The organism is Enterobacter sp. V89_11 (genome assembly GCF_029967775.1).
Lineage (GTDB): Bacteria > Pseudomonadota > Gammaproteobacteria > Enterobacterales > Enterobacteriaceae > Enterobacter > Enterobacter ludwigii.
In genome coordinates, this window is sequence record NZ_JASCAN010000004.1 from 105971 (window position 1) to 201295 (window position 95325).

The window sequence follows — 95325 nt, forward strand, 5'->3', positions numbered from 1 at the left end:
TTAGCAACGGCCCGAAGGGCGAGGCGCAGCCGAGTAATCCTCCCGGATGCACCATCTTCTTTTCTGTACCACTCTCTTTCTCCCTGGTTATTCCTTCGACGTTCCGTCAGCAATCATTTCTCTTTGAGCGACAAAAACCACCGTTTACGATAAAGTAATGCTTTGTTAATCGTTTAGCGAGAGCACGATGTACGCACAGTATGACGGTTTGATCTTCGATATGGATGGCACTCTCCTGGATACCGAACCCACGCATCGTCAAGCCTGGACTGATGTCCTTGCTCGTTACGGTATGCGTTTCGATCTTCAGGCGATGATCGCCCTCAACGGAGCCCCAACCTGGCGTATAGCGCAGGCCGTGATTGAACGTAATCATGCCGATCTCGACCCGCACCTTCTGGCCCGTGAAAAAACCGATGCGGTAAAAGCGATGCTTTTAGATACCGTGCACCCGTTACCGTTAATTGACGTCGTAAAAGCATGGCACGGGCGTCGTCCTATGTCCGTTGGCACGGGCAGTGAAAGCGCTATTGCGGAAGCGCTGCTCACCCATCTTGGCCTGCGTCATTATTTCTCTGCGGTGGTTGCCGCCGATCATGTTCAAAATCACAAGCCCGCACCGGACACTTTCCTGCGTTGTGCAGAACTGATGGGTGTGCCTGCGGTGAAATGTGTTGTGTTCGAAGATGCTGATTTTGGTATTCAGGCCGCGCGCGATGCCGGGATGGATGTTGTGGACGTCCGCTTACTGTGAGTGACGCGCTGTCACTTTTATCATTATTCGCCAGCAGTTTTTTAAGCGCCACGCTCTTGCCGGGAAATTCGGAAGTAGTGCTGGTGGCGATGCTGTTGTCTGGCGTGAGTCAGCCCTGGTTGCTCGTGTTAATAGCAACAATGGGTAATAGCTTTGGAGGGCTGACTAACGTTATTCTTGGGCGTTTCTTTCCGCTGCGTGAAAAATCGCGCTGGCAGGAAAAGGCAGTCGGCTGGCTAAAACGCTATGGCGCTGCCACGCTGTTATTAAGCTGGATGCCTGTAATAGGTGATTTACTGTGCCTGCTGGCGGGATGGATGCGCATCTCCTGGGGGCCAGTGCTCTTTTTTTTGTGCCTTGGCAAGGCGTTGCGCTATGTTCTCGTGGCATGGGCAACACTACAGGGTATGACGTGGTGGCACTAATTGGTGGAATGAATACGCGACCTTCAATCGTCAACCATTACAATTATGCTGAGTAACAATACTTTGACAGGCGGGAGGTCAATTTGATCCCGGACGTATCTCAGGCGCTGGCCTGGCTGGAAAATCACCCTCAGGCACTGAAGGGTATTCAGCGTGGTCTTGAGCGTGAAACGCTGCGCGTTAACGCGGACGGTAGCTTAGCGACAACGGGTCACCCGAAGGCGTTAGGCTCGGCGCTGACACATAAATGGATCACAACCGATTTCGCTGAAGCGCTGCTGGAATTCATCACGCCAGTGGATGGTGATATTGATCATATGCTAACGATTCTGCGCGACATCCATCGCTACACTGCCCGCAATCTGGGTGATGAGCGTATGTGGCCGCTCAGCATGCCGTGCTATATCGAACAAGGCCAGGAGATTGAACTGGCGCAATACGGCACGTCAAATATCGGTCAGCTGAAAACGCTCTATCGTGAGGGGCTGAAAAACCGCTACGGTGCGTTGATGCAGACCATTTCTGGCGTGCATTACAATTTCTCTTTACCCATGGCGTTCTGGCAGGCGAAGTGCGGCGAAACGGATAAAGACGCGATCTCCGCGGGTTATTTCCGCCTGATCCGCAACTACTATCGTTTTGGCTGGGTCATTCCGTATCTGTTTGGGGCATCGCCTGCGATATGCTCGTCATTCCTGCAGGGGAAACCGACCACGCTGCCGTTCGAGAAGACAGAGTGTGGAATGTACTATCTCCCGTACGCCACCTCCCTGCGTCTTAGCGATCTGGGTTATACCAATAAGTCGCAAAGCAATCTCGGTATTACGTTTAACGAATTGCACGAATATGTGGCAGGATTGAAGCGGGCGATCAAAACGCCGTCGGAAGAGTACGAGAAAATCGGCCTCGAAAAAGACGGTAAGCGCCTGCAGATTAACAGCAACGTGCTGCAGATTGAAAATGAACTGTACGCGCCTATTCGTCCGAAGCGCGTCACGCGCAGCGGTGAAACCCCGTCGGATGCACTGCAGCGCGGCGGGATTGAATACATAGAAGTGCGCTCGCTGGATATCAACCCGTTCTCACCCATCGGCGTTGATGAGCAGCAGGTTCGCTTCCTGGATCTGTTTATGGTCTGGTGCGTACTGGCGGATGCGCCGGAAATGAGTTCAGAGGAACTGCTCTGTACCCGTACCAACTGGAACCGCGTGATTCTGGAAGGGCGCAAGCCGGGTCTGACGCTGGGTATTGGCTGCGAGACAGCGCAGTTCCCGCTGACGAAAGTGGGTAAGGATCTGTTCCGCGACCTGAAGCGTGTTGCCCGGACCATGGACAGCATTGACGGTGGGGAAGCCTATCAAAACGTCTGCGACCAGCTGGTTGAATCGTTTGATAACCCGGAACTGACGTTCTCAGCGCGTATTCTGCGTTCTATGATTGATCAGGGTATTGGCGGCACCGGGCGTTCGCTCTCTGCGGAATACCGCGAGATGCTGAAGCAGGAGCCGTTAGAGATTCTGAGTGAAGCCGATTTTGTGGCGGAACGAGACGCGTCTGTCGTGCGTCAAAAAGAGGTTGAAGCGGCGGATACGGAGTCGTTTGAGGCGTTTCTGGCGAAACAGGCTTAACAGAAAAGAAAAAGGCCACATCGCTGTGGCCAAAATATACATCTCTGAATTCAGGGATGATGATAACAAATGCGCGTCTTTCATATACTCAGACGTGCATTTTGTAGAAGAGTTCAGTTTATTTTAAAAAAAATCACTATCGGAGGTGACGTATGCCGTTATTAGATAGCTTTACTGTCGACCATACCCGTATGGAAGCACCTGCAGTACGTGTGGCGAAGACCATGCACACCCCGCACGGCGACACGATCACCGTATTCGATCTGCGCTTCTGCGTGCCCAACAAAGAAGTGATGCCAGAGAAAGGCATTCACACCCTGGAGCACCTGTTTGCCGGGTTTATGCGTGACCACCTGAACGGTAATGGCGTTGAGATCATCGATATCTCTCCGATGGGTTGCCGTACCGGTTTCTACATGAGCCTGATTGGTCAGCCTGAAGAGAAACGCGTCGCGGATGCCTGGAAAGCGGCAATGGAAGATGTGCTGAAGGTGAAAGAGCAGAACCAGATCCCTGAGCTGAACGTATATCAGTGCGGAACTTACCAGATGCACTCTCTGGAAGAAGCCCAGGAGATCGCGCGTCATATCATCGAGCGTGACGTTCGCGTAAACAGCAACGAAGCGCTGGCGCTGCCAAAAGAAAAACTGCAGGAACTGCACATCTAGTGCACCTTTTCCCTCTCCCTCAGGGAGAGGGTAGGGTGAGGGGTGTTTAACCTCATGACCACAACCTCAACCTTCTCCTTTACCCATCGCCCACTTGTTCCTTATGCCCATGATTACCTTCATGGCGACAGCGAGCCGTGGCATCAGCACGACTGCGCGCAATTGCTGCACACCCTGAGTGGGGTGGTGAGAGTCGATACCGCATCAGGTTGTTGGGTGGTGCCGCCCGGACGCGGCGTCTGGCTACCCGCGGGCACTCCGCACTCTTTGCGTATTACCGGCAACGTTGCGGCGCGCACGTTGTTTATCGATCCCCTGGCGCGAGCCGATCTTCCGGCAACCTGTCAGATAGTCCAGATCTCCGGTCTGTTACGCGAACTTATCCTCACCTCGCTGACGCTTGAGGCGTCCTACTCGCCTGGCAGTCGTGATGAGCGCGTATATGAGCTCATTCTGGATGAAATCCGCACGTTGCGGGTGCTGCCGTTTCACCTGCCTGAGCCGGAAAGCGAGCCGTTGCGTACCCTTTGCCAGCAGATCCGGCTGTTGCCGGGGGAAAGCTGGGGCAGCATGCAGGCCGCAAACACGCTTGGTATGAGTGAACGTACGATGAACCGCCATTTTAAGCAGCAGACGGGGTTAAGCTACGGTGAGTGGCTAAGAAGGGCGCGCCTGCTGGAAGCGCTGCTGCGCCTGGGACAAGGTCAGCCAGTGCTACGCGTGGCGCTGGATCTGGGCTACGGCAGCCACAGTGCCTTTACGGCGATGTTTCGCCGGGTGATGGGGATATCACCCAGCGATTATTTCAAAGACAGCTAGCTGACAGCATTGAACAGGGCCTGAAGAGACGCGCGGGCCACGTCGCTGTCAATGCCGACGCCCCAGCGGCTGCTACCATCCTGAAACAGACAGCGGATATACGCCACCGAGCGGCTGTCGCTGCGCTCCCCAAGCGTATGTTCGTGATAGTCCTTAATCACAAACGGGGTCGTGACCCAGCGGCTTATACCATTGGCCGCCGCGGATAACAGCCCGTTGCCTTGCCCCTCCAGCTGGCGCATCCCGCCCTGCGTCGTGACGCTTGCCGTCAGATGTAACTGCCCGTCCTGCTGGCTGTCGCTACGGTAAGCGTGCAGGGCAAAGCCTGGCGTCTCTACCAGCCCATAACGTGTGCGGAACAGTTGCCACAGCGCATGCTGCGTCATCTCTTTACCGTGCTGGTCGGTTTCCTGCTGTACGTGCTGGCTAAAGTCCTGCTGCAGGGCGCGGGGTAATTTCAGACCATGGTTTTGTTCAATAAGCCACGCGCTGCCGCTTTTTCCTGACTGGCTGTTAACCCGGATCACCGCTTCGTAGGTGCAACCAATATCCTGTGGGTCAACCGGCAGATAGGGCATCTCCCAGCGTTCGTCAGGCTTGCGGGCATCAAAGCCTTTCTTGATGGCATCCTGATGCGAACCTGAAAATGCGGTATACGCCAGCCGTCCTGCCCACGGATGGCGCGGATGCACCGGCAGCTGGTTGCAGGTTTCTACCACCTCCACCACGTGATTCATGTCGCTAAAGTCCAGATTCGGGCTAATCCCCTGGCTGTAGAGGTTCATCGCCAGCGTGACCAGGCAGACGTTACCGGTTCGTTCGCCGTTACCAAACAGACACCCTTCGACACGGTCTGCACCGGCCATCAGGGCCAGCTCCGCGCTGGCGACACCGGTGCCGCGGTCGTTATGCGGATGGACGCTGATGCAGACATCGCTGCGGCGGCTGAAATGACGGCAGAAATACTCAATCTGATCGGCATACACATTCGGTGTACTGACCTCAACGGTGGCCGGTAAGTTGATCACCATCGGGCGTTCGGCGCACGGCTGCCAGATGTCTGCCACGGCTTCGCAAATCTCCAGCGCAAAGTCCGGCTCGGTAAAGCAGAAAGTTTCCGGAGAGTATTCGTATTGCCAGCGGGTGGCGGGATTCTCTTCGCACAGCGTGCGGATAAGACGCGTGGAACGGGTCGCCAGCTCAACGATTTGCGCTTTCTCCATGCCGAACACCAGGCGGCGGAACAGCGGGGCGGTGGCGTTATACAGGTGTACGGTGGCCTGCTTCGCCCCGCGCAGCGACGCAAAGGTACGCAGGATAAGGTCTTCACGCGCCTGGGTTAATACCTGAATGGTGACGTCATCCGGAATGCGGTTTTCGTCGATCAACTGACGCACAAAATTGAAGTCCGTCTGCGAGGCAGAGGGGAAAGCGACTTCGATTTCTTTGAATCCGCAACGCAGTAACAGCGCCCAGAACTGCAGTTTGCGGTTGCTGTCCATTGGCTCGGCAAGGGCCTGATTACCGTCGCGTAAATCGGTGGAAAGCCAGCGCGGCGCCTGCGTGAGGCGTTGCTCAGGCCAGCGGCGATCGGGCAGGGAAATAGCAGGTTGAGGTTGGTATTTGTCGGAAGGTGTTTTCAGCATGGTGCGCTCCTGTTGTCTTTTCACTATCGTGAATCGATTTCAGGAGCGCTGCTTTATCGTTACTGACAATCGCTGTCGCGATCTGGACACCGCACGTTAGTGCGCACCGCCGCCACCGCCTCCGGCGCCAAACGGTGGTCGGGCAAACCATACCAGTCCCAGCAGGATGATAAAGATCCCCGCCGATATCCAGAATATCTCGTTTGCCGAGATAATCAGACCCTGGTTGGTGATCTGCTGGGCGATCCAGCCGGATGCCTGCTGCTCCGTCATTCCCATTTCCTGAAGCTGACTGTACATCTGCTGCGAGTTAGGGTTAAACGGGTTCACCGCTTCGGTCAATTGCGCATGGTGCATCGACTCGCGGTTGGTCCAAAGGGTCGTGGTGATCGACGTCCCGATGGAGCCTGCCAGCGTACGCGTAAAGTTCGACAGGCTTGATGCCGCCGCCATGCGCTCTGGCGGCAAGCCGGAAAGCGTAATGGTTGTCAGCGGCATAAAGAAGCACGCCACGGCGAAGCCCTGAATGAACTGCGGCCATGCGGATGCGCCAAAGTCCATGCCCGGCTCGAACGTATACGCGCGCCAGTAGAAGCACACCGCGTACATGATAAAGCTGAAGGTCACCAGCCTGCGCATGTCGAGCTTGTGAGCGAAGCGGCCGATAATCGGCGACAGCAGGACCGGAATTAACCCCACTGGCGCAGAAGCCAAACCTGCCCAGGTTGCGGTGTAGCCATATACCTCCTGCAACAGCTGCGGCAGCAGAACGATTGCGCCGAAGTAGAGCATGTAGGCCAGGCTGATACACAGGCAGCCGATGGTGAAGTTTCGCGACTTAAACAGCGAGAGATCGACGATTGGGTTATCGTCCGTCAGCTCCCAGACGATCAGGAAGCTCAGCGATATCACCGCGACAACGGTCAGGATGATAATCTCTGTCGAGTTAAACCAGTCCAGCTCTTTACCCTGATCGAGCATCACCTGCAGGCTACCGATCCCGACCACCAGCAGCGCCAGGCCAATGGCGTCAATTCGCCGCTGCTCTGTTCGGGTTTCGCGACCGCGCAGCGTTTGCAGGGTCAGCATCACCACCAGCGCCCCAATCGGCACGTTGATGAAGAAGATCCAGCCCCAGTGGTAGTTGTCGCTGATATAGCCGCCGAGGATAGGCCCGCAAATCGGTGCGACAATCACCGTCATTGACCACAGCGCCAGCGCGATAGAGCGCTTAGCGGGCGGATAGTTGTTCAGCAGCAAACTCTGCGACAGCGGAATCAGCGGCCCGGCCACAATCCCCTGAATGACGCGGAAGATGATCAGCATCGTCAGGCTGTTGGACATACCGCACGCCCAGGAGGCGAGCACGAACAATACCGTTGACCACAGGAACAGCTTCACTTCACCGACGCGCTTCGCCAGCCAGCCGGTGATAGGGATGGAGATGGCGTTTGCCACCCCAAACGAGGTAATGACCCAGGTCCCCTGGCTCAGTGACGAGCCAAGGTTACCGGCGATGGTTGGGATCGCCACGTTTGCGATGGTAGAGTCCAGCACCTGCATGAATGTCGCCAGCGACAGCGCAATGGTCATGATAACCAGTTGCGCCCCCTCCAGCGGTTTTTGCGGCTTTTGCTGTTGCATAACGCTCACCTTCGGATTAACCGGCGTTTGCCTTCACGATGTCATCGATCAGTTTATTGACCGGATCGAGGCTAATTTCACGGGCGTTACTTTCATAAGCCGGGGTGCTGCGCACCTGACTTGCCAGGATCTGACCATCGCGGTTGGCGGTATCAACCGTTACCAGCGTAGAGAGGCCAATACGCAACGGATGGTCCGCCAGCTGTTTTGCATCCAGTTCGATACGTACAGGCAAGCGCTGAACCACTTTGATCCAGTTCCCGGTGGCGTTTTGCGCTGGCAACAGGGAGAAGGCACTGCCGGTCCCCATATCCAGGCCGACCACTTTCCCGGTGTACTTCACGTCATCACCGTAAATATCGCTGATCACCGTCGCGGTCTGGCCGATACGCATATGGGCAAGCTGCGTCTCTTTAAAGTTCGCATCAACCCACAGGTTGTCCGCCGGAACGACCGCCATCAGCGGCGTGGTTGGGCTAATTTGGGCGCCAGGCTGGACGGAACGACGAGAGACGTAGCCGGTCATCGGGCTGACAATTTTAGTACGCTGCAGGGCAAGCCACGCGTTGCGCACGTCGGTGGCAGCCTGTTGCACGGCAGGCTGGTTTTCCAGGCTGGTGCCCAGCACCATCGCCTGGTTGGCGTTGTACTGTTGAATCGCCACGTCCAGCTGCGCCTGTGCGCTGGCAACGGCATCACGCGCGTGCTGCAGCTCTTCACGGCCAATCAGGTTGGCAGTGCCGAGGGGAACGCGACGGTTCAGGTCGCTCTGCGCCTGCGCCAGTGCGGTTTTCTGCACGTCGATGTTGGCCTGCAGCTGCTTGCTGTTGATCATCAGCTGGCGGGTCTGACGGACGCTGGAGGCCAGCGCGGTCTGGGCTTTTTCAAAAGCCTGTTGGGCGTCGGTCGGATCGAGCGTGACCAATACATCCCCTTTTTGCACAAAATCGGTGTTATCAGCCCAGACTTTCGTCACGCTGCCCGATACCTGCGCCATAATTTGTACCTGGTTCCCTGCCACGTATGCATCGTCTGTCTCTTCAGCATGACGCAATACTAAAAACCAATAGATCCCATATGCCACGGCAATAATAATAAAGAGCAATGTCAGTACAATAAGGGCGCTTTTGCGTTTGCCCTTTTTATTGACCGGTTGCTGCGGGGTAGTGCTCTCCGCATTTGCGCTCATTGTTGTTCTCCACGATCTTCTTATTTTCACATCGGCTGAGCCGAGCTGTTGTCAGAAAGGCCAGCAGTGTGACGTGCTGGCCTGTCGGTTTTCTTATGAGTCTGGGATTGTTGAGCGTGTTGTCGCGTTAGCGCAGCGCCTCTAGAACAGCGCCGTCTTCATCCATCTGGTCCAGACGGGTCAGCAGCTTGCGAGTAATGTGCTCAAGCTGGTCGCGCTCGGTGGTGCTGAGGGCAGACCACAGTTGATGCAGGCAATTATGCTGAGGTGGCAGCACCTCACGCAGGAATTGGTGACCTTTGTCGGTCAGCTGCAGATGCAGGCAGCGGCGATCGTTATCGCTTTCACGGCGTTCAATCCAGCCGCGTTTTTCCAGTTCATCGGCAATACGGGTGGCATTAGTACGGGATGAACCCAGCGCGCAGCTCAGCTCTGACGGCTGAATGCTGTGATTTTCCTGAGACTCCAGCGTAATTAACGCCATAAACAACGTCTCGTTAATCCCTTGAGCTTTCAGCATTTTATTACGATTTTCCAGTAGCTTACCCTGCATGTGCATGCACAGGCGGGTCAGCAGGATCTCCTGATACGGGAAGTCCTCATGACGACTGGCGCGGAATTTAAGCATTTGTTCAATGGGCGTAAACGAACTATCCATTTGGGCATAACCTCATTAATTACAGCCGATATAGTAACGATAGTGACAAATAATGTAAATGAATTATTTGTGCGGTTATATCCGCCAAACTTATGTCACCATCAGAAAGCGCCGGGTAAGTCCGTGACCCGGTGAGCACAGAGAGCGTTGGGTGTGAACCCGCGGAAGAGAGGATGTGAGGACGGGGGTCTGAACTATTCATGCCGGTAGAAAATATGTCACCCACATTAAAATTTCTGGGATAAATGATTACGTTTACATTAACAGACTGCAGGGCCCCTTTACACCCTAAGAGACCCAAAGCAATGTAAAACTTAGTTAATTACGTCCTGGCGATGGTACCCACGCCACCATACTAGCAGATTCAGCGCGGCGACGATTGCCCCTATCCCACACACGCCTGACCAACCGGCATGCTGCCACGCCGAGGCTGAAATCAACGAACCCGCTGCGCCGCCAATAAAATAGCTGGTCATGTATCCGGCCGTGAGGCGGTTACGCGCCTCTGGCTTCACGCGGTAGATGACGGTCTGGTTAGTGATATGCACGCCCTGCACGGTGAGGTCGAGTACCAGAATACCGACGATCAGCGCCAGCACAGAGGTATGGCCATACCAGATGGCTGCCCAGGAGAGCAGGAGCAGAACCAGCCCGGCAGAGGTCGTCAGATGGGATTTGCCTTTATCCGCCAGTCCGCCCGCCGGACGCGCGCCCAGGGCTCCCGCAGCGCCCGCCAGACCAAACAGACCAATCACCGCTTCGGAATAATTGAACGGCGGCGCGGCCAGCAGAAACGCCATTGAGGTCCATAAGATGCTGAAGTTGGCGAAGGTCAAACAGCCCAGCAACGCACGTGTACGCAGCAGTTTATCGTGTGTGAAGAGGCTGAAAACGGAGGCGAGAAGCTGCGGATAATTAAGGTGATTTTCCTGCTTCACCTTTGGCAGCCCGCGCCACAGGGCAAGCGCCATCACGGCCATCAGTACGCTCGCCACCCAATACACGGTACGCCAGCCACCAAGACTCGCCAGCAGCCCGGCGACGGTCCGCGCCAGCAAAATCCCCAGCAGCAGGCCACTCATGATTGTTCCCACCACCTTGCCGCGCTTTTCCGGTGAGGCGAGAGTGGCGGCGAGCGGAACCAGAATCTGCGCCACGACAGAGAACAGACCCGTTAACGCGGTGCCGATAATCATCATCGTTAACGAGTGGCTGCTGGCGGTGATCAGCATCCCGCCTGCGGCCAGCAGGGTCATGGAGACAATCAGCATCCGACGCTCAAACATATCGCCCAGCGGCACGAGGAAAAGCAGCCCGGCGGCATAGCCAAGCTGCGCGGCGGTGACAATAAAGCCAGCGGAGCTGGCAGAAAGGTTAAACGCGCGGGCGATGGTATCGAGCAGTGGCTGCGCGTAGTAGTTACTGGCGACTGCCAGACCCGTTGCCACGGACATTAAAAGGATGAGTGCCGGGCTAAGCCCTTGAGTTGTTTTAGTCATCAGGTTCAGGAATCGTGAGTTAAGTGATTATTTTTCCGTGAACCATAATAGCGAATGATTGTGAATGTGGTGGGATTGTTACGTGCTGGATTGTGCGGTTTAGGGGAGTTAACCCTCTCCCGTGGGGAGAGGGCAGGTCTGAAGGGCTCTTATGACTTCTGCGCGTTCATCGCTTCTTTTACCCAGCCATCAAACTGCTGCTGGTGGGCTTTGATCCAGCCATCCACGTGGCCTTTGATGTCAGCTTCGGACGATTTCCCCGCGTGCATCATTGCGTTCTGGGCGTTGATGTCCGCCAGAGGCAGTTTCATCACCGAGAACAGCTTCGCTGCCGCCGGGTTTTTCTCAGCCCAGGCTTTGTTAGCAACGATATGCATCGTGTTGACCGGGAAGCCATAGTTCATGCCGTTTGGCAGTTTGGTGTCGATATCTTTCTGCTCGCCCGGCAGGGAAGAGAAGGGGACCTGCAGCCACACCACGTCTTTCCCCGGCTTTAGCACGTCGCTCACCCAGTACGGAGTCCAGGTGTAATAGATAACCGGTTTACCTTCTTTGAAGCGGGCAATGGTGTCGGCCATCATCGCCGAGTAGTTACCGTGGCTGACGTCGACCGTTTTCGCCAGGTCAAAGGCTTTGTTCTGGTGATTAATCACCGCCTCACAGCCCCAGCCCGGCGAGCAGCCCATCATGTCAGCTTTGCCGTCACCGTTGGTGTCGAACAGTTTGGCAATCTTCGGATCCTTCAGCTGCTCGATATTGGTGATGTGGTACTGGTCGGCTGTTTTCTTGTCGATCAGGTATCCCTGCGCCGCACCGGTCACGAAGGTGCCTTCGCGGTAGAATTTCTTATCCCCGCCGGCGGCGGCATACATATCGTCGTGCAGCGGCTGCCAGTTGACAGCGGTAAAGGTGGCATCACCGGAGGCAATCGAGGTGTAGCCCACGTTGTAATCCACTTCACTTGGGGTGTTGACCGTATAGCCCAGTTTTTCCAGCGCGCGGCTGACTAACAGCGTCTGGAAGGTCTCTTCTGAAATGGTGCTCTGCACCGGTTGCACGGTAATGCCTTTGCCCGGCAGGTCTGCAGCAAACGTGCTGGTGGAGACAAGGGTGGCAAACGCTGTGGCAAAAAGTACGCGATGTCGCATCGTTGTTCCTTATTTTCTGAATGGGCGGGTGATTAACCCGACAGGGCCGGTGCTATACCAGCGACGGTTGCCGCGACTGCGTGAATCACGACCGACAGCCTGCGTCAGGCGGTCAAGGATAATGGCGAGGATCACAATGCCGACGCCGCCCACGGTGGCCAGTCCCATATCAAGACGACCAATGCCGCGCAGCACCATCTGACCCAGCCCGCCGACGGCGATCATTGAGGCAATCACTACCATGGAGAGGGCCAGCATCAGCGTCTGGTTGACACCCGCCATGATGGTTGGCATCGCCAGCGGAAGCTGAACTTTAAACAGCATCTGGCGCGGGCTGGCACCAAATGAACGCGACGCCTCGATAAGATCGGCCGGTACCTGGTTAATCCCGAGTATCGTCAGACGAATGACCGGCGGCAGGGCGAAGATAATGGTCACCACGACGCCCGGCACGTTGCCGATACCAAACAGCATCACGATCGGCACCAGGTAGACAAACGCGGGGGTGGTCTGCATCGCATCCAGCAGCGGACGAATAATCTTCGCCGCCCGCGGACTGCGCGCCAGCCAGATCCCCATCGGCAGGCCGATAGCGACGCAGAAGAGCAGTGCGGTGAGCACCAGCGCTAAGGTGATCATTGCCTGTGACCAGGCGCCAATCGCGCCGATGGCAATCAGTGAGATCAGCGTGGCGACACCCATGCCAGCGCTGCCAAACTGCCAGGCAATCAGGGAGAAGAGCACAATAGCGACCGGCGCGGGCATGCCGAGCATCAGCTGCTGGAAACCGTTCAGGATGTAATCCACCGGTACGCGGATCCCCTGGAAGACCGGACGGAAGTGAGTCACTACCCAGTCGATCCCCTCCGTGACCCAGCTATCCAGCGGGATCAGCGTCTTATGAAACGGATCCATAATATTGAAGTGCTCTGGCGCAGGGGCCGGTGCACTGTTGAGCCAGTCCGCCGCGCCGCCATCGGTTGGCGCAGGCGTGGAAGACCCCCACGCATCGGCAGATTGAGCAGCGCTGTCCGCCGCCTCGGTGGTTCCCCACGGGTTAGATTGATCAGCCATTGTTTGTCCCCTCGCGATCTAAAGCCTGCAGCAACATGCGTTTTGAGATGATGCCGACGTACTGTTGTTCCTCACTGACTACCGGTACGGCACACGGGGCCTGACCAACGTGAGAGAGCAGCTCGCTGAGCGGCGTTTCGGCGTCCACGGCAAGCGGGGAGTCGATAACCGCCGCATCAATGCCCTGATTTTCGCTGAGTGCGGTTTTCAGGGAGTCGATGGAGACAATGCCTACAAATTTATTACCGCGTTCGATCAGATAACCGTATTCCCGATCTTCATCCTGCAACAGTTTCAGTGCAGAGCGCGGACCAAAGCCCGGTGTTTTGCGGATAAGACCGTTCGGTGAACGACGGGCGATATCTTTCGCACTAAAGACCTGACTAATATCCACGCCGCGGAAGAAGGTGCGCACATAATCATTGGCCGGATTATTCAGAATTTCATCCGGCGTGCCGACCTGCACCACTTCACCATTTTGCATAATGGCAATACGGTCACCAATACGCATGGCTTCATCAAGATCGTGGGAAATAAAAACAATGGTACGTTGATGTTTAGCCTGTAATTTTACCAGCTCATCCTGCATCTCGGTGCGAATTAATGGATCGAGTGCCGAGAAAGCTTCATCCATTAATAAAATGTCTGGGTTAATGGCTAATGCGCGGGCTAATCCGACACGCTGGCGCATCCCGCCGGAAAGCTCATCTGGGTAGGCATGCGCATAATTCTCGAGGCCCACCTGACGTAATGCATCCAGCGCTTTTTCCTGACGTTCATTAGCGGTAACGCCCGCTAATTCCATGCCAAAGGCGGCATTATCCAGCACCGTCATATGCGGCATCAGCGCAAATGACTGGAACACCATTGCAATCTTCTTTCTGCGCACCTCGCGAAGTTCAGCCTCTGATATTCTGGCGATATCAATGCCATCAATCAGTACCTGTCCACGGGTGGGTTCAATCAGGCGATTGAGAAGGCGAACCATAGTGGATTTACCCGAACCGGATAACCCCATGATGACAAAAATCTCGCCTTCTTCAATGGCCAGACTGGCGTCTTTAACGCCAAGCGACAGCCCGGTTTTTTCCAGAATTTGCTCTTTTGAAAGGCCTTTCTCAATATATTTGAATGCGCGCTGAGGATGCTCGCCAAATACTTTATAAAGATTTTTCACTTCTAATTTAATTGCCATGCAATAGAGAGTGTCCTGTTATTTGTTTATGTCGATATCATTACCATGGTAAATAGTTAACTGGCATTACCCTAACATACTGAGAATCTGAGACAACCCTGGGTTTGCTTATGGCAGGAATTTTACCGTAAGCGAAACGGCTGAATTTCCCATGAGTAAAGGGCTGAGCGTGGTTTGAATTTTTCTGAATTTTTTGCTTTTGCACAGCGAAATTTCGCCTGAATCGGAGTGATTCAGGCGAATATGAACGGGGAATTACAGTGTAGTTGCCCGTGAAATATTAGGGAGGAAATTGTTAGATTTATATTAAATTAATGAACGTTAACCCGCTCATTAAAAATCCCAGTCCTCATCTTCGGTCTCCACCGCTTTGCCCATCACATACGACGAACCAGACCCGGAGAAGAAATCGTGGTTTTCATCGGCGTTGGGTGACAGTGCCGCCAGGATCGCCGGGTTCACGTCGGCCATTTCCGGTGGGAAAAGCGCTTCGTAGCCGAGATTCATCAGCGCTTTATTGGCGTTGTAGCAAAGAAACGCTTTTACCTCCTCCTCCCAACCGGTACCGGCGTACAATTCTTCGGTATAACTCAGTTCGTTCTCGTACAAATCCATCAGCAAATCGAGGGCAAAACCTTTTAACGCTTCGCGCTTTTCTTCGCTGACGTTCTCCAGCCCTTTCTGATATTTATAGCCGATGTAGTACCCGTGTACGGCTTCATCACGAATGATGAGGCGAATTAAATCGGCGGTGTTGGTCAGCTTGCCGCGGCTGGACCAGTACATCGGTAACCAGAAGCCCGAATAGAACAGGAAGGATTCGAGAAACACGCTGGCAATTTTCTTCTTCAGCGGTTCGTCGGCTTGATAATACTCCAGCACCAGGCTGGCCTTTCGCTGCAATGACTCGCTTTCTTCGCTCCATGTGTATGCCGCGTCCACATCTTTGGTCTGGCACAGCGTCGAAAAAATCGAGCTGTAGGAGCGGGCATGGACCGCCTCCATAAAGCTGATGTTCGACATCACCGCCTCTTCGTGAGGCGTCAGCGCGTCGGCCATCAGCGCAGGGGCACCGACGGTATTTTGGATGGTGTCCAGCAGCGTCAGACCGGTGAACACACGGATCGTCAGCTGCTGTTCGGCGTGGCTGAGGGTTTGCCAGGCCGGAATATCGTTTGAAAGCGGGACTTTTTCCGGCAGCCAGAAGTTGCTGGTCAGGCGGTTCCATACCTCCAGGTCTTTATCATCCTGAATTTTATTCCAGTTAACGGCACTCACGCGTGACAGTTTCATCCTTTCTCCTTTCTCCTTACAGCGCGCAGGACACGCAGCCTTCAATTTCGGTACCTTCCAGCGCACGCTGGCGCAGGCGAATGTAGTAGAGGGTTTTGATCCCTCTCTTCCAGGCGTAAATCTGCGCCCGGTTGATGTCGCGCGTGGTGGCGGTGTCCGGGAAGAAGAGCGTCAGCGACAGCCCCTGATCCACGTGTTTTGTCGCCTCGGCGTAGGTATCAATAATTTTCTCAGGACCAATCTCATACGCGTCCTGATACAGGGCCAGATTGTCGTTGGTCATAAACGGGGCAGGGTAGTAAACGCGCCCGGTCTTACCTTCCTTGCGGATCTCAATCTTCGACACAATCGGGTGGATACTCGACGTGGCGTGGTTAATGTAAGAGATTGACCCGGTTGGCGGTACGGCCTGCAGATTCTGGTTATAGATGCCGTAACGCATCACATCGTCCCGCAGCTGCTGCCACATCTCGCGGGTGGGCAGGAGAACCCCGGCATCGGCAAACAGCTGGCGCACTTTGTCGGTTTTCGGCTGCCAGTCTCCTTCCAGATATGGCCTGAAGTACTCACCGCTGGCGTAACGCGACTGTTCAAAGCCCGCAAAGCGCTGGTTACGCTCGCGCGCCAGCATCATTGAGGTATGCAGCGCATGCCAGGTAATGGTGTAAAAATAGAGGTTGGTGAAATCCAGTCCTTCCGGGCTACCGTAGGCGATCCCTTCCCGCGCCAGATAGCCGTGGAGGTTCATCTGCCCAAGGCCGATGGCGTGCGAGGCGGCATTACCGGCTTCAATGGACGGCACGCTGCGGATGTGGCTCATGTCCGATACCGCGGTCAGCCCGCGAATGGCGGTTTCCACCGTGCGGCCAAAATCGGGGGAATCCATGGTGTGGGCAATATTCAGCGACCCGAGGTTACAGGAGATGTCTTTGCCGATGTCGGCGTAGTCCAGGTTTTCGTCATACGTGGATGCGCTGTTCACCTGCAATATCTCCGAGCACAGGTTGCTCATATTGATTCGCCCGGCAATCGGGTTCGCACGGTTGACCGTATCTTCATACATGATGTACGGATAGCCGGACTCAAACTGAATTTCGGCCAGCGTCTGGAAGAAATCGCGGGCGTTAATGTACTTCTTACGAATGCGATCGTCGGCCACCAGATCGTGATACAGGGCGCTTATCGCCACATCACCAAACGCTTTCCCGTAAATACGCTCAATGTCGTATGGCGAGAAGAGCGCCATCTCGGCATTTTCTTTGGCGAGCGCAAAGGTGATATCCGGAATCACCACCCCAAGCGACAAGGTTTTAATGCGGATTTTTTCATCGGCGTTTTCACGTTTGGTATCCAGGAAGCGCAGGATATCCGGATGGTGCGCGTGCAGATAGACCGCCCCCGCGCCCTGACGCGCCCCTAGCTGGTTGGCATACGAGAAAGCATCTTCCAGCATTTTCATGACCGGAATTACGCCGGAGGACTGGTTTTCGATGCGCTTAATTGGCGCACCGGCTTCACGCAGGTTCGACAGCAGAAACGCCACACCGCCGCCGCGTTTAGAGAGCTGCAGCGCCGAATTCACCGCGCGACCGATCGACTCCATATTGTCTTCGATGCGCAGCAGGAAGCAGGAGACCAGCTCGCCGCGCTGGGCTTTTCCGCAATTGAGAAAGGTCGGTGTGGCGGGCTGGAAACGGCCGGAGAGCATCTCATCCATCAGGCGTTCTGCCAGCGTTTCATCGCCCTGCGCGAGCGTCAGGGCAACCATCACCACGCGGTCCTCGAAGCTTTCAAGATAGCGTTTGCCGTCGAACGTTTTCAGGGTATAGCTGGTGTAAAACTTCCATGCGCCAAGAAACGTCTGGAAACGAAAACCGCGGATATGGGCCTGCCCGAACAGCGTCTCCACAAAGGCACGATCGTACCGGGCCAGCACGCGCTCTTCGTAATAGCCTTCCTTGACCAGATAATCGAGACGTTCATTCTGGCTTGCAAAGGTCATGCTGTTGGGGCGGACGTGGGTGGCGATAAACGCCTCCACCGCCTCATGATCTTTGCCAAACTGAATGTGCCCCTCACGGTCATAGAGGTTCAGCATCGCGTTTAATGCGTGGTAATCCGGTGTCGCCTGAATTACATGTTCTGCGGTTGTCGTTGCCAAAATTCGTTCACTCCTTTACGCACGTTCTCTACGTCCTGCTGTGTCCCCATCAGTTCAAAACGATAGAGATACGGCACGCCGCATTTTTGAGAAATGACATCCCCGGCACGGCCAAAGGCATCGCCGAAATTGCGATTGCCCGCCGCGATAACGCCGCGAATAAGCTGTCGGTTGTGGGGATCGTTGAGAAAGCGGATCACCTGGCGAGGCACGGCCCCCGCGGTGCCACCTCCACCATAGCTCGGGACCACCAGAATGTAGGGTTCGTCTACCCGGATCCGTTCCCGCTCATTAAGCGGGATACGTATCGCAGGCAGCCCAACGCGCTCAATAAAGCGGAGCGTGTTTTCCGAGCTGCTGGAGAAGTAGACCAGCCCACTCATGCCCTGGTGGCCTGGGCGGCGAGGCGGTTAATCATGTCGGGGCGAAAGCCGGACCAGCTGGTCTCCCCGGCGACGACGACCGGCAGCTGGCGAAAACCTTGCGCCCGCAGGGTATCGGCAGCTTCGGGCTGCAGGTCAATGTTCACCATCTCAAAGGCCACTCCACGGCTTTCCATTGCACGTTTTGTCGCGTGGCACTGAACACAATCGTTACGAGTGTAAATAATAATGCTCATGATTCGTATTTCCATTTAAAATGAGAGAGCGGCGCGAATCATCGCGTCAGGTTGTGTGTATCTCGCTAAAGGGAATACTAGATGTAGTTGTCGTAAGATTCAACCATACAAGATATGGGAATTTCAGATTGATATGGCCCCGATGATGAGCACAGCGGGGCAGGGCGGGCTGTACGGCTTTTTCAGGCGCGCAGGCAAAGAAAAGCCCCGGGGGCTGACGCGACCGGGGCAGATACGGACAGGTTGAGACGACTATTTGCGCAGGCTAAGCAGCGCCCCCACGAAGATACCCACCGCGGCTACCGTACCAAGCGTACAGAGGGGTTTTTCGCGAACGAAGGTATTGGCGCAACTGATGGCATCGCAGGCAGCCTGCGTGGTGCGCGAACGCCCATTCATGCGGGCGCGGGTTTCACGTAGCAAAGACTGAGCCTTACGTTTTGCGGCATCCGCTTCGTCCTTCGCACCGGAACCCCAGGATTTCAGCACTTCTTCCAGCGAGTCCGCTAATTGGCTGACATCGTTACGAATATCCTGCGTGTCGTCGTTAATATCGTTTCGGTTCGGTCTGTTAAACATACGATCCTCCGTAATTTTGCGTTCCCGTTTAGTTTAGTCCAGAAATTTAATATCTGAAGCGCGTCACGCGTTATCTGGCAGTTTATGGAATATTCTGAAAGCCCTGCTAATGCTGAATACTGTAAGGTTGCCGGGCAGGAAAAGATAACGAGGAAAAGATATGTATTTACGACCTGATGAGGTGGCGCGCGTTCTTGAAAAAGAGGGATTCACCATGGATGAGGTGACATCAAAAGCGTATGGATATCGCCGTGGCGAGAATTATGTTTACGTTAATCGTGAAGCAAGAATGGGACGTACCGCTCTCATTATTCACCCGACGCTGAAAGACAGAAGTTTGTCATTTGCTGAGCCTGCCTCGGATATTAAAACCTGCGATCATTATCAGCAATTCCCACTGTATTTAGGTGGTGAAACGCATGAACATTATGGTATTCCGCATGGCTTCAGTTCGCGTATGGCGCTGGAGCGGTTTTTGAAGGGACTGTTTGGCGACGTACAGTAAATCTGCGACTGGCATTCGCCAGTCGCCTCACATCATGCTTTGGCCTGGCTGTACTGGCTGACCTTAAACAGGCGGCGACAGTAGTCGAGAAAATAGCCATACACCGCACCCATCAACATTGAAATCACGATATTTGAACTGACCGCTGCGACGATTTGATGCCAGTCTGCGCCCACTGTCAGCAGAATAGCCACGTAAACCGGCGACTGGAACGTCACGTATGCCAGAACGTCGGCGAGGTTTTTCACCCACCCTGACGGGCTAATACGACGCGCAAAGCGCATGACCGCATCGCGGTATAATCCGTAAGGCCACGCAATAATAATGTTGACCGGAATTGCCACCAGGCGAGAAGAAAGTGACTGCTCAAAGGACATTCCGGAGAGGAAAATTTCGATCAGCATGTTCACGACGGAACAGTAAACAACCATCGCGAAGGTATCCGCTACCGCATGGCGCAGGCGAGATTGCGGTGAGAACATGTCTGAACTCCTTGAGAAGAACACAATAGAAACGATTTTCCCTCAGCGGTTAGTGCTTTAGGTTGGTTTGTCAGGCGTGTATAGCGTATATCTCTGCCTTTGAACTAACAACTAGTTATTAATTTTTATTTAGTCGCGTTTTTTCCACAAAATTCTCTAAAATTGCGTGTTTTTTGTTCGGTTCGTTATAATCTGTCCCTGCCGTCAGTTTTTGTATGTAAATCAATCTGTTGATCTTGAGCGTGCCGAAGCGAACGTTCTGCCCGAACGACGACAGTGCGGCATGCTTTGATTTGGATTAAATCTAACCGTTTATACTGAGATAAAGATTGAATCCGGCGGTATCGACAGTTATCCGCCGATATTATTAAACGCGATATTTTAAAACATTTACATTTTTAGCAAGACGTGCCCGCGGGTAGATATTCCAGGCGAAATGAATTATTCTCTTGTCGATTTTTCGATTTACCCTAAAGAAAAGGTTTTCAAATATATGTCTTTGACGTTACAGAATCTTAATAATATCCGAACTCTGCGTGCGATGGCGCGTGAATTATCCCTGGACGTTCTTGAAGAAATGCTGGAAAAAGTCAGGGTCGTTGCTGAAGAGAAACGGAGTGAGCTGGCGGAATTAGAGCAACAACGCGCTGAGCAGCAGGAAAAAATTAATGCCCTGCTGGAACTGATGAAAGCTGATGGTATTTCACCGTCCGATCTCCTCGGTTCAGATTTGGCGCAGGCCGGTAAGCCAGCGAAAAAACGTAAACCGCGTGAAGCGAAATATCGCTTTATTGATCTCAACGGTGAAGAGAAAACATGGACCGGTCAGGGGCGTACGCCAAAGCCTATTGCCAATGCATTGGCAAACGGTAAATCACTGGATGATTTTCTGATTTAATCCATGAGCCGGGCGGAAGACACCGCCCGGTTGCCTGTTTAGCAGACGCCGAAATCACCCTCTTCGGTATACAGGGCCAGGTCTGCGGCCTGAAGGGTAAATTTCTCGCCTTGCTCATTGCTGGCCTGAACCGCCACAACGCTATCGCCGTTCACTTCGAGTACTTTCAGTTTTGGGCCGCCTTTACGCGGTTGCACATAATCACCGACAGAAAACATACTACCTCCTCATCGTTTCAATGATCTTCACCTTAGCCCACGTCTGATACCGGGTACAGCGTATTTCACCGATTACTGCTTACGAGGTACGCCGGTTCCAGGGCATCACTTTCAGCAGTCTCGCCATTCCGCAAAACCCGGTCAGCCCGGCAAACAGCAGCCCGGCACCCACAAAGCCGCTCAGCAGGAAAAAGCCGCTGGAGAGCGTAAAGCCCAGCACGACCCCGCACAGGGTGAGCAGCCCGGCGGCAATTTGCACCTGACGCATCAACGGCAGCGGCTGTGACGTGTCTTCCTGCGTGATCAACCCGGCCTGCTTCCACCCCTGAATTCCGCCTTCAACGATAAACGCCTGAGCAGGCGCGGCAGCCTGAGCAAGGCGGGCTGCGTTCGAGGATGTCCGGGCGCCAGACTGGCAGTGAAAAATCACCGTTTCTCCCGCGTGCGTCTCAAGCCCGCCGGGTAAGGTGTCCAGCGGCACGGACCGGGCAGCGGGAATATGCTCGCGGGCATATTCGTCGGGATCGCGAATATCGATCAGTTTTGCACCTTCAGCAACGAGCGCATTGGCCTGCTGGGGTGAAATGAGCGGTAGTGACATGGTGGCTCCTTACGGGCAATAGAGGCTTTTCAGGGTGCTGATCAGCTGATGCACCGCATCGTTTTTAATGAAATACAGAATGCGCTGCGCTTCACGGGTGCTGTCGATAAGCCCCTCTTCACGCATACGCGCCAGATGTTGTGACGTGGCGGATGGGCTAAGCCCCGTCGCCCGCGCCAGATCGCCCGCGCTGGTACCCGGTGTACCGCACAACATGCAGAGGATCAGCAACCGACGCGGATTGCTCATCGCTTTTAACAGGGCTGCGGCCTGTCCGGCGCTGGCCTGAAGTTGTTCGAGTTCAGTCATATTAGTTTAGTCTTTACTTAATTAAGTAAACTCTAAACTAATGGGGAGGATTAAGCCAGTGTCAAAAGCGTAAAAGAGGGTAAAAGGGCGATAAAGAGATGGCGCAGGCCGTTAGACTGGCTACGCTTAGAGAATGTTCTCTTTTGTATTTTCAATTGGTTAGCTTGCACGGAGTCGTTATGGGTTTTTGGCGTATTGTCTTTACTATTATCCTGCCACCGCTGGGCGTGCTGCTCGGCAAAGGGTTTGGCTGGGCGTTTATCATTAACATCGTTCTGACCTTACTGGGCTACATCCCTGGTCTTATTCACGCGTTTTGGGTGCAAAGCAAAAACTAAGCGCGCCACAATAGATCGCTGTATATCCCGGTCAGCACGCCCTGTGGACCAAACTGCTGTTTGATCCAGCGCGTGACCTGGCCGGTCGCCGCATGCTGCGTGGCAAGCAGCATGCGTGAATCCTGACGCGGATTATTGATTCGCCGCGTGACCAGCAGCCCGTCCTCCACCGCCTCGCGGGCCATATACTCCGGTAAAAAACCAATCCCGTCCCCAAGGATCTGACACTGGCATTTGGTGTTGAAGTCGGGCACCAGAATCGCCTCCTGGCCGTGCAGCAGCCAGCCGACCTTCTTGTTTATGGTGTGCGCCGTGTCTTCCACCATGATGTTGGGGTACAGACGCAGCTGGCTTTCGGCTATCGGCTCCGGCACGAAGGCCAGCGGGTGTTCCGGCGCGATGGCGAATACCCAACGGATGGCACCGATCTCGGTGTAATCAATGCCGCCGCCGTCGAGCAGCGTGTCCGGTGCGCCAATCGCGATATTGGCCTGGTTGTTGATAATGGAGTCCCAGACGCCGTTGTAGACCTCGGTCGTGACGGTGATCTGGCAGGTAGGAAACTGTTTTTTCAGCACCTGCAGCAGCCGCGCCGTATGGCGTGGGGTGTACAAAAGCTGGTTGATGCAGATGCGGACCCGCGCCTCAATGCCCTGCGAAATGGTGTCTATCCCGCGCTTGATGGCATGAAAATCATTCAGCAGGTCGGTCGCTTTACGGTAAAAGTAAAACCCCGACTCGGTCAGCTCAATGCTGCGCGTATTGCGTACAAACAGCACCACATCCAGCCCGGTCTCCATTCGCTTGATGGTGTAACTGATGGCAGAGGTGGTTACGCCAAGCTCGGTGGCGGCTTTGCTGAAGCTGCCAAAGCGTGCCGCCGTGGTGAAGGCCAGCAGGTTCTCTTCAGTAAAGATGGAATTCATATTACGGCTCCTGTTAGCCATCAGTTTTGAACATATTTTAACAGCGCTGTTACAACGCATATGACGACGGTCACAGTTCTGATTATTTGCGTCGAGCCGCGTCATATCAGGCTTCATCAGGCATAAGCAGAATGCTGTCTGAGGCGAATAAAAGCGCTAAAACATAAGTAAAAGATTGCACGGCCGCACATTTTGGCTGAATTGTTGAATTTAACTCAATAATGAATTGACTGTCGATGAATGATTTTTAAGCGGATTCTTTTCTCACCAGGCTGTTGCTATTCTCAGGTCATGAGCAATACATCATGGGGAGTCTGAATATGTCTGCGAACGAACTCGTTACTGAATTTTTGCTGGCGGCAGAGCAGGGCAATATTGACGGGCTAAAAGCCTGCCTTGAAAAAGGTGTCGATATTAATGCCACTCAACGCCAGAAAAGAACGGCCGTTATTATTGCCAGCCTGAAAAAGCATTATGACTGCGTGGCATTTTTAATTGCCGCCGGAGCAGATATTGATCAACAGGATCAGACCTGTTTTAACCCCTTCCTGATTAGCTGCCTGACAAATGATTTAACCCTGCTGCGAATAGTCTTACCCGCCAACCCGGATCTTGATCGCCTGACCCGCTTCGGTGGCGTCGGCATTACGCCTGCCAGCGAGAAAGGGCACGTTGAGATTGTGCGCGAGCTGCTGGAGAAAACCGATATTAACGTCAACCACACCAACTTCGTGGGCTGGACGCCGCTACTGGAAGCGATTGTCCTCAACGATGGCGGCGCGAAACAGCAGGAAATTGTAAAGCTGTTACTGGATAACGGCGCAAACCCGCACATGACCGATAAATACGGCAAAACCCCGCTCGAACTGGCGCGGGAAAAAGGCTATCACCAGATAGCAGACCTGCTGCTGGCCGCAGGCGCGTAATTCCTTCGGCCAGCCTTTTCCGGCTGGTCGCTCATTCAGACAGTATTTTACCGACGTGCCTATTGCACGACGGCGGCCCCCTTTTATCCTCATTCAGGAGAAAATAATGCCCACCAAAATCGTCATAAAAAAGAATACCTATTTTGACTCGGTGTCATTGATGTCGGTTTCCACGAAGGCCAATAAATTGCCGGGCGTTGAGCAGGCTTTTGTGGCTATGGCGACAGAAATGAACAAAGGCGTATTAAAAAATCTCGGGCTATTAACGCCGGAATTAGCGGATGCCAAAAACGGCGACTTAATGATCGTGATTAAAGGCGAGGCGGCGAATGACGAAACGCTGGCAGCCATCGAAGCGCTTTTCACCCGCAAGGAGAGCGGCGGGAGCCATGAAGCGCGTTATGCCACCCTTGCCAGTGCGAAAACCCATCGTCCTGAGAGCAACCTGGCGGTGATTTCGGTAAACGGCACGTTTGCCGCCCGCGAAGCACGTCAGGCGCTGGAAAACGATCTCAACGTCATGCTCTTCTCCGATAACGTGAGCCTTGATGACGAACTGGCGTTGAAGCAGCTGGCACATCAGAAAGGGCTGCTGATGATGGGGCCGGACTGCGGCACGGCCATTATCAACGGTACCGGGCTGTGCTTCGCCAATGCGGTGCGCCGCGGACCGATCGGTATTATCGGGGCGTCCGGGACCGGCAGCCAGGAGCTGAGCGTGCGGATCCATGAATTCGGCGGCGGCGTGTCGCAGCTGATTGGCACCGGCGGGCGCGATCTGAGCGAAAAGATTGGTGGCCTGATGATGCTGGATGCCATCGCGATGCTGGACGCTGACGACGCCACCCAGGTGATTACCCTCATTTCTAAACCGCCTGCGCCGTCGGTGGCAGAAAAAGTGCTGGCCCGCGCCCGCACCTGCCGCAAACCGGTGGTGGTCTGTTTCCTCGGTCGTCATCAGCCGCCGGCTGATGAAGGCAACCTGCAGTTCGCCCGTGGCACCAAAGAGGCGGCGCTGAAGGCCGTGCTGTTAACGGGGGTGAAAAAAGAGTCTCTCGACCTGCATCCGCTGAACTGGCCACTGATCGACGAGGTGCGTGCCCGGCTGACACCCCAGCAGAAATACATCCGCGGCCTGTTCTGCGGCGGCACCCTGTGCGATGAGGCCATGTTCGCCGCGCTGGAAAAGTTCGACGACGTCTACAGCAACATTCAACCCGATCCGGCAAAACGGCTGGACGATATCAACGTCAGTAAAGCCCACACCTTCCTTGATTTTGGCGATGACGATTTCACCCACGGCAAACCGCACCCGATGATCGACCCGACCAACCGCATCAGCCGCCTGTTGCAGGAGGCGCGTGACCCCGAGGTGGGGGTGATCGTAATGGACTTTGTCCTGGGCTTTGGCGCGCACGAGGATCCGGTCGGCGTGATGCTTGAGGCCATAAAAGAGGCGCAGGCGACGGCGAAAGCCGATAACCGTCCGCTGGAAATTCTCGGCTATGTGCTCGGAACCGACCAGGACTCACCGTCCCTGGCACAGCAGTGTCAGCTTCTGACCGAGGCAGGGGTGATCTGGGCGAGCAGCAGCACCAACACCGGATTACTGGCACGTGAATTTGTCTTTAAAGGGGAGACTGCCTGATGACGACCTTATTTAACCAGCCGTTGAACGTGATTAACGTCGGTATCGCGCTGTTCAGTGCGGATCTCAAAAAACAGCATATCCCCGTGACCCAGCTCGACTGGACGCCGCCGGGGCAGGGGAACTTGCAGGTAGTAGAGGCGCTGGATCAGCTGGCCCTTGCGCCACTGGCTGACAAAATCGCCGCCGCCAATAAGATTGCCCTTGAGCGCATTATCCAGTCCCATCCGGTGCTGGTGGGCTACGACCAGGCAATCAACGTCGTGCCGGGCATGACCCGCACCACCATTCTGCACGCCGGTCCGCCCGTCAGCTGGGAAAACATGTGTGGCGCAATGAAAGGAGCCGTGACCGGGGCGCTGGTGTTTGAAGGGCTGGCACGCGATATCGACGACGCGGAGCGCGTGGCGGCGTCAGGGGCGATCACCTTCTCGCCCTGTCACGAGCATGACTGCGTAGGCTCAATGGCGGGCGTCACTTCGGCATCGATGTTTATGCACATCGTTGAGAACAAAACCTACGGCAACCGGGCGTTCACTAACCTTAGCGAGCAGATGGCGAAGATCCTGCGCATGGGCGCCAACGACCAGAGCGTTATTGACCGCCTGAACTGGATGCGTGACGTGCTCGGCCCGATGCTGCGCGATGCCATGAAAATCATTGGTGAAATCGACCTGCGCCTGATGCTGGCCCAGGCGCTGCACATGGGCGACGAGTGTCATAACCGCAACAACGCCGGCACCACGCTGCTGATCCAGGCGTTGACGCCCGGGCTGATTCAGGCCGGGTATCCGGTGGCACAGCAGCGTGAGGTGTTTGAGTTCGTCGCCAGCAGCGACTACTTCTCCGGCCCGACGTGGATGGCGATGTGTAAAGCCGCCATGGATGCCGCACACGGTATTGAGTACAGCACCGTGGTCACCACCATGGCGCGTAACGGCTACGAGTTCGGCCTGCGCATCTCCGGGCTGCCGGGGCAGTGGTTCACCGGCCCGGCGCAGCAGGTGATAGGGCCCATGTTCGCGGGCTACAGGCCGGAAGACTCCGGGCTGGATATTGGTGACAGCGCCATTACCGAAACCTACGGTATCGGTGGTTTTGCGATGGCCACAGCCCCGGCGATCGTGGCACTGGTGGGTGGCACGGTGGATGAAGCCATCGATTTCTCCCGTCAGATGCGCGAGATCACCCTCGGTGAAAACCCGAACGTCACCATTCCGCTGCTCTCGTTTATGGGCATTCCAACCGCCATCGACATCACAAAAGTCGCGGGCAGCGGCATTCTGCCAGTCATTAACACCGCCATTGCCCACAAAGACGCAGGTATTGGCATGATTGGGGCGGGCATCGTTCACCCGCCGTTTAGCTGTTTTGAAAAGGCGCTGTTGACCTTCCGCGATCGCTACTTTTTATAAGGCATGCATCCATGAAAAACATGAAACTGGAGTGGAAAAGAGGTGACTGGGCGGCGTATTTCGGGTTGATGACCAACAACCTGACCAATTTGCTGACCATGATGGGGCTGCTCATTTTTGTCGTCGGCATCCCGAAGGAGATTGTTTATGGACGCATTGCGCCAGCCTTCGGGCTGGCGGTGCTGGTCGCGAGCGTCTGCTACGCGTGGTTTGGCCTGCAGATGGCGCGCCAGACCGGGCGTAGGGATGTCACCGCGTTGCCGTCTGGCCCAAGCGCGCCGTCAATTTTCACCGTGACCTTTCTGGTGCTGATGCCGGTCTACCAGCAAACCGGTGATGCGGATTTCGCTATCCAGATTGGTCTGGTGTGGTGCTTCGTGGAGGCGATGATTCTGGCGGGCGGTTCGTTCCTGGGGGAAACCATCCGCAAGATGATCCCGCGTACCGTCCTGCTGTCTTGCCTGTCCGGGCTGGGCCTGCTGCTGCTGGCGATGAACCCGATGCTGCAGGCGTTTGAGGCACCTACCGTGTCGTTCATCGTGCTGCTGCTGATCTTTATTAACTGGTTTGGTAAAAAGCCGATCTTCGCCAAAATCCCGACCGGCCTGCTCTTGCTGATTGCCGGTACCGCGCTGGCGTGGATCTCCGGTCTGCAAAGCCCGGAGGCCATCAAAGCCTCAATGTCGTCGTTTGGCTTTAACCCGCCGGAAGTGCATGTCGACAGCTTTATGCAGGGACTGCCACACGCATTACCGTACCTGGCCTCTGCCGTCCCGCTGGGTCTGGCGAACTACATTTTTGACCTGGAAAACATCGAAAGCGCCCACGCGGCGGGGGATGAGTACCCGACCCGCAAGGTGATGCTGGCAAACGGGCTGGCCTCCATGCTCGGGTGTCTGATGGGTAACCCGTTCCCGGTGACGGTTTACGTCGGCCACGCGGGCTGGAAAGCGATGGGGGCCAGCATTGGCTACACGCTGGCCTCCGGTGTGACCATGTTTATCGTGCCGCTGTTCGGGCTGGGGGCGTTTATGCTCGCCATCATACCGATGACCGCCATCGTGCCGATTCTGGTGTTTATCGGGGTGGTGACCGCCAACCAGGTAGTAAGGGAAACGCCCAAAGTGGAGGTCCCCGTGATCTTCATCTGCCTGTTCCCGTGGATCGCCAACTGGGCGTTGACCATGATGAACAGCGTGATGGGCGCGGCGGGGACCAGTGCGGCGAAAATTGGCACCGACGTGCTGCACAGCAAAGGTATCTACTACCAGGGACTGGTGCATCTGGGTAACGGCGCACCGCTCGCCAGCATGCTGTGGGGCTGCATCGCTATCTTCGCCATCATCAACAAACCGCTGCGCGGAGCCGTGGCCGCCGCCGTTGGGGCGTTGCTGGCGCTGTTCGGCGTGATCCACGCGCCAGTGGTTGGCTTTGCCGAAGGCAGTTCGCTGATGTTTGTCACGGCCTACCTGATGATGGGGGGCATGTTTGTGGTGAAGCATTTTCTTGATAGCCGCGACGCGGTGAGCGCGGCAGCGCCGGTTTCGGAGTCCTGATAATGGCTGATGTCCTCACCCCGCACCATTTCAAAGGAAACACTATGAAAGAGCTCATGGTCGTCGCCATTGGCGGCAACAGCATTATCAAAGATAACGCCAGTCAGTCCATTGAACACCAGTCACAGGCCGTGAAATTGGTTGCAGAGTCAGTGCTGGAGATGCTGGCGTCTGACTATGACATCGTGCTCACTCACGGCAACGGCCCCCAGGTGGGGCTGGATCTGCGCCGCGCTGAAATTGCTCACGAGCGGGAAGGGCTACCCCTCACGCCGCTGGCAAACTGCGTGGCGGATACCCAGGGCGGTATCGGCTATCTGATCCAGCAGGCGCTCAATAACCGCATGGCCGCCCACGGCGAGCAAAAAGCGGTCACGGTCGTCACGCAGGTGGAAGTGGATAAACACGATCCGGGTTTCGCCCATCCCACCAAACCTATCGGCGCTTTTTTCAGTGAGACGCAGCGTGATGCGCTCCAGCACGCCCATCCTGACTGGCATTTTGTTGAAGACGCCGGGCGCGGTTATCGCCGGGTGGTGGCCTCACCGCAGCCGCTGCGTATCGTTGAAGCGGAGGCTATCAAGACCCTGACGCAAAAAGGCTTTGTGGTGATCGGGGCGGGCGGTGGTGGTATTCCGGTGGTGCGCACAGCGCAGGGGGATTACCAGAGCGTCGATGCGGTGATTGATAAGGATCTCTCGACCGCGCTGCTGGCCCGCGAGATCCATGCCGACGTGCTGGTGATCACCACCGGGGTGGAGAAAGTGTGCATCAACTTTGGTAAGCCAGACCAGCAGGCGCTGGATACGGTGAATGTGGCGCAGATGAAACGCTACGTGGCGGCGGGGCACTTCCCAGCGGGCAGCATGCTGCCGAAAATCGTCGCCTCGCTGGCGTTTCTGAACGACGGCGGCAAGCGCGTGATCATCACCTCGCCGGACTGCCTGCCTGCGGCGCTGCGCGGTGAGACCGGTACCCACATTGTGAATGCGTAAGTAAAAGGAAGAGAAGATGAGTGAGAATAAAAGCCGACGCGAGTTTATTAGCCAGAGCGGCAAAATGGTTACCGCCTGCGCCCTGTTTGGCACCACTGGCTCCGTCGCGTATGCTGCAGAGACCGCGAAACCACGTTGTGAGACAGGCAAACCGATGAACATTACCGCCAGACACTACTACCTGGATAACGTGCTGCTGGAGGCCGGGTTCAACGTTGACGGCGGCGTGGCGACAAGCACCCGCACCGAACTGAAAACACTCGAAATTAATGACGGCAAAATTGTCGCCCTGCGTGATAACAAAAGCCATGCCGATGCCACGCTGCCACACTATGATGCAGGCAGTAAGCTGATGCTGCCGGCGATGCGCGACATGCATATCCACCTGGATAAAACCTTTTACGGCGGTCCCTGGCATTCCCTTAACCGCCCGGCGGGCACGACCATTCAGGACATGATCCGTCTTGAACAAAAATTGCTGCCAGAGTTACAGCCCTACACGCAGGAGCGTGCGGAAAAGCTTATCGACCTGATCCAGTCGAAAGGCTCCACCCTCGCCCGCAGCCACTGCAATATTGAGCCGACATCCGGCCTGAAGAATCTGGAAAATCTCCAGGCCGTCTTAGCGCGCCGCAAGCCGGGGTTTGACTGTGAAATTGTCGCCTTCCCGCAGCACGGCTTGCTGTTATCGCACTCCGAAACGCTGATGCGCGAGGCCATGCAGGCTGGCGCACACTACGTGGGCGGTCTGGATCCGACTAACGTGGACGGTGCGATGGAAAAATCCCTCGACACGATGTTCCAGATTGCGCTGGATTATGACAAAGGGGTGGACATCCACCTGCATGAAACCAGCCCGGCAGGCGTCGCGGCGGTGAACTACATGGTAGAGACCGTGGAGAAAACGCCCGCGCTGAAGGGGAAACTGACCATCAGCCACGCCTTCGCGCTGGCCACGCTCAACGAGCAGCAGGTCGATGAAATCGCCACCCGCATGGCGGCGCAGCAGGTGACCATTGCCTCTACGGTGCCGATTGGCACCCTGCATATGCCGCTGAAGCAACTCCGTGACAAGGGGGTGTTCGTCATGACCGGCACCGACAGCGTCATTGACCACTGGTCGCCGTATGGGCTGGGCGATATGCTGGAAAAAGCCAATCTTTACGCCCAGCTCTATATTCGCCCGAATGAACAGACGCTCTCCCGCGCGCTGGGTATCGCCACCGGTGATGTTCTGCCGTTGAACGACAAAGGCGAGCGCGTGTGGCCAAAAGCGCAGGACGATGCCAGCTTTGTGCTGGTGGACGCTTCCTGTTCCGCCGAGGCCGTGGCGCGGATTTCACCGCGTACCGCGACCTTCCATAAGGGCCATCTTGTGTGGGGCACCGTCTCCTGACGCCACGTCGGGGTATTGCTACAGGTGATACCCCGACAGACGCAGCTCGCGATCAATCCACTCAACAAACTGCTGGATCTTCCAGGTGCGCTCGTTCATGTGCGGCATCACCAGATGATGCGCATTAATGGCGATCCCCGTTTCATCTGGTAGCACCTGCACCAGGGAGCCATCGTTCAGGTGATCGGTGGCCATCATCTTGCTTTCCAGAATAAATCCCAGCCCCATGCGCGCGGCTTCAAAGCTCATGTAAGAACGATCAAAACTCAGGCTGAAGTTGAGCCAGGGGCGGTCGATATTGTGCCAGGCAAACCATTTTTCCCAGTTGACGAGAGTGCTGGTCGACGAGATAAGCGCCTGTGAAAGCAGGTCCTGCGGCGTGTTGACGGGATGTGCACGCAGATATGCCGGTGAGGCCAGCACCACCAGCGCATCGTTTTTAATGGTCATGACCCTGTAAGCGTCCCAGTCCGGGATGCCGTGGCGAATATCAATATCGATGTTATCGCGTGCAAACTGCAGGTTCTCATAGGAGCAGGAAAGATTGACCGTAATATCCGGGTATTCACTGCGAAATTTGCCGAGCCGGCGCAATAACCACGTCAGGCCAAACGTTGGTGAAGAGTGAACGCGCAATACCGGATTATCGGCCTCTTTCATCACCTGTTCAGTTGCACGGCCGATGGCGCTCATCGCTGCGGAGACGTCGCGCAGATATTTTTCCCCCGTCGGGGTCAGGGTCACGCCTTTGCCGCTGCGGATAAATAACTTCTTCCCCATCCAGGATTCCAGCGAGGCGATCTGATGACTGACGGCTGACGCGGTGACGTTAAGCTGTTCGGCCGCCAGATGGATACTGAGAGAGTTGGCCACGGCGATAAAGGACTGAATATTTCGCAGCGAGGGTATGGGGAGGGTCTGGCGATCCTGCGCGGGCATGGCCCACTCCTTTCAAACGAGACAATTTTAAAAAACATAACATTGCGGCATCGCGTCAGCAATTTTTACCCGGCTGAATGGATTAAACATGATCCTGTTCACAGTGTTTTATCGATGAATATCGATGAGGATTACATTTTATTTTTATGACCTGTATCGCGTATCAAATTTATCTCAGTAATAAATGAGTTTTATTGAATGGTGTTTCGTTCGATAGCCGATATATTGACGTTGAACGCATAAATAAAACGACTCACGTTGTTCGAATAATGAGGTAAAACATGTCTCGTATAGAACAAGTTGCCCCCTACATAGCGACAAAGAAAACCAATTACCGTTTCGTTGTACTGGCATTAATTTTTATTGTGTATGCCATTAACTATGCCGACCGAACAAATATTGGTGCTGTACTTCCTTTTATCATCGACGAGTTTCATATCAATAATTTCGAAGCCGGTGCGATCGCCAGTATGTTCTTTTTGGGATACGCCCTGAGCCAAATACCGGCGGGCTTTTTTATCGCCAAAAAGGGCATTCGCGGGATGGTGGCGCTGTCGATATTTGGTTTCTCGGCGTTTACCTGGTTGATGGGGACAGCGACCTCAGTGCTGGGCCTGAAGTTTATCCGCCTCGGGCTGGGGTTAACCGAGGGGCCATGTCCGGTGGGGTTGGCATCAACGATCAATAACTGGTTTCCACCAAAAGAGAAGGCCACGGCGACCGGCGTCTATATTGCTGCCACCATGTTTGCCCCCATTCTGGTGCCGCCGCTGGCAGTGTGGATTGCCATGACATGGGGCTGGCGCTGGGTCTTTTTCTCTTTTGCTATTCCGGGGCTGATCATTGCTGTCCTGTGGTATTTACTGGTACGTACCCGGCCTTCCGAGAGCCCTTTCGTGTCAAAGGGCGAACTGGAGACCATTACCGCAGGTCAGGCGACACCGGATGCCAGACGGGAAAATATCGTGATTTCCCCCGGCTTCTCCCGCCTTGACCGTCTGATCCGCGTACGGGATCTGTCGCCCATCAGCACGGTAAAAGGTCTGTTCACATCGAAAAATATTCTCGGTGACTGTGTGGCCTACTTCATGATGGTCAGCGTGCTGTATGGCCTGCTGACCTGGATACCGCTTTATCTGGTGAAAGAAAAAGGCTTTACGTTCATGAGCATGGGCCTCGTCGCGAGTATGCCGTGTATCGGCGGTTTTATCGGCGCGATTTTTGGCGGCTATGTCTCCGATAAATGGCTCGGGCGCAGGCGTAAACCGACCATGATGTTTACAGCCATCAGCACCGTACTGATGATGATCATCATGCTGAATATCCCGCAAAGCACCGTTGCGGTTTGTGTCGGCCTCTTTTTTGTTGGTCTCTGTCTGAATATAGGCTGGCCCGCCTTCACCGCTTATGGAATGGCCGTAGCGGACAGCAAAACGTATCCCATCGCCGCATCAATTATTAATAGCGGCGGTAATCTCGGCGGATTTGTTTCGCCGATGCTGGCAGGTTATCTGCTGGATAAAACAGGAAGCTTTAATTCTGTCTTTATTTATTTCGGTATTTGCGCAGCAATTGGATTAGTCATGATTATCTTGCTGGAAGAACCGAAATAATAAATAAAACCTCTCTTACAATACTGGAGTAAATATATGCTTCTGAAAGATAAAGTCGCCGTGATTACCGGCGCGGCTTCTGTGCGCGGTTTGGGTTTCGCCACGGCAAAATTATATGCCGAGCAGGGCGCGAAAGTGGTCATTATTGATTTAGATGCCGAGGCCAGCCAGCGTGCGGCTGCATGTCTGGGTGAAGGGCATCTGGGGCTTGCGGCAAACGTCAGCAACGAGTTGCAGGTGAACGCAGCCATTGAGCAGGTTCTGGGTAAATATGGGCGCATCGACATTCTGGTGAATAACGCCGGGATAACCCAGCCGCTCAAACTGATGGATATTAAGCGCGATAATTACGATGCCGTACTGGATGTCAGCCTGCGCGGTACGCTGCTGATGTCCCAGGCGGTGATTCCCACTCTGCGCGCGCAGAAGTCCGGCAGCATTGTCTGTATCTCTTCAGTTTCGGCACAGCGCGGCGGCGGTATTTTTGGCGGCCCGCACTACAGCGCTGCAAAAGCCGGCGTGCTGGGGCTGGCCAAAGCCATGGCCCGTGAGCTTGGGCCGGATAACGTGCGCGTGAACTGCATCACCCCGGGGCTTATCCAGACGGACATCACCGCTGGCAAGCTGAGCGATGAGATGAAAACCGCCATTCTGGCGGGTATTCCGCTCAACCGTCTTGGTGATGCACAGGATGTTGCCCGTGCCGCGCTGTTCCTGGGGAGCGATCTCTCTTCTTATTCCACCGGTATCACGCTCGACGTGAACGGCGGCATGCTGATCCATTAAGGGGAGACGAGAATGACGAATACGACAGTTCAACAGGTTGCCGCGGCCGCGTGGCGCATTCGCCGCTACGCGCTGCGAATGGGCGAAGTACAAGGTCAGGGCTATATCGGTCAGGCGCTGGGCTATGCCGACGTGCTGGCAACTGCGTTTGCGCACGGTATGACCTTCAGGGCTCAGGAGCCGGAGTGGGAAGGCCGCGACCGCTTCCTGCTCTCCCACGGACATTACGCCATTGCGTATTATGCGGCGCTGATTGAAGCGGGGATCGTTCCTGAAGAGGAACTTGAAACCTACGGCTCGGATGACAGCCGCCTGCCGATGTCCGGCATGGCAACGTATACACCCGGCATGGAGATCTCCGGCGGTTCTCTGGGGCAGGGACTCAGCATTGGTGTGGGAATGGCGCTGGGGCTGAAGCACAAACAGAGCACGGCGTGGGTAATTAACTCCATGTCTGACGGTGAGCTGGACGAAGGTTCAACCTGGGAAGCCGCCATGTCAGCCGCGCATCATGGGCTCTCGAATCTGATTGTGCTGGTGGACATTAACCGGCAACAGGCGGACGGTAATTCACATAACATCCTCGGTTTTGAGCCGCTGGAAGATAAGTGGACCTCCTTTGGCTGGTATGTACAACGCGTTAACGGTAACGATATCCCCGCGCTGGTGTCGGCGTTTGATAATGCCAGACGCTATCCCGAACAACAGCCGCGCGTCATCTTATGCGACACGCTGATGGGCAAGGGCGTACCTTTCCTCGAGCAGCGTGACAAGAACCATTTTATTCGCGTGGATGCCGATGAGTGGCAACAGGCGCTCGCCGTGCTCGATGCGAATAAACCAGAAGGAGTCCTGTAATGAGCCAGCCCGTCGAAAATAAACCGCGTTTAACCACCTCCGCCATGATTGCCTCGATTGCAGAGGAAGGGCAGGAAACCCGGGCCGCGCCGTTTGGCCACGCGCTGGTGAAACTGGCGGCTCAGCGTCAGAACATTGTCGGCATGACGGCAGATTTGTCGAAATATACCGACCTGCATATCTTTGCCCAGGCATACCCTGACCGTTTCTTCCAGATGGGAATGGCGGAACAGCTGTTAATGGGGGCGGCAGGTGGGATGGCCAAAGAGGGCTTTATTCCCTTTGCCACCACCTATGCCGTGTTCGCCACCCGCCGTGCCTACGATTTTATTCATCAGGTCATTGCTGAGGAACACCTCAACGTCAAGATTTGCGCCGCGCTGCCGGGGTTGACCACCGGCTACGGGCCAAGCCATCAGGCAACGGAAGATATTGCGATCATGCGCGGCATTCCGGGCATGACCATTATCGATCCTTGCGATGCGATTGACACCGAACAGGCGGTGCCTGCCATTGCCAGCCACGAAGGGCCGGTTTATATGCGTTTGTTACGCGGTAAGGTTCCGGTGGTGCTGGATCAGTACAATTATCGGTTTGAAATAGGCAAAGCCGCGCTGCTGGAAGAGGGCAGTGATGTGCTGATTATCGCCTCAGGGCTGATGACCATGCGCGCACTGGAGGCGGCAAAGCAGTTGCGCAAGGATAATGTCAGCGTGGCGGTACTTCACTCACCCACGATTAAGCCCCTGGATGAAGCGACCATTCTGGCGCAAGCCGCGAAACCCGGACGTCTGGTTATTGTGGCTGAAAACCACAGTAGCGTTGGCGGGCTTTGTGAAGCCGTGGCGTCGCTGTTGATGCGCCATCGCGTTAACGTCGACTTTGACACCGTTGCGTTGCCGGATGCTTTCCTTGATGCGGGTGCGCTACCGACCCTTCACGCGCGTTACGGGATTTCGACTGCCGCCATGGTGGAGAAGATCCGACGCAGGCTCTGATTTTCAGACGGGTATGTTGTCAACGGGCGAGGGGTGTTTTACCCTCGCCTCTGTTGCGATAAAGGAGTCCGTCATGGCACAAAACATCTACGACAACCCGGCGTTTTTTGAAGGCTATGCCCGGCTACCGCGTTCGGTGCAGGGTCTGGACGGCGCACCGGAATGGCCTGCGCTGAAAAGCATGCTGCCACCGTTATCCGGCAAGTCAGTTATCGATCTTGGCTGCGGTTACGGCTGGTTCTGTCGCGCTGCACGCGCGCTGGGGGCGGCAGAAGTGACCGGCGTTGATCTCTCCGAAAAGATGCTCGCCCGGGCGGCTGAACTGACGGATGACGCGCAAATTAACTATCAGCGTAGCGATCTGGCATCTCTGGCGTTACCTGAGAACAGCGTTGATTTGATCTACAGTTCACTGGCGCTGCACTACCTGCCGGCGCTGGAGACCCTGTTTGAGCAAATCCGGCGGGCGCTTAAACCCGGCGGCAGCCTCGTCTTTTCAATGGAGCATCCGATTTACACCTGCGCCACACGTCAGGGCTGGCTGACCGACGATAACGGCGAGCGTTTCTGGGGCGTTAATCGCTATCAGGATGAGGGCGAGCGCGTCAGCAACTGGCTGGCGGACGGGGTGATCAAATACCACCGTACGCTGGGTACCACGCTCAATGCGCTTATTAAGGCGGGGCTGACAATAACGGAAGTGAACGAATGGGGACCAACGCAGGCACAAATTGATGCCTGGCCCGCGCTGGCCGAAGAGGCGGAACGTCCGATGCTGGTCCTGATTTCTGCCGCTAAGGCTCAGTAACCCACTTTATACACTCGTCCATTCTGCACTCCTTCCACGCTGCGACGATAGGCCTGCGCCACCGTTGCGGCGGGAACACTTTCAAAGCCCGGGAAGAAGCCTTCGTACGCTTCCGCTGATTCGGTAAGTACCGTCGGGCTAATCAGGTTGATGCGGATCCCGCGCGGCAGTTCACAGGCCGCAGCGCGGACAAACCCTTCCAGAGCGGCGTTCACCGTGGTGGCATTCACCCCCTGAGCGATAGGCTCATGCGCCACGATCCCGCTTATCAGGGTGATGGAGCCGCCTTCATTGAGGTAATGCTGGCCGGTCAACGCCAGACGAACCTGTCCCAGCAGCTTATCCTGCAAGCCCTGATTGAAATCGCTGTCTTTCATGGTCGCGAGCGGGCCGAAGTGCAGGCCGCCACTGGCAGAGACAATCGCATCCACCGCTCCGATGTTTTCAAACAATGCCTGCACGCTGGCCTGAGAGGTGATATCCACCTGGTAGTCGCCCTGCGTGCGACCCACGCGGATCACGTCGTGGCGACGGCTCAGCTCTTCTGTTACCGCACGACCGACCGTACCGCTGGCACCAATAATCACGATTTTCATAGCTGACTCCTTAGGTTGTGAGCCTTCATTCTTTAATAAATCAAAACTCAGATAAACTGGGCTAAAGTTAGAGGATTGCTAACCAGGGGTTTGGAATATGGATAAGCTTCGCAGCATGGAGACCTTCATTGCTGTCGTTGAGAGCGGCAGTTTTACCGGCGCGGCAGGCCGGCTGGAGATGTCGGCGGTGATGGTGGGGAAGTACATAGCGTTACTGGAGTCTCAGCTCGGCACCCGGCTGCTGGAGCGAAACACGCGGCGTCAAAGTCTGACGGACGCCGGGCGGGTCTATTTCGACGAGGCGAAGCGGGTGCTGGAGCAGGTCTCTATCGCCGAAAGCGCGGTTGAGCGACTGCGTGCCGCCCCAGCCGGGACCTTGCGGGTCACGGCGCCCACCTCGTTTGGGGGGTGTGTGATAGCCCCTCTCACCGCGACCTTTTTGCAGCGCTACCCGGACGTGCGCGTGGAGCTGGATCTGACCAACCGGATGGTGGATCTGGTGGATGAAGGGGTCGATCTGGCCATTCGCATCGGTGACATTCATAACGACGATCTGGTGGCGAAGTACCTCTGCCCGTACCGAATGGTGATCTGCGCGGCCCCGGCGTATCTGGCGCGTTACGGCACGCCGCGAACGCCTGCCGATCTGGCGGATCATCTCTGCCTGTCACACACGGTGTGGACCGCACGTAACGAATGGCGGCTACCGGGGGTTGAAGGCGAGATGCGCTGGAAGCGCGATGCCATTCTGCGCTGCAACGATGGCTATGGGCTACGGATGGCGGCGAGAGCGGGGGCGGGATTATTACTGCAACCCGAAGTGCTGGTAGCGGAAGAGCTGGCGAGCGGCAGGCTGGTGCAGGTGCTGGAGAACTACACGCCTGCGCCACGACCGGTACATTTGCTGTGGCGCCAGGATTTACGTCCGCTACCCAAGCTCACGCAATTTGTCGCGCATATTCTGCAGGGCGCGGAATATTTCGGCCATGCAGCTGAAGAAAAGTAATTATCAAAGCCGCAGACTTATGCTACTAAGATTAGGCACATTATAAAAAAAGAAGGTAAGCAAAGAATGTCTGTGAATAAACTCGCCAGCAGCGCACAGGGCCTGCAATCATCTGCCATCCGTGAATTATTAAAACATAGCAAAATGGCCGGGGTGATTTCGCTGGGTGGCGGTATTCCTAACCCTGCACTGTTCGATCATGAAGGCCTGAAAATTGCCGCTGATGCCGTATTATCACAGCATTTTGGTGAAGCTTTTCAGTACGGTCTGACCGAAGGCATCCCGGGGCTGCGTGAAGAAATTAAGCTCATCTGTGAAGGCCGTGGGATCGCCTGCAAGGCCGATGACGTGGTCATTACGTCCGGTTCGCAACAATCTCTCGACGTGCTGGCGCGGGCGTTAATTAACCCGGGCGATACCGTCGTCGTCGAACGTCCAACGTATCTCGCGGCACTGCAGGTATTTGGTCTGGCACAGGCCAAATTTGAATCCGTGGGCACCGATGGCGACGGAATGAAAGTGGATGAACTTGAAGCACTGGTGGCGAATAAAACCATCAAGGCGGTTTATATTGTTCCGACATTTGGTAACCCGGGTGGGGTAACGCTTTCTGAGGTGCGTCGTAAACAGCTGGTGGAATTATCGAAGCGCTATGACTTCGTTATTATCGAAGACGATCCGTACAGTGAAATTAATTATACCGATGAAGTGTTCCGCCCGTTAATTGCCCATGCCAAAGATATCGGCAATGAAGAGAACGTCGTCTATACCTCGACCTTCTCCAAAATCCTCGCCCCGGGCACTCGTGTGGGCTGGGTGCTGGTACCGGAGTGGCTGAAACGCGCGGTGGTTAATCTCAAGCAAACCACCGATCTGCACACCAGCACGCTGTCACAGCTGATGACCTATGAGTACCTGAAAACCGGTCGTCTGGCCGATCAGATTAAAATGATCCGTGAAGCCTACCGCCAGAAATACCAGACCTTTGCAAATGAACTGGAGGCGGAACTGGGTGATGTCATGTCGTTCCATAAGCCGAAGGGCGGAATGTTCCTGTGGGCCAAAATGAACAATGGCATCAACACCACGCGCTGGCTGGAAAAAACGTTAAGCAACGGCGTGGTTTTTGTGCCGGGTGAGTTCTTCTTTTGCAATGAGCCAGACCATACGACGCTGCGCATGTCGTTTGTCACGCCAACCGATGAAGAGCTGAAAGAGGCGGTTCGTCGCCTGAAAAAATCGCTGTAACAGACCTGCGCATAATGGCACCTGTGTTGTTATGCGCATTACTTGTGCAGTGCGGCCAGCGCCGCAAGCGTTCATGGTGAATCCCATGTTTGAATTTCTGATCGGTATCCTCACGCACACCCCCGTCTGGGTGTGGGTTCTGTTTATCTTTCTTATCTCACGCGGCCTCAATGCCCGTAAGCCTGCCACCGTTACGCTGGAAAGGCTGGCCATCATTCCTGCCATCTTTCTTATCTGGGATATCTACGATCTGGTGGTCTATCGCGATCTTACTCTCGCGACGGTGGCCCTTTGGGTTGCGGGGATTGTGGCGGGCGCGGCGCTGGGGTATGTGCTGATTAAGCAGACGGTCATCACCCGCACCGACGCGCCGCGCACCCTTTATCGCCAGCCGGACTACACGGCACTGCCGTTTATGATGCTGGCATTTGGGGTGAAATACGTGCTGGGGGTGATGAACGCCCTCTCTCCCCAGACGTTGCAACAGCCCGCCATGAGCGCGCTGGCGATAGTCTCCGGCGGGGTATTTGCCGGGGTCTTTATCGGGAAGTTTACGCGCTATGTAGGGGTATATCTCAGCAGCGCACCGCAACCGGCTGAGTAACGTTAGCCCGTTGCATGGGCCAGCGCGCGAGCAGAAGCTTCACCGTTGGCTACTCGCGTGACTTCGTGGATCCGGCAGATTTTTCCTGCGCACAGCGTGGCAAACATATAAACCTCTATTTCTGCCTGATGGCCTTCGGGATACGTGACGGTCACGATATGCCGGTCAGCCAGCAGTGTGTCATGACACCCTATCTGTTCCACGCGGAAGGCGATATCGCGGATCTGCGAACGCACGTGCTCCAGGTGCTGAATAAAGCCAGAATAATCAAGAGAGTGACCGTCCGTGATCTGCTGATACTCTGGCGAAAAAACGTCTTTCGGATCAATCTCGCCTTTAAACAGGCCGGTCAGTAAACGGGACATTTCCTCACGCAAAATAGCATTGTCAGACTGGGTAATCAGGCGGGTGATGATGTTCATGATGACTCCTCGTTGCGTTGAGCCGCCATTATCCTTGACAGACAGAGACGTAGTTTCTGTAATAAGCCAATGAATACCGATTTTCGGCCAAATAACGTGGTCAGCTTTGAGACACTTTTGCATCCAGGTGGATACCATACGCCGTGGCACAGCCATCAGGCCGGTCAGCTCTGGCGAATTACGACGGGTCTGCTGGTTGTCGAAACAGCGTCTGGGCGTTCGGTTGTACCGGCGCAACATATCGGCTGGATCCCGCCCGGTCAGGAGCATGCTGCCTTTTCCGGGAGTGCGATTGACGGTCGTGCGATCTATCTGGATCCCGCAGGGTGTGAAGCACTGCCCGGTGAAACGACGCTTTTCGAACCCGACGAGCTCACCAGCGCGCTGTTTTCACGCTTAAACGCTGAAGGAAGCGGGTACGATCCGCGAAAGCTCACCCTGCTGCTGGATGAACTGGCGCGGGGCCGTCAGGTGCGCTATCTGCTGCCCATGCCAGCCGATCCCCGATTAAAGAAGGTAGCCAGCCATCTGATGCAACGTGTGGACGACAACCAGACGGTTGAGCACTATGCCTCCCTTGCGGGAATGAGCGTGCGGACATTCCACCGTCGGTTTAGTGCGGAAACGGGAATGAACGTTGTTAACTGGCGGCAACTTGCCCGCGTCATGCGGGCAATGGAGTGGCTGGCAGCAGGTAAACCGGTTGGCTGGATCGCGCTGTCGTGCGGCTACAACAGTATCAGCGCGTTTATTGAGGTTTTCAGGGCCTTTACCGGCAAAACGCCCGGGCAGTGGGCGCTTAAAGAAGCCCCTTCTGTGCGAAGGTAATGCGCGTGGCTTCGTTCAGATCCAGTGCTTTAAGTGCTTCCGGGCGAACCCAGGCAACCTCCTGAAACTCGTCGTTAAACGTTACCTGCCGATTTGTGCTGATGCAGTCGAAAATCAGGTAAATCATATAAATCTCTTCCGTGGTGCCATCGGCATAGGTTTTCACCCGAATGTCATCGCGAAACGCCCAGGGTTTGACCTCCGTGATCTCCAGCGCGTCGCCCAGCTCTTCGCGAATTTCACGGCGCAGCGCCTGCTCCATGGTTTCTCCCGGCTCCATCCCGCCGCCCGATAATGCCCACTGGCCGGGAAATACGCCGCGGTCATCGGCCATTTTGCACAGCAGATACGCCCCGTCGTTCTGAATGATGGGGCAGACAATAGTTCGTTGACGCATGGTTTCTTCCTGAAAAATGAGTTTGGGCTATTTTAACAGAAGGCGGAAAGGGAAAAGGTAAACGAGGTCAGACTTTCGCCGCTGGCTTAAGCGGTATTGTTGCGGGTTATGGATGCCATGACTCCGGCCCTCTTCCACGAGAGAGGGCCGGAGAAACAAACAGCCAGTGATTAGCGCTCTCGCAGCGCCTCTTTCGCCCGGTTGAACGGCTTGATCATGTAATCCAGCACCGTTTTCTCACCGGTTTTAATGTCCACCGTCGCGATCATCCCCGGCACGATTGAGAAGTGCCTGCCTGCTTTATTCACCAGGTAATCCTGGCTGGTGCGGATAAATACCCGGTAATAGAACACCTCCGGCTTGGCTTCGTCCTGAATGGTGTCCGGCGAAATGGTTTCAACCACGCCGTGCAGCCCGCCATAAATGGCGTAATCGTAGGCGGTGATTTTTACCAGCGCTTCCTGATTCGGGTGGATAAAGGCGATATCGCGCGGGGAGAGGCGGGTTTCGATCAGCAGGTGATCGTCCACCGGTACAATCTCCATCAGCTCGCCGTTAGGCGGGATGACGCCACCGATGGTGGTGACTTTGATGTTTTTCACGATCCCGCGCACCGGAGATTTCACCGTTAAGCGGGTCACTGAATCCTCGCGGCCTTTGAGGATCGCCGAGACCATATCCACTTCAGCGTTGGCCTTGGATAACGCCTCGCGGGCCTGAACATAGTACTGAGATCGCACGTCGGTGAGTTTCAGCTCCAGATCGCTTTTCTGCCGCTGCAGGCGCAGTACCTCCACGTGGCTGGCGGCGCCGGTTTTCACCAGACGCTGAGTGATCGCCAGCTCCTTATTCGCAAGATCCAATGCCGCACGCAGCTCCCGCTGGGTATCTTCCAGCTGCGCACGGCGTGAATTATAGAGCCGGGTTTCGGCAGCGGTCAGATCGGTCCACTTCGCCAGCGAAGGGGGAAATTTCAGCGGCAGATCGTTTACCTCGGCGTACAGTCGCACGCTGGAGGCCAGCGAGGCACGGTAGCGCGCCGCGCTTTCACCAACGTTAGATTCTGAACGCGTGGGATCGAGCCGCGCCAGCACTTGTCCGGCCTGCACCTGGTCACCCTCATGGACGTTCAGCTCGGTAAGGATCCCCCCGTCGAGCGACTGTAAAACCTGCTCGCGCGAACTGGGGATCACTTTGCCCGTGCCGGTTGAGACTTCATCCAGCACGCCAAACCACGCCCAGACGCCGAGTACCACGAACATCAGTAAAGAGAAGATAACAATCCGCCGCGCACCGGTGTAGCCGCTTTCGGAGTCGAGCGCATTGTCCAGGTCGTCCATTGCGGCGACGTCACGCTGACTGATTTTCATTTTTCCACTCCCGTCCGGTTGCTGCCTGCTGCTGTTGCTGCTGCATGCGGCTGTTGTTCAGTGCCTGTGCTTTCGGCGCGTCCATCACCAGCATTCCCTCTTTGAGCACCACGACGCGCTCCACCAGTTCCAGCACCGGCACGCGATGCGTGGCGACAATCAGGGTGCGGTTGCCAAGCCAGGCGCTCAGACGCTGGATAAATTCCCGCTCGGTGTGCTCATCGAGCGACGCAGTCGGTTCATCCATCAGCACAATATTGGGGTCGCGAAGCAGCATGCGCGCCAGCAGAATGGATTGCCGCTGGCCGCCGGATAACCCCACGCCGTTCTCCATAATTGGGTAGTCCAGACCCTTCGGCAGTTTCTGCACAAAGCCCGCAGCGCCGGTTAACTCCAGCACCTCGAAAATCTCCTCATCGGTGGCGCGCGGCATGCCGAGGGTGATGTTTTCGCGCAGGGTGCCATAAAAGAGCCGGGCGTTCTGGGTCATAAAGCCGACGTTACGCCGGACATCGGCGACATCGAGGTGCGGGAGGCTGAAGTTATCGAGCCGCAATTCACCGCCGGCAAGATCCATTCCGCCCGCCATCGCCTGCAGCAGGGTCGATTTTCCGGCGCCGTTACGCCCGAGGATCGCCACTTTTTCGCCTGGCTTAATCTCCAGACGGTTAATGCGCAGGGCCATGCGCGGATCTTCCGGGTGATAGCGAAACTGTGCCTGCTCGAAAAGATAGTGACCGCGCAGTACATCCTGGCGGATCGGCGTCTCCTCACGCTGGTTTTCTGTGGGGAGTTGCATGATGCTGTCCAGTCCCTCTTTCGCCGCTTTGACCTGCTGCCAGCGCGCCAGCACGCCGCACAGCGTGGCCATCGGAGCGATCATGCGCGAGGCCAGCATCGAGGCGGCGACCACCGAACCGGTCGTCAGCGTGCCGTCGATCACCATCGGCGCACCGACCACGATCACCCCGGCATAGACCAGGCTCTGAATAGTCATTCCCCAGCTGATCAGGTTCTGGGTCAGTTCACGGGTGCGCAAGCCAGATTCAGCGGTGATCTGGATGTAGCTGTTCCACTGCTGCAAAAAGCGGTTTTCCGCCTGCATCAGCTTTATGTCCTCCAGCCCCTGCACGCTCTCCACCAGCACGGCGTTGCGCAGGGTGGATTCGTGCGCCGACTGCTTCGCGAGCTCTGCCAGCTTTTTCTGCAGTAGCAGACCGGGCAGGACCATGATCACCGCGGCGACCGGTGCGATCCACGCCAGTTGGGGAGCGATGATCGCCAGCACCACCACGAACAGGAAAAAGAAGGGCAGATCGACAATTGTGGAGATGGTGGAGGAGGTGACCATCTCGCGGATCTGCTCCAGCTCGCGTAGCTGGGAGATAAAGCTGCCGGTCGAGCGAGGGATAGCGCTGTTGCGCAGCCGCAGGGCGTGACCGAAGACCCGATCCGATACGCGCAGATCGGAGCGTTTGCCCAGCAGATCCATAATGTGCCCGCGTGCCACGCGCAGCACAAAGCCAAACAGGGTGGCGATCAACACGCCGATGGTCAGGACATACAGCGTCGGGTAGGACTGCGCGGGGATCACCCGGTCATACACCTGCATGGAAAAGACAATCCCCGACAGGGACAGGACGTTAATGAACAGCGCGGCGAGCATCACCCAGCTGTAGGGGCGCAAGTCGCGCATCACCAGTCGGTAAAGCCAGTCCGGACGGTATTTCGAAATATAGGCATCCACGCGGCTGTCTTTCAGCGCGGCCAGTGGGCGCAGGGCAATGACGTGGCGGATGGCGGGCAGCATGGCGGTCATCGAAAGCCGGTTGGTGTAGGTCTGATCGTCGAAAAAGCTGACCTCCAGCGTATCGTCGCCATCGAAATGTTCGATCACGCCGATCCTGCCGTCGTTCATTGCCGCCACGACCGGCAGACGCCAGCTGTTGATCGCCTGCTGATCCGCCGTCAGCAGCTGAAACGACAGCCCTGCTTCACGGGCCAGCTGAGTCAGTGCAGGCACCATCGGTTTTCCTTTTAGCCACGGCGCGCCCGCGAGCAGCGCACCGGGTGAGCAGGCGACGCGGTAGCGCGTGGCGACAAAACCAAAGGCCTGCGCCCACTGCGCCAGGGCCTCATCCGTCATGGTCTCACCTTGCGGGATATCGCGTTGCTTCATGGCTGGATCTCCACGGTCTGGATGGTGCGGTTATCAAGATCGAACGCGTGACGCAATTGCCCGGTGTTATAGAGGCAGTTGAGCTGCAGCTGGTGCAACTGTCCGAGGGTCTGCTGCTGGGTAAAACGCGCCTGATAGACCTCCTGCTCGGCATTAAGCACATCGAGCAGCGGGCGAGAACCCAGATCCAGATATTGCTGCTGATAGAGTTCACGGGTGCGGGCGCTGAGCGCCTCCTGACGGCCCTGAATCTGCAGCGTGCTCAGCAGGCTTAATACCTGGCTGCGCGACTCCAGCAGTTTCTGGCGTACCTCGAGGCGGGTACGCTGAATGGTGGACTGTGCGGCTTCTACCGCGTGGCCTGCGGCGTTACGCCGGGCGGTGAGGCCGCCACCCTGATAGAGCGGCATCTGCACTTTCACCCATGCAGAGTATTGGGTGCGATCCCGCGTTTCGTTACCCGCATAGCGTTCGTTCAGGTAGTGGCGCACCTCCGGCTCCAGCGAGACGGTCGGTGTCATCTGGGCGTCGGCGTAGTCGAGATTGGCCTGGGCGACGTTAGCCTGCGCCCAGGCGGCTAATACTGCCGGGACCAGACGATCGTCCGGCTCGGCAATGTCGCAGCTGCGGGCCAGCTTTTGTGGAAAATCGTTGCTGATCGTGTTGAGGGTGTTCCAGCCAAGAAAGCTCATCAAAGTAGCACGGGCGCTGTCGAGGCTGGCCTGGTACTGCATCAGCTGGGCGCGCGCGCCTTCGATACGTGCATCGGTCTGCACCACGTCAGAGAGTGAGGTGGCCCCTTCGTCATTACGCTGGCGGGTGAGGGTACCAATCGAAGAGAGCGCCTCAAGCTGCTCTTTGGCGGTGTCGACCATTTGCTGCCAGGTTTGCACCTGCACCATCGCGATGGCGGTATCGTGAGCGATGGTGTCGATGCTGACCAGCACGTTGGCCTGCTGCTGGGCGACGCCGGCACTTTCTGCACGCACCTGGCTTGCCACCTTGCCAAAGTCGTACAGCATTTGTGAGAGGGAGAGTACCAGCGACGGGGTAAAGCCATTATCGTCGCCGTCGTGGGTATAACCGTTATCCATGCCGGCATTAATTTGCGGATAGTATTTCGATTTGGCGACGTCCACCTCTTCGCTTTGTTGGTAGAGTTTCCCCACGGCTTCACTGATGGCCGGGTGCCAGGTGACGGCGCGGTTGACGGCTTCGCCAAGCTGCAGCGTGCCGGGGGCAGCCTTGCCGACGACAGGTGCCACGCGGCCATTCAGAGAGGGGAGTTCCTGCGTTTCACGGAGTTGTCCGGTATTGATCATCGCCGCCGGCGTCGCGGAGAGGGCGGGCACAGATATCAGGCAGCACGAGAGCCACCAGTAAGGCATCTTCATTCCCATGTCTTATCCCTAATAAAAATGTACTGCTTTATTGTTTATGCCCGGGCGCTGTGCGCCCGGGTCATTTGTGCAGGTGCTATCAGGTAACGATGTGTTGCTGGTTCACTAACTCGTCGTAGGTGGTCTGGACGTTATCCAGCGTCACGAGCGTCGTATTAGTGTAGGTGCTCCCTGAACCATCACGGTCGATGGAGATCACGGTATTGCCATTACTATTAGTAACATGCAGATAATTACCGAGCGTTGAACTGCTCCCGTTCCAGCCCACCAGCAGATCGCCGATATCGATTTTGTCCCCCTGCGTGAGCGAGAAGTTGGTCCAGTGATCGCCAGCAGTGCTGCTGACGTTGCCCGCGGTCGCGTTGCCTGCGGTGGCGTTCAGCACCTGGTAAATCAGGGTGTCGCCGTAGGCGGTGCCGGTAATGACGTCGTTATGTTCCGAACTGATGAACTGCGGCGCCATATTGATGGTCAGCGTGGCACTGTCTGTTTTCCCGTCGGCATCGGTCAGGGTGTAGTTGAAGGTCTCCTTCGAGGTGATGGTTGAGAGCGACACCCCGGTGTTGAGGGTGTAGGTGTAGTGGCCGTCCGCAGCAATTGCCAGCGTGCCGTAATGGCCGACGACGTTGACCGTTGCGCTGCCGGTGTACGGATCCAGCGTGGTGGTCACGCCGTTGTAGCCGGTCACGCTGAGGCGGGTATCCACCGAATGCAACTGATCCATCGCCCCGGCAGAGTCGGTGCCATCGAAGATGTTGCCGTCAACGGTGTGGCCGCTGGTAGAGTCGAACTGGGTCAGCGAGTAGGTGGTGCCGTTCACGCTTGGGGTAATGGTAATGTTCCCCACGCTGAGCCCCGGTACGCTACCGGTATAGCTCAGCGTATAGGTTCCGGCATTCAGGTCCAGCCCGGAGAGCGCGATGTCGATATTGCCACCCAACAGCGAACCGCCGCTGAAGGAGCCGCTGCGAACAACATTCGAACCGTCACTGATTGACCAGTTCACCGTCAGGCCGCCCAATGCCAGCAGCGATGCCACGTTAAAGTGCAGCGACACGTTATGCAGCGCGGTGTTCGGATCCACCACGAAGGTTCCGCTCCCGCTGCCCTGGGTTGATGACAGCAGCGCGGTTGTCCAGCTGGCCGTCCCGACGGTGGTATCCGAGTAGGTCGTCGTGTGATGCACCGAGGTGACGTCCATCGCGGTACTGACATCGTTGACCGCATCCATCGCCCGCGCGGTTGGGGTGATGTTGAGCGATGCCGTATCCTTCGCCCCGTTTGGTCCGGTGATGGTATAGACAAACGTATCCGGCGTACTGATCGCGTCAGCACCCACACCGGCTTTCAGGGTGTAGGTGTACTGTCCGGACGCATTGATGCTCAGCGTGCCGTATTCCCCCTGAATGTCGGTCAGGCCGCTGCTGTTCACCGCCACGCCGTTCACTTCTGATACCACCGCGCCGGTTGCGACATCGTTATCCAGCACATCTCCGGTGGTGGTCTCGCCCACGCTCGACACGCTGTAGACATGATCTTCCAGCACGTTCAGCGTGTAGGCGGTCAGTGCGGTGATCCCTGCAGCCGTATTCAGCAGGAAGAGGTACTCCCCGGCAGGCAGGTTCAGCGTCAGCTGAGACGAGGTACCGCCCAGCAACGGCGCACGCAGCCAGCCCGGTTCGACGCGCATCTGCTCGAAGGTCTGCGTCGCGTTATTGAACTTGTAGACATACAGGTCGAATACCGACGCCAGCGCCACACCGCCCACGGAAGCCTGAATGGTCATGGTGCGAGTGGTACCTTCCTCCACGTTATAGATGATCGGATTGCTCAGATCGTCCAGCAGGTTCAGCCCCAGCGTGTTGCCGAGATTGATCCCCACCACGGTAAAGCCGCCCTGCGACGAGGTGCCGTTATTGATTTCATGGACCGAGGTGTCAAAGGTCAGCGAGGCCGTGTCATCCACCGCCACAATACCGTTAGCGGTAGTACCGGCACCCAGCGACAGTACCAGGTTCGCCGACGCGCTGACGCCGTTATGGGTGATGGTGTAGGTGAAACTCTCTGTCCGGCCCACAACCGAGGCGCTGGTGTCGGTCAGGTTGTAGGTGTAGCTGCCATCGCGGTTAATGGTCAGCGTACCGTACTGGCCCTGAACAACCGTGCCGTCGGCGTTCACGCTGGTGGTGACACCCAGTGCGTTGGTGACAGCAGAGACAGTAGTGCCTGCCGGGGCGTTGTCGCTGCCCGCGGTCGGGTCGGCGTCGAGAATTACGTTACCGTTCAGGCTGGTGTCGCCCGTCACGGTACCGGCGCTGGTTTCTTTCACCGCCACATCGAGGCTGGTGTAGGAGCCGGTCGCCAGCAGGTTAGTGTTATAGCTCAGCACCCGGTAGTCGCCGTTCGCCAGCCCGGTCAGGTTCAGCGATACGCCGGTGGCCCCGAGGGTCAGCAGATCGGCAAACTGGGGTTGTCCGGTATCCACGACGGTAGTCCAGGTACCGTTGACGCTGTCCCAGCGCTGTACCACCAGCTCAAGGGTATTGAGCAGGGAAAGCACCGCCCCCGTGGCATTGGCGTTCACCACAATATCCGCATTGCCGCCGCTGCCTACCGTGAAGTCCACCTGGGCAGTATCATTACCCAGCAACGTGAGAACGTTGCCTACGGCACCCACCAGCAGGAAGCCATAATCACTGTACTGGCTGTTGGTGACGGTGGCCGTGGTGCTGATATCCAGCTCTTCGACGTTATTGCTGGCGGAGAGCGGGACGACCGGTGCGAGGGCTGAGCCGGGCTGCGACGTATTACCTGCGGCATCGGTGGCGGTGATCTGCAGCGTCTGACCTTCCGTCTGTTTATTGAGGAAGGTATAGCTGTAGGTGCCGTTGCTGCCCGCGATTGTGGTCACCGTGCTGCCATCGCCAAGACGGATAGAGACGGTGCTGCCTGCCTCCGCGTTACCGGTCAATACGCTACCGTCAGCGTTAAAGGTTCCGGTTGGGGCCGTTGGTGCCGTCAGATCGACAATCACGCTGGTGGCGGAAGAGACCGGGCTGGTGCCCGAACTGTTCGTCGCCGTGGCGGTAAAGGCGTGGGAGCCTTCGCTTAACGCCGGGGTGGTGAAGGTCCAGTTGCCTGAACTATCTGCCACTGCCGTTCCCATCGACACGCCGTTGTTATACAGCGTGACGGTGGTGCCTGGCAGGGCTGTACCACTCAGGGTTGGCGTGGTGTCGTCAGTGGTTTTACCGTTGGTCAGGTTACCGGTGACGGTGCCGACGTTATCGTTGATGGTGGTGATAAGCGGTGCGTTCGGCACCGGCGTTGCAGGGGCAATCACCGACGTGCTGACACCGGCGTTACCCGCCTTATCGGTGGCATAGACCAGCAGTGATTCACCGTTGGTTTGGGCCGGCGTGATTGTCGCGTTAAAGTTTCCGCTGCCGTCAGCCGTCGCGGTACCGAGTACTGTTCCGGTACTGGTGGTGATGGTAACGGTGCTACCCGCTTCGGCGGTCCCGGTGACGTGCGTACCGTTGGTGATCACGGCAAGGCTTGCCGGCACGTTCGGTGCAGTCAGATCCACGGTAATGGTGGTGGTGGCCGATGGCGTACTGGTGTTGCCCGCGGCATCGGTGGCGGTGGCGGTGAAGTTATGCGTGCCTTCCGTCAGTGTGGTGGTGGTTTGCGGTAGCGTCCAGTTGCCGTTCGCATCGGCGGTGACCGTGCCGACAAGCGTCGTGCCGTCATAGATGCGCACCGTCGCGTTGGCTTCGGCGGTCCCGTTCAGCGCTGGACGCGCGTCATTAGTCGGGTTATTGCCGGTTACCGGTCCGGTGATGCTGCCGACATCATCGACAACCGCACTGATGACCGGCGCAGCTGGCGCGGCGGCATCCACGTTGATCACATAGGCGGTGGTCGGGGCGCTGGTATTGCCCGCGGCATCGGTGGCGGTAAAGGTCAGGCTGTGTGACCCGTTGCTCAGCGCCGGAGAAGGGGTAAAGCTCCATGCCCCGCCGGTCGCGACCGCGCTACCAATCTGGACGCCGTTATCGAAAATTTTCACCGTGGCGCCCGCTTCCGCCGTACCCGTGAGGGTAGGCTGCGCGTCGTTAGTCAATCCGCCATTGGCAATCGGTGTAGCCGCATTGCCCACATCATCCACAATGCTGCTCAGCACCGGCAGGGCTGGCGGCGTCGTGTCGATAGTCAGGCTGAAGGCCGCTGACGAAACGCTGGTATTACCCGCTGCATCCGTGGCCTGCGCGGTGAAGCTGTGCGCGCCCGTGGCTAAGGTGGTCGTGAGCAAGATACTCCAGTTGCCGCTGGCATCCGCGGTGCCCGTTCCGACAAGCGTTGTGCCTTCGTAGATATTCACAGTCGCAAACGGCTCACTGGTCCCGACAAGCCGTGGCACGGTGTCGTCGGTCGTCTGTCCTGAACTGAGCGGGCCGGTGATGCTGCCCGCATCGTCAACGGCCTGGCTGATAACCGGCGCATTGGGGGCGCTGGTATCAACAACCAGCGTAAAGCCAGGCGAAGCCGGGCTGACGTTCCCCGCCGCGTCGGTCGCGGTCGCGGTCCAGGTATGACTGCCATTGCTCAGCGCTGATGACGGCGTAAAGCTCCATGCTCCGGTGCCGTCCGCCAGCGCGGTGCCGACCGGCTGTCCGTTCTCATAGATGGTCACCGTGGCGTTGGCTGCCGCGGTGCCCGTCAACGTTGGCGTGGTGTCGTCGGTACTTTGCCCGGAAGTCAGCGGCGTCTGTACGCTGCCTGCGTTGTCTCCCGCGGTCGTGATGGCCGGTGCCGCCGGTGGTGCCGTATCCACTGTCAGGTTAAACGGTGCCGTCGTGCTGCCGGTGTTGCCAGCCGCATCGGTGGCATTGAAGGTGATGGCATGAGGCCCGTCACTCAGGGCGGTGTCAGGCGTGTAGGTCCAGTTCCCCTGGGCATTAACCACCGCGGTGCCAATCTCGTTGCCATCCACAATGATATGCACAGTGGCACCCACTTCGCCCGTACCGTTGAAGGTCGGACGCGCGTCGTTGGTGCTGTTGCCGGTAGTGAGCGTACCGGTGACCGGGCCGACGTCGTCAATCACACTGCTGACCAGTGGCGCAGCAGGGCCTGCTGCATCCACGGTAAAGGCAAAGACCGACGAGTTTGCTGACGCATTGCCTGTCGCATCGGTAGCGTAGGCGCGAAGGAGATAGTTGCCGTCGCCCAGCGGCGTGCTCGGGGTAAAGGTCCAGTTACCACTTCCGTCGACGGTCGCAAGGCCAATTTGCGTACCGTTATTCATGATGTGGATTGTACTACCCGGTTGTCCGGTGCCGCCGATCGTCGGGGTGGTGTCGTTGGTGACTTGCCCGCTGGTGAGGTTGCCGGTCACGCCGCCAGGGGCATTGTCGTTAACCGTATCCAGCGTTGGAACCGTTGGCGCCGTCAGGTCAACCACGACGTTCCAGCCGTTAGACACCTGGCTGACGTTGCCCTGTGGGTCGGTGGCGGTAACGGTGAAGGCGTGAGGTCCTTCGCCGAGCGCGGTGTCAGGGGTGAACGTCCAGGCACCGGTGCCGTCAGCCGTGACCACGGCAATCTGGGTACCGCCGTCGAAAATTTTCACCACGCTGTTCGCTTCCGCCGTCCCCGAAAGAGTTGGCGTGGCGTCATTAGTCGGATCGCCGCTCACAATCGTGGTGGCAGCATTGCCCACATTATCCGTTACGTTGGTGATCGCTGGCGTGGTGGAAACCGTATCAACGACGATGGTGAAGCCTGTCGACAGACCACTTTCATTGCCCGCGGGATCGGTCTCGCGGATGGTCAGAACGTTATTGCCCTCCGCCAGCGCAGGCGGTGTGAAGACCCAGGTCCCCGTATTGCCGACCAGTGCGGTGCCCAGCAGGGTTCCGTTGCTGTAAACGGAGATGGTATCGCCCACCGTGCCGGAGCCGGTAAGGGTAGGCTGGTTATCGTTGGTGGTCTGCCCGTTGGTGAGTTGACCAGTGCCAGGGCCGACATCATCAATCACTGAGCCAATGGTCGGCGTGTCCGGTGCGGTGAGGTCAACGGTGACGGTTGCAACCGGCGAGCGGCCGCTGGTCGAGAGCCCGACCGTCGCGGTCACTTCAAAGGTGTGCAGCCCTTCACCCAGCGCAATCAGTGGGGTATAGCTCCAGTTACCGTCCGCATCAGCAATCACGTTGATCAGCGGAACCGCGATGCCGTCCTGGTAGATGGTGATAATGCTGCCCGCTTCGGCCGTACCCACGAGTGTCGGGGTAATGTCGTTGGTGGTTTTGTCTTTCACGTCGCCGGTGACAGGCGTTTCATCATCGTTAATCGCCGTAATGATGGGCACATCCGGAAGATTCGGCAGCGTACCGGTGACGGTGTAGGATGCCTCAGGACTGAGGTTGCCCGCGGCATCGGTCGCGGTCACCGTCAGCACAGCGCCATCCGTTTGGGCTGGGCTGAGTGCGATGGAGAAGGTGCCACCGGTGGCTACGCCTGTACCGAGAACATTACCATTGTTATCGGTTACAGTGATGGTAGCCCCCGCTTCGGCGGTGCCGGTCAATGGAGTACCTTGAGCGGCTATGCCAGTAACCGCGGGAGCGGCCGGATCGAGAGTATCGACGTTAACGCTAAGCGGTGCAGAGCTACCGGACGTATTGCCGGCCGGATCGACCGCGGAGACGGTAAAGGTATGCGGGCCTTCCGCCAGCGTGCTGTCGGCGGTCCAGCTCCAGTTACCGTCCGGCTGTACCGTTACCGGCACCGTGGATGCTGTACCGTCTACGGAGACGATAACGGTGGTACCCGGTTCGCCGGTGCCCGTGAGGGTCGGCGTGCCGTCACGGGTATAAAGCACATTGCTTGTGAGCTGGCTGTCAGACACCGCGTTAATCAGCGGGATTTCTGGCGCAGTGGTATCAACGGTGACGGTGAAGACCGGGCTGAGGCCGCTGACGTTACCCGCAGCATCGACTGCCGCAACGGTGATGTTGAGTGGGCCATCAGTCTGGGTCGGAAGATCGAGAGACCACTCGCCATTGCTGCCCACTTCGACGCGTCCTAGTTCAACGCCATTGTTATAAACGATGACCGTTTCGCCCGCAGGGCCGGTACCGCCCACACCGGGGGTAGTATCCGTGGTAACACCACCGTCTGGCTTACCGCCAACGGCGCTAATGACAGGCGTATCAGGTGCCACGGTATCAACGGTGATAGTGATCCCCGGTGACGCCGCCGAAACGTTACCGGCTTCGTCGGTGGCGGTGGCGGTAAATTCGTGGCTTCCCTCATCAACGCTGGCGTCAGGGCGCCAGCTCCAGTTGCCGTTGCTGTCTACGGTGACGCGACCCACTTCGGTAGCAGGCTGACCATTAATGCTGTCATAAATAATAACCACATCGTTCGCTGTGCCGGTGCCGCTCAGGACCGGACGCGGATCGTTCGTGGTTTCCCCGTCGGCAACCGGTCCGGTTATCTGGCTGACGCTGTCCGTAATCACCGGTGCTGCTGGCGTAGCTGGCGGGTCGGTGTCAATGGTGATGGTCACCGGCTGGGACGGGGCGCTTTCGTTGCCCGCGCCGTCCTTGTTGGTGACGGTCAGGGTGATGTCGTAGGTACCGTTGGCCAGTGGGGTATCCGGTGTCCATGTCCAGTTACCGTTGCTGTCCACCTCGGCGTCACCAATTTTGTCGGTGCCGTTGTAGATAGTCACGGTATCGCCCGGATTGCCGGTGCCGCTCAGCGTCGGCGTGGTATCGCGGGTGGTCTCTCCCGGGTTCAGCGGGGTTTCTGTTGTGCCGCCGTCAGGGTTCACGGTGATCTCTGGCGTCTCCGGCGTGGCGGGTGCCACGGTATCGACCACCAGCACAAACGGGCTGGAGACGGTCGTATTCCCGGCGGTATCGGTCGCATGAACCGTCAGAGAGTGCGAGCCGTTGGTGAGCGGGGTGGTAGGGGTGAAGCTCCAGCCGCCGGTACCGTCGAGTGTGGCGGTACCGAGCAGGGTATTGCCATCATAAAGCGTAATAACCGTACCCGCCGGCGCGCTGCCCTGCAGCAACGGTTGCGTGTCATCCGTGGTGTCGCCGCTGGTGAGCGGGCCCTGAACGTCACCGACATCGTCGGTTACGGTTGTGATGGTCGCCGCCGGTGGCGGGGTGATATCGACCGTAAAGGTGAAGCCGCCTGACGGCAGGCTGATGTTACCTGCCGCGTCGGTGGTGACGGCGGTCAGGGTATGCTCACCGTTACCAATCGGTGTACCTGGCGTAAATGTCCACGCGCCGCCGCTGCCGACCAGCGCGGTGCCGATATCAACACCGTCCAGACGAATGGTGACCGTTGAGCCCGGTTCGGCAGTGCCGTTGAGTGTCGGGGTTGGATCGTTCGTAATGGCACCTGCGGTGAGCGCACCTGTGCTTCCCTGAACATCGTCCACCACTTGCGAAATTACCGGTACTTCGGGTGCAGTACCGTCGACAGTGATACTCCAGGCATTTGATGGCCCGCTTGGGTTACCGGCGGCGTCAACTGCCGTTGCCGTCAGCACGTGGCCGCCATCAGCAAGCGGCGAGGATGGCGTGATGCTCCATACGCCAGATGCCGGAACGAGTACCGTGCCGATGACCGTGCCGCCGCTGGAGAGCGTGATGGTTGTGCCAGGCTCGCCCGTTCCGTTTATGGTTGGCGTCCGGTCATTAGTGAGCCCGTTCTGGGCGACAGGGCCCGTAGTGGCAGAGGCATCGTCGTCCACTGAAACGATAACCGGCGTTTGCGCGGCGGTAATATCCGGCGCAATGGCAGGCGTTGTTGGCCCGGTATTGCCGGCGGGATCGGTGGCATCTGCGGTCAGGGTTTCACCGTTGGCTTTTGGTGGGGTCAGCGTGACGGTGAAGCTGCCGTCGTCATTGGCTTTCGCCTCGCCAACCGTGACGCCATTTTCACGGATGGTCACGGTGCTGCCCGGCTCTGCGGTACCTGTCACTTTGGTACCGTCATCTGAGACAACAACGTTATCCGGAGCCAGTGGCGCCGTGGTATCTGGTGCATCGGCTGTAGCGGGTAGGCTGGCGTTACCGCTGCCGTCGGTTGCCACGACCGTCAGCACTTCACCGTTGGTCTGTGCAGGACTAATAACCGCCGTAAAGGTGCCATCGCTGTTGGCGGTGGTTTCACCGATGACCGCGCCGTTAGGATCTTTAATGGTGACGGTGCTGCCTGGCTCCGCCGTGCCGCTGACGCTCTGGCCGTTTTCTGCCACCTGAAGGTTGCCGGGGGCGACAGGAGGGGTTGTGTCCGTAGCCGTGACGGTCGCAGGTGTGCTCTGGTTACCAGCAGCATCAGACGCCACCACGGAGATCTGCTGGCCGTTAGTTTGCGCCGGCGTTAACGTGGCAACGAAGTTGCCGTTGCCGTCCGTTGTCGTCCGGCCAATTATGGTGCCGTCGCTGCTGGTGATGACAATGCTGCTGTTTGGCTCGGCAGTGCCGGTAATCTGCGTGCCTGCCGGATTAAGCGTGATGTCGGGCGTTTCCGGCGGCGTGGTATCGACAATGAAGTTGATTGGCTGCGACAACCCACTCTGGTTCCCGGCAGCGTCGGTGACCTGCACCGTTATTGAGTGAGCCCCCTCCGAAAGCGGTTTGTCCGGTGTGATGCTCCAGGTGCCGTTGGGCTGAACTTTAACGGTCGCAATGGGCACGCCGTTATCGAAAATCGTAATTGTCCCACCGGGCTCTCCTCTCCCTGCAAGAACAGGTTTAGCGGCATCAGTGAACAGGCCGGAGGTAATTGCGCCTTTGATGGCACCCGTGTCATCGTTCAGCACGATGGCGGTTGGCGCAGTTGGTGCGGTGAGATCGATGGTAACGGTGAACACCGGGGAAGCCGGTCCGGTGTTACCGGCAGCGTCGGTTGCCCGGACGGTGAGCTGATGCGTGCTTTCGCTGAGATTGATCGAAGGGGTAAACGTCCAGGTGCCGTTGCTGGCAACGACAGCGGTGCCAATCGCGATCCCGCCATCATAAATGGTGACCTTAGATCCGGCTTCCGCGGTGCCGGTAAGCTGTGGTCGCTGATCGTTGGTGCTACCACCGTTACTGACCGGGCCGGTGACCGGATTGGTATCGTCTGACACGAGCGTGATGGCCGGCGCTGTGGGGGCGACGGTATCCACCACAAAGGTCACGGCGCCGGAGGCTGGGCTGGTGTTACCTGCCGCGTCGGTCGCGGTGGTGGTAATGGAATGGCTTCCGTTAGCGAGATTTGTACCCGGGGTAAAGGTCCAGTTTCCGCTGGCATCAACCTTGGTCGTGCCAATCGGCTGACCATTATCGTACAGGGTGATGGTACTGCCTGCTTCGCCGATGCCGCTGAAGGTGGGGCGGGCATCATCGGTACGCTGACCGTTAGTCAGCGGTCCGGTTTCTCCGCCAACGTCGTCATTCACTATTACGATATCGGGCGCATCGGGTGCGGTGGTATCCGGTGCTGTAACATGGCCGGCCTGGCTGGTATTGCCTGATGAGTCGGTTGCTGTGGCGGTAAGTTGCTCGCCATTCGTCAGCGGCGTGCCCAGAACAATGGTGAATTTGCCGTCGCTACCGGTTTTACCCGTGCCGACCAGATTGCCGTCCGCGTCTTTCAGCGTAATCGTACTGCCGGGTTCAGCAGTACCTGTGACAGTTTTACCATCTGAGGAGAATTGAAGGTTGGAAGGCGCATTTGGCGGTGTGGTATCCGGATCGGAAGGATTGCCCGGCGTGCCGGGGTTCGTATTGTCATCATCATCGTCGCCACCCCCTCCGCCGCCGCTGCTTGCCGCGACAGCGATCCCGCCTGCGACAGCAAGACCACCGAGTACCCATGGCCAGATGGCTGCGCCACCGGTATCACCGCCTGAGGCCGCCAGTAATACGTCCGTGGAGGCGATAGATTCGTAGGTAGCAGCCCCGGTAGGATCTTCAATCCACCACAGCGCACCGTCACTCTCTTCCAGGACCAGCTGACTCACCCCCTCCGCGTCGGTGACGTAGAAATTCTTCAGGGTAATGACCTCGCCAGAGTGCAGCGTGACCACCAGATCGTTACCACTGCGGGCGAAGTGGGAGACATCGGCTCGCTCTACATGAAGCTCAACGATAGAGGAATGGCTCAGCGTAACCTGTGTGCCTTCCGTGGTAGTTTCCACGCCAGTGAGTTTCGATATAACAGAGATTTGGCTCATTTAGGTATTACTCCAGCAGAGTTGTCGTGAACGGCGTGCAAGATGCGCCATCTCTGCGGAAGGTAAAGCACGCCCCCGGCGGAGTTGCTGTTATTTACGCAGCACTCACCGTTATTTTTTTAGAGCGAACGATGCCCGCCATAATCCAGAGTGGCAACATCAGAGCGAATCTAATTACTCATGAGAGAGAACGTCGTTTATTTGTATTTTTGTGTTGTATAAAACCCTGTAATTAATAGAGGTATTGGTTTTGACGATATAAAAATGATATAGCCAGAAAAGTCTGAATGTGCAAATTAAGCATCTGTAAACACTGTATGAAGCGTTGAAGTGGGCATTAATTCATAGCTGTCTATTATAATTTAAAAAATATAAACCGTTGTATTTATTGTGTTTTTATTTGTTTGTAAAATGCAGTGTTTTATCATTTTGCCATGAATAAATATTTAGTAGGGGACTTTTTTAGGATGGCGTTAAACGCTATTGTTTATGCCGGCTTAATGTGCGTTTAAGTTAGGGTAACGTTTTTGATATAACATATATTATGTTGGTAATTAATTAAAAATATATTCTTGTGCGGTGCCGGGATTCTGCTACTGAGAGAAAAATAATAACTAACAGGGAGTAAAGATAAAATATCCCGCTCAACATTTAATGGGGATACGACGTCAACATGATTCTGAGAAAAAAAGAGGGGCCCGGTAATGAATAAAATGCATCGCTCACGCGTTCACTGACGTCATTCCCATTCACCCTGGAGCCTTTTATGAACACCACCTCTGTGCGTTTGATTCCGGTGCTGATTTTTTCCCTGTTGTCTCCTCTCGCGCTGGCGATGGGCGATAATAGTACCGAGAGTAAAACACCCGACTGTCCGTCCGGACAGGTGTATGACAGTGCAACTCAGAAATGTGTGTCCGATAAGAGCAGCAGCCTTAGCGATCAGGACAAAACCAACTATGCCTATCACCTTGCTAAAAAAGGCGAGTACCAGGCGGCGCTGAACCTTCTTGATTCGCTAAAAAATAACAACACGGCTGAAGCATGGAACTATCGCGGGTATGCCACCCGCAAACTGGGTCGTACGGATGAAGGTATCGGTTACTACCAGCGTGCGCTGGCTATCGCCCCGGATTATGCCAAAGCCCGTGAATACCTGGGCGAGGCGTGGATGGTCAAGGGACGTCCGGATTTGGCCAAAGAGCAACTGAAAGTGATTGCCGGTATTTGCGGCCAGTCCTGTGAAGAGTACCGTGACCTGCAGGCTGCCATTAACGGACATCCGGAATCCTGATTTTCTCGTGGAGGGAAAACACATCGCTACCCGTGAGGTTCGCCAACAGTTAGCCGCACACCTCTCACGTCTCTGGCGTTATGGGCTGGTGTTGTCGCGAAACAGGGATGTCGCCGAAGAGCTGGTTCAGTCCACCTGCGTCCGCGCGCTTGAAAAAAGCAGTCAGTACATGCCCGGTACGCGTATCGACAGGTGGCTGTTTGCGATATTGCACTCCATCTGGATCTCTGAGCTTCGGGCACGCCATGTTCGTCAGGGGCAGGGGTTTGTCGCCAGCGACGAGCTTCTGGCGCCGGATACCCGTGAACAGGATGAGACGCACCTGCATTACCTGAAGGTGATGCAGCGTGTCAACATGCTTCCGGAAGCCCAGCGCAACACGGTTTTTTTGGTGTATGTCGAAGGTTTTACCTATCAGGAAGCCGCGAACACCCTGGCGGTGCCGATCGGTACCGTAATGAGCCGACTGGCGACGGCACGGGCAACGCTGGCAGCGTCTGCCGATGCCTTGCCCCCGGTTAAGGAGAAACGCTCTTGAACGCGCACCGTTTTACAGCGCCCTATAACGATGAGGCTATCGTGGCATGGATAGATGGCGAGATGTGTCATGCCGACGCGCAAAAATTTGAAGAAGAGTTGAGACGTGACGAGCGCCTCTCCGGGCGGACCGCCGAGTTAATGAAAAGCAATGCGGATTACCCCGGCGCGTTTGCCGCTATGCTGGATGATGCTCCTCTGGAGAAGATGCAGGCCCGGCTGGCGGAACTGCCCGATCCGAAGCCCGCTACCCCGGCTGGCGTAAGCCGGCGCGCACTCATTGCCGCGTCGGTCAGTTTCCTGGTGGTCGGTTCCGGCGTGGGATATGGGTTGCGACCCGCTTTCGCACCGTCTGATGAAAACGCCCATATTCGTGACCTCGAAGCGCAATACATGTCGCTTTACAGCGTCGAGACATTGCTGGATATGGACAGCGCGCCGCATGTTCTGCAGCGTGGGCTGGAACGGGCAGCGCAGGATATCGGCCTGCAACTTCAGGCGTCACAGCTTATCCTGCATGGAGCAGAGCTTAAAATGGTCCGCATGCTGCGCTATGAAACCACCTCTATCGCGCAAATAGCCTGGATAAATGCCGACTATGGCCCGATGGCGCTGTGCATCTCCCCGACAGAGCAGACAACGACAGCCGCTCAACAGGAACAGCGGCACGACATGAACCTGGTGTGGTGGCAGAAAGCGGGATATCAGTATGTGCTGATCGGCCGCAACCCGCTCCCACAGTTGCGGGGCAGTGCAGAGCAGCTGCAAAGCCTGATTTCAGGATGACGGGATACCGTTAGCCTGAATCGCAATGGCAATGGCAATCCTGTCATCAACGACCAGCGCAAATTTATCCATGCCGTAGGCCGCGCGCGAAATGGTCGTCGTCGCATCCAGCGTGAGGACCGGCGCGTGCGGATCTTTCACGACGGCGTCCAGAATGACCGGGCGGGCAATGTCGCGTACGGTCAATGTTCCGAACACCCTGAACGTTCCTGAACCCCGAGCGACCACGCGTGAGCTGATAAATTCGATAACAGGATAACGTTCAGATTCAAAAAACATGTCGCTTTTCAGTTGCCAGGTGAGCAGGCTGTTTGAGGCAACCAGGGTGGCCACGGGAAGGGTGACATGAATATGGTCATCGATATCCTTATCCGGGTTAAGCGTTACGGAACCCGTGACGCCACTGAATCTGGCCCAGGAGAGGTGCCCCCCGAAGGCGTGCCAGGATAACCGTATGGCGGTGTTTTCAGTATCAATGGTATAGCTCTGCGAGGCGGCCTGCGCCAGCGGACAGAGCAACACGAACAGAATAACCAGGCGTCGCAGCATCTCAGGATCTCTTTAGGGGTGGCAAGGCGTTAACGCGCAACCCCGGGGATCTATTCGGCTTTTAGGCGTCAGGACGTCTTAATAATATCCACCGAGATCTCGACGGCGGTTACCGGACCCCGGTTTTCCAGCCAGTGGACCGTGTTGTGATCTTCCGGCCAGCCGACACCGGGACCGTAATCAGTCGCAATACCGTGACGATGATCGGTGATGGTACCTTCAAGGATAAACACGGTGCCCGGTCTGTCGATATGATTATGCACCGGGCCAAAGACCGCGCCGGGAGCGAGAGTGACTCTGCGCATGCGAAGCTGGCGCCCGGCCATGCCCGCTATTTCCGGACCCAGATCGACGACGGAGAGTAATTCAACGGTAACGCCCTGGGTTTCAGGTGCGGTGTGTTCGCTGTTCATGATGGAGTGCCCCTGAGTCAAGTTTAGTCTGCAGGGAGCAGGGCAGGAGGGAATAAAAAAGGCCGCGTCTGCGGCCTTTCGAAGGGATTACTCAGTGACTTTCTTTTCCAGCTCGCTGGCACCTTCTTTGGTTTTATTCCAGCCTTTCTCAGCACCTTCTTTGGTGGCATCCCACCCTTTCTCGGTACCTTCTTTGGTTTTATGCCAGGCTTTCTGGGAATCTTCGCTGACCTTGCTGCCTAAGTTTTCGGTTTTACCCTCTGCAGCATGCTTCTGTTTCAGCTTCAGCTCTTCGCCTTTATTCTGCTCTTCGTGCAGTTTTTGCTTCGCGTCGTTGGCGTTTGCCTTCGCCGCAGCGACGGTATCGTCAGTTGCATGTGTGGTCGCAGCAAATACTGGGGAAGCCAGCAGAACGGCAGATAATGCGATAATTGTTTTTTTCATAATATCCTCATTTAACGTTATCGGTTATGAGCGTGATTCAGCATGGCACAGACGAAGCGGCGTGGCTTTAGGAAAAAACTGTAATGTTATTTTGGCGTTATACCGTGAAGTGTATTTAGTTACGCAGAGGGATTAATTATTTTCAGGATCAATGCCGTGTACCAGGGGCGTGCATATCCATATTACTGTTAGCTTTTGGCCATGAGTAAAGTTAATTAACTCACTGAGCTTCGCAAAATATATTTTGACTCTTACTGCTTGTTGGGGAGAGTTCGCAGAACAGTTTCACGCTGTCGTTCCTGGAATAGCCTGAAAAAGGCCCGCCAAAGCGTCGGGAGGTGTAAATATCGCGTGTTTGTCCCTGAGGGTCGATTGTTGTCAGTGTCCAGCTACTCAGGCGATCTTGCGGTCCGACGGGTATAAAAACATGCCAGTCTCCCTGCGGTACGAAAGAAAAATACCCGTTATTATCCGTTTGTGTCGTGGCAATGTGTCGGTCGAATTCCACTAACGAAACGGTTACCCGGGGCAGCGGTTTTCCTGCGTTATTCAATGTGCCCTCAATACGAGGGGAGGGATAATCATGGTAAACGCAGCCGCTGAGCAATAACGTGAGAGCCACGATAGCCTGGCTTGCGATGCGGTTTGAGGACGCTGTCATGGGTGCGAATCCTTTTGCGTTCAGGTGTTTTTCGGTGGCGTGAATGCAGTATACGCGGGTGGCGTAATTTCGGAACTATAGATTCTGTTAAGGATGTTGATTTACTGAGTTTTTCCAGACTTATGCCTGGATAAATTGAGCGTGTGAATAGACACTGGCACCTCCAGGAGAATGTAGCTTTACGAGCTACATAATAAGAGGTCTTGTCGTTGCCTTTACAATGTTAACGTACGGACGTTGCGCTTTGCAGAAAGTCGCATCAACGAACTTTCTCTGGCGCAGGAGTGGCTGAAATCGTCATGTATTTTTTCAGGCCAGCCTCTCGTTTTACACCTTGGGCTCTGAACCAAAAGGAAGCCTTAAGCCGCGGGGAGTCGACGTTGTTCACTGTCCAGAAAAAATTACCAATGAATCTGAAATTGATACTAGCTACTGTAACGGATAATACCTCAAAACTTCCCGTCGAATACTCATTACCCAAACGGACGATTTCTTTAACGCCATCCTTAACATCAATAAGAGCAATTGTCAGTGACTCCTCGAAAATAATGTCATCCGTTAAAAAAAGATATAGCGATGATCATTAACCTGAACAGCTGCTTCCAGTATTTGCCCTGGTACAATAATGTCTGTGCTATTGCCATTGATCACTACGTTAGGCTGCGCCTGGGATAAATCTGTCGCTTCCTGACCCTTTACCAGAGATATTGAATTAACCTGTTGCATAATCAATTCCACACACTACCCATCTCCGATACTGCAAGAGCACCGCTGACAAAACCACCAATAAGTACACAAACAGGTGCATCTGGCCCACACATCAATCCCGCCATTACGCAGCCTGCGGCGTTTATCGCTATTTTCCGCCCCGATTCTGAGACCTTATTCTCAGCGGTATAAATTTCGTAAACAGAAATTGCAACAGTGGGTACGACGTATAGATGCTCAAGGTATTGAGAGTGATTGTAAGCTCTCCTGGCTTAGTTAGTATCGACGTGCGCTAGTGCAGCTTCATCACGTCATGAGGAAATTCTTTCTCATTAAGAATTATTGAAGTAATAGATTTCATATCATGAACCACCAGCAGATCTTTTAAGCCCATACGTTTTGATGGTATATTGGGCGCTTAAAATTTAACCGGTTCAAGCGGCATATGATAATCAGAAAACATTATTGATTATCATAGGATAAGCAACATCATTTGTCAGAGTCGCCATTCAGATGCAAACATCCTGTAACATATTAATTAAATGGTGTATCCTCATTTCTATAGGAAAAATCCGCTTTACAGTGGTTGCTGATTGTGATTATTAGTTTTGTGAGGCAATGGCAATGTGCGAAAGGATATTAAAAAAAGATGTTTATTCTGAATGGGTTATACGCAATACCCTGTACTGGATGACTTCGCTTACTCAGTGGAAGTTTTGTGAAGATATATCCTCCTGGAAAATCTCTTTTGAAAACGATAGTCCCGAATGCCTCTATGAATTCGAGAGGCTGCTGAATGATTACGCTTTGCGAGAAAAACTACAGCATAAAACAGGGGCGTTGAGAGATTCTATTGTCCATAAAGTGCTTCGCAGTGTCGATGAAAGGCTTTCGTAATGGAATTGATGCCATTCAATTTTGACAGATTGCCTAATGGACAGGTGTTTATAAGCAACCTCGCTGGTTTTCATCATTTCATTGATGAGCAAGAGTTGCTTGATCTTTCTGATGAGCAAATCAATGCGGAACAATCAAACGCACTCGAAAGCAAGCTATTCATAACCAACGAAAGCTCATCGGCTATAACGCCCTATGCTTTAAGTTCTGCTTTTGCAAAACGATTGATGAATGAACTGGCTATCAGGCCAATTTTCATGATTGTGCCCACACTACGTTGCGACCATACCTGCAAGTATTGTCAGGTCAGTAGAGCTTCAGTGAATGCCTCTGGTTATGATCTAGATCCCGATCTCATCCCTGATATCATTTCTACTATCAAAAAACTATCGACACCACCATACAAGATAGAGATACAGGGTGGAGAGCCACTCTTGCGGTTCGATTTAATTCAGTCTATCTATGAGCAATGTGCTGAAACGCTGGGAGGTATCGATTTTGAGATGGTGATAGCATCAAGCCTGTCTGTCTTGAATGAGGATATGCTTGAATGGTCGAGAGATAGGAACATAACGTTCTCTACTTCGCTTGATGGTGAGGAAGTTGTTCACAACAGTAATCGAATTCTTGGTCATGGGCTTGCGTACAGTAGAACAGTGTCAGGAGTAGAGGCTATTCAACGGTCTTTAGGCGCTGGGCGAGTTGCAACGGTTACCACAGTTACTAAAGATCTTATCAGGCATCCTGAATCGATTGTCCATGCTCACTTGTCTCTTGGCCTCAAGGACATGTTTATCCGACCTGTTAGTCCCTATGGGTTTGCACAAAAAGCATCGTTCACCTTTTCTATGGATGAATACTTCAGTTTCTATGCCTCGTTGATAGATGAAATCCTTAAGATCAATAATGAAGGGATAAGGGTTGTGGAACATTCGGCCTCCATTCATCTGAAAAGGATCTTCAATCCCGGCTTTAGTGGTTACGCAGATTTAAAGTCGCCAAGTGGGGTTGTGCTTAACAGTATTCTTTTCAATTATGACGGTCGAGTATATGGTAGCGATGAGAGCCGTATGTTGCAGAAGGTGAATCCTGAAACGGAGTTCAGTGCGGGTGAGGTTAAGACGCTACAATTTTCTAAGAGTCCTTACTATAACGCAGTATTAAGTTCATCGTTCAATTTTGCTCTACCAGGTTGTGATACATGTGCATATCAACCATTTTGCGGTGCAGATCCATGCCAGAACATAAGTGTACAGGGTGAGCCTGTCGGTGATAGGAGTCGTTCAACGTTTTGTCAGTATCACAAGGGGATGTTCAGGTATCTGATGAACTGCATCTCAGAAGGTGGTCCGAAGGCTGAGATGCTAAAAGGATGGGCATATGTCTGAGGTTATCAGGAACGATATCTTTCATTTTGCTTCAAAAGAGACTGTGCCCGCGGGGTTCTATCGGTTATGCAAACAAAAACCAGTGAACCCTTTATTCTTTTTGCCCAATTTGCTGGTAGTTGCTGAAAGCAATAATGATGTCATTCTACCATGCTTTGATTACTCTGTTATTAGCACTGAATTATTTGAGTCAATTGAAAATGGAGATATTGGGATAATCAACAATGGCAATATGATACGCGTTATTCTGTCCCGAAGAGCCAATCATAATACTGTCTTAGTAACGGAACGTTGCAATAACTTGTGTCTGTTTTGTTCGCAGCCACCAAAAAAATCAAATGATGATTGGCTTCTTACCCAATCAGCTCTTGCTATAGCTTCATTTGGTTTGAATGGAGTTGTTGGGGTCAGCGGTGGTGAACCTTTGCTGTATGGAGATGATTTCCTTCACTTCATTGATTTTATCATCGAGAATTCACCAGATACTGCTTTGCATGTTTTAACAAACGGACGCAAATTTGCTGATACCAACTTTACTCAGGAAATGGCAAAGCGAAGCAAAAAGATCAAAATCACCTTTGGTATCCCGCTCTACTCATCAAGACCACTTGTGCATGATCATCTGGTAGGGAGTGATGGCGCATTTAATGAAACAGTCAAGGGGTTAATCAATGCAGGAAACTCAGGGATTAATATCGAACTTAGAGTTATTCCGACACTGGCTAACTATACAGAACTGGATGACATCGTAGAGTTCGTCGGCCGTGTGTTCTCCAACATCAATCAGATTTCCCTTATGGGGTTGGAATCTATCGGGTGGGCACGAAAAAACTGGTCATCAATCTTTATCGAGCATGATAACTATCGTGAGAAAATCCTCTCTGTCATAGACACTGCGCAAAGGTCAGGCATCCCTCTAACAATCTTCAATTACCCATTGTGCCATCTTCCTGAAAAAGCCAGAGGGTTTGCTACCCAGTCAATTTCTGACTGGAAAAATTACTATCCCAAAGAATGTGATGAATGTACTCAGAAGTCTTCCTGTGCTGGTTATTTCAGTTCGTCAAAAGGCCGTTTTCATCAACCTCCGAGACCAATTTTATGAAAAAAATTAATTTCGCTTCCCTGCTTCCGGGATTTTTGGCACTCAATAATTCTGTATGGGCAAGTGATTCCTCTACTGGAGCAAGTGATTTGCCCGGTATGACTCTTAATGAGCATGATTTAGTGATAGCACCACTTAACACGGAAGTCCCATTCTACATTGCAGGGCATCGCAGCCATAGCTCCCATCGGAGTCATAGTTCTCACAGATCCTCATCAGGTGGCGGGTACTATGGTGGCAGCACTCCTTATTATCCTAAAACATACAGTTCACCAAGCTCATCTGGCTCTTCAAGTTCAGGGACAAGTTCCTCATCGTCATCTGTTCGTTCGCTTCGCTCTAATGACATGGATGCCTCTACGACTACAAACTCTGCTGGAACGAATGGAACTACCCGTGCAACTAGTGGGCTGACTTCTGATACTGAAAAGCGTAAACGTTTAATCATGCGAGTGCAGTTTGCATTACTGGATAAAGGTTTTTATAACGGTAATATTGATGGAAGTATGGGACCAGCGACACGAGCTGCTATCAAAGATTATAGAGTTGCAAATGGGCTTCCTACTCCAGTAAGAGAAACATTAGATACTCAGTTATTGAATTCTTTAAATATACTGGCCCGTTAAAAATATCTGGTTAAATAGAATGAACATAAAACTCGCTATTTGAAGGATGTAGCTAATTCTGGGACAGGACATTCAGACGCCGCAGGACAGATCATGCATACAAAAAAGCCCGCAGGGCTTGCGCCGTGCGGGCTCTTAGGACTTCATCGGATGACTCTGGTAATCACCGATGGAGAATTTTGGTGGAGCTGGCGGGAGTTGAACCCGCGTCCGAAATTTCTACATCCTCGGTACTACATGCTTAGTTTGTCTTTACATTCGCACGCCAGCTGCGAACAAACACGCCACTAACGTACTAGCCTGATTAGTTTTAACGCTTCAACCCCAGGCAGGGCTTCCACGCGATCTCTTTTGGGTTTGACCTCTCTTGAATCCCCGTCTTAAGAGCGGAAGCTAGGGAGAGAGGGCTCAGAGCAGGTTATTAAGCTGCTAAAGCGTAGTTTTCGTCGTTTGCGACTATTTTTTTGCGGCTTTTTACGAGGCAAACCGCCCCTCGGCATGCACCTTGGGTTTCGCAAATCCCGTCGAATCCAGAATCAGCCCCAATAGTGTTGAACTGAGTATACCAGATTTTACATCCTGGATACCAGCCCGGAACGCTAACTTATTGAATAGTACAATAAGTGCGCAGAATCAACGTCCTGCGTTTTTCATAATACGTGCTTTGTCGAGCTGCCATTCGCGCTCTTTCAGATCGGTACGTTTGTCGTGCTGTTTTTTACCCTTCGCGACGCCAACTTTCACTTTGCACCAGGCATTTTTCCAGTACAGCGACAGGGCAACCACGGTGAAGCCTTCACGGTTAATGCGCCCATAAAGGGACTCCAGTTCACGCTTGTTCAACAGCAGCTTACGGGTACGCGTTGGGTCACACACGTAGTGTGACGAGGCGACGGTCAGCGGCGTGAAGTTGGCACCGAACAGGAAGGCTTCGCCATCTTTCAGGATCACGTAGCTATCACCGATGTTGGCTTTCCCGGCGCGCAGCGATTTTACTTCCCAACCCTGCAATGCAAGGCCAGCTTCGAATTCTTCTTCAATAAAATACTCGTGGCGAGCACGCTTGTTGAGCGCAATGGTCGCCGAGCCTGGTTTATGTGCTTTTTTCTTCGTCATAAGTATCGTAAAGCCATCGGTAATCTGATTTCAAAAAGTCACCTCATTGCGTCCTGTGAGGTCTAACGCGCTATATTAGCACGAGATGAGGCTTAGCGTTTTTTTAACAGGTGATAAATGTTATTATTTGTCGGTTGTGTGACCATGGGAAATGCTATGCCTCAGATTAGCCGTACTGCGCTTGTTCCATACAGCGCGGAACAAATGTATCAGTTAGTGAACGACGTTCAGTCTTATCCAGAATTTATTCCGGGATGTACCGGGAGCCGAGTGCTGGAGTCTGGCCCGACGCAGATGACGGCGGCGGTCGATGTCTCCAAAGCGGGGATCAGCAAGACGTTCACCACCCGCAATACGCTGACGAGCAATCAGAGTATTTTGATGCATCTGGTAGATGGTCCGTTTAAAACCCTGATGGGTGGCTGGAAGTTTACCCCCCTCAGCGCTGATGCCTGTCGCATCGAGTTCCAGCTGGACTTTGAGTTTACCAATAAACTGATTGAGCTGGCGTTTGGCCGCATCTTTAAAGAGCTGGCCTCGAATATGGTTCAGGCGTTCACGACCCGCGCCAAAGAGGTTTACAGTGTCGCATAAGATAGCTGTCGAGGTGGTGTATGCGCTGCCGGAGAAGCAATATCTGCAGCGTGTGATGCTGGAAGAAGGTGCGACCGTTGAGGCGGCTATTCGCGCTTCTGGCATCCTTGAGCTTCGTCGTGACATCGACCTGGCGAAAAATAAAGTCGGCATTTACAGCCGTCCGGTCAAACTGGCTGAAGTGGTGAATGAGGGTGACAGGGTCGAAATTTATCGCCCGCTGATTGCCGACCCGAAAGAGCTGCGTCGCCAGCGTGCGGAGAAATCGGGTAAGTAGTTCGCTCTTCACCTTAAGCCTGATCTCAAAGGGGCGAGGGGGATGAAGGAAAACAAAAAAGGTGCTCATTGAGCACCTTTTTGCATCTCTGACACCTGATTATTTGGTCAGGGCAGGCTTGTTGTCGATGTGGGTCAACACACCGGCGCTGCTGAAGGTCAGCGTCAGGGTCTGCTGGGACGCGTCTTCATGGCCCGGCTGCTGACGGAATACATAGAACCAGGTGTTTGTGCCGAACGGATCGGACATCATTGGGGTTCCAAGTGCATAAGCGACCTGCTGTTGTGTCATCCCCACACGGATTTTGGACACATCGTTAGGGGTAAGGTAGTTCCCCTGGTTGATATCAGGACGGTAAACCACTTTCTCCAGAGTGGAACAGCCTGCGGTCAACATCAGAAGAACCGCTGCGGCAGCGGTCAGCATTTTACAACGCATAGTGATTTGATTCCTTTTCGGGCCCGAGCAGAACGCGGCTCATATGTTATATGCCGATGATAATAGACCTTGCCCCACTTTGAAACCGGTCTGGCGGCGTTTTTGTTGTTCTCTATGACCCTGAGATCCCGAAAAAGTTTATGCCGCCAGCAGTTCTTTCGCGTTCGCGAGCGTATTTCGCGTGACTTCACTGCCGCCCAGCAGGCGTGCCAGCTCCTGCAGACGTGCGCGTTTATCCAGTGGCTTCATGTGCGTTTCCGTCATTTCACCGTCAGTTTCTTTGCTGACGATAAAGTGATGATGACCACACCCGGCCACCTGCGGCAGGTGGGTAACACACATGACCTGCGTTGATTCACCCAACTGGCGCAACAGTTTGCCGACGACCGCCGCCGTAGGGCCGCTGATCCCCACGTCCACTTCATCGAAAATCAGCGCCGGGGTTTCCATTTTACGTGCGGTAATCACCTGAATCGCCAGCGCGATACGCGACAGTTCACCGCCGGAAGCCACTTTAGAGATGGGCTGCAACGGCTGCCCCGGGTTGGTGGTGACGCGGAATTCAATACGGTCCGCACCTTCCGCCGTCAGATGGTTCTCTTCGAAACGGACATCGATGGTGAACACGCCGTGCGGCATCGCCAGCGTGTGCATGCTGTCGGTGATGTGCTGGCTCAGTTCCTGGGCGTAATGTTGACGGATCTCATGCAGCTGTTTCGCCGTCGTCAGCGCCTGTTCATGGTGCAGGTTCACCGCCAGTGACAGGGTTTCCAGCGAGTCAGCCTGATCGTCAAGCTGCTGTTGTTCATCAAGCAGGGACTGATAATAGCCAGGCAGCTCTTCTGGCGTAACGTGGTGCTTGCGCGCCAGCGAGATCTGACGGGAGATGCGTTGCTCCAGCTCAAACAGACGGTTCGGGTCGAGATCCAGACGTTCACAGTAGTGGCGCAGTTCGTCACTGGCTTCTGAAATCTGAATCGCGGCCTCTTCCAGCATATCCAGTACGCCAGCGAGCTTGCTGTCCATGCCGGCCAGCTCGGTGATGAGCTGACGAACATTATACAGCTGGCTCTGCAGGTTCACGTCTTCACCGTCAGCCAGCATGTTAAGGGCATTCTGGCTGGTTGAGAGCAGGTGACCGCTGTTGGCCAGGCGCTTGTACTCTTCGTCGATAAGCTCAAATTCACCCGCCTGCGGGCTAAATTCGTTGAGTTCTTTAAGCTGGTATTCCAGAAGCTCAGCACGGGCGGCACGCTCCTGGCTTTGCTGCTGGTGCTGGGCAAGCTCACGACAGCTTTGATGCCACTGGCGATAGTGCTCCGCCATGCGCTGAGTAAGTGCGTACTCACCTGCATAGCCATCAAGCAGCGCTTTCTGCTGCTCCGGTTTAATGAGTTGCTGGTGCGCGTGCTGGCCGTGGATCTGAATGAGTAACTGGCCGAGCTCGCGAAGCTGGGAAAGCGGGACTGCGGTGCCGTTGATAAAGCCGCGGGAACGACCATCGCTGCTGATAACGCGACGAAGTAAACACTCACGTCCGTCTTCCAGCTGGTTCTCTTCGAGCCAGCGCAGGGCGGCAGGGGTATCTTTCAGGGAGAAGCGAGCGCAGAGATCGGCACGGTTTGCGCCCCTGCGCACCATGTCACCTTCTGCACGGCCGCCGAGGCACAAGCCGAGGGCATCTATGGCAATGGATTTACCCGCACCGGTTTCCCCGGTGATCGCCGTCATGCCGCTGTGGAAATCGATCTCAAGCTCACGAACTATGGCAAAGTTGCTGATGGTCAGTTGTGCCAGCATAATTGTTTTCCTGTATGAAAAACCATGACTGTGTTTTCATACAGTATAAACTGGTTTTATATACAGTAAAGTACTGGATGCAAAATCAGAACAATTTTTTTGACCAGCCAAGCTTCGAGCTTAATGTATTGAAATAGCTGTAATCTTTCGGATGAATAAGATTCAGGTGATAATCACACCGACGAATGAGAACATCTTCACCTTCCTGAATAGGCAGCGCAATCTGGCTGTCGCAACTGATCTCCAGATCGTTACGGCGGTGCGAGAAACGCAGACGAATGGTGCTGCTGCTGTTGATCACCAGCGGACGCGCGGAGAGCGTGTGCGGGAACATCGGTACCAGGGTGATGGCATCCAGTGAAGGGGTGAGGATCGGGCCACCCGCAGAGAGGGAGTAGGCAGTCGACCCTGTCGGCGTGGAGATAATCAGCCCGTCAGAACGCTGCGAGAAGGCGAAGATTTCGTCGATATAGACTTCGAACTCAATCATGTGCGCCACTTTGCCGGGATGGAGCACCACTTCATTAATCGCGGTGCTGATGCGCTTCTGGCAGTCCTGCTGACACACCTGCGCTTCCAGCAAAAAGCGTTTTTCGCTGATATAATGACCTTCCAGCACGTCGGCCAGCTGCTGCTGGGCGTTGTCCGGATCGAGGTCGGTCAGAAAGCCGAGATTGCCGCGGTTGATACCGATGACCTTGATGTCATAACGCGCGAGCGTTCGGGCCGCGCCGAGCATATTGCCGTCGCCACCGACCACCACGGCGAGATCCGCCTGCTGGCCAATTTCCGCCAGCGTGCCGGTTTTGACGCTCTTCAGCTGCAGCTCCTGGGCAATCTGCTGTTCGACCATCACTTCATAGCCTTTGCTACACAGCCAGCGATACAACATTTCATGTGTCGTCAATGCGGTAGGGTGACGCGGATGCCCGACGATCCCAATACACCTGAAATGATTATTCATTTTCTGGAGGTCCTTGTGCCTGATGAATGATGACAATCTGTCTTGTTCCCTTGAATCCCGGAAACTGATCCCCATAATAAGCGAAGTTAGCGATATGAATGCAGAAAAACGCGGAGAAATTCATGAGTAGTAAAGAACAGAAAACGCCTGAGGGGCAAGCCCCTGAAGAAATTATCACGGAACAGCACGATGATGTTGAGGCTGTAGAGCCGGACGCATCTGCTGAGCAGGTGGACCCGCGCGATGAAAAAATTGCGAATCTGGAAGCTCAGCTGGTAGAAGCACAGAATCGCGAACGCGACAGTGTTCTGCGCATCAAGGCGGAAATGGAAAACCTGCGCCGTCGTACCGAGCAGGACGTTGAGAAGGCGCATAAATTTGCGCTGGAGAAATTTATCAACGAACTGCTGCCGGTGATTGATAGCCTGGATCGCGCACTGGAAGTGGCTGATAAAGCTAACCCGGACAACACCGCGATGATCGAAGGTATCGAACTGACGCTGAAATCCATGCTGGATGTGGTACGTAAGTTTGGCGTGGAAGTGGTTGGCGATACCAACGTTCCGCTGGATCCAAACGTACACCAGGCGATTGCGATGGTGGAATCAGAAGACGTTGAAGCCGGTAAAGTGCTTGGCGTGATGCAGAAAGGTTATACCCTGAACGGTCGTACCATTCGTGCTGCAATGGTTACCGTGGCGAAAGCGAAAGCGTAATTTGCCATCTGTAGTGCCGGGTGGCGGCTTGCGCCGTACCCGGCCTACTCTCTATTCAGCAATACTTTCCCGAATCGGTTTTACCGGCAGGACTTTCACCTGCTTAATCATATTGTCCTGCACGTCCAGGATATCAATATCGTATTGCTCAATGCGCACCCGCGTGCCCGCCGCCGGGATCTCTTCCAGTGCTTCCAGAATCATCCCGTTTATGGTGCGTGCTTCATCTTCCGGTAAATGCCAGTTAAAGGCTTTATTGAGCTCGCGAATGTTCGCGCTGCCGTCGATCAGCACCGAGCCGTCGTTTTGCGGGGTGACTTCTTCCGCAAGGGAAGGGGACATGGAGGTGGTAAAGTCCCCGACAATCTCTTCCAGAATATCTTCAACCGTCACCAGCCCCTGAATATCCCCGTACTCATTGACCACCAGGCCGACCTTCTTCTTGTTACGCTGGAACTTCACCAGCTGGGTGCTGAGCGGCGTTCCTTCTGGCACGTAATAAATTTCGTCAGCGGCGCGGAGCATCACCTCTTTGGTGAACTCTTTTTTCTCGGTCATCAGACGATAAGCTTCGCGCACGCGCAGCATGCTGATGGCATCGTCCAGAGAGTCGCGGTACAGCACGATACGCCCGTGCGGGGAGTGGGTCAACTGGCGGACGATGGCTTTCCAGTCGTCATTGATATCAATGCCGACGATCTCGTTACGCGGCACCATGATGTCGTTAACGCTGACTTTTTCCAGATCCAGTACCGACAGCAGCATGTCCTGATTACGCCGGGAGATCTGCGAGCGCGATTCATGCACGATGGTGCGCAGCTCTTCTTTGCTGAGCGCGCTGCTGATGGTGACGTCTGCTTTGATACCGATCATCCGCATCAGAACACGCGTCACCATGTTCAGTAACCAGACCAGCGGCATCATCAGGATCAGCAGCGGTGCCAGCAGGAAGCTGCTGGGGTAGGCCACTTTTTCCGGGTAGAGCGCGGCGATGGTTTTAGGCAGCACTTCTGCAAACACCAGCACCACAAACGTCAGCACACCGGTGGCAATGGCGACGCCGGCGTTGCCGTACAGGCGCATCCCAACGATGGTACCGAGCGCAGAGGCAAGAATGTTGACGAGGTTGTTACCGATGAGCACCAGACTGATCAGACGATCCGGTTGACGCAGCAGTTTTTCGACGCGACGGGCGGCACGGTTACCCTGCTTAGCACGATGACGTAACCGGTAGCGGTTTAAGGTCATCATGCCGGTTTCCGAGCCGGAGAAATAGGCGGAGATGACCACCATGACGATCAGCGTAATGATCAGCGTGGTGGTAGAGATGTGTTCCAGGGGGAACTCCTTTGTTACTTAGCCAGCAAACTGCTGTATGAAGCGGCTGCCAAAATAGGCAAGGGTGAGAATGCCCGCGCCCGCGACGTTGAACCAGACCACGCGACGACCGCGCCAGCCTTCATGATAATGGCCCCATAACAGGACAATATAGACAAACCACGCGATGATGGAGAGGACCGCTTTATCGATATTCTCCACGCTGAACAGGTTTTTCATATAAAACAGGCCCGTGCACAGCGTTAACGTCAGCAGCACGACACCGACCTGCGTGATGTGGAACATCTTACGCTCAATCACCATCAGCGGCGGCATCTCATGGTTAAAGGCCAGCTTTTTGTTTTTCAGCTGGTAGTCAATCCAGGCGAGCTGCATGGCATAGAGCGCGGCGATAATCAGCGTTGCATAAGCGAAGAGTGACAGGCCGATATGCACCAGCATTCCCGGCGTCGCTTCCAGATGCGTAATAAACTCATTGGGCATAAACGTGGCCAGGGCCAGGTTGATTAGCGCGAAGGCATACACAATCGGCAGTAGCAGCCAGCCGCGGTTTTTAGAGGCGACAATGGTCATCACCGTACAGATCATCAGGCTGACCAGCGAGCCGACGTTGAGCACGCTCAGGTTCTGTACGCTGCCATCGCCGGGGATAATGCGCGATTCCAGCGCGAACGCATGGCTTATCAGTGCGATTACCGCCGAAAGAATAGCCATGCGTCGCCAGCCGCTGTTTTTTTGCAGCAGTCCAGGAATGATCAGCGCGAGGCTGACAGAGTAGGCAACAAGGGCGATCAGTGCGAAAACAGGCATATAGGCATCGACAGTTGTCTTAATAAGAAAGAGAAGCAGTATAACGTTACGTGACGCCTGCTCCAACCGTTGCATAACAACAAAGCCGCCTTCATGTTATACTCCGGCAAAATTCTGTGTATGTGTCGCTGCCAGCGACCCAACGTTTCTACTCAGGCGAGAGACAATGTTTGATAATTTAACCGATCGTTTGTCGCGCACGCTGCGCAACATCAGCGGCCGCGGACGCCTTACCGAAGACAACATCAAGGAAACGCTGCGCGAAGTGCGCATGGCGCTGCTGGAAGCAGACGTCGCGTTGCCGGTTGTTCGTGATTTTATCAACCGCGTTAAAGAGAAGGCGGTTGGTCATGAAGTTAACAAGAGCCTGACCCCGGGTCAGGAGTTCGTCAAAATCGTCCGTAACGAACTGGTTTCGGCGATGGGCGAAGAGAACCAGGTGCTTAACCTGGCGGCACAGCCACCGGCCGTCGTGCTGATGGCAGGCCTGCAGGGTGCGGGTAAAACCACCAGTGTGGGTAAGCTGGGTAAATTCCTGCGTGAAAAGCACAAGAAAAAAGTGCTGGTCGTTTCTGCGGACGTCTATCGCCCGGCGGCGATTAAACAGCTGGAAACCCTGGCGCAGCAGGTCAGCGTGGATTTCTTCCCGTCTGACGTTGCCCAGAAGCCTGTCGACATCGTTAACGCGGCGCTGAAAGAGGCGAAGCTGAAATTCTACGACGTGCTGCTGGTGGATACCGCCGGTCGTCTGCACGTTGACGAAGCGATGATGGATGAGATCAAACAGGTGCATGCCGCTATCAATCCGGTAGAGACCCTGTTTGTTGTTGACGCCATGACCGGTCAGGATGCGGCGAACACCGCGAAAGCGTTTAACGAAGCGCTGCCGTTAACCGGCGTAGTGCTGACCAAAGTGGACGGTGACGCCCGCGGCGGTGCGGCGCTTTCGATTCGTCATATCACCGGCAAGCCGATTAAATTCCTCGGTGTGGGTGAGAAAACCGAAGCGCTGGAGCCGTTCCACCCGGACCGTATCGCCTCCCGTATCCTCGGCATGGGCGACGTGCTGTCGCTTATCGAAGATATCGAGAGCAAGGTTGACCGCGCCCAGGCTGAGAAGCTGGCCAGCAAGCTGAAAAAAGGCGACGGCTTTGACCTGACCGATTTCCTTGAGCAGCTGCGTCAGATGAAAAACATGGGCGGCATGGCAAGCCTGATGGGCAAACTGCCGGGCATGGGCCAGATCCCTGACAACGTAAAAGCGCAGATGGATGACAAGGTGCTGGTGCGTATGGAGGCGATCATCAACTCGATGACCCTCAAGGAACGTGCTAACCCGGACATCATCAAAGGGTCCCGCAAACGCCGTATCGCAGCTGGTTGCGGCATGCAGGTGCAGGACGTAAACCGCCTTCTGAAACAGTTCGACGACATGCAGCGCATGATGAAGAAAATGAAGAAAGGCGGCATGGCGAAGATGATGCGTGGCATGAAGGGCATGATGCCGCCAGGATTCCCTGGCCGTTAATCGCCTGGCTGCTGGCTATTTTGATGCCAGGGTGTGCCCGAAAAGCACACCCTGGCCGTGTTTTGCAGCAGAGTTTTAACTGCTGATTGCATTTTCCCCAGAAATCAGTAAAATTTTCGGGCTTTTAATATGACACCCGGGCTCCGTTCCTCGATGGGGCCCGGTTGTTTTATTCACACAAGAGGATGTTATGGTAACTATTCGTTTAGCACGTCACGGCGCTAAAAAGCGTCCGTTCTACCAGGTTGTTGTTACTGACAGCCGTAATGCACGCAACGGTCGCTTCATTGAGCGCGTTGGTTTCTTCAACCCGATCGCTTCTGGTTCTGAAGAAGAAACCCGTCTGGATCTGGATCGTATCGCTCACTGGGTTGGCCAGGGCGCTACTGTTTCCGATCGCGTTGCTACGCTGATCAAAGCAGCAAACAAAGCAGCTTAATCTGTCACGGTGGTCATGATGAGCAATAAAGCACCTGTTGAACCGATTGTATTGGGCAAAATGGGTTCTTGCTACGGTATTCGTGGTTGGCTCAGAGTGTTTTCCTCCACTGAAGACGCTGATAGCATTTTTAATTACCAGCCCTGGTTTATCCAGAAAGCCGGTAAGTGGGAAGAGGTCGAGCTGGAAAGCTGGCGTCACCACAATCAGGACATCATCATCAAGCTGAAAGGCATTGACGATCGTGATGCCGCGAATGCACTGACTAATTGTGAAATTATCGTGGATTCGTCGCAGTTGCCGCAGCTGGAAGAGGGCGACTACTACTGGAAAGACCTTATGGGTTGCCAGGTGGTCACCACTGAAGGTTATAGCCTGGGGAAAGTCATCGACATGATGGAAACCGGGTCAAATGACGTTCTCGTCATTAGGGCAAACCTGAAAGATGCATTTGGCATCAAGGAGCGGTTGGTTCCGTTCCTCGATGGACAGGTTATCAAGAAAGTCGATCTCGCTACTCAAACGATTGAAGTAGATTGGGATCCTGGTTTTTAAATTCTCCGGATAAACGGTAAAAGACGGCGCTATGTGGATTGGCATAATTAGCCTGTTTCCTGAAATGTTCCGCGCGATTACCGATTACGGGGTAACTGGCCGGGCAGTAAAGAATGGCCTGCTGAACATCCAGAGCTGGAGTCCTCGTGACTTTACGCATGACCGGCACCGTACCGTGGACGATCGTCCTTACGGCGGCGGACCGGGGATGTTAATGATGGTGCAACCCTTACGGGACGCCATTCACACAGCAAAAGCCGCGGCAGGTGAAGGCGCGAAGGTGATTTATCTGTCACCTCAGGGACGCAAGCTTGATCAAGCGGGCGTCAGCGAACTGGCGACGAATCAAAAATTGATTCTGGTCTGTGGTCGCTACGAAGGGATAGATGAGCGCGTAATTCAAACCGAGATTGACGAAGAATGGTCTATCGGCGATTACGTACTCAGCGGTGGTGAGTTACCAGCGATGACGCTGATTGACTCCGTTGCCCGGTTCATTCCGGGTGTACTGGGCCATGAAGCTTCGGCAACGGAAGATTCCTTTGCTGATGGGTTGCTGGACTGTCCACACTATACTCGTCCTGAAGTGTTAGAAGGGATGGAAGTACCGGCGGTGTTACTGTCAGGAAACCATGCTGAGATACGTCGCTGGCGTTTGAAGCAGTCGCTGGGCCGAACCTGGCTTAGAAGACCTGAACTTCTGGAAAACCTGGCTCTGACTGAAGAGCAAGCAAAGTTGCTGGCCGAGTTCAAAAAAGAACACGCGCAACAGCAGCATGAACATGATGGGAATGCGTAATACGCTCCCGAATATCAGTTTACCCAGGATAAGAGATTAAATTATGAGCAACATTATTAAGCAACTTGAACAAGAGCAGATGAAGCAGGACGTACCTTCCTTCCGTCCAGGTGACACCGTGGAAGTGAAAGTATGGGTTGTTGAAGGTTCCAAAAAACGTCTGCAGGCATTCGAGGGCGTGGTTATCGCTATTCGTAACCGCGGTCTGCACTCTGCATTCACTGTTCGTAAAATTTCCAACGGCGAAGGCGTTGAGCGTGTCTTCCAGACTCACTCTCCGGTAGTTGACAGCATTGCTGTTAAACGTCGTGGTGCTGTACGTAAAGCTAAACTGTACTACCTGCGTGAGCGTACTGGTAAGTCTGCTCGTATTAAAGAGCGTCTGAACTAAGATTCGCTTAAGCGACATCCTGTTAAAAAGGGCTGGCCGAAAGGCTGGCCCTTTTTTATTCCATCGCACCTCTCGCATTAACCCTTTCGTCATAAATCATTTACAATGCTGGCCTCTTAACGGGAGGGAAAGTGGATAACGTACTGCATCGGCATAACTGGAAACGCGCAGCGGCTTTGACCGCGCTGTTTGCGATCCTGCTGATCGTGGTTGCGCCGCTTATCTCCATCTCGCTGCAAAAAGATCCCATGAGCGCCATGCCGGGAATGCATCATGACATGAGCATGATGTCGATGGATGAACACCATGGCGATATGCCGCACTCGATGCCCGTCGACCATGCGGAAGCGTGTGGCTACTGTGTACTGTTAGCGCATGTGCCGGGCATGATGCTGGCGCTGATTGTACTGCTCAGTGTGGTACTGCAAAGGAGTCGCGTTACACCGCCGCAACCGCCGGTCAGCCACTGGCACTTTTTCCCCTGGCTCTTTCCTGATACCCGCGCGCCGCCGCGGCAGTCTGCTTTTTCCCTTTAAAAAAAATCGATAACTTTTTGCCTTAAAAAGGAAAAGTATGACTACCTGCACTCCGCGCGCGGCATGGGGAAACCTGCTGCGTCGACTCCATTTCTATGTCGGGCTGTTTGTTGGCCCGTTTATCTTCTTCGCCGCGCTGACCGGTACGCTGTATGTGGCGACACCGCAGCTGGAAAACGCGCTCTACCGGCACGCGTTGCACACGGATTCAATGGGAGAGGCACGGCCTCTGGCCGAGCAGATTGCCGTGGCGGAAAACGCCGTGGGTTCAGATCTGCGCCTGCATGCCGTTCGTCCGGGGCTGGTTGACGGTGATACTACCCGCGTGATGTTCGCTGACCCTGCGCTTGGCCCGTCGGAGAACCGCGCTATCTTTGTGGATCCCGTGAGCCTTGAGGTGCGGGGCGAGATGACGGTGTACGGCACGAGTGGCATTCTACCGTTGCGCCAGACCATCGATTATCTGCACACCTCGTTAATGCTTGGCGATGTCGGGCGTCTCTATAGCGAGCTGGCCGCCTCCTGGATGTGGGTTGCCGCGCTGGGTGGAATCGCCCTGTGGTTTTACACCCGACCAAAACGTCGGATGAACAACCGTTTCCAGAACCGCCGTCGTGTGCATGTGGCACTGGGCTGGGTGTTGCTGGGGGGAATGTTATTGTTCTCAGCGACAGGCCTGACGTGGTCTCAGTGGGCGGGCGGTAACGTGGATACACTGCGTGCCCGGATGAACTGGCTTACGCCGCAGGTCAATACTACGCTCTCCGGTGTGCCTGCCATCATGGACGAGCACGCTGAGCACCGGGGGCATCATAGCGGGATGATGATGCCCGGGATGGTGATGGATCCGACGCTTTTTGATGACGTCCTGCATGCCGCCCGTACGGCGGGTATAGATGCCAGCAAGCTCGAAATCCGCCCGGCGAAAACGGCTGAACAGGCCTGGACCGTGACGGAAATCGATCGTAGCTGGCCGACTCAGGTCGATGCGGTGGCGGTCGATCCGCACTCCATGCATATTCTGGACAGAACCCGGTTTGAAGATTTCCCGTTAATGGCAAAACTGACCCGCTGGGGCGTGGATTTCCACATGGGGATCTTGTTTGGGCTGGCCAATCAGCTGTTGCTGATCGCGTTCGGTATTGCCCTGTGCGTGCTGATCGTCTGGGGATACCGGATGTGGTGGATGCGTCGTCCGGCGCAATCGGTCGTGAACCCGGTTCAGACGCTCTGTCAGAGCTGGCTGGCGCTATCGGGATGGGGAAGAGCCGTCACGGCGATAGTGAGTGTCCTGCTGGGGCTGGCGATGCCGGTGATGGGTGTGAGTCTGGCCCTGTTTGTGCTGGTCGACTGGCTGCGCTGGCGAGCGGCAACAGGCGTGTCGCTCGCAGAATCATCGGTTAAATAACCTTATGGCGTGCTGATCACCACCGCAACCCGGCGGTTTTCAGCGCGCCCTTTTGCAGTACTGTTGCTCGCAACAGGGTATTTTTTGCCTAACCCCTGCGTGGTGAGGTTGCTGCGCGGGATATTGGCTCCCTTCGCCCAGGCGTCGGCTACCGCATTTGCACGTTTCAATGACAGCGCTTCGTTGTAGCGCTCTTCGCCGTAGTTGTCCGTGTGACCGTCCATACGCGCGTGGTTCAGGCCGGTTGCCGCGAGGCGAGAGGCCATGGTCTTGATCTGCGTTTCACTTTCCGCACGCAGCCTGGCGTCATTTTTATCAAACAGGATGGTATCTGACAGGCCAAGAGACCAGTCGCCGTTCAGTTCGTTAAAACCGTAAGACTTCATCGCCGCAATCTGCTCAGGAGTGAACTTGCCTTGCGGCGGTGACTGGCAACCTGCCAGCACGACTGAGGCTAATAACAACGGCGCGAAGTATCGCTTTAACATATCGTTTCCCTTCTAATTTATCGTTTTTGTACGCTGGTTTTTAACCAGGTACATATTGCGGTCGGCTTTCTCCAGTAATGCTTCCACAGAACCATTTTCCCACGCCAGAGCAAAGCCAATACTGAGTGACATTGATGCTTTTTGCCCGTTATGCAATTCGAACGGGCGGATAAACTGCTGCGATAAGGCAGCACAAAGATATTGAACCTCAGGCTCTGAATGGACGCCGTACAGCACCATGGCAAACTCGTCGCCGCCAAGGCGGTATGACTGATGGCGCTTATCACCGAACTCGACCATTCTTCTGGCGACTTCAATCAGCACACAGTCTCCTGCCGCGTGTCCCCAGGTGTCATTAATAAACTTAAAATTATCACCGTCGAGGAAGAGCAGGGCCGAGTTTGTTTTTGCTGCGGGGTCATTCATTAATGCCGCGATGCTGTTACGAAATGCCGCACGGTTGGCAAGACCCGTCAGCGGGTCGTGCATGGCGGTGCGTAATAGCTGGGCGTTTTTCGCCTGCAGTTTAAGCTGCCACTCCTCCATTTCATCCAGAAGGCTGTTGAAGTCCTCGCCAAACTGGTGAAACTCTTCAATCCGCCCGTCTTTCACCCGTCGGGAGAAGTTACGGTTAGTGCGTACGTCATGAACGACGTCAGTAATGTTTTGCAGCGCTGTAACCATGCCGTGATGCAAGGATTGCGTAATGGTCAGTGCGACCACCGTCGCAAACAAAATACAGCCGGTGAGAACGGCAAACGACATCCAGATGAAGTGGCTTATCAGGCTGTCACGCGCGGTAAGGCGTATTTCGCCAATCGTTGAGCCGTTATGGAATACAGGCTGGGAAATCGGCTCGGGGAAAAGCCAGCGGCTGACCAGTGCGCCCAGAGTGTCGTTGTTATCCGCCGGGTTCCACGACCAGTACGCAAAGCGTTTTTTGTGCACGTTGAGGACTTCAGCCACGGCAAACTGGCCCTGTTTGCCAAGGGCAGCAAGCGTTTCATTGGCTGCCACTGAATCGTTGAACACCAGGGAGGCTTCAAGGCTGTGGCTCATGGTGGCGCCGGTTAATTCGAGATTCTTTTGTGCGTATTGCTTTAATGTCACGACGGAGGCAAAACAGAGGAGCAGCCATATTAATGTCATCGTGATGATGACGCTTATCATGCTGATTCGTCTGAGTGTTCTTTTAAACGTCGGACGTGGCGCTGAAGTGAAATCTTTATCCATGCTGCTTATTCCGTGCGAGCATTAATACATCCGGATTGACTCTCACGCCACTGCGAGTCAGCGCATCCAGATTGACGGAAAACCGGACATGGTTGCGATCAATTATCAGGCAAAAGGCGCTGCCAATAATACATTCCGGATTTTGCTCTGAGATTAATAGCAATGCTCTGCCCTGATACTGACTTATTAATTCACGTTGTTTTACGGGGGATTCCGCCCCGAAATAAATAGCATCACACGTCGCGGACAGGGCTTCCTGATCGTTACGCACAATAACGGGGGTATAAGGTAATTCGCTTTGCCCGTCCTTGCTGGTGAGTGCATGCGTGTAGTGAGAAGAAGCATAAACACAGAGTTTTGGCTGGCCGGAAAGTGACGGCCATCGGGTGTAGCTCACAATACCTGAAACGATCGAACGTACCGATTTATCGGTTTCGGTGAACGTGCCTGCCGCCGCTGCGCCCACCATAAGGAACAGCATTAGCACCAGAGTGAGTCGGAAAAAAGAGATCAAGGATAAATTTCTCACCAGAATCCGCCACTTCGCTCCGGAAATAGATGTCCTTAAGAGTTGTAGGCAGAATACCATTGTTTACCAAAGCCGTCATTATGTCAGAATTTTCCCTGCCTCGACCTAAGCTAAATCCTACACTTTGTTATATTCCGGTGAATAAAAAGAGGCTTAATTAAGTCTGCTGGAGCGCATGCTTTCATCCATGCCTTTTTGCCATGACTCGTGCAGTTTTGCTGCATTTTCAGCAGTATCGCAGCTGGCAGGAAAAGATTTTCCCGCTAATCCCCAGGCGTGGAGAAAACCTTCTTCACACACTTTCTTCTGTCCGTCTGCATATCCCCGGAGATATTCACTACGATCAACTTGTGGATCATTAAAATTATCGGCCAGCGTCTGGTTATCTTTAACCGGCAGACCATTCATGGCGTCTTCTTTACCCGCATCAAACCAGCTGGGGCTGGTCCAGTCCGGGTGGAAGGTATAAGGATTGATTTGGCAACCCGATAAAATGAGCGACAACAGCACCAGAGCAATTGAACGCATAGCCATTCTCCTTTTTTCTTCAGCATAGCCTGGTAACGGAAAGTAAGGTGTGTAATTTAAAGTTTACGTCTATGGCGGCTGATTTTTGCAATAAATTGGCATTCGTAAAGAAAAGTGTACGTATTTTGGATTGAAATCTTTACTTGTTATGGTATCGTTGTTTCACCTCTTCGAGGAAAACAATTATCGCAAACGAGCTTTACAGGATCGCAATCATGCAAAAAGACGCGCTGAACAACGTACATATCACTGACGAACAGATTTTGATTACTCCGGATCAACTGAAAGCGGAATTCCCGCTGAGCGTCGCGCAGGAGGCTCAAATTGAGCACTCGCGTCAGACCATTTCAGACATTATCGCTGGCCGCGATCCGCGCCTGCTGGTGGTATGTGGTCCTTGTTCTATTCACGATCCTGAAGCCGCCATTGAGTACGCTCGTCGATTTAAAACATTAGCGGAGGAGGTCAGCGATAGCCTCTATCTGGTAATGCGCGTCTATTTTGAGAAGCCACGTACCACCGTTGGCTGGAAAGGGTTGATTAACGATCCGCACATGGATGGCTCGTTTGATGTGGAAGCAGGGCTGAAAATTGCGCGTCGTCTGCTGGTGGAGCTGGTCAGCATGGGACTACCGCTGGCCACTGAAGCGCTGGATCCGAACAGCCCGCAGTACCTGGGCGACCTGTTTAGCTGGTCTGCCATTGGGGCACGCACCACAGAATCACAAACCCACCGCGAGATGGCGTCTGGTCTGTCGATGCCGGTTGGTTTTAAAAACGGTACTGATGGCAGCCTGGCCACTGCAATTAACGCCATGCGTGCCGCGGCAATGCCGCACCGTTTTGTTGGCATTAACCAGGCGGGGCAGGTTTGCCTCCTGCAAACGCAGGGTAACCCGGATGGTCACGTGATCCTGCGCGGTGGTAAAGCACCGAACTACAGCCCGGCAGATGTGGCACAGTGTGAAAAAGAGATGGAGCAGGCGGGACTGCGCCCGGCACTGATGGTAGATTGCAGTCATGGTAATTCGAATAAAGATTACCGTCGTCAGCCTGCGGTTGCGGAATCAGTGGTGGCACAGATAAAAGACGGCAACCGTTCTATTATCGGTCTGATGATTGAGAGCAATATTCATGAAGGCAATCAGTCATCTGAACAACCGCGCAGCGCAATGAAGCACGGCGTATCCGTCACGGATGCCTGCATCAGCTGGGAAACCACCGACGCGCTGCTGCGTGAGATCCATAAAGATGTAAGCGGCCAGCTGGCGACGCGTCTGGCTTAAGAGGGTAGTTATGGTTGCTGAATTGACCGCGTTACGCGATCAAATTGATGAAGTGGATAAGGCGTTGCTGGACCTGCTGGCGCGCCGTATGGCTCTGGTTGCCGAAGTGGGTGAGGTAAAAAGCAAATACGGCCTGCCGATTTACGTCCCGGAGCGTGAGGCATCCATGCTGGCCTCGCGGCGCAAAGAGGCCCAGGCGCTGGGCGTCTCGCCGGATCTGATTGAAGATGTCTTGCGTCGCGTAATGCGGGAATCCTATTCCAGCGAAAACGATAAGGGCTTCAAAACCCTCTGTCCGTCCCTGCGCCCGGTGGTTATTGTGGGTGGTGCGGGCCAGATGGGGCGTCTGTTTGAAAAAATGCTGACGCTTTCTGGTTATCAGGTTCGCATTCTGGAAAAAGAGGACTGGGAACACGCGCCAGCGCTGATGGCCGATGCGGGGATGGTTATCGTCAGCGTGCCTATCCACGTGACGGAGCAGATCATCGGCAAGCTTCCACCGTTGCCGAAAGATTGCATCCTGGTTGACCTTGCATCGGTCAAAAATGGCCCCCTGCAGGCGATGCTGGCGGCGCATACTGGCCCGGTGCTTGGCCTGCACCCGATGTTTGGTCCGGACAGTGGCAGCCTGGCGAAGCAGGTTGTGGTGTACTGCGATGGTCGTCAGCCGGAGGCCTATCAGTGGTTCCTGGAACAGATCCAGGTATGGGGTGCCAGGTTGCACCGGATCAGCGCGGTAGAGCACGATCAGAACATGGCGTTCATTCAGGCGCTGCGCCACTTTGCGACCTTTGCCTACGGTTTGCATCTGGCGGAAGAGAATGTGCAGCTTGAACAGCTGCTGGCGCTCTCTTCACCGATCTATCGCCTGGAGCTGGCGATGGTTGGGCGTTTGTTCGCTCAGGATCCACAGCTTTACGCCGACATTATTATGTCCTCTGAGAACAACCTGGCGCTTATCAAACGTTATTACCAGCGGTTTGGTGAAGCGATCACCTTGCTGGAGCATGGCGATAAGCAGGCGTTTATCGACAGCTTCCGTAAAGTCGAGCACTGGTTTGGCGATTATGCGCAACGTTTTCAGAGTGAGAGCCGCACGCTTTTGCGTCAGGCAAATGACAGTCGCCAGTAATGCGATGATGTATATACTAAAAGCCAGCAATGCTGGCTTTTTTCATTTTGGGGAACTGTTATGGCCGAACCGCAGCCGCTGTTGAATTACACCGGGCATCTGCCCGAATGTCCGACATGGAGTGCCGAAGAGCATGCGCTCTACTGGGCAGATATTCTGGAGGGGGAGATCCACCGTTATCATCTGCCTACCGCGGAACACACGGTACTCTCTTTCCATGAAGAAGTAGGCTGTTTCGCTCTGCGTGAGCGTGGCGGCTTTATCGTCGCGATGCGCAATGGCATCTGGCTTGCTGACAAGCACGGCCTGCTTCAGCGCAAGGTGTGTGATAACCCCTCTAACCCGCAACTGGCGCGTTTTAATGATGGCGGTACCGATCATCATGGACGGTTCTATGCGGGAACCTTCTGGGGGCCGGGGGATTACAACGGCGCCATGCTGATGCGTATCGATAATGACCTGACGCCGAAAGTGATCCAGTGTGATATTCACGGGCACAACGGTCTGGCATTCAGCCCGGACAAACAGTGGATGTTCACCTCTGACACGCCAAATGGCGTTATCTACCGCACGCCGCTTGATGAGCAAGGTGAGCCGGGGAAACGCGAGATATTCCGCCGCTTTAAAGAGGGGGAGGGCATACCCGACGGTGCTGCGATGGATGAAGAAGGCTGCTACTGGAGCGCAATGTTTGATGGCTGGCGTATCGCGCGCTTTTCACCGCAGGGGGAACAACTGGAAGAGCATCGCATGCCGGTTCGTTGTCCGACGATGGTCTGCTTTGGCGGCGAGGATATGAAAACCCTGTTTATCACGACCACGCGGGAAAATATGGATGCGGATGAAGTGGCACAGTATCCGCTCTCCGGCGCCATCTTCACCCTGCCCGTCAGCGTGGCAGGGATGAAGAAAAGCCGCTTTATCGAACGTTAAGCCGGGTCAACCGGCACGACGTTTTCGCTCGGATAGCAGCCCAGCACTTTCATTGAGCGGGTGATTTCTCCCAGTTCACGCAGGGCTTTCTGCATGGATGCAGATTCCAGGTTGGCCTGGATATCCAGATAAAACATCTCTTCCCACGGATTACCATGAATCGGGCGAGATTCCAGCTTCGTCATGATCAGGTTGTGGTTACGCAGTACCAGCAGGGCCTCAACCAGCGCACCCGCCTGCTGCCCGGTCGCCATCAGCAGCGTCGTTTTAGCCGGAACCTGCTCAGAGACATTGATGGCTTTACGGGCCAGTACCACGAAGCGGGTGATATTTTGCGTCTGGTTCGCCAGGTTGCGTTCCAGTACCTGCAGGCCATACAGCGCTCCGCCCGCCTCGCTGCCAAGTGCGGCCACCGTCGGGGAATTTGCCTGCATCACTTTTTCCATCGCCGCAGAAGTGCTTTCGGTGTACTCAATTTTCCAGTTCGGATAACGGTTGAGGAACTGACTGCACTGCTGGAACGGTTGTGGGTGACTGTACACCGTCTCGATTTGGCTCAGGTCGGTTGAGCCAGAGACCAGTACGCAGTGATCGATAGGGATGGTCATCTCGCCAACCAGCGACAGCGTAGTGTGCTGCAGAAGATCGTACACGTCGTTAATGGCACCAGAGCTGGTGTTTTCAATCGGTACGACGGCGTAATCCGCCTGTCCGGTTTCGACCTGATTGAAAATATCAGCAAATTTTGCGCAGCCGCTTTCAATAAACTCTTCGAAATGACGCGCTGCGTACTGGCGCGCGGCAAGGTGAGAGTAAGAGCCTTTAGGGCCGAGGAAGGCGACACGTGCAGAGTGCGGGTTCGTTTTATTCAGATGCTGCTGGAGTAGCGCTTGCTGGGTCAGAACGGAGTCTTCGATGATGAGCTGGAACAAACGGGTGATGTAATGGGCGTCGAGGTGGTGCGCTTTACCAAGCTGAATCAGGCGTTCCAGCAGGTCGCGTTCACGGTCGATATCACGCACCGGCCGATGGGAGTCCAGCTTGGCTTTTCCCACTTCGATGGCGAGTGTGCGACGTTCTGCCAGCAGGGCCAGTAATTTTTCGTCCAGTGCGCTGATTTTCACTCGCAGGTCCAGTAACGGGTTTTCCGGTGTCATAGTGTTGCCTGTCTCGTTTATCGTTATTAATAAAAAAGGCCTCCCGGTGTGGGAGGCCTTGTTGTTCGTCTTCGCATTCTTTATCACACGACGAAACGCCTCCCAATCAGGGGAAGGTAAAAAAGAATGCGAAGAAAAACGGTGTGTGTTTCATGAAATCATCCTGTCGTTGATACCGTTAAAGTACCCGTACTGTTTTCACGCTGTCAATAAAAAACGCGCCCGAAGGCGCGTTGGCGGTAAACTCAATTTAAAGGATTACTCTTCTTCAACTTCTTCCGCGAAGCTGGCGTCTTTCACCGACGTTGCGGCGCGACGGGCTTCACCTTTGTGTTGCACTTTATTGAGCTGCCGTTCCAGCTTGTTGATCAAATCGTTAATAGCGGTGTACATATCCTCATGTTTTGCGCTGGCGACCAGATGGCCGTTTGGAGTATTGATAGTTGCGTCAGCGATGAAACCTTGCGGCTCCTTGGACAGGATGATATGTGGGTTAATCAAATGTGTTTGCCATTTATCCAGTTTGGCGAGACGGTCTGCGACGTGTTGGCGGATTGCCGGAGTAATTTCCATTTGTTTACTGGTAATGTTCATTGTCATAAATTTTACCTCTTGTCTTTCCGTCTTGGTGATTCCAGCATACCTGTCCTAATGTCAAAATATGTGATTTAGATCACGTTATTTTGTCGGTTTTTGTCAGGGAATGTTTTTTGTGAGGCAGGGCAGGAAGAGGTGATATTTACCTTGTGGAAGGCCCGATTTGCGGTCATAGTTGATAGGATGTGTTGAGGCTAAACCGCTTCAGCTGATCTCTGAACGCATAAAAAAACGGCAGCCCGAAGGCTGCCGTTTTGCATTGAGGCAATATCAGGTGTTGCTGCTGTTCGCGGCGATGATTTTCGCCACTTTGTCAGCCTGTGCGGTCATCTGCATCTGACGGTAAGCATTTTCCATCAGCTTCAGGCCATCACGCGTTGCCTGTGTATCCGGGTAATCACGCAGCATACCTTCTACACGATTAACCACGGCAACCCATGCGCCACGGCGGGTATAGTATTCCGCAACGGAGTATTCGTATTTCGCCAGACGATCTTTCAGGAACACCAGACGTTTGGTCGCGTCAGTGACGTACTGGCTGTTCGGGTAGCCGCGCACCAGTTTGGAGAAGTCGTTGAAAGCATCACGCGCATGCTGCGGGTCACGGTCAGAACGATCCACACCGAAGAAACCTTGCAGGGCACTGTCGTCCAGCGCCATGTTGGTAAGACCGCGCATGTACATGACGTAATCGATGTTAGGATGAGTCGGGTTCAGACGCATGAAACGATCGATGGTTGCCTGAGCCAGCGGCAGATCGGCATTTTTATAGTAGGCATAGATGAGATCTAACTGTACCTGCTGCGAATACGGACCAAATGGATAGCGATTATCCAACGCTTCCAGTTGCGTTATCGCCTGTTTCCAGTTACCGTCCTGCAACTTTTGTTGTGCAGTCGCATAGATTTCATTCGGCGGATTGTCAGGGACCTGTTCATTTGAACCGGAGCAGCCCACCAAAGCCAGGCTCAACGTGGCCGCTGCCACCAGATATTTCATGCGCGTCATGACGTTTTGACTTTCCTCAAATGTTTGTCCGGGAGAAACTCTGTTCCTGCTCCCGATTAAGACCAGCTACAATAGCACACTATATTAAACGGCAAAGCCGTAAAACCCAACGTTAAACGAAGAAGCAGTTTATGGCACAACGAGTAGAACTCACCGCAACAGTCTCCGAAAATCAGCTCGGTCAACGCTTAGATCAGGCTTTGGCCGAATTGTTCCCTGATTATTCGCGTTCACGCATAAAAGAATGGATCCTTGACCAGCGCGTGCTGGTAAACGGCAAGATCTGGGACAAACCAAAAGAGAAAGTGTTAGGTGGGGAAGCCGTCGCCATCAATGCTGAAATCGAAGAGGACATCCGCTTCGAGCCGCAGGACATCCCGCTGAACATCGTCTATGAAGATGATGACATCCTGGTGATCAACAAGCCACGTGACCTGGTTGTTCATCCGGGCGCGGGGAACCCTGATGGCACAGTGCTTAACGCACTTCTCCATTATTACCCGCCTATCGTGGATGTTCCACGCGCCGGCATCGTTCACCGTCTGGATAAAGACACCACGGGTCTGATGGTGGTGGCAAAGACCGTTCCAGCTCAGACACGTCTGGTGGAATCTCTGCAGCTGCGTGAAATCACCCGCGAATATGAAGCGGTGGCCATTGGTCATATGACCGCTGGCGGTACGGTGGAAGAACCTATCAGCCGTCACCCAACCAAACGTACCCATATGTCGGTGCACCCGATGGGTAAGCCTGCGGTAACGCACTACCGCATTATGGAACACTTCCGCATTCATACGCGTCTGCGTCTGCGTCTGGAAACCGGTCGTACTCACCAGATCCGTGTTCATATGGCGCACATTACCCATCCGCTGGTGGGCGATCAGGTCTACGGTGGTCGTCCGCGTCCGCCAAAAGGTGCATCGGATGAGTTCATTAGCGTACTGCGTAAGTTTGATCGCCAGGCGCTGCACGCAACGATGCTGCGTCTTTACCATCCTATCACCGGTATTCAGATGGAATGGCACGCGCCGATCCCACAGGATATGGTCGACCTTATTGACGCCATGCGTGTTGATTTTGAAGAACACAAAGATCAAGTGGACTGGTTATGACCAAACTGATTGTCCCGGAGTGGCCACTGCCTGAGGGCGTGGCTGCCTGCAGTTCAACCCGTATCGGCGGTGTGAGCCAGGGCGCGTGGGAATCTTTGAATCTCGGCGCACACTGTGGTGACAACCTGGAGCACGTTGAAGAAAACCGCAAACGCCTGTTTGCTGCCGGGAATTTACCGTCGAAACCGGTCTGGCTGGAACAGGTTCACGGTAAAACGGTACTGCCGTTAACGGGCGAACCCTATGCGTCTAAACGGGCCGATGCGTCTTACAGTGATACCCCGGGAACGGTATGTGCGGTAATGACTGCCGATTGCCTGCCGGTTCTGTTCTGTAACCGTGCCGGTACCGAGGTGGCAGCAGCGCATGCAGGCTGGCGTGGTCTGTGTGAAGGTGTGCTCGAAGAGACCGTCGCCTGCTTTAAAGATGACCCTGCGAATATCATGGCCTGGCTCGGCCCGGCCATTGGTCCTCGTGCGTTTGAAGTGGGGCCAGAGGTCCGCGAAGGCTTTATGGAGAAAGAGCTGCAAGCCGCGGATGCTTTCCTTCCTGCCGGTGAAAAATATCTGGCCGATATTTACCTGTTGGCCCGCCAGCGCCTGAATAATGTCGGCGTGACGCAGATCTTCGGCGGCGATCGCTGTACCTTCACCGAAAAGGGTGATTTTTTCTCTTATCGCCGCGACAAGACGACAGGTCGTATGGCAAGTTTTATTTGGCTGATATAACCTAAAGAATCAAGACGATCCGGAACGTGCCGTTTTCTTTTCACATAATTCAGGTCATTAACCTTGAATAATTGAGGGATGACCTCATTTAATCTCCAGTAGCAAATTTGACCTGTTATGGGAGGAGTTATGCGTCTGGATCGTCTTACTAATAAATTCCAGCTTGCTCTCGCCGATGCCCAGTCCCTTGCACTGGGGCACGACAACCAATTCATCGAACCTCTTCATTTAATGAGCGCCTTGTTGAATCAGGAAGGGGGATCGGTACGTCCGTTATTAACGTCTGCCGGCATTAATGCTGGCCAGTTACGCACCGCCATCGATCGGGCCCTGAGCCGTTTACCCCAGGTAGAAGGTACCGGTGGCGACGTTCAGCCGTCTCAGGATCTGGTGCGTGTGCTGAATCTTTGCGACAAGCTGGCGCAAAAACGTGGGGACAACTTTATTTCGTCAGAACTTTTCGTTCTGGCGGCGCTTGAATCACGCGGTACCTTGACCGACCTGCTGAAATCTGCCGGTGCAACCACCGCCAATGTGACTCAGGCGATTGAGAAAATGCGCGGAGGTGAAAGCGTGAACGATCAGGCAGCCGAAGACCAACGTCAGGCTTTGAAAAAATTTACGGTCGACCTGACCGAGCGTGCCGAGCAGGGCAAGCTTGACCCGGTGATCGGCCGTGATGAAGAGATTCGCCGTACTATCCAGGTACTGCAGCGTCGTACCAAAAACAACCCGGTGCTGATTGGTGAGCCGGGGGTCGGTAAAACCGCCATCGTCGAAGGTCTGGCGCAGCGCATTGTGAACGGTGAAGTGCCGGAAGGGCTGAAAGGTCGTCGCGTACTGGCGCTCGACATGGGGGCGCTGGTGGCCGGGGCGAAATACCGCGGTGAGTTTGAAGAGCGTCTGAAAGGCGTGCTTAACGACCTGGCGAAACAGGAAGGCAACGTCATTCTGTTTATTGACGAACTGCACACCATGGTCGGCGCAGGTAAAGCGGACGGCGCGATGGATGCCGGTAATATGCTGAAACCAGCCCTGGCACGTGGGGAACTTCACTGCGTAGGGGCTACCACGCTGGATGAGTACCGTCAGTACATCGAAAAAGATGCTGCGCTGGAGCGTCGTTTCCAGAAAGTGTTTGTTGCTGAGCCAAGCGTTGAAGATACCATCGCGATTTTGCGTGGGCTGAAAGAACGTTATGAACTGCACCACCATGTGCAGATTACTGACCCGGCGATTGTTGCAGCAGCCACGCTTTCGCATCGTTATATCGCTGACCGTCAGTTGCCCGATAAAGCAATCGACCTTATTGATGAAGCGGCCTCAAGCATTCGTATGCAGATTGACTCGAAACCGGAAGAGCTGGACAGGCTCGACCGTCGCATCATCCAGCTCAAACTGGAACAGCAGGCACTGAAGAAAGAGTCTGATGAAGCCAGTAAGAAACGGCTGGATATGCTCAACGAAGAACTGGACGATAAAGAGCGTCAGTACTCTGAGCTGGAAGAAGAGTGGAAAGCGGAGAAAGCATCACTCTCGGGTACTCAGACAATTAAAGCGGAACTGGAACAGGCGAAAATTGCCATTGAGCAAGCGCGTCGTGTGGGTGACCTGGCGCGAATGTCTGAACTGCAGTACGGCAAAATTCCTGAGCTTGAGAAACAGCTTGAGATCGCCACGCAGTCGGAAGGCAAAACGATGCGTCTGTTACGAAACAAAGTAACGGATGAGGAGATCGCTGAAGTGCTGGCTCGCTGGACCGGTATTCCGGTTGCGCGCATGATGGAAAGCGAACGCGACAAACTGCTGCGCATGGAGCAGGATCTGCATCAGCGCGTGATTGGTCAGAACGAGGCGGTTGAAGCGGTCTCTAATGCCATTCGCCGTAGCCGTGCAGGGTTGTCTGACCCTAATCGTCCAATCGGTTCGTTCCTGTTCCTGGGGCCTACGGGGGTCGGTAAAACCGAACTCTGTAAGGCGCTGGCTAACTTCATGTTTGATAGCGATGATGCGATGGTGCGTATCGATATGTCCGAGTTTATGGAGAAACACTCCGTTTCGCGACTGGTTGGTGCGCCTCCAGGATATGTGGGTTATGAAGAAGGTGGCTACCTGACAGAAGCGGTGCGCCGTCGTCCTTATTCCGTCATCCTGCTGGATGAAGTGGAAAAAGCGCATCCGGATGTGTTCAACATTCTGCTGCAGGTTCTTGACGATGGACGGCTGACTGACGGACAGGGGAGAACGGTCGACTTCCGTAACACGGTAGTGATCATGACCTCGAACCTGGGTTCCGATTTGATTCAGGAACGTTTCGGTGAACTGGACTACGGCCATATGAAGGATCTGGTGATGGGCGTGGTAAGCCATAGCTTCCGTCCAGAGTTCATTAACCGTATTGATGAAGTGGTAGTGTTCCATCCTCTGGGTGAGAAACATATTGCGTCGATTGCGCAGATTCAGCTGCAGCGTCTGTATAAACGTCTGGAAGAGCGTGGATATGAAATTCACATCTCCGATGATGCGCTGAAGCTCTTGAGCGCAAATGGGTACGATCCGGTTTATGGGGCGCGTCCGCTGAAACGCGCAATCCAGCAACAGATCGAAAACCCACTGGCGCAGCAGATACTCTCCGGGGAGCTGATTCCGGGCAAAGTTATCCGTCTGGAAGCCAACGACGACAAAATTGTGGCAGTGCAGTAAGTCACAAAACGCAAAAACGGGCCGCTTGCGGCTCGTTTTTGTTTAAAAACCAGGCCAGAATTGAGGTCTGGGATGCAAATTGCCTGGAAAGTGAGCGGTCAGTAAATAATTTTCACTTTATCCTTGCAGCTTCAGAATTACCCCCTATAATGCGCCTCCACTGACACGGAACAACGGCACACACGCCGCCGGGTCAGCAGGGATAAGCGAAAATAAATGCTTGACTCTGAAGCGGGAAAGCGTAATATGCACACCC

General features: G+C 54.9%; 90 protein-coding genes, 1 tRNA gene, 1 other RNA gene and 1 other annotated feature (1 of these 93 running past the window's edge). Of the genes, 47 read left to right on the forward strand and 45 right to left on the reverse strand.

Annotated elements, in window-relative coordinates; genetic code table 11:
• The 6 genes from QLG09_RS04400 to QLG09_RS04425 all read left to right on the forward strand — a co-directional run.
• Positions 1–54: transfer RNA gene (locus QLG09_RS04400), tRNA-Arg, on the forward strand; it begins 154 nt to the left of the window's first position.
• A gap of 133 nt (positions 55–187) precedes the next feature.
• A complete protein-coding gene (yqaB, locus tag QLG09_RS04405; protein ID WP_049023462.1) occupies positions 188–754 on the forward strand; it encodes a fructose-1-phosphate/6-phosphogluconate phosphatase in 567 nt (188 codons plus the stop codon).
• Positions 751–1179: a YqaA family protein gene (locus tag QLG09_RS04410; RefSeq protein WP_032678833.1), complete on the forward strand. Its 429-nt coding sequence runs from the start codon at positions 751–753 to the stop codon at positions 1177–1179. Before yqaB ends, QLG09_RS04410 begins: the two co-directional genes overlap by 4 nt.
• Positions 1180–1262: 83 nt before the next feature.
• Positions 1263–2807, forward strand: a complete 1545-nt coding sequence (gene gshA / locus QLG09_RS04415) for a glutamate--cysteine ligase (protein WP_014171329.1) — start codon at positions 1263–1265, stop codon at positions 2805–2807.
• A gap of 152 nt (positions 2808–2959) precedes the next feature.
• Positions 2960–3475, forward strand: coding sequence for an S-ribosylhomocysteine lyase (luxS, locus tag QLG09_RS04420; protein WP_032680415.1), 516 nt, complete (start codon positions 2960–2962; stop codon positions 3473–3475).
• A 54-nt stretch (positions 3476–3529) separates the two neighbouring features.
• Positions 3530–4294: a helix-turn-helix transcriptional regulator gene (locus QLG09_RS04425; protein WP_040018931.1), complete on the forward strand. Its 765-nt coding sequence runs from the start codon at positions 3530–3532 to the stop codon at positions 4292–4294.
• Here the strand turns inward: QLG09_RS04425 and leuA are convergent.
• The 13 genes from leuA to QLG09_RS04490 all read right to left on the reverse strand — a co-directional run bounded on the left by leuA (position 4291) and on the right by QLG09_RS04490 (position 18999).
• Positions 4291–5940, reverse strand: coding sequence for a 2-isopropylmalate synthase (leuA, locus tag QLG09_RS04430; RefSeq protein WP_020883859.1), 1650 nt, complete (start codon positions 5938–5940; stop codon positions 4291–4293). The genes QLG09_RS04425 and leuA overlap by 4 nt on opposite strands.
• A 96-nt stretch (positions 5941–6036) precedes the next feature.
• The gene (gene emrB / locus QLG09_RS04435) at positions 6037–7584 is read right to left on the reverse strand and encodes a multidrug efflux MFS transporter permease subunit EmrB (RefSeq protein WP_049023463.1); all 1548 of its coding nucleotides are present in this window, start codon (positions 7582–7584) and stop codon (positions 6037–6039) included.
• A gap of 16 nt (positions 7585–7600) precedes the next feature.
• Positions 7601–8773, reverse strand: coding sequence for a multidrug efflux MFS transporter periplasmic adaptor subunit EmrA (gene emrA / locus QLG09_RS04440; RefSeq protein WP_020883861.1), 1173 nt, complete (start codon positions 8771–8773; stop codon positions 7601–7603).
• A gap of 127 nt (positions 8774–8900) precedes the next feature.
• Positions 8901–9431 carry a multidrug efflux transporter EmrAB transcriptional repressor EmrR gene (gene emrR, locus QLG09_RS04445; RefSeq protein WP_014171323.1) on the reverse strand — a complete coding sequence of 177 codons (531 nt, stop codon included), beginning with the start codon at positions 9429–9431 and terminating at the stop codon, positions 8901–8903.
• 314 nt (positions 9432–9745) lie between these two features.
• Complete coding sequence (locus tag QLG09_RS04450) at positions 9746–10930, reverse strand: MFS transporter (RefSeq protein WP_014171322.1); 1185 nt, start codon at positions 10928–10930, stop codon at positions 9746–9748.
• Positions 10931–11079: 149 nt separating this feature from the next.
• On the reverse strand, positions 11080–12078 hold the full coding sequence (gene proX / locus QLG09_RS04455; protein WP_049023464.1) for a glycine betaine/L-proline ABC transporter substrate-binding protein ProX: 999 nt from the start codon (positions 12076–12078) through the stop codon (positions 11080–11082).
• 9 nt (positions 12079–12087) lie between these two features.
• Entirely contained in the window at positions 12088–13152 is a 1065-nt protein-coding gene (proW, locus tag QLG09_RS04460; RefSeq protein WP_014171320.1) for a glycine betaine/L-proline ABC transporter permease ProW, read from the reverse strand.
• Entirely contained in the window at positions 13145–14347 is a 1203-nt protein-coding gene (proV, locus tag QLG09_RS04465; protein ID WP_014171319.1) for a glycine betaine/L-proline ABC transporter ATP-binding protein ProV, read from the reverse strand. The genes proW and proV overlap by 8 nt, the downstream gene beginning before the upstream one ends.
• Positions 14348–14680: 333 nt before the next feature.
• Entirely contained in the window at positions 14681–15640 is a 960-nt protein-coding gene (gene nrdF, locus QLG09_RS04470) for a class 1b ribonucleoside-diphosphate reductase subunit beta (RefSeq protein WP_020883863.1), read from the reverse strand.
• 16 nt (positions 15641–15656) lie between these two features.
• Complete coding sequence (nrdE, locus tag QLG09_RS04475) at positions 15657–17801, reverse strand: class 1b ribonucleoside-diphosphate reductase subunit alpha (RefSeq protein ID WP_049023465.1); 2145 nt, start codon at positions 17799–17801, stop codon at positions 15657–15659.
• Positions 17774–18184 carry a class Ib ribonucleoside-diphosphate reductase assembly flavoprotein NrdI gene (gene nrdI, locus QLG09_RS04480; RefSeq protein WP_049023466.1) on the reverse strand — a complete coding sequence of 137 codons (411 nt, stop codon included), beginning with the start codon at positions 18182–18184 and terminating at the stop codon, positions 17774–17776. Before nrdI ends, nrdE begins: the two co-directional genes overlap by 28 nt.
• Positions 18181–18420, reverse strand: a complete 240-nt coding sequence (nrdH, locus tag QLG09_RS04485; protein ID WP_047366127.1) for a glutaredoxin-like protein NrdH — start codon at positions 18418–18420, stop codon at positions 18181–18183. Before nrdH ends, nrdI begins: the two co-directional genes overlap by 4 nt.
• 252 nt (positions 18421–18672) lie before the next feature.
• Entirely contained in the window at positions 18673–18999 is a 327-nt protein-coding gene (locus tag QLG09_RS04490) for a DUF883 domain-containing protein (RefSeq protein WP_014171314.1), read from the reverse strand.
• Between the two features lie 160 nt (positions 19000–19159).
• Here QLG09_RS04490 and QLG09_RS04495 point away from each other — a divergent pair, with 160 nt between their 5' ends.
• Entirely contained in the window at positions 19160–19504 is a 345-nt protein-coding gene (locus QLG09_RS04495; protein WP_006811693.1) for a DUF2002 family protein, read from the forward strand.
• Positions 19505–19536: 32 nt separating this feature from the next.
• Here QLG09_RS04495 and alaE read toward each other — a convergent pair whose 3' ends face one another.
• Positions 19537–19986, reverse strand: coding sequence for an L-alanine exporter AlaE (gene alaE, locus QLG09_RS04500; RefSeq protein ID WP_020883866.1), 450 nt, complete (start codon positions 19984–19986; stop codon positions 19537–19539).
• Positions 19987–20479: 493 nt separating this feature from the next.
• On the opposite strand from alaE, the gene stpA reads away from it, so the two are divergent.
• Entirely contained in the window at positions 20480–20884 is a 405-nt protein-coding gene (stpA, locus tag QLG09_RS04505) for a DNA-binding protein StpA (protein ID WP_044858472.1), read from the forward strand.
• A 38-nt stretch (positions 20885–20922) separates the two neighbouring features.
• Here stpA and QLG09_RS04510 read toward each other — a convergent pair whose 3' ends face one another.
• The 3 genes from QLG09_RS04510 to QLG09_RS04520 all read right to left on the reverse strand — a co-directional run bounded on the left by QLG09_RS04510 (position 20923) and on the right by QLG09_RS04520 (position 22012).
• A complete protein-coding gene (locus QLG09_RS04510) occupies positions 20923–21102 on the reverse strand; it encodes a hypothetical protein (RefSeq protein WP_049023467.1) in 180 nt (59 codons plus the stop codon).
• Between the two features lie 79 nt (positions 21103–21181).
• The gene (locus QLG09_RS04515; protein ID WP_014171309.1) at positions 21182–21703 is read right to left on the reverse strand and encodes a rhodanese family protein; all 522 of its coding nucleotides are present in this window, start codon (positions 21701–21703) and stop codon (positions 21182–21184) included.
• A gap of 9 nt (positions 21704–21712) precedes the next feature.
• Positions 21713–22012, reverse strand: coding sequence for a metalloregulator ArsR/SmtB family transcription factor (locus tag QLG09_RS04520; RefSeq protein ID WP_020883869.1), 300 nt, complete (start codon positions 22010–22012; stop codon positions 21713–21715).
• A gap of 179 nt (positions 22013–22191) precedes the next feature.
• Between QLG09_RS04520 and QLG09_RS04525 the strand changes: the two genes are divergently transcribed.
• Positions 22192–22350 carry a YqaE/Pmp3 family membrane protein gene (locus tag QLG09_RS04525; RefSeq protein WP_032678825.1) on the forward strand — a complete coding sequence of 53 codons (159 nt, stop codon included), beginning with the start codon at positions 22192–22194 and terminating at the stop codon, positions 22348–22350.
• On the opposite strand, the gene QLG09_RS04530 is transcribed toward QLG09_RS04525, so the two are convergent.
• Positions 22347–23276: a LysR substrate-binding domain-containing protein gene (locus tag QLG09_RS04530; RefSeq protein ID WP_020883871.1), complete on the reverse strand. Its 930-nt coding sequence runs from the start codon at positions 23274–23276 to the stop codon at positions 22347–22349. The two genes, QLG09_RS04525 and QLG09_RS04530, sit on opposite strands and share 4 nt — an antisense overlap.
• Positions 23277–23596: 320 nt before the next feature.
• Between QLG09_RS04530 and QLG09_RS04535 the strand changes: the two genes are divergently transcribed.
• The 6 genes from QLG09_RS04535 (at position 23597) to QLG09_RS04560 (ending at position 31212) form a co-directional block, all read left to right on the forward strand.
• Positions 23597–24202, forward strand: coding sequence for an ankyrin repeat domain-containing protein (locus tag QLG09_RS04535; protein ID WP_020883872.1), 606 nt, complete (start codon positions 23597–23599; stop codon positions 24200–24202).
• Between the two features lie 106 nt (positions 24203–24308).
• Entirely contained in the window at positions 24309–25850 is a 1542-nt protein-coding gene (fdrA, locus tag QLG09_RS04540) for an acyl-CoA synthetase FdrA (protein ID WP_049023468.1), read from the forward strand.
• The gene (locus QLG09_RS04545; RefSeq protein WP_032680426.1) at positions 25850–27265 is read left to right on the forward strand and encodes a DUF1116 domain-containing protein; all 1416 of its coding nucleotides are present in this window, start codon (positions 25850–25852) and stop codon (positions 27263–27265) included. Before fdrA ends, QLG09_RS04545 begins: the two co-directional genes overlap by 1 nt.
• 11 nt (positions 27266–27276) lie before the next feature.
• Complete coding sequence (locus tag QLG09_RS04550; RefSeq protein ID WP_049023470.1) at positions 27277–28821, forward strand: hypothetical protein; 1545 nt, start codon at positions 27277–27279, stop codon at positions 28819–28821.
• A 44-nt stretch (positions 28822–28865) separates the two neighbouring features.
• Positions 28866–29816, forward strand: a complete 951-nt coding sequence (locus QLG09_RS04555; RefSeq protein ID WP_049023471.1) for a carbamate kinase family protein — start codon at positions 28866–28868, stop codon at positions 29814–29816.
• A gap of 16 nt (positions 29817–29832) precedes the next feature.
• Positions 29833–31212: an amidohydrolase family protein gene (locus QLG09_RS04560; RefSeq protein ID WP_044858461.1), complete on the forward strand. Its 1380-nt coding sequence runs from the start codon at positions 29833–29835 to the stop codon at positions 31210–31212.
• Positions 31213–31230: 18 nt separating this feature from the next.
• Here the strand turns inward: QLG09_RS04560 and QLG09_RS04565 are convergent, their stop codons facing one another.
• Positions 31231–32151, reverse strand: a complete 921-nt coding sequence (locus tag QLG09_RS04565) for a LysR substrate-binding domain-containing protein (protein WP_020883878.1) — start codon at positions 32149–32151, stop codon at positions 31231–31233.
• A 281-nt stretch (positions 32152–32432) separates the two neighbouring features.
• On the opposite strand from QLG09_RS04565, the gene QLG09_RS04570 reads away from it, so the two are divergent.
• The 5 genes from QLG09_RS04570 to QLG09_RS04590 all read left to right on the forward strand — a co-directional run bounded on the left by QLG09_RS04570 (position 32433) and on the right by QLG09_RS04590 (position 37214).
• Positions 32433–33764 carry an MFS transporter gene (locus tag QLG09_RS04570; protein WP_282488746.1) on the forward strand — a complete coding sequence of 444 codons (1332 nt, stop codon included), beginning with the start codon at positions 32433–32435 and terminating at the stop codon, positions 33762–33764.
• 36 nt (positions 33765–33800) lie between these two features.
• On the forward strand, positions 33801–34550 hold the full coding sequence (locus QLG09_RS04575) for a glucose 1-dehydrogenase (protein ID WP_014171297.1): 750 nt from the start codon (positions 33801–33803) through the stop codon (positions 34548–34550).
• Between the two features lie 12 nt (positions 34551–34562).
• Positions 34563–35408, forward strand: a complete 846-nt coding sequence (locus QLG09_RS04580) for a transketolase (protein ID WP_020883879.1) — start codon at positions 34563–34565, stop codon at positions 35406–35408.
• On the forward strand, positions 35408–36406 hold the full coding sequence (locus QLG09_RS04585; protein WP_014171295.1) for a transketolase family protein: 999 nt from the start codon (positions 35408–35410) through the stop codon (positions 36404–36406). Before QLG09_RS04580 ends, QLG09_RS04585 begins: the two co-directional genes overlap by 1 nt.
• 73 nt (positions 36407–36479) lie before the next feature.
• On the forward strand, positions 36480–37214 hold the full coding sequence (locus tag QLG09_RS04590; protein WP_282488747.1) for a class I SAM-dependent methyltransferase: 735 nt from the start codon (positions 36480–36482) through the stop codon (positions 37212–37214).
• Here QLG09_RS04590 and QLG09_RS04595 read toward each other — a convergent pair.
• Positions 37208–37810, reverse strand: a complete 603-nt coding sequence (locus tag QLG09_RS04595; protein ID WP_025203409.1) for a short chain dehydrogenase — start codon at positions 37808–37810, stop codon at positions 37208–37210. The genes QLG09_RS04590 and QLG09_RS04595 overlap by 7 nt on opposite strands.
• Before the next feature lie 97 nt (positions 37811–37907).
• Here QLG09_RS04595 and QLG09_RS04600 point away from each other — a divergent pair, with 97 nt between their 5' ends.
• The 3 genes from QLG09_RS04600 (at position 37908) to QLG09_RS04610 (ending at position 40668) form a co-directional block, all read left to right on the forward strand.
• Positions 37908–38816 (forward strand): LysR family transcriptional regulator, encoded by a 909-nt coding sequence (locus QLG09_RS04600; protein WP_282488748.1) that lies wholly within the window; start codon positions 37908–37910, stop codon positions 38814–38816.
• Between the two features lie 66 nt (positions 38817–38882).
• Positions 38883–40064, forward strand: coding sequence for a PLP-dependent aminotransferase family protein (locus tag QLG09_RS04605; protein ID WP_025203411.1), 1182 nt, complete (start codon positions 38883–38885; stop codon positions 40062–40064).
• 85 nt (positions 40065–40149) lie between these two features.
• Complete coding sequence (locus tag QLG09_RS04610) at positions 40150–40668, forward strand: DUF6622 family protein (protein WP_047366118.1); 519 nt, start codon at positions 40150–40152, stop codon at positions 40666–40668.
• Positions 40669–40670: 2 nt separating this feature from the next.
• On the opposite strand, the gene QLG09_RS04615 is transcribed toward QLG09_RS04610, so the two are convergent.
• Positions 40671–41090 (reverse strand): hypothetical protein, encoded by a 420-nt coding sequence (locus QLG09_RS04615; RefSeq protein ID WP_020883886.1) that lies wholly within the window; start codon positions 41088–41090, stop codon positions 40671–40673.
• Between the two features lie 69 nt (positions 41091–41159).
• On the opposite strand from QLG09_RS04615, the gene QLG09_RS04620 reads away from it, so the two are divergent.
• Positions 41160–41918 (forward strand): helix-turn-helix transcriptional regulator, encoded by a 759-nt coding sequence (locus tag QLG09_RS04620; protein ID WP_231106609.1) that lies wholly within the window; start codon positions 41160–41162, stop codon positions 41916–41918.
• Here the strand turns inward: QLG09_RS04620 and nudI are convergent.
• The 5 genes from nudI to QLG09_RS04645 form a co-directional block, all read right to left on the reverse strand.
• The gene (nudI, locus tag QLG09_RS04625; RefSeq protein ID WP_049023133.1) at positions 41890–42315 is read right to left on the reverse strand and encodes a nucleoside triphosphatase NudI; all 426 of its coding nucleotides are present in this window, start codon (positions 42313–42315) and stop codon (positions 41890–41892) included. The genes QLG09_RS04620 and nudI overlap by 29 nt on opposite strands.
• Positions 42316–42485: 170 nt before the next feature.
• Complete coding sequence (locus QLG09_RS04630; protein WP_086462978.1) at positions 42486–43655, reverse strand: HlyD family efflux transporter periplasmic adaptor subunit; 1170 nt, start codon at positions 43653–43655, stop codon at positions 42486–42488.
• 10 nt (positions 43656–43665) lie between these two features.
• Positions 43666–45864, reverse strand: coding sequence for a type I secretion system permease/ATPase (locus QLG09_RS04635; protein WP_047356649.1), 2199 nt, complete (start codon positions 45862–45864; stop codon positions 43666–43668).
• Positions 45861–47264, reverse strand: a complete 1404-nt coding sequence (locus QLG09_RS04640) for a TolC family outer membrane protein (protein ID WP_014171284.1) — start codon at positions 47262–47264, stop codon at positions 45861–45863. Before QLG09_RS04640 ends, QLG09_RS04635 begins: the two co-directional genes overlap by 4 nt.
• Before the next feature lie 79 nt (positions 47265–47343).
• A complete protein-coding gene (locus QLG09_RS04645) occupies positions 47344–58518 on the reverse strand; it encodes a BapA/Bap/LapF family large adhesin (protein WP_282488749.1) in 11175 nt (3724 codons plus the stop codon).
• 766 nt (positions 58519–59284) lie between these two features.
• Here QLG09_RS04645 and QLG09_RS04650 point away from each other — a divergent pair.
• Genes QLG09_RS04650 through QLG09_RS04660 form a run of 3 tightly spaced genes read left to right on the forward strand, consistent with a single transcriptional unit; the run spans position 59285 to position 61135 of the window.
• Positions 59285–59812 carry a tetratricopeptide repeat protein gene (locus QLG09_RS04650; RefSeq protein ID WP_182268873.1) on the forward strand — a complete coding sequence of 176 codons (528 nt, stop codon included), beginning with the start codon at positions 59285–59287 and terminating at the stop codon, positions 59810–59812.
• 7 nt (positions 59813–59819) lie between these two features.
• A complete protein-coding gene (locus QLG09_RS04655) occupies positions 59820–60350 on the forward strand; it encodes a sigma-70 family RNA polymerase sigma factor (protein WP_025203419.1) in 531 nt (176 codons plus the stop codon).
• The gene (locus QLG09_RS04660; protein ID WP_282488750.1) at positions 60347–61135 is read left to right on the forward strand and encodes a hypothetical protein; all 789 of its coding nucleotides are present in this window, start codon (positions 60347–60349) and stop codon (positions 61133–61135) included. The genes QLG09_RS04655 and QLG09_RS04660 overlap by 4 nt, the downstream gene beginning before the upstream one ends.
• Here QLG09_RS04660 and QLG09_RS04665 read toward each other — a convergent pair.
• From QLG09_RS04665 to QLG09_RS04680, 4 genes are all read right to left on the reverse strand, one after another.
• Complete coding sequence (locus QLG09_RS04665; RefSeq protein WP_282488751.1) at positions 61127–61684, reverse strand: YceI family protein; 558 nt, start codon at positions 61682–61684, stop codon at positions 61127–61129. The genes QLG09_RS04660 and QLG09_RS04665 overlap by 9 nt on opposite strands.
• Before the next feature lie 68 nt (positions 61685–61752).
• Entirely contained in the window at positions 61753–62097 is a 345-nt protein-coding gene (locus QLG09_RS04670; protein WP_032680443.1) for a cupin domain-containing protein, read from the reverse strand.
• A gap of 87 nt (positions 62098–62184) precedes the next feature.
• Entirely contained in the window at positions 62185–62541 is a 357-nt protein-coding gene (locus QLG09_RS04675) for a hypothetical protein (protein WP_014171277.1), read from the reverse strand.
• A gap of 1219 nt (positions 62542–63760) precedes the next feature.
• Positions 63761–63928 carry a hypothetical protein gene (locus QLG09_RS04680; protein WP_226777971.1) on the reverse strand — a complete coding sequence of 56 codons (168 nt, stop codon included), beginning with the start codon at positions 63926–63928 and terminating at the stop codon, positions 63761–63763.
• 606 nt (positions 63929–64534) lie between these two features.
• Here QLG09_RS04680 and hxsD point away from each other — a divergent pair.
• Genes hxsD through hxsA form a run of 4 tightly spaced genes read left to right on the forward strand, consistent with a single transcriptional unit; the run spans position 64535 to position 67926 of the window.
• The gene (hxsD, locus tag QLG09_RS04685) at positions 64535–64807 is read left to right on the forward strand and encodes a His-Xaa-Ser system protein HxsD (RefSeq protein WP_032678801.1); all 273 of its coding nucleotides are present in this window, start codon (positions 64535–64537) and stop codon (positions 64805–64807) included.
• Positions 64807–66195 carry a His-Xaa-Ser system radical SAM maturase HxsB gene (gene hxsB / locus QLG09_RS04690; protein WP_228176502.1) on the forward strand — a complete coding sequence of 463 codons (1389 nt, stop codon included), beginning with the start codon at positions 64807–64809 and terminating at the stop codon, positions 66193–66195. Before hxsD ends, hxsB begins: the two co-directional genes overlap by 1 nt.
• The gene (gene hxsC, locus QLG09_RS04695) at positions 66188–67300 is read left to right on the forward strand and encodes a His-Xaa-Ser system radical SAM maturase HxsC (RefSeq protein ID WP_228176503.1); all 1113 of its coding nucleotides are present in this window, start codon (positions 66188–66190) and stop codon (positions 67298–67300) included. Before hxsB ends, hxsC begins: the two co-directional genes overlap by 8 nt.
• Positions 67297–67926 carry a His-Xaa-Ser repeat protein HxsA gene (gene hxsA, locus QLG09_RS04700; protein WP_072031457.1) on the forward strand — a complete coding sequence of 210 codons (630 nt, stop codon included), beginning with the start codon at positions 67297–67299 and terminating at the stop codon, positions 67924–67926. Before hxsC ends, hxsA begins: the two co-directional genes overlap by 4 nt.
• A gap of 180 nt (positions 67927–68106) precedes the next feature.
• On the opposite strand, the gene ssrA is transcribed toward hxsA, so the two are convergent.
• Together ssrA and smpB are read right to left on the reverse strand one after the other, a co-directional pair.
• Positions 68107–68470: a transfer-messenger RNA gene (gene ssrA / locus QLG09_RS04705) on the reverse strand.
• An 89-nt stretch (positions 68471–68559) separates the two neighbouring features.
• Positions 68560–69042, reverse strand: coding sequence for an SsrA-binding protein SmpB (gene smpB / locus QLG09_RS04710; protein ID WP_008502505.1), 483 nt, complete (start codon positions 69040–69042; stop codon positions 68560–68562).
• Between the two features lie 156 nt (positions 69043–69198).
• On the opposite strand from smpB, the gene QLG09_RS04715 reads away from it, so the two are divergent.
• Together QLG09_RS04715 and QLG09_RS04720 are read left to right on the forward strand one after the other, a co-directional pair.
• The gene (locus QLG09_RS04715; RefSeq protein WP_024908332.1) at positions 69199–69636 is read left to right on the forward strand and encodes a type II toxin-antitoxin system RatA family toxin; all 438 of its coding nucleotides are present in this window, start codon (positions 69199–69201) and stop codon (positions 69634–69636) included.
• The gene (locus tag QLG09_RS04720; RefSeq protein ID WP_282488752.1) at positions 69626–69913 is read left to right on the forward strand and encodes an RnfH family protein; all 288 of its coding nucleotides are present in this window, start codon (positions 69626–69628) and stop codon (positions 69911–69913) included. Before QLG09_RS04715 ends, QLG09_RS04720 begins: the two co-directional genes overlap by 11 nt.
• 99 nt (positions 69914–70012) lie before the next feature.
• Here QLG09_RS04720 and bamE read toward each other — a convergent pair whose 3' ends face one another.
• The 3 genes from bamE to nadK all read right to left on the reverse strand — a co-directional run bounded on the left by bamE (position 70013) and on the right by nadK (position 73115).
• Positions 70013–70351, reverse strand: coding sequence for an outer membrane protein assembly factor BamE (bamE, locus tag QLG09_RS04725; RefSeq protein WP_282488753.1), 339 nt, complete (start codon positions 70349–70351; stop codon positions 70013–70015).
• Positions 70352–70489: 138 nt separating this feature from the next.
• A complete protein-coding gene (gene recN, locus QLG09_RS04730; protein WP_282488754.1) occupies positions 70490–72151 on the reverse strand; it encodes a DNA repair protein RecN in 1662 nt (553 codons plus the stop codon).
• A gap of 85 nt (positions 72152–72236) precedes the next feature.
• Positions 72237–73115 carry an NAD(+) kinase gene (gene nadK, locus QLG09_RS04735; protein WP_020883909.1) on the reverse strand — a complete coding sequence of 293 codons (879 nt, stop codon included), beginning with the start codon at positions 73113–73115 and terminating at the stop codon, positions 72237–72239.
• A gap of 122 nt (positions 73116–73237) precedes the next feature.
• Here nadK and grpE point away from each other — a divergent pair, with 122 nt between their 5' ends.
• On the forward strand, positions 73238–73831 hold the full coding sequence (grpE, locus tag QLG09_RS04740; RefSeq protein ID WP_020883911.1) for a nucleotide exchange factor GrpE: 594 nt from the start codon (positions 73238–73240) through the stop codon (positions 73829–73831).
• 51 nt (positions 73832–73882) lie between these two features.
• Here the strand turns inward: grpE and QLG09_RS04745 are convergent, their stop codons facing one another.
• Both QLG09_RS04745 and QLG09_RS04750 read right to left on the reverse strand, forming a co-directional pair.
• On the reverse strand, positions 73883–75169 hold the full coding sequence (locus QLG09_RS04745; protein ID WP_032670206.1) for an HlyC/CorC family transporter: 1287 nt from the start codon (positions 75167–75169) through the stop codon (positions 73883–73885).
• Between the two features lie 18 nt (positions 75170–75187).
• Complete coding sequence (locus tag QLG09_RS04750; protein ID WP_003863130.1) at positions 75188–75979, reverse strand: inner membrane protein YpjD; 792 nt, start codon at positions 75977–75979, stop codon at positions 75188–75190.
• 166 nt (positions 75980–76145) lie between these two features.
• Between QLG09_RS04750 and ffh the strand changes: the two genes are divergently transcribed.
• The 7 genes from ffh (at position 76146) to QLG09_RS04785 (ending at position 81635) form a co-directional block, all read left to right on the forward strand.
• Positions 76146–77507 (forward strand): signal recognition particle protein, encoded by a 1362-nt coding sequence (gene ffh, locus QLG09_RS04755; RefSeq protein WP_014171250.1) that lies wholly within the window; start codon positions 76146–76148, stop codon positions 77505–77507.
• Between the two features lie 190 nt (positions 77508–77697).
• The gene (rpsP, locus tag QLG09_RS04760) at positions 77698–77946 is read left to right on the forward strand and encodes a 30S ribosomal protein S16 (protein ID WP_014171249.1); all 249 of its coding nucleotides are present in this window, start codon (positions 77698–77700) and stop codon (positions 77944–77946) included.
• A gap of 15 nt (positions 77947–77961) precedes the next feature.
• Entirely contained in the window at positions 77962–78501 is a 540-nt protein-coding gene (gene rimM, locus QLG09_RS04765; RefSeq protein WP_032670210.1) for a ribosome maturation factor RimM, read from the forward strand.
• Positions 78502–78532: 31 nt separating this feature from the next.
• Positions 78533–79300, forward strand: coding sequence for a tRNA (guanosine(37)-N1)-methyltransferase TrmD (trmD, locus tag QLG09_RS04770; RefSeq protein WP_014171247.1), 768 nt, complete (start codon positions 78533–78535; stop codon positions 79298–79300).
• A gap of 43 nt (positions 79301–79343) precedes the next feature.
• Positions 79344–79691 (forward strand): 50S ribosomal protein L19, encoded by a 348-nt coding sequence (rplS, locus tag QLG09_RS04775; RefSeq protein ID WP_002914145.1) that lies wholly within the window; start codon positions 79344–79346, stop codon positions 79689–79691.
• Positions 79692–79822: 131 nt separating this feature from the next.
• Positions 79823–80227: a DUF2946 domain-containing protein gene (locus QLG09_RS04780; RefSeq protein ID WP_014171246.1), complete on the forward strand. Its 405-nt coding sequence runs from the start codon at positions 79823–79825 to the stop codon at positions 80225–80227.
• Positions 80228–80264: 37 nt separating this feature from the next.
• Positions 80265–81635 (forward strand): PepSY-associated TM helix domain-containing protein, encoded by a 1371-nt coding sequence (locus tag QLG09_RS04785; protein ID WP_049022450.1) that lies wholly within the window; start codon positions 80265–80267, stop codon positions 81633–81635.
• Positions 81636–81637: 2 nt separating this feature from the next.
• Here the strand turns inward: QLG09_RS04785 and QLG09_RS04790 are convergent, their stop codons facing one another.
• The 4 genes from QLG09_RS04790 to QLG09_RS04805 all read right to left on the reverse strand — a co-directional run bounded on the left by QLG09_RS04790 (position 81638) and on the right by QLG09_RS04805 (position 84413).
• Entirely contained in the window at positions 81638–82123 is a 486-nt protein-coding gene (locus QLG09_RS04790; RefSeq protein ID WP_014171244.1) for an OmpA family protein, read from the reverse strand.
• A 12-nt stretch (positions 82124–82135) separates the two neighbouring features.
• A complete protein-coding gene (gene dgcN, locus QLG09_RS04795) occupies positions 82136–83356 on the reverse strand; it encodes a diguanylate cyclase DgcN (protein ID WP_032678714.1) in 1221 nt (406 codons plus the stop codon).
• Positions 83349–83837, reverse strand: a complete 489-nt coding sequence (locus QLG09_RS04800; RefSeq protein ID WP_020883918.1) for a YfiR family protein — start codon at positions 83835–83837, stop codon at positions 83349–83351. Before QLG09_RS04800 ends, dgcN begins: the two co-directional genes overlap by 8 nt.
• Positions 83838–84038: 201 nt before the next feature.
• The gene (locus QLG09_RS04805) at positions 84039–84413 is read right to left on the reverse strand and encodes a DUF2799 domain-containing protein (RefSeq protein WP_032680468.1); all 375 of its coding nucleotides are present in this window, start codon (positions 84411–84413) and stop codon (positions 84039–84041) included.
• 215 nt (positions 84414–84628) lie between these two features.
• Here QLG09_RS04805 and aroF point away from each other — a divergent pair, with 215 nt between their 5' ends.
• From aroF to QLG09_RS04820, 3 genes are read left to right on the forward strand one after another with little or no spacing between them, the layout of a single operon-like run.
• A complete protein-coding gene (aroF, locus tag QLG09_RS04810; protein WP_032680469.1) occupies positions 84629–85699 on the forward strand; it encodes a 3-deoxy-7-phosphoheptulonate synthase AroF in 1071 nt (356 codons plus the stop codon).
• Positions 85700–85709: 10 nt separating this feature from the next.
• On the forward strand, positions 85710–86831 hold the full coding sequence (gene tyrA, locus QLG09_RS04815; RefSeq protein WP_014171239.1) for a bifunctional chorismate mutase/prephenate dehydrogenase: 1122 nt from the start codon (positions 85710–85712) through the stop codon (positions 86829–86831).
• 60 nt (positions 86832–86891) lie between these two features.
• Complete coding sequence (locus tag QLG09_RS04820) at positions 86892–87764, forward strand: SMP-30/gluconolactonase/LRE family protein (protein ID WP_014171237.1); 873 nt, start codon at positions 86892–86894, stop codon at positions 87762–87764.
• Here QLG09_RS04820 and pheA read toward each other — a convergent pair.
• From pheA to bamD, 4 genes are all read right to left on the reverse strand, one after another.
• Positions 87761–88921: a bifunctional chorismate mutase/prephenate dehydratase gene (gene pheA, locus QLG09_RS04825; protein ID WP_020883922.1), complete on the reverse strand. Its 1161-nt coding sequence runs from the start codon at positions 88919–88921 to the stop codon at positions 87761–87763. The genes QLG09_RS04820 and pheA overlap by 4 nt on opposite strands.
• A 29-nt stretch (positions 88922–88950) precedes the next feature.
• Positions 88951–89076 (reverse strand) — a sequence feature (Phe leader region).
• Entirely contained in the window at positions 89028–89075 is a 48-nt protein-coding gene (pheL, locus tag QLG09_RS04830; RefSeq protein WP_001386991.1) for a pheA operon leader peptide PheL, read from the reverse strand. (Overlaps the previous feature by 48 nt.)
• A 103-nt stretch (positions 89077–89179) precedes the next feature.
• Positions 89180–89521, reverse strand: a complete 342-nt coding sequence (gene raiA, locus QLG09_RS04835) for a ribosome-associated translation inhibitor RaiA (protein WP_003863162.1) — start codon at positions 89519–89521, stop codon at positions 89180–89182.
• Between the two features lie 267 nt (positions 89522–89788).
• A complete protein-coding gene (gene bamD, locus QLG09_RS04840) occupies positions 89789–90526 on the reverse strand; it encodes an outer membrane protein assembly factor BamD (RefSeq protein WP_013098339.1) in 738 nt (245 codons plus the stop codon).
• A 131-nt stretch (positions 90527–90657) separates the two neighbouring features.
• Here bamD and rluD point away from each other — a divergent pair, with 131 nt between their 5' ends.
• The 3 genes from rluD (at position 90658) to clpB (ending at position 95069) form a co-directional block, all read left to right on the forward strand.
• On the forward strand, positions 90658–91638 hold the full coding sequence (gene rluD / locus QLG09_RS04845; RefSeq protein ID WP_014171235.1) for a 23S rRNA pseudouridine(1911/1915/1917) synthase RluD: 981 nt from the start codon (positions 90658–90660) through the stop codon (positions 91636–91638).
• Complete coding sequence (gene yfiH / locus QLG09_RS04850) at positions 91635–92366, forward strand: purine nucleoside phosphorylase YfiH (RefSeq protein ID WP_014171234.1); 732 nt, start codon at positions 91635–91637, stop codon at positions 92364–92366. The genes rluD and yfiH overlap by 4 nt, the downstream gene beginning before the upstream one ends.
• Positions 92367–92495: 129 nt before the next feature.
• On the forward strand, positions 92496–95069 hold the full coding sequence (clpB, locus tag QLG09_RS04855; protein WP_282488755.1) for an ATP-dependent chaperone ClpB: 2574 nt from the start codon (positions 92496–92498) through the stop codon (positions 95067–95069).
• Positions 95070–95325 lie beyond the last annotated feature (256 nt).

What these genes read in the sequence shown, in the direction of transcription:
- QLG09_RS04560 (WP_044858461.1), top strand. Translation starts at nt 29,833, where the DNA reads ATGAGTGAGAATAAAAGCCGACGCGAGTTTATTAGCCAGAGCGGCAAA.
- QLG09_RS04530 (WP_020883871.1), bottom strand. Translation starts at nt 23,276, where the DNA reads ATGAATTCCATCTTTACTGAAGAGAACCTGCTGGCCTTCACCACGGCG.
- QLG09_RS04595 (WP_025203409.1), bottom strand. Translation starts at nt 37,810, where the DNA reads ATGAAAATCGTGATTATTGGTGCCAGCGGTACGGTCGGTCGTGCGGTA.
- QLG09_RS04650 (WP_182268873.1), top strand. Translation starts at nt 59,285, where the DNA reads ATGAACACCACCTCTGTGCGTTTGATTCCGGTGCTGATTTTTTCCCTG.
- QLG09_RS04630 (WP_086462978.1), bottom strand. Translation starts at nt 43,655, where the DNA reads ATGGACGACCTGGACAATGCGCTCGACTCCGAAAGCGGCTACACCGGT.
- QLG09_RS04680 (WP_226777971.1), bottom strand. Translation starts at nt 63,928, where the DNA reads ATGCAACAGGTTAATTCAATATCTCTGGTAAAGGGTCAGGAAGCGACA.
- QLG09_RS04785 (WP_049022450.1), top strand. Translation starts at nt 80,265, where the DNA reads ATGACTACCTGCACTCCGCGCGCGGCATGGGGAAACCTGCTGCGTCGA.
- QLG09_RS04550 (WP_049023470.1), top strand. Translation starts at nt 27,277, where the DNA reads ATGAAAAACATGAAACTGGAGTGGAAAAGAGGTGACTGGGCGGCGTAT.
- QLG09_RS04510 (WP_049023467.1), bottom strand. Translation starts at nt 21,102, where the DNA reads ATGTTTTCTGTCGGTGATTATGTGCAACCGCGTAAAGGCGGCCCAAAA.
- rplS (WP_002914145.1), top strand. Translation starts at nt 79,344, where the DNA reads ATGAGCAACATTATTAAGCAACTTGAACAAGAGCAGATGAAGCAGGAC.
- proV (WP_014171319.1), bottom strand. Translation starts at nt 14,347, where the DNA reads ATGGCAATTAAATTAGAAGTGAAAAATCTTTATAAAGTATTTGGCGAG.
- QLG09_RS04820 (WP_014171237.1), top strand. Translation starts at nt 86,892, where the DNA reads ATGGCCGAACCGCAGCCGCTGTTGAATTACACCGGGCATCTGCCCGAA.
- QLG09_RS04535 (WP_020883872.1), top strand. Translation starts at nt 23,597, where the DNA reads ATGTCTGCGAACGAACTCGTTACTGAATTTTTGCTGGCGGCAGAGCAG.
- proW (WP_014171320.1), bottom strand. Translation starts at nt 13,152, where the DNA reads ATGGCTGATCAATCTAACCCGTGGGGAACCACCGAGGCGGCGGACAGC.
- QLG09_RS04575 (WP_014171297.1), top strand. Translation starts at nt 33,801, where the DNA reads ATGCTTCTGAAAGATAAAGTCGCCGTGATTACCGGCGCGGCTTCTGTG.
- clpB (WP_282488755.1), top strand. Translation starts at nt 92,496, where the DNA reads ATGCGTCTGGATCGTCTTACTAATAAATTCCAGCTTGCTCTCGCCGAT.
- QLG09_RS04580 (WP_020883879.1), top strand. Translation starts at nt 34,563, where the DNA reads ATGACGAATACGACAGTTCAACAGGTTGCCGCGGCCGCGTGGCGCATT.
- QLG09_RS04800 (WP_020883918.1), bottom strand. Translation starts at nt 83,837, where the DNA reads ATGCTGTTCCTTATGGTGGGCGCAGCGGCGGCAGGCACGTTCACCGAA.
- QLG09_RS04790 (WP_014171244.1), bottom strand. Translation starts at nt 82,123, where the DNA reads ATGTTAAAGCGATACTTCGCGCCGTTGTTATTAGCCTCAGTCGTGCTG.
- QLG09_RS04645 (WP_282488749.1), bottom strand. Translation starts at nt 58,518, where the DNA reads ATGAGCCAAATCTCTGTTATATCGAAACTCACTGGCGTGGAAACTACC.
- pheA (WP_020883922.1), bottom strand. Translation starts at nt 88,921, where the DNA reads ATGACACCGGAAAACCCGTTACTGGACCTGCGAGTGAAAATCAGCGCA.
- QLG09_RS04615 (WP_020883886.1), bottom strand. Translation starts at nt 41,090, where the DNA reads ATGAACATCATCACCCGCCTGATTACCCAGTCTGACAATGCTATTTTG.
- dgcN (WP_032678714.1), bottom strand. Translation starts at nt 83,356, where the DNA reads ATGGATAAAGATTTCACTTCAGCGCCACGTCCGACGTTTAAAAGAACA.
- QLG09_RS04750 (WP_003863130.1), bottom strand. Translation starts at nt 75,979, where the DNA reads ATGCCTGTTTTCGCACTGATCGCCCTTGTTGCCTACTCTGTCAGCCTC.
- QLG09_RS04590 (WP_282488747.1), top strand. Translation starts at nt 36,480, where the DNA reads ATGGCACAAAACATCTACGACAACCCGGCGTTTTTTGAAGGCTATGCC.
- tyrA (WP_014171239.1), top strand. Translation starts at nt 85,710, where the DNA reads ATGGTTGCTGAATTGACCGCGTTACGCGATCAAATTGATGAAGTGGAT.
- rimM (WP_032670210.1), top strand. Translation starts at nt 77,962, where the DNA reads ATGATGAGCAATAAAGCACCTGTTGAACCGATTGTATTGGGCAAAATG.
- QLG09_RS04450 (WP_014171322.1), bottom strand. Translation starts at nt 10,930, where the DNA reads ATGACTAAAACAACTCAAGGGCTTAGCCCGGCACTCATCCTTTTAATG.
- rluD (WP_014171235.1), top strand. Translation starts at nt 90,658, where the DNA reads ATGGCACAACGAGTAGAACTCACCGCAACAGTCTCCGAAAATCAGCTC.
- QLG09_RS04495 (WP_006811693.1), top strand. Translation starts at nt 19,160, where the DNA reads ATGTATTTACGACCTGATGAGGTGGCGCGCGTTCTTGAAAAAGAGGGA.
- nadK (WP_020883909.1), bottom strand. Translation starts at nt 73,115, where the DNA reads ATGAATAATCATTTCAGGTGTATTGGGATCGTCGGGCATCCGCGTCAC.
- QLG09_RS04570 (WP_282488746.1), top strand. Translation starts at nt 32,433, where the DNA reads ATGTCTCGTATAGAACAAGTTGCCCCCTACATAGCGACAAAGAAAACC.
- fdrA (WP_049023468.1), top strand. Translation starts at nt 24,309, where the DNA reads ATGCCCACCAAAATCGTCATAAAAAAGAATACCTATTTTGACTCGGTG.
- QLG09_RS04555 (WP_049023471.1), top strand. Translation starts at nt 28,866, where the DNA reads ATGAAAGAGCTCATGGTCGTCGCCATTGGCGGCAACAGCATTATCAAA.
- QLG09_RS04665 (WP_282488751.1), bottom strand. Translation starts at nt 61,684, where the DNA reads ATGCTGCGACGCCTGGTTATTCTGTTCGTGTTGCTCTGTCCGCTGGCG.
- nrdF (WP_020883863.1), bottom strand. Translation starts at nt 15,640, where the DNA reads ATGAAACTGTCACGCGTGAGTGCCGTTAACTGGAATAAAATTCAGGAT.
- yfiH (WP_014171234.1), top strand. Translation starts at nt 91,635, where the DNA reads ATGACCAAACTGATTGTCCCGGAGTGGCCACTGCCTGAGGGCGTGGCT.
- QLG09_RS04545 (WP_032680426.1), top strand. Translation starts at nt 25,850, where the DNA reads ATGACGACCTTATTTAACCAGCCGTTGAACGTGATTAACGTCGGTATC.
- proX (WP_049023464.1), bottom strand. Translation starts at nt 12,078, where the DNA reads ATGCGACATCGCGTACTTTTTGCCACAGCGTTTGCCACCCTTGTCTCC.
- yqaB (WP_049023462.1), top strand. Translation starts at nt 188, where the DNA reads ATGTACGCACAGTATGACGGTTTGATCTTCGATATGGATGGCACTCTC.
- QLG09_RS04640 (WP_014171284.1), bottom strand. Translation starts at nt 47,264, where the DNA reads ATGGGAATGAAGATGCCTTACTGGTGGCTCTCGTGCTGCCTGATATCT.
- QLG09_RS04425 (WP_040018931.1), top strand. Translation starts at nt 3,530, where the DNA reads ATGACCACAACCTCAACCTTCTCCTTTACCCATCGCCCACTTGTTCCT.
- nrdH (WP_047366127.1), bottom strand. Translation starts at nt 18,420, where the DNA reads ATGAGCATTATTATTTACACTCGTAACGATTGTGTTCAGTGCCACGCG.
- nudI (WP_049023133.1), bottom strand. Translation starts at nt 42,315, where the DNA reads ATGCGTCAACGAACTATTGTCTGCCCCATCATTCAGAACGACGGGGCG.
- bamD (WP_013098339.1), bottom strand. Translation starts at nt 90,526, where the DNA reads ATGACGCGCATGAAATATCTGGTGGCAGCGGCCACGTTGAGCCTGGCT.
- QLG09_RS04715 (WP_024908332.1), top strand. Translation starts at nt 69,199, where the DNA reads ATGCCTCAGATTAGCCGTACTGCGCTTGTTCCATACAGCGCGGAACAA.
- leuA (WP_020883859.1), bottom strand. Translation starts at nt 5,940, where the DNA reads ATGCTGAAAACACCTTCCGACAAATACCAACCTCAACCTGCTATTTCC.
- nrdI (WP_049023466.1), bottom strand. Translation starts at nt 18,184, where the DNA reads ATGAGTGGGCTGGTCTACTTCTCCAGCAGCTCGGAAAACACGCTCCGC.
- QLG09_RS04635 (WP_047356649.1), bottom strand. Translation starts at nt 45,864, where the DNA reads ATGAAGCAACGCGATATCCCGCAAGGTGAGACCATGACGGATGAGGCC.
- QLG09_RS04610 (WP_047366118.1), top strand. Translation starts at nt 40,150, where the DNA reads ATGTTTGAATTTCTGATCGGTATCCTCACGCACACCCCCGTCTGGGTG.
- hxsD (WP_032678801.1), top strand. Translation starts at nt 64,535, where the DNA reads ATGTGCGAAAGGATATTAAAAAAAGATGTTTATTCTGAATGGGTTATA.
- QLG09_RS04585 (WP_014171295.1), top strand. Translation starts at nt 35,408, where the DNA reads ATGAGCCAGCCCGTCGAAAATAAACCGCGTTTAACCACCTCCGCCATG.
- bamE (WP_282488753.1), bottom strand. Translation starts at nt 70,351, where the DNA reads ATGCGTTGTAAAATGCTGACCGCTGCCGCAGCGGTTCTTCTGATGTTG.
- QLG09_RS04600 (WP_282488748.1), top strand. Translation starts at nt 37,908, where the DNA reads ATGGATAAGCTTCGCAGCATGGAGACCTTCATTGCTGTCGTTGAGAGC.
- QLG09_RS04670 (WP_032680443.1), bottom strand. Translation starts at nt 62,097, where the DNA reads ATGAACAGCGAACACACCGCACCTGAAACCCAGGGCGTTACCGTTGAA.
- QLG09_RS04675 (WP_014171277.1), bottom strand. Translation starts at nt 62,541, where the DNA reads ATGAAAAAAACAATTATCGCATTATCTGCCGTTCTGCTGGCTTCCCCA.
- QLG09_RS04620 (WP_231106609.1), top strand. Translation starts at nt 41,160, where the DNA reads ATGAATACCGATTTTCGGCCAAATAACGTGGTCAGCTTTGAGACACTT.
- QLG09_RS04525 (WP_032678825.1), top strand. Translation starts at nt 22,192, where the DNA reads ATGGGTTTTTGGCGTATTGTCTTTACTATTATCCTGCCACCGCTGGGC.
- trmD (WP_014171247.1), top strand. Translation starts at nt 78,533, where the DNA reads ATGTGGATTGGCATAATTAGCCTGTTTCCTGAAATGTTCCGCGCGATT.
- QLG09_RS04520 (WP_020883869.1), bottom strand. Translation starts at nt 22,012, where the DNA reads ATGACTGAACTCGAACAACTTCAGGCCAGCGCCGGACAGGCCGCAGCC.
- stpA (WP_044858472.1), top strand. Translation starts at nt 20,480, where the DNA reads ATGTCTTTGACGTTACAGAATCTTAATAATATCCGAACTCTGCGTGCG.
- emrA (WP_020883861.1), bottom strand. Translation starts at nt 8,773, where the DNA reads ATGAGCGCAAATGCGGAGAGCACTACCCCGCAGCAACCGGTCAATAAA.
- luxS (WP_032680415.1), top strand. Translation starts at nt 2,960, where the DNA reads ATGCCGTTATTAGATAGCTTTACTGTCGACCATACCCGTATGGAAGCA.
- hxsC (WP_228176503.1), top strand. Translation starts at nt 66,188, where the DNA reads ATGTCTGAGGTTATCAGGAACGATATCTTTCATTTTGCTTCAAAAGAG.
- alaE (WP_020883866.1), bottom strand. Translation starts at nt 19,986, where the DNA reads ATGTTCTCACCGCAATCTCGCCTGCGCCATGCGGTAGCGGATACCTTC.
- QLG09_RS04565 (WP_020883878.1), bottom strand. Translation starts at nt 32,151, where the DNA reads ATGCCCGCGCAGGATCGCCAGACCCTCCCCATACCCTCGCTGCGAAAT.
- aroF (WP_032680469.1), top strand. Translation starts at nt 84,629, where the DNA reads ATGCAAAAAGACGCGCTGAACAACGTACATATCACTGACGAACAGATT.
- recN (WP_282488754.1), bottom strand. Translation starts at nt 72,151, where the DNA reads ATGCTGGCACAACTGACCATCAGCAACTTTGCCATAGTTCGTGAGCTT.
- smpB (WP_008502505.1), bottom strand. Translation starts at nt 69,042, where the DNA reads ATGACGAAGAAAAAAGCACATAAACCAGGCTCGGCGACCATTGCGCTC.
- emrR (WP_014171323.1), bottom strand. Translation starts at nt 9,431, where the DNA reads ATGGATAGTTCGTTTACGCCCATTGAACAAATGCTTAAATTCCGCGCC.
- raiA (WP_003863162.1), bottom strand. Translation starts at nt 89,521, where the DNA reads ATGACAATGAACATTACCAGTAAACAAATGGAAATTACTCCGGCAATC.
- rpsP (WP_014171249.1), top strand. Translation starts at nt 77,698, where the DNA reads ATGGTAACTATTCGTTTAGCACGTCACGGCGCTAAAAAGCGTCCGTTC.
- hxsA (WP_072031457.1), top strand. Translation starts at nt 67,297, where the DNA reads ATGAAAAAAATTAATTTCGCTTCCCTGCTTCCGGGATTTTTGGCACTC.
- ffh (WP_014171250.1), top strand. Translation starts at nt 76,146, where the DNA reads ATGTTTGATAATTTAACCGATCGTTTGTCGCGCACGCTGCGCAACATC.
- hxsB (WP_228176502.1), top strand. Translation starts at nt 64,807, where the DNA reads ATGGAATTGATGCCATTCAATTTTGACAGATTGCCTAATGGACAGGTG.
- grpE (WP_020883911.1), top strand. Translation starts at nt 73,238, where the DNA reads ATGAGTAGTAAAGAACAGAAAACGCCTGAGGGGCAAGCCCCTGAAGAA.
- emrB (WP_049023463.1), bottom strand. Translation starts at nt 7,584, where the DNA reads ATGCAACAGCAAAAGCCGCAAAAACCGCTGGAGGGGGCGCAACTGGTT.
- QLG09_RS04605 (WP_025203411.1), top strand. Translation starts at nt 38,883, where the DNA reads ATGTCTGTGAATAAACTCGCCAGCAGCGCACAGGGCCTGCAATCATCT.
- QLG09_RS04515 (WP_014171309.1), bottom strand. Translation starts at nt 21,703, where the DNA reads ATGTCACTACCGCTCATTTCACCCCAGCAGGCCAATGCGCTCGTTGCT.
- QLG09_RS04805 (WP_032680468.1), bottom strand. Translation starts at nt 84,413, where the DNA reads ATGCGTTCAATTGCTCTGGTGCTGTTGTCGCTCATTTTATCGGGTTGC.
- QLG09_RS04490 (WP_014171314.1), bottom strand. Translation starts at nt 18,999, where the DNA reads ATGTTTAACAGACCGAACCGAAACGATATTAACGACGACACGCAGGAT.